Source organism: Sphingobacterium sp. UBA865, assembly GCF_002295765.1.
GTDB lineage: Bacteria > Bacteroidota > Bacteroidia > Sphingobacteriales > Sphingobacteriaceae > Sphingobacterium > Sphingobacterium multivorum.
The window spans coordinates 57,672-142,188 of record NZ_DBGB01000036.1 but is presented as its reverse complement, the minus strand read 5'-3'; the positions used below and the strand labels follow the sequence as shown (position 1 = coordinate 142,188).

Sequence of the window (84,517 nt, the reverse complement as noted above, 5' to 3'; positions counted from 1 at the left end):
TGTACTTTTGTCGGAATATTCAGTCTTTAAGTAAGATTTTGATTCTCCCCAAAATGTAATCTAAATTTGGGTCGTCAAAGCTAAACCCAATGAACAAAAACGTTTTTGATAGTAAATCTCCTCTTAAGGCCGTTGAGAATAATTCTTTCTTATCATTGTATGTTTCATAATCATCTTTGGTTAATACGGCTTTTGGACTCTTAAAAAATTGATTTTTTCTTCAATGTCAATATCTGAACGACCATTTTTCCAAATGTTTGCCTGTTTATAAGGGTCTCTTAAACCTTCTGTTAATAGAAAGTCGACACCTTTACTCTCACAGCTTCTTAATAGAAGGGTGACTTTAAAAGCAAAACTTGGATCTACTCCGTTTAATACCATTTTGCTCCGTCTCCTATACTTCAATTTTAGTGTTTGCATATACTAAAATTTAATAACTTCAAACATCCATTAAAATGTTCTTTTTTAGCTAATGGTTGTCTTTGTACACTTTTGAATTAGAAAAGTATGCACTGATTTTTGTTGCGTAAAATATAATTATAATGGATAATAGTAATTTAATACCTTGAGTGACAAGGTTACTAAATTCAAATCCTCTATTTAGAACGTCATTCTGAACTAAATATATGTATTTAAACAGATTCACTATAAAGCTTGGTAATGATAAAATAACCAAAGTGATACCAATTAAGATAAATCCAAATCTATATGCTTCAAATTTATTGCAAGCTAATGCTTTATCATCTGTAGGATCATCTTTAATAAAAAAATGTACAAATACTTCTGATTTTAGTAGGAAAACAAAGGCGATCAATAATTGTAGAATCAAATTAGACCAAAGAATAAGAAGAACCGAATTCTGTTCATTCATGTTTGTACCGTTAATTGATACAGCATTATATAACAATAATTCTTTAGTTGAATTGATACTAAATAAAACTAGAAATATTCCTAGGATTTTTATTGAAATATCAAATAGATCCGTTTTTTTCATGGTTGAATATTTTTATTTTTTATTGACCTTATGCTATTAATCCTTTTGTTTTTGTCAAATCCTACCTCTAGACTAAATTTTTCTATACCTTTTCTGCCACCTTGATATTTGTAATTCAGAAAAACATAATCTTCGGAGTATGTCGCTAATTTCTCAATCTGATTTATAAATACCATGTCTTCACTTTGATTAAATTGTTTAGAAAGATTTTGCCAATCACTTTGATTAATTCTCCCATTTAATCTTTGGGTAATGTAGTAGGAAACATTTTCTAATTCATTATTTTTTACTTTTTTATAGAACTCTTTGAAGTTTGAGTCCAGCTCTAATAGTTCATTTTTATTTAGAAGCCAAGATCTCCTCTTACTTAAATATACATTAATCTTATAAAATGGCTTTTTGGCTGCAACATTTAGAGGTAAATCTATCAGTTTTAAAGATGACTTAATCGAAATCGAATCATTTACTTTCCATGAATTTGATTGTATTATATTAACAAATTCTTTTTTTAAATCGTCGGGTGTATAATAGCCCTCTTGTTTACCAATTCCATGCCTTTCAGTAATTTCTTTTACTAGATTTTCATATTTTAAGCACATTGCATAAATAAATTCTTTTGGTTTATTGCTCTGAGTAACTGTCTGAAAATTGCTGGTATCCCAGTCATATTGTATTTCTGCGAGGGCAGAGTCTTTTTTAAATGTTGTATAAAAAACTAATAGATTAGGAATAGTATTTTGCTCTCTTTGGAATATAATTGGTTGATTCCAACTGGCAACTGTCATAATTTTTGCAGTTGGCAGAAAAATTGCATTTCCCATTTCTTTTTCTTTAGCTAGAAAATGCTGTAGCTTTTGGTTTATATCCGTATCTATCAATTCTTGTGATAGAACAAAATTAGGGATTAGGAGCAAAAGGATAATAAAATGTTTCATTTAGATTTTTCGATAGTATTTGATTAAATATGTCAACAGCTTTTTTATGATATTTAAGGTTTGCGGACATGTATTTTATCCCCAATGTTTCATTGATAATCTCTAAAATAATCTTATGAAAGCCAATTTTGTTGTTTGTAATTTTTATATCAGTGAAATTACTAAAAATTAAATGTTTAATTTTGCTTATTTGATCTTTGACAAAAACATCCTGATATACGATAAAAAGTACTGAACAATGAATTTTTATCATAAAAATTTCATCAAAATATCTTGTTGTAAGAAGTAGCTTTGACAATATATTTCGGATATAAAAAAAAAGCCACTCCCTTCCGGAAATGGCTCAAAATAAATATCTATAAACTTAAAAAGTATTTGATTACAGCTTTTCGATCTCTTCGATAGAAAGACCGGTGCCTTTAGCAATATCAGCAATAGGTAAACCCATTTTCTTAAACTCCAATGCAATGGCAATAGCTTCTTCACGCTTTCCTTTTTCAATGCCTTTCTGAATTCCTTTTTTTTCAGCTTTATCTAATAAATATTCTTGAGTGCCCATAGTATCGCTCCTTCCTATTTTTGTTTCTAATTCTTTTTCAAACTTAGATAAATTGCCTACAAAAAGCAATTTATCGATCTCTCCTCTGCCATTAAGGACTAATCTATTGAGGAAATATACCAAAACTTCCTCATTATCAAAACTTACGTAGTAAGTTAGGAACCGTAATGAGCTATGCTCATTACAGCATCATATCCTATTAAAAAAAAATTAAATCAATGATAATCATATAACCCTTGTCGCGTATCCTTATCCATCTCCCGGTTTATCATTTCATCATAAAGATCGTGTTTAATCGCTTTCAGGCCTTCGTCGCTTATTTTCTTGTTCTTGATAGCCAAAAGAGCAGTAAGAACAATTACAGAAAATGGATTCTTATTTGATCGCAATACCGACTCTTGCTGATCCATGATTTTGTAACTGTTAAAATCATAGCGCAATGACGTGCCCATAAATTCTTGCCTATATACCTCCGGCCGATAGCGTCCATTTTCATCGGCCAGAATAGCTATAGCCGTAATAGGAACTTTATAACGATCCCATATTCTATAAAAATAGCGAAACATGCGCTCGGCCAAATCACCATTTCCTTTGCTGCTCTGTATCTCCACATGGCAGAGCACAAACTGTTCGCTCCCATCATTTAAATAGACTTTGACGAGCTTATCGACATAACGAACTCCCTTACCGTTACTTTCCGGAGGAATTAATTGCTCAAACTCTTTGTCAAGATAATCAAAGGGTCTAATTGCCAAAAACTCTGCATTATTATTTACCGTTCCCAAGAGCCCGTCGAATGACTTTCTCATATCGCAAAAACCATCGTAAAGATAAAAGCGGTGTGATGACGCGTCAAAGAGAAAGCAATGAGAGGCCTGTTGCCAACTCGTCAAATTGAAAAATTGTATCAATTATGAAAAGAATAATAGCATCTGTACCTCGCCATTACTCTTATCTTTGACAGATAGTAGGCAATAAATAAAGAAACTATAGTTAACACTAATATTGGTGCATGATATGAAACAATTACTCAAGATAACCTTACTTACTTTTTACTTATCGATTGGGAAAATTGGATTTACTCAAGAAATACCTTGGGATAATACAACAAACATAATATGGGACAAAGTTTTTCACGAAGTCACCATACCCTCCAGTATAGATAACACGAACCAACAGGCTTACTTTTTTAAATCTACAAAACAAAGACCTCAGCCGTTAATTATCAGCTTACATACTTGGAGTGGCGATTTTCGCCAAAAAGACCCTTTAACAAAAGAAATTGTGGCGAGAAATTGGAATTACATACATCCAGATTTTAGGGGAGCTAACCTAACACCTAAATCGATGGGTAGTCCGTTTACCATAAGCGATATTAAGGATGCGATCGATTATGCCATTAAGCACGGAAATGTCGACACAAGTGAAATTCATATTATTGGCGTATCAGGGGGAGGATTTGCCACCCTTTGTACCTATATGCAATTAGATTATCCGATCAAATCATTCTCTGCCTGGGCACCTATTTCAGATATTGAAGCCTGGTACTGGGAATCCATTGGACGCGGTAAAAAATATGCAAATGATATTGTGTCTGCATTAGGAGGCGAATTTAAAGCGGCCGAGGCTAGAAAGCGTTCTCCACTATTCCAAAATTACCCTAAATATACACGAGAAAAATCCGCTTTATATATTTATGAAGGTATACACGATGGGTACACCGGATCTGTGCCTATTACACAGTCCATAAATATGTATAATCGCTTGATAGCAGAACAAAAATATCAGGTAAGAAACATAGATAGTATCAGTTTATTTGCTGCTTCTGACCAAGATTTGGTTTCAGATCGCGAAATCATTGATCTTTTGACAAAACGAACGATATCCTCCGAACAGATAGAAAAAAAGCTGTTCGACAGAAAAGTATATTTGGAAAGGCACACAGAATATATCCATCTAACCATTTTCGATGGTTCTCATGAACAATTACCACAAGCTCTTGCTTGCATTCCTGTACAACAAATTGACCCCAGTCCTTATCAGATTTTAACAATTGGGGATTCTAATGGCCAGGTCAAAGGAGGATGGGTAGATCAACTAAAACATGATCTACCAAATGCTAAAATCATTAATATTTCAGCGTCTGGGCGAACAATAGGATTTGATCCTGAGGGCAATGCAGAAGGTAATGCCTTGAGAAATATAGATCGCTATTTAGTAGAAGCAAGAGAAAAAAGCAATGAGACTCCCTATGACTTTATTGTTGTCTGTTTAGGAACAAATGATACTAAGGTCGAATTTAAAGATCGACAAAGTGAAATTTCAAAAAATTTATCTTCTCTTCTGACTAAGATTAAAGCGCATAGCATTGCGACAAAAAGCACGCGTTTACTCTACGTGAGCCCGCCTCCCATTGTCGCAAAAAGTGCCAAATACTTAAATAGTGACAAAAGGTTAGCAACGCTGCTACCCCAGTTAAAAGCAACAGCTTCTGCACTTGGATTTGAGTTTGTAGACACTTACCACCCTCTTCTAGGAATCTTCGATTACTATGCAGAAGATGGTCTTCATATGTCTGAAGGTGGTCAAGCTATTTTAGCTTCCCAAATTATCACCGTGATGGAAAAATCTCCAAAAAATAAAAAATAATACTTTTCCTATTAGCGTTAGGAATGTTAAATGCTATTTCTGTAAATAACATTCCCTTCAACTACCGTTAGTTTAACCCTAATATCTTTATCAAATAGAATGACATTAGCGATCTTTCCCACTGATATACTCCCCAACATATGATCGACACCTATAACCTGAGCGGGATTAATTGTTAACATTTTCACTGCATCAGGCAACGTTACACCCGCAACATTAACCATTGTTCTGACCAATCGATCGGCAGTAGCAACGCTTCCAGCAAATGAACTACGATCAGGTAATTTGGCAACTTCCTGTTCGATTATAACGTTCAATCCATCTTTCCTATCCCCAAGTTTACTACATGTGTCCTTTGTACCCGCAGCACGCATTGCATCTGTCACCAATACGATACGATCCACGGTTTTCACTTTGACAATCAATTTTAAAAAAGGTTCTGGTAAATGAACGCCATCTGCAATGATCTCAGCTGTAATTTCATCAAGTAATAAGCAGCTTTCAATTGCTCCGGCATAACGAAATGCGTCTTTACGAACCATACCCGACATACCCGAGTATAAATGAGTAGCTAATTTATATCCCGCATCCAAACCTCTCAGGATATCTTCATACAGCGCATCGGTATGTGCCAAAGATGGGATAATGCCAAATTTGAGTAGCTCTTTTCCAAAAGCCAACGCACCATTTAATTCGGGTGCCGCACTCCAACGCGCTATTAAAGGTGCATATTTTTGTAAAATAGGCATATACTCATTGGGGTCAGGATCCCGTATATATTTGGGGTCTTGTGCCCCCCGCTGATTTAAAGCGAAATATGGACCTTCTAAATGTAATCCTAAAAAACGTGAGCGAAACGCCCCATTTTTCATAAAAGAGCGATAGGTTTCCAGCAGCACTGTTAAATGTTCCGGATTGCTGGTCAATGAAGTAGGTAACATAGACGTAGTTCCATAACGCGCATGAACATCTGCGATATGCTGATATTCTTCCAAATTACAGTCCATAAAATCAAAGCCACCACCCCCATGAACATGAATATCAATAAAACCGGCAGATAAATACAACCCTTGAGCATCAATGACATGATATCCCGAACTACGTTCGATCATGTCATCTAGAAAAATCGTCTTAATCTTACCATCTTTAATAACTATCCCTCCAAGCGCAATAGTGCCACAAGGCAAAATTAATTTTGCATTTTTAATGATCATTCCAAGCATATATTTTAAAACCTTTAAATGCATAAAAACATATATAAATAAAACAGGGAATCAAGACTACATAAGCTAACTGAAGACCAATATAATCTGCAATAGCACCATAAATTAATGGCAAGATAGCATTCCCAGCTAGCCCCATAATTAATAGCGCAGACGCTTGCCCCGAAAGATTTCCTAAATTTTTTAAGGCCAATGGCCAAATACTTGCCCATATTAGTGCATTTGGCAAACCTAAGGCACTAATTAGTAAAACACTTAAATGCATATCGATCGTAAACCAATCTATATGAATATCAATGACTACGATCAAGAATGAAATAATTACGCCCAAAATAGAGCAAATTTTTAGAGCCGCCGATTGTGAAATAAATTTAGGGATCAAAACAATACCTAGAATATAACCTAAAATTGTACAAGTTAATGTATAGGAAGGCAACAACTTACAATCCTCTAACGAAATTGTGGTATGCATTCCATAATTGATAATGGTATCTACAGCGATTACTTGGGTACCTACATGTAAAAAAATCGCCACAAAGCCCAACACTAAATTAGGATATTTAAATAAAGCTTTAAAAGAAGGTTTTTGATCCGTAGAGCTTTCTTCAGAAAGATTAATTTCTGGCAAGGAACTTTTGTAGATAAAGAACCCAACAATAATTAGCAAAATAGAAAGCGCTGCATAAGGTGGAATAACGCGCAATATCAGTTGATCCAAATAGAACACTCTTTCTTCATCAGAAAGTAGAGGTATTGATTTAAATGCCATTTCATCCCCTTTTCGGATCAGGATAAGAGAAAATAAATAAGGCGCTATTATACCCGCAAATTTATTACAAATCCCCATTACACTTATCCTTTGCGCCGCTCTTTCCGGATTACCGATCGTTGTAATATACAAATTGGCTATCGGTTGCAATATCGCTAAACCACTTCCTAATGCAAACAATCCAAACAAAAACAAACTGTAATTTCTTAAATATGCTGCCGGCAAGAATAAGAGCGAACCAAAAGCCATGATCATAAACCCAAACCATATTCCCTTCTTATAACCAATCTTTTTCACAAGAAATGAAGAAGGCATAGAAACAAAAAAATAAGAGATGTAAAAAGAAAAGGCAACTAAGTAAGATTCAAAATGAGATAGCTCACAGGCAATTTTGAAATAAGGGATTAAAATAGCATTCACCCACGACAAGAAACCAAAAGTGAAAAATAATACCCCTAAAATTAAAATGGAAGATTTAGTGTTTGCTTGCATAAGAACTTTAAAATTGCAATTTCATACTATCCCCCAATAATTCTATTGACTTCAAAATATCTTTACGATAAACTTCTGTGGTAGGTCTCCAATTAGTCTGAATGAAACCTAATAAATATTTATCACCGATATGTTGCTTGGCGAACTTGACTGTTTCTACCGCACTTTTTTCTGCTCGATACACTCCTGAAGTATGTTCATAATATCCCGCTGTCGGAATTTGATCAAATCCATTTTCCTCAAGTTTCAGATAGGTTTTGATAGCTATATCATTTAAATTTGAAAAATCATCTTTATAATACCAATTGCTTTGAATAACTTCTTTAGGCATTTTACGAAAAAAAGACTCTGGATAATCCCATGCATAATCAGACCAAATCCAAGGCCTGGCATTATACCTTCCTAATAAATCTACAAAATAATATAAATCTTTCCACCATAAGTCATTCTGCCTTAATACAACATAATCATAAAATCGTTGATTACGATAATCCTCTTCATCATATCCAATATGGAAAAAACGGGGGCTTTCAAAAATTTCTACGACTTCTTCCACTAAATCCTTGCATACTTGATAATATAAATCCGTGGATAACATATGAGAATATTTACCCAACCAAGCATCATGTCCTGCCGAAAAATTCAATTTAGGAATAGGTTCAATACCCAAAGCTTTTAATTTTTTAATTTCAGCTTTCAGCCGCTCTACTGACCAAGCATTTTTCACAGCAATTTCAGGATGACTTTCATATAGAATGGCATCCCCCAAATCTAGTAATACCATATTCATTCCGTAATGATGCATTCTGATGACACAATCGTTCCATAGGGCATCGCTTACACGCAATTTCTCATCAAATACCCTAGCTTTGATCGTCGGATCTAAGCTTGCACTTAAACGATTATGATCCTCCCAAAGATTAAAGCTCAAATGAATTAGATTACACCAAATTTTACTATTTTTGGTCAATGGCTCAACATGTAAAGTTGAGCCAATTATATGCTCATTAGCAAATAGACTAACACCACCAGCCGCTATTATATTCTTTAAAAAATTTCTTCTCGTATTCATCGTTCATAAAGATTAAGGTTTATTAGGAATAAAACTATCAAAATCCCCTTACATTATATGATACAGTATTTAGCAATACATGTATTTTTATTCAATTAATAGCGCGTGCGGCCACCTACTTTACAAAGCAAGGCTAATTCCTAAAGTGTAGCGATTTCATAATGTGCAATTTTTTTCAATCAATCTTTTCAGTGCTTTTGTAATTTTTTCTTCAGCATCCGTTGCCAAATAAGAGGTACGACAACGCCAAGTTTCATATCCGCCCATTTTTATATCGTCCGCTGGAGGCACATAGCCTACATAATCATTTGCTAAACAAATTGTAAAATAGGCGTATTCTTTTTGAATACTTTTCAGAAAAACACCAGATTTACTAAAAAATTCCCCCCCCAATGCCCCAATGATACCTTGGCCGATTCTAAATACCTGAATAGGAAATTGAATCAGATCGGGAAAATCAAACAATAATACCTGTTCTCTGGCATAAAGATCAATAAGTCCCTGCGCATTCAATCTAAAGTTTCCAATATCCGCTTGTTGGAAAATCGCTTTAGAACGATTATACTCCTCCAAAGAAGGCTTGCGCGTTGAAACCTCAATCTCTTCATAAAAAACATTCAAATCCACCCTGTTCTCCCAACGTACCTCCTTTAAATTTTCACTTAACTTTTTAGCTAACGAAGCACCTATCCATTTACTTTTCTCACCAATGCCCTCTGGAAAAGAATTGGCTCCTAAAAAATCCCATATATTTACATCACCACTCGTGCCATTGGTCATCACACCAACGAAATCATTTGTACAAGATACTCGGTCAAGCAAGCTTTCTTCAAAAGCGGCAAAATAATCTCCCGCAATCATCCCAGGAGTAAAATCTCCTACATAATGTAAATTATAATTTGCCAACACAGCCTTGATCTTATGTTGCTGATCGCGTATAATAAGATAGGACAGCTGCGTATCAGGCTGACCATTACTGCAATCAATATAGCTTTCATCTCCAATTGGATTTGTTTTTATTTCATCAATCTTGCCATCCACTGGACTTCTTGACACATAGTGTTCTTTCATTCTATACCTACGGATCAAGAGAAAATCAGGAACTTCTATTGAACCATATCCGATTGACACCGGCTGTAATTGATTTAATGCTAGACGTACTGATTCCAAGATCTTATTTTTGAGCATAACCCGATAGCCCTCATCAGCATGTCCCAATAGAATAGAGCAAGCTGCTCCCCCCGTGTGAATATGCGTACTCGAAATTAAGACCGATCCATTATTGATCCCTGTATCACAAAAAATAGCATCTTTCACATCGTCCAAAAACTCACGTCGCATAGCACAGGTATCCACCACGACAAAGACAATCTGTTGAAAGGAATTCGATAAAATGATCGTACGAACAAAAATATCTTGATAAATATCCGTTACATACCTCGTATTAAATTCACCGTTGATCAATGAGCCATATGATGGTGTTATGTTAACTTTGGCAGTCCCTGCATATAGAAAATTACTTATCATATCTTATTTAAAGTGCCTTTTCTAAAAAAAACAACAAATTCTTACAAAAAATATGGTCAATATCTAGGTCTGAATAACCTCTATTCTGAAGGATATACTCAAATTTTTGCAAATCTGCGATAGAATCCATATCCCAAGGAGTCTGTTCAGTTCCAAAAATACCATCTAAATCACTCCCAATAGCAATATGATTTATATTTCCTGCGATTTGGCAGATGTGATCCCAATGGTCCACCAGTTTCTCCAGTTTAATATCTAATTGCCAAGGGTCTGATACCGCATCTATAAAACGAATATCCATTGCCCAGCAGTCCAGCATACCACCGATAACAGCTCCTCGATCGATTAATAACTTAATCTGCTCATCAGTTAACTGCCTTTGGTTCGGAACCAACTTTCGCACATTATGATGGCTCGCCCAAATAGGCCCGTCATAAACATCGATTGCCTGTTTAAACCCCTCATCAGTCAAATGAGTTACGTCAAGAATCATGTTTAGTTTAGTCATTTCTTTCATTAGGCTAAATCCCTCTGGATTTATTTCGCCTGACATCTTTGTACCAGGCGCATATCGGCCCGGACCAAAATGAGATAAACCCAAAGCCCTTAACCCGTACGCATGAGCCTCGTACAAATAATCCACATTCACTAAAGAATCAGCACCTTCAAGACTGAGGACATAACCAATTGGCTTGGTTAAATCGTCTATTGTTTCGTCTTCCCATAACTGCCAATGTTGGCGTAGATCAGCTGCAGTACGTATTTGAACCATTTCGCCAAGTTTTTCCATCTCCCTGTACCAGCACAGTTGCGCCTGTGTTGCTGCCCAAGCTTGCTGTGGTGAATTATATCCCGACAACGCAGTACCAAAAGCATTCACCCGACCCAGTTGAGTAGCGATCACCACAGCGATTTTACCCTTACGCAATTCAGGAAGACAAACCGTATTTTTCCCTCTATCAGGCTTGTCTTTCATATGCATTTCAGCTGTCCGTATATGATCCAAGCTTTTCGATAAGTCGCGGTTCCATTCGAGAGCATTCATCGCAAGATCAAGATGGGCATCAATAATCAGTCTTTTCTTCATACGTCAACGATATTATCTTGCATGGTTTGAAATTGAGCTATTATTTGTTTCATTTCAATCGTAAATTCTTTAAACTTATTTAGCATGTGTTGCTTACCATCGTCATCATAGGTGTAAAAACCTCTTCCATTTGAAACCCCATCTCCCCCCTGAGACAATACTTGCTGAGCGAAGGGAGGAAATTGTACATTCTTAGCAAGCTCAGGATTCAAGTCATACATTACCCTTCCATAAGCATATACACCCATCAAATCCATGTATCTAAAGTTCCCGACAAAGGGAATATAAAAACCCGCATCATTTCTGCACGCACGATCGACACTCTCTATATCAGCATACCCTTGATCCACCAAAAACATCCCTTCTCGTACAATTGCTGCAAACAGTCGTTCACCAATACTAAAACCACAGGTAGATACGACCGTTCGTTTTAACCAATCCGCTTTTGTAATTGCGGTTATCCGCTCGACTAGATGAGCAGCAGTATCGCCATTACTTATTAACTCTAAAAAATAGTTAGATTCAATCGGGAAGCTCCATTTTACACCGATCAGGCGATTATGATAACACAGCCTTTTCTGAAATGTTGATAGCATTTGAGACTCCAGATTAATCAAAATCGGAATCTCTGGGCCAATGATCTGACCGAGACATTCCAAAGCATGCAACTTCTCCTCCGTTTCTTTTTCAGAATGAAAAATAATTAATTCAAGTTTCTGAATAATCTTCATCGGCAAATCCCATACGCTGTCAAAGACAACGCAATCTTCAGCATTATTCTCTAAAAATTCCTGGATATTTATCACCCATTTTCCATCACCAATGATCACTATGTTTCGCTGACTGTTCATTTCATTTAAGTTTAAAATTTCGAAAAACTTTTTCAACACCTGTTAATGCTTCCTCAATATCTGCGAGCGTATGGACAGCCGAGATATACCAGAGTCCTCGGCTCAATATTCGGACCCCCAGCTCTTGCAATGAATTAACAAATTCAGTCAGCATCACCTTATCTCCGTTTAGCGTATCACGGTATTCATACGATTTTTTAAGATTAGAAAAAGTCGTACTAAATACTGGACCAGGGCCTTCAATTAATAATGGAATATCATATCGAGTCGCAATATCATTGATTCCATTCATTAATTTCTTACCTAGGCCATACATCCTGTGATATGTATTTGGGTCATTTTCCAAAACTTGAATTGTCGCTAATGCAGCGGCAACTGTACTATTACAAGCATTCATTGTTCCAGCATGTATTACCTTTGATTGCGTAATCACTTCCATCCACTCATCTTTTCCAACGATAGCACTTATCGGATGTCCACTTCCTAATGCTTTGGCAAAAATTGACAAGTCTGGCTTGATATTGAAATACCCTTGTGCTCCAGACAGTGACAATCGAAACCCTGTAATCACCTCATCAAAAATAAGGGCTATCCCATACTGATCACATAAATCGCGAATTCCTTGCAAATACGAATTTTTAGGCATAATACAACCATTATTACACATTACTGGCTCCATAATGATCGCCGCAATTTCCTTTCCACTCACAGCTAATAAATTTTCTACAAGCTGTAGATCATTCCAAGGTAAAACAAAAAAATCATGACGACTATTTTCCGAAAGCCCCTGCGACCAAGGAAAAAAATTGGGATCTTTTCTGTCCCCCAACGCAGCTATAGACGAAGCACTAAAACCATAGGCGACGTTATCCATCCATCCATGATAATGGCCTTCAAAGCGTAAGAATTTTTGCCGCCCAGTCTTAGCTCTTGCAATTCGAAAAGCTGTTTGAACAGCTTCCGACCCATCTAGGCAAAACCTAATTTTTTCAGCACTAGGAATAATTTCACAGATTTTTTCAGCGAGCTCAACCTCTTTAAAATGCTGACCGGCGAACAATTGACCAAGGGAACTATAATTATCAATTTCTGCCTGAACATAAGGGTGTGCATGCCCAACAATAAGTGGCCCTTGGCTTAAGGAAAAGTCCACATAAGCATTGCCATCTACATCAAAAATACGGCTCCCTACCCCATGAGAAAAAAAAAGCGCATGCGGATAACTATACTTTCGAAATTCAGAGGAGACACCACCAGCCATAACTCGCTCCGCCCGTAGTAAGAGTTCGGCAGATTTACTATAATTTTTCATTCTCTATATTAAAAATTAAATTAATACTTTTTGGACAATTGAAAAATTGTCAAGTTAAACTGTTCAAACAAATGAGCCCACTGCTTTGCAGATTCTTTCGAATAGGGATATAGCCCATTCAAATTATGAATGCCTCGCATATGACTTTGTACAGATTCTTGCATAACAGGAGGAACATATTCATATACATATAATTCTTGAAAGCCTTTGGATAATGTCTTCAGAACATGCTGAGTACCTAAGTAATCAATACGTCTAAAAATCCCCATAAAAGATATCCAGGCCCCAAAATCGTGTTTGAATAATTCATCTGCATATTCGAAAGTAGTGAATCCATCATTTATCAAACCAAGCGCTTCACGATAAACGGCATACATTAATCTATTGGTTATAAAACCACGAATATCCTTTTTTAACAATGTTGGTTCTTTACCCCACTGATGAGCGATCTGATACATTAGATTTGCCCTCGTCATATCTGTTTTATCGCCACAAGTTATCTCCAAGAATCGGGTTGCATAAGCGGGCTCCGCCCAATGAATTCCCAAAAAATTAGCTGGATTTTTAACAAACTGCTGTAATTGACTAATCGGTATGGCAGACGTATTAGAAGCGATAGTACAAGTAGTAGCTACAACTGCTTCAATCTTTGTATAGACATTTTTTTTTATTTCCAAATCTTCGATCACACATTCCTGAACAAAGAAGCAGTTCTTTAATGCTAAAAAATCTTCTGTCAACAGTAACATTGTTTCCAAATCAGGCAGTTTCCCTAGCATATAATAATCTTGGTGAGCATTCGCGAGCAACTTTTTCAAATCGTATTTAGCTTTTTCAATTTCCCCCTCCAATAGACCAATACCAACAACTTTATAGCCCGAAAACAATAAAGAGAGTATAATACTTGTACCCATCAATCCCAGTCCAACCACCCCAATTTGACCATTATCTATATGCTGAGCCCCCATTATTCGTCTTTTTTAGGGGCAATCCACGCTACACAGTCAATTTCAATTTTAATACCCGCTGCCAACACAGATTGGACTGTAGTCCTTGCTGGTTTCAAATCATTAAAAAACTGTGCATAAACATTATTGAAGCGATCAAAATCGCTTATATCAGCCAAATGCACAGTCGCTTTAATAATATTGGATGCCGTGGCTCCAGCTTGCCCCAAAATGAGCAATATATTTTCCATTGTCCTCACCGTTTCATCTTCAACCGATCCCAACACAAACGCTGATTTTTTAAAATCTACTGCTGCCTGGCCACTGACATAGATAAAATCACCAATCTGAACCGCATCAGTGTAAGCACCCGTTTCAAAATTTAAATCCCTATCCGGATGATGATAAATTTTTCTTTCCATATTATTGTATTTTTAGTATACCCAAAACTACAGGATAGCTTAAAATACAACTGTTACGATATTACGTAAACATGATATTATCTACCATAAACGCAAAAATCTAAAAGCCCAACAGAAAGACATTAAGACAGCGTTTGAACGAGAATCTTTTCTTGCACTACCTTTCTATATTCAGAAGGAGACATACCTTTCAATCGTTTAAATTGCCTATTGAAGTTTGCCAAATTATTAAAACCACATTGATAAGCAGCCAAAACAATCGGTGTTTGATTACTTCTTAAGAGGGTACAAACATGTGCTACTCGCACGGCATTCAGATAGGCCACGAACGTCATCCTAAATTGATCTTTAAAATAATTACAAAAAGCTGTAACAGACATACAAGCCATACCAGCGACCTCTTTTAAGCAGATATCTCGATAAAAATTAATCTTTATAAATGCCATAATTTTGGCATATCGATCATTATACGTATGATCACTGATCTGATAATTAGGACTAGCCAAAACTTGAATTTCCTTTTCTTCAACAGCGCAGATTAGCATATCAAAAATTGAAAACAAAGAAGAAAGACGTTGCAAACCCGTTTGGTTAACCATATTACACATAATCGCTTCTATTTTTGACCGACAATTCCCAAATATAACTAGCCCACGCTTCGCTAAATAAAAAACCTCCCTTAGTCGATTCATTTCCATTATGGAAAAAATATTTACATTCAAAAAATCTTCGGTGAAGTGTATCACGACTGCTTCAGACCTGTTGCCGTCTTCGAGACGCTCATTATTCGACCAAATATGAGGAATTCCGGGAGCCATGAAAACGAGATCTCCAGCGTCAAAAGAGCCGATATGATCTCCTACCATTCTTTTTCCAGCACTTTTTTTCACCAACACAATTTCGTATTCTGGATGATAATGCCAGGGACATGGAAAATAAGGACCCTTTTCAGTATATACAATAAAAGACTTATCTAATTCTTTTGGTAAACGACATTCTATTGCTTTCATATTTATAATTTTTTGAAATATAATATCATTTCATTTTTGTATTTTTAAATCAGAGAGCCATTCCAATGAGCCCTAATTATAGCTCCTTTATGATATGAAAAACAGAGAAACGATAAACATAAAATACATTGCTGAACTTTTAAAAATTTCCACTTCGACCGTATCTCGAGCATTCAGAAATACCCATGATATAAATCCTGCGACAAAAGACCGCGTGTTGAATCTGGCTAATTCATTAAACTACAAACCCAACCCGAGTGCTTCTGCATTAGCCTCTGGATCAACCAAAACGATTGGTGTTATTATCCCATCCGTACAAAACTTCTACTTTTCGACCGTCATCTCAGGTATCCAATCCAAAGCATTTGCAGAAGGCTATAATGTTATACTCTACATTTCAAATGACCATCCTGATGATGAAGCTCGTTTATTAGAGAATTTATCGTTGGGGCATATAGATGGCTTACTCATCTCTATATCATCAGAAAAAAATATCCCCTATTTTGAGCGATTAATTGAATTGAAGTTTCCGCTCGTATTTTTCGACCGTGTACCTCACATCATTCAAGCGACCAAAGTCATGCAAGATGATTTTCAAGGCGCATATGACGCCACTAAATTTCTGATTGACAAAGGCTATCAATCAATAGCCCATATTTCTGGCCCAAAAGAAATGGCTCTTGTTCAAAGCAGATATGCAGGTTTTAAACAAGCTATGCAAGATCACCGATTGGATATTGATTCCGAACTCATTGTTTTTTCTGCTTTTAACCGTCAATCTGGGTTTGACGACACCAATAAAATATTAGCGTCAACAAATAAACCCGATGCGATATTTGCTGTTAATGACTCCAAAGCGATCGGTTCCATATTAGCTTTAAAGAAGAAAAACATCGTCGTCGGTTCAGAGATCGGCGTTATTGGTTTTACAAATGACCCTATTGGTGAAATCATAGAACCCGCATTGACCACGATAGAAGAACCCGCATTCCAAATAGGACAAGAGAGTTGTCATCTGCTCCTACGACATATAAAACATACAGACTTTGAAGTGAGAGACCTCATATTACCCAATAAACTAATTATTCGTTCTTCGACCAAAACAGAGTAAATAGAAAGAAGCATACTAGGCTCCCTTCCATTTATCTAATTATCGCTTGCTATCAACTAACAAACTCGCCGAATGACTGTCTAAAAAAACATGACAATCATCATGACTTTGCAATATACTTGCAGGATGGAGATTTGATATTTCTCCTTCAATACAATTTTTAACAGCTAATGCTTTACGTTCATCAGGCACAGTACATACTATTTTAGCTGATTGCAAAATTTGATAGACAGACATACTAATCGCTTGTTTAGGCACTTCATCCAAGGAATTAAACCAACCTTCTCCCAATTGTTGAAGCCGACATTCTTTATCCAAATCCACCCGAAGATAAGGTTGCTTGGTGTTAAAATCAGCTGGAGGATCATTGAAAGCAAGGTGCCCATTTTCACCAATTCCAACAAAAGCGACATCGATCTGATACGCGGCAATTTTCTCCGATATCCTTTTCAGTTCCGCCTCTACATCGTTCTCACCATTGATTAATATAGCTTCCTGAATAGCTGTTATTTTATCCAAAAATCGTTCCTTGAGATATTTTCTAAAACTGGCCGGATGATTTTCAGATAGGTCAATATATTCATCCAAATGAAACACTCTAATCTTTGACCAATCAATATCCTTATCTTGGAGTAGCGCTTCAATTGTTTCAAATTGACTCTGCCCCGTTGCTAAAATAATATTGGCCTCGCCATTTTTAGCAATTGCCTCTTTAATCGATGTGGCGCCCAATAAACCTGCGGCCTCCCCCATTTCCTTTCTACTATTGTAACTATTAATTTTTAACATATTTATTACTACTATTTGATCTATGATTCGAGATTAATATCATGTACATTATTATTTTTCCATCTCCCCATCGTAAAATCGGGAACTTTTATTGGCTGGGAACCATTCGCTATCGACCATTCACTTAGCGGCCCAATAACAGACCAAGAGGCGGCATCATATACATCCATATCAACAGGTAATCCATTGCGCAAACAATCAATTAATCGCCAGTCCATGATATAATCCATTCCACCGTGTCCCCCCACAAGTTTGGCCATATCACCGATTTTTTTCACAATTCCTGGTGTATATTTCTCTTCTAGGGCTTTGAACGTTTGATCATCAATAAACCCCTCATGACCAGTCGCAATTTTTGCTGGCAATGGATATTTTTGTGCAAAGGCTTTTGTACCACTGACAACATGCAACCTCGAATAAGGGCGTGGTGAGCTCACGTCATGCTGTAAAAGAATCGTACTGCCCGAAGCGGTCATGATATTAGAAGAATTGATGTTACCTCTAAATTTCTTACCATTAAATTGTTTGAAAAATGGATCATTCAGTGCCATTTCCTGATTTTTCTTCCCGAGCAAAAAATCTTTACTCGCCATCGCGGTCATATATTCCATCTTATTACCACGATTAATCTTTAAGATTTGACTAATGGGACCAATCCCATGCGTAGGGTATAAATTCCCATTATGCACAGCATTCTCTCGCAATCGCCAATAATCATAGCGTGCATTTTTATCAAAAAGGCTGTCCAACAGATCATGAATATAAGCCCCTTCACAATGAATTATTTCACCGAAGAAGTCATTTCTAGCCATATTTAAGGTCAACAGTTCGAAAAAATCATAACAACAATTTTCGAGCATGACACAATGCCTTTTTGTCTTCTCAGAAGTGGTCACCAATCGCCAACATTCGTCTATCGTCCGAGCAGCAGGCACCTCAACAGCCACATGTTTCCCTTTTTCCATAGCATAGACTGCTATATCCGTGTGCAGATGCCAGTCCGTGCAGATATATATCAAGTCTACATCCTCTCGATCACATAATTCTTTCCACGAATCTTGCTTACCATAATACAATTTTACATCAACGGCATTATTTCCGGCAATTTTTGCTTTTGCATTGACTGCAGATTCTTCCCGAATATCACAGATCCCACGTACAACGACGCCTTCAATTTGACTCACACGTTGAACAGCCGCAGTTCCTCTTTTTCCTACACCAATAAAACCTATACGAACGTTATCCAATTTTGGTGCGCGATAGCCACTCATGTTAAAAATTGGTTTATATTCTTTAAGAGAAGCTTTTTCAATCTCATCAAGGTAAGTCTCATACTTTGCTTGCTCCACTTGCTTGGCAAACAATACCGGTTTAGAAATAACAGACAGCCCTATAAGACCCGACATTTTCAAAAAACCTCTTCTACTTGAATTATTCTTCATGACCATTACTATTTAAGTCCATTATAATATATTTAAAGTCCAGCATCAATCCACATCCCACCAAAGTCGAGTTGATGCTTTATCGGCCCCACCCAGTAAAGCAATACCAGATTCTACCCCCGCGGCATTGCTGGTATATTCGGTATTCGGAAAATTTAATCTCTTGATGAAGGTTCCTACGGGTAAGTCGGCATTGTCCGAGGCTATTAAATTATAGAGGTCTGGGTAACCGGTTCTTCTAAATTCAGCCCAGGCCTCCCATCCATCCGGAAAAATAGCTAACCATTTTTGCGTGCCGACTTGCTTTCTTTGCTCGGATACCGAGCTTGCAAATTTAATTGTGGTCGTAGACACTGCTGGGGAGTTATAATAATCTTCAGGAGCCGCAGGTTTATAGGAAGAATTTACATAGGCATTAATGACTGATTCGTCTATTACTCCCCATTGGTTTAAGCTTTGTTTGATTCCTTTTTCATACAACTCCTTTGCTGTTGCTCCCATTGACCAACCATTAAGAGCTCCCTCTGCACGTAGAAATGCGGCTTCAGCCGAACATATTAAATGTTGACGCGCATTCAAATTTTGGATATAATTACTCGCCGAAGTATAGTTAATCCAATACGGTCCCACATTCGATTGGAGTGTTGAGGCATTAGTTGCCAAATTTAAATCCGAAGCCAGCATACCATTTCGTCGGCTTTTAAAAGTTCCAGTTGTGATATTTTTTTGAAAATATATAGAAAGTCTAGGGTCGTTATAGCCCACGAGATAGGACTTCATAGTTGAACTCATAGATCCTGCATACCAACTTGCAATTTGTGCTAAACCATTAAAATCACTAGCCGTATTGACTTTTTCTATTGACGCATTATCCTCATTATTCTCAATCACACCGGCCCCAACAGCCTCCTCAGCATATTTTTTTGCATTACTAGGGTCTATATTTGAAATACGGAGGGCCAATCGCAATTTTAAAGTATTTGCCAATTTCAACCACTTTGCCACATTTCCATCATAAATAACATCGCCATTTGCCATTATAGGGATTTTGGTATCTGCCGTCTTTAAAATGGATATTGCTTTATTTAATCGCACAAAAAAATCAGCATATATAGCATCCATAGAATCATAAGGTACCGAAGTATACTCGCCGTCTTTTAACGCATTAAAATAAGGTATCGGACCAATAGCATCTGTCAGGCGATGAAAGGTAAATACCCAAACCACATTGGCCATTGCATATTCAGGAGAATCTTCAGTTACGTTATCCATAATTGTCTTTAAGTGCGCTCCTACATGCACATAACTTACTAAAAACATCCTTGCGGTATAAGCCGTATTGACATTATAGCGTTCTGTTGTGACACTTTTCGCAAAATATTGAGAATAGATATCCGCAAAATAATTTTGTGTCGTTTCATAATACGAATGATTTATTCCCGCTGAGCTGATCGCTTTTGTAAACAAATAGGGAATTTCAGCCTTACTTATTGTAGTAATTCCATTTAAATCCGAATTTTTCGTACTAAAATCTTTTGTACAGCTTCCCAAAAGCATCCAAGACAACAGGATAAATAAATATTTTTTCATATTGGTTTTCATAATTCATCAAATTAATTGTTAGAAACTATACTGATTAAAACGAAGCTTTTAGGCCAAGTGTAAAGGTTCTTGATAAAGGCAACACACCCGCTTCAACCCCTTGAAAGTTGCCCGAACCAATGGAAGATTCCGGATCCACAGGATTAGCAATCTTGCCTAATCCCGGGATATCTAAGATGGATTTACCTTTGTATAAGAAAAGTACATTATTTACGGAGAAATTGAATTGTAAAGCTTTAATACCATGCATCATCTTTGTTGGTACATCGTAAGATGCCCCAATATTTCTAATTCTAAAATTGGTCATATCAAAGGTAAAAAACTGGCCATATGGATAAATACCACCAGCTGCCACTTTGGTCCAAAATGTTTCAGCATTTACAGCTTTTGTATTGGGATTTCCCGAGACATCAACCGCATCCAAAACTAAACCACCCTCTCTAAACTTTTCGGTAAAATCCGCTACACCATAATCTGCTAGCATAGCTGCCGTACCCGAAACCATTTCTCCGCCTATTCGTCCATCGATATTAATATTCAGTCCGAAGTGTTTGTATTTAAAAGAATTTGACCAGCCCAAAGTAGAGGATGGATTATAATTGCCAATCTTTTTTCCTGTTTCAACAACAGGCAATCCTTGCGCATCAACGATATATTTGTCAGTATTCGGATCCTTTTTCCAAGTATAACTATACAGATCACCATAGGCCCCTCCCTTGGCTACGACAACCGAAGCATAGGCAATACTTTCACTAATATTTATAGATGAAACCTGATCATTAAGACTCACCACTTTACTTATGTTTCTAGCAAAGTTGAAATTTGAGTTCCATGTAAAATCATCAGTTTTCACCGGGGTAGTCTGTAGTTGAAGTTCAAATCCCTGATTTTGGATATTACCGGCATTAACATATTTGGTTTGATAGCCCGTCGCATATGGCACCGTTAAGTACATCAACTGATTTTTTGAGTTCGTTTTGTAGTAAGTACCATTTAGATTCACTCGATTATTAAACATTTGTAAGTCGAAACCTGATTCAAAAGACAACGTTTGTTCGGGTTTTAAATTCGAAATATTTTGCGTAGCATTTCTATTGATTGAGCCATCTCCAGCGGACTTCACATAGTAATATGTTTGATTCAGCAAGTTTGGATCCGCATCATTTCCCACTTTTGTATAGGAAGTTCTAATTTTCCCTAAGCTTATCCAACTCGGTAAAGAAACCACTTCATTTAAGATTACAGACAATCCAGCAGATGGATAGAAGTAGCTATGCGGACTAGGCAAGGTCGATGACCAGTCATTTCTGCCTGTTATGTCTAAATATAATGCTTTCCACATCATTAAATTTACACTTCCAAAAACAGAATTCAATTGACGATTATAAGACAATAGATTATTGTAGGCAGGAGTTGTAGCAAATGCTAAAGAAAATCTATTTGGGATCACCAACCCATTTGCTTCATCGGTATGCATATTGAATTTTCTATTCAAGAAACTTGATCCCAATACATAATCAATATGGAAGTTTTCATTTCCCAAATCGCTCCCGCCGGTTAACAAAAGATCCAAATTCGTATTACTATATTTCGATTCCGTCAAGTAATACATCCCGCCCGCTCTTATTGAGCCATTTGATTTTGTTGTTGCATTAAATGATCCATCTGTAGTTTCATTGTAAGTATCAAAGCTGAATCTTGTCATGAAATTTATCCAGGGGAAAAATTGATAAGAAACCGATCCTATTCCATTTGTGCGCTTACGTCTTTCATTAACCGATGTACGATTTACTGTCCATAACGGATTATCATTATTTACATTCGTACTCCAAAATAAGCTCTCCGAAATCCCTGTACTCTGATTAAAAACCTCGTAATTGTTTAGATCATCATCAGACATATCTCTTGGCATTGTATATAACGTAGCTAACACTCCATTGGCCGATAGACGCTGTTTATTTTTGATATTTTGATCTAAGTAACTAAGTTTCAGATCCGTTTTTAAATTCTTAATCAACTCGGTATTAATTCTTAAATCCACACCATTCTTAGTCATATGATTATTTGGAATAATCCCACCGATTCTACTATTATTGACTGAGAAAAATGAAGCTACTTTATCAGTACCACCAGAAGCACTCAGGGAATTATTATTAGAATAGGCCGATTTAAAAAAATCTTTCACATTATCAGGATAGCCTGTTGATTTTTCCCCCCAACTATCCACTGCATTCTCACCTCTAATACCACCATTTCCTCTCCCATAAGTATTTTGGAAAGATGGGATATAAGAAGCAGATTCCATGCTGTGCGTTGTATTCAGATCTAATTTCCAACTGCCTGCAGTACCTGTTTTCGTTGTGATAATAATCGCCCCATTTACAGCACGGCTACCATATAACGCAGCAGCAGAAGGCCCCTTTAGGACATTGATACTTTCAATATCCTCTGGATTAATATTTGCTCCACCATCACTACTTGAGTACACATTTGAATAAGGAGCAGCGGATTGTGTTGCTGACGAATTATCAAATACGATTCCATCGATCACAATTAAAGCGTTATTATTGCCCGTAATTGATTTATTCCCCCTTAAAACAATCCTTGCAGAAGATCCCGGTCCACCAGAAGTTGTATTTATAACTGCTCCGGCCACTTTCCCGGATAGAGCACTCACAAAGTTTCCACTATTATCGCGTATACTACTTACAGACTCAACAGAAACTTTTTGCGTAGAATACGTTAAGCCTTTGGCTTCTCGTTTTATACCCAAAGCTGTTACAACGACCTCATCCAATAGCCCCTCTTTGGGCTGAAGTTCAACTGTAAAGAACCCTACCTTTGTCAATTTGTATTTAAGCGTTTCATAACCGACCAAAGAAACCTCCACGATATCGCCTGATTTCACATCAATTTTAAATTGACCTTTTTCATTCGATTTTACCGTCTTATTATTCACTTTTACAGTCGCGTCGGGCAATGGCTTCCCATCAAGTTTGGAGGTGACGTTCCCACTAAATTCCTGAGCCGACAAATACATACAACTCATCAACAAAAATAAAAGAGCCAAACCAGCTTTTTTGTAATATAAATCTTGTTTTTCCATAACTTTAAGTATTAATTTCGGTTATATACCAATCCTGATGATCTAAAATACCCAAAACACTATTTAAATCATTCAAAAAGCGCCAATAAATTACCGAGAGCGTTACCGAAACAAAGAATTACCAATTATTAACAAGGTTTTGCAATTGTTTTTTCTTTAAACGACAATATTTCAGCTTTTAAATCGAATAAAGCACAAAAATTACCCGCCTAATTGCTAAATTGATTTTGAAAATTAGGTAAGAAGCCCGAAATCTAAATTGTGCTAGGTTTGACTCTGACCTGTAAGAGGTATTGCTGTGTTCTCGATCTACCAGCGCGTTCGCTTGAAATTATAGAAGTCAATATTAAATTGAAAATTTGTAAATTTGTCCACTTGTTAGGTGCTTAAACAGCATACTATCTGCCCTTTTGAAACTCTACAATGGACGCTACTGCAGAAAATAAGCTATTAATTTCGCTCTCCAATGGAAACGAACAGTCTTTTTTTGCTTTATATGACCAGTATAGCCACGCCTTATTTTCCACTATCTTTCGAATGGTTAAAGATAGACAGGTCAGCGAAGAGATCGTGCAAGATGTATTCCTAAAAGTCTGGCAAAAAAGGTCTACCATAGATCCAAATCGGAGCTTTAAGTCCTGGATTTTTACCATAGCTAAAAATGATGTTATTTCTTGGTATAGAAAATTAGTGAAAGAAACCGCAATGCAGGAAAACCTATACCAACATTTCGAGCAGCTCTACCTCATGGAAACAGAAAGCGATATGCATGAAAAACAAGCCGAATTGTTAGAAAGAGCACTCAATACCTTAAGCGAGCGTAGAAAAGAAATATTTGTCTTATGTAAATTAGAGCAAAAAAGCTACGAGGAAGTTGCCCAAAAATTGAATATTTCTGTATCCACGGTAAGCAACGCGATGGTCAAATCAAATCAACATATTCGCCAATTTGTACAGGACCATTATGATGAGATTCTGTTAATTCTTGTTACATTCTATTTTTTTTAAAAAAATCAAGATTACGATAGTGTTTTTGCTAATAAGTTGCGTATTAACTTATAGATATGGCAAAAAAAATAGAAAATATTTACAAGAGCTATTTAAACGGAAGTATCCATCGCGTTGATCTCGATAGGTTGCTATACTATTTCGATCATGCAAGCGAGGAGGAGCTCGAAGCTCTTACTTCTTTGGCATCAGTCGAGTTTGAGGAAGATCAAATCGAACAGCCCTTTGCTTCGCATATCGAACTAATTAAAGGACGGTTAGAAGATAAATTAAGCGAATCGAAGAAAAAATCTATTCGTTTAAAAATTCAACAACAATGGTGGGCCGCCGCTTCCGTCCTACTTGTCGCTGGATTGGCGACTTGGTTTTATTTGGGACAAGATCCAAAACCTACCGATGTCAATGCACCTTCAGCACCCACATTGTATGTTAAAGATAAGTCCGGAAAGGAAATTGCCATTTTACCCAAGACTGATTCTGTATGGCAAATAGGAGACATTGCATTTTCCCGTATTGACAGTCAAACTGTAAAAGTAATGGCGATAGGCAAAAATCCAAGCTTGCAAACGATCTATACCCCCAATTCGGACTTTAGGCTTGTTTTGGAAGATGGGACCAAGATTACCATGAATGCCGCATCTACCCTACAGTTTCAGCTTCCATTTGATGTAGCCAAAAGAGCGGTTTCCTTAGAAGGAGAAGGATATTTTGAGGTTGCTCATGATGCGCAGAGGCCTTTTACCGTAACAGCCGGTACCACAAAAGTTGAAGTGCTAGGAACGGTCTTTAACGTGCGAAATTACGCAAGCGACGGACTTGTTACAACATCCCTGCTGTCCGGACGCATCGCTTTAAGCAAATCGGGCACAGCTGAAAGAATGATACTTCGCCCAGGGCAGACAGCCGTAAGCGATCAAAAAGGAATACATATCGAACATTTAGCTCCAAAGCAAGCTGTCGCCTGGACGGCCGGCTACTTTGACTATCGGGACCAATCGCTCCGTGTGATCTTATCTGATCTGTCCAGATGGTATGGCGTCGATGTCGATACCATCGCGCTGCCTACGGACCAATCGATCTATATGAAGGTCCGAAAAAATATCCCCTTAAAGGAAATGCTGCACCTCTTAAATGAAGCAAGCGGCCTGGATTTTCAATTGAACAATAAAAAAATCATATTAAAAACTACGTATAAAAAATAACAACTAAATAGTACATTAACCTTCATCTACCATGTCTTACCTAACCCAAAAGCGACCGGTATTTTTGCGGAAATACTTGAGTTTGGTCGCAGGAATTGCCTTCATGAGCATGATTGACCCCTACGAACTACATGCCCAGCAGGTACAGTTAAATTTTAAAAATGCCGATGTCAAAGAGGTGATTACGAGCCTATCGGATCACTATGGCTATGAATTTGTGTTTGACGCCAATCTATTAAAAGCGGCCCGCCCCATCAGCGTCAACCTCAAACTATCAAGCGTTGAAGATGCGTTGTCCATTTTATTTAAGGATCAGCCCTTCAGTTATCGTTTAGAACATAAACGGATTATTTTGTATCGTAAAACCCTATCGAACAATAGCCAGCTTGTCCGGGGAAAAGTAATTGACAGCCTAGGCAATACAATTCCCGGTGTCTCGATTCATAATATACAGGACAATAGTCAAACGATGAGTTCCGGAGCGGGCGACTTCGAACTCAACGTGACCAGCCCGGAGATCCAATTGTCATTTAGGCATGTCTCTTTTAATGAAAAAGTCGTGCGTTTCAGTCCTGAGCAAGTAACAAGACCGGTCCGAGTGATGTTGAATGCAAAGGAATCTATGCTCAACGAAATTATGATAACAGGTTACCAACGAATCAGCAAAGAACGTAGTCCTGGAGCCTATTCCATGATTAACAATGACCAGTTAAACAAACAGATTAATGTCGATTTGGCTTCCGCCCTGGAAGGCCAAGTAGCTGGGTTGACCTATATCAAAAACCCAGCGCGCGTTGCTGCAGACAATCCCGTACTTCGCGGAATCGGGACCTATTCCAGTGATGTGACCACCAACCCACTTATCGTCATTGACGACTTACCCACCGAGCTTACCCTAAACGATATCAACCCCTATGACGTAGAGTCTGTGACCGTCCTGAAAGACGCAACCGCTGCATCGATTTACGGAGCCAGGGCAGCCAATGGAGTTATTGTCGTAACTACAAAAAAAGGAAAAGGGCAAGGTGTTTCCGTGAACTTTAATGTCGATCAATTCATCACGCAAAAACCGGATATCGCCAAAATGCACTATGCAAGTACATCCGATCTGATCGATTATGAGATCGATGTCTATAAAAAGGAGCTGTCACGTTATGCAAACACCACATCACTATTTAATTACTATGGCAAACTGGGCAGTGGCAGTTTAAAATATTACTCACCCCTGTACGATTTATTCCGGAAAGAGTCCGTCGGTGAAATTAGCACGGAAGAACGTGACGCAACCATCAATACTTGGCGGAGCAACGATTACATCAAGGAGTTTACCGACAATGTCTGGCAAAATGAAACACGCCAACGGTATAATGCTAGCATTTCACAGAATTCAACGAAGAGCAACACCTTTGTTTCTTTTAATTATGATAAAGGTAAGGGACAGGTAATGAATAATAAAAACGAGAAATTCAACCTGTATTTGAAGTCGGGCTTTAATTTAACTAAATGGTTGAATGCAACAGTCGGATTGAACGGCACATATTCCGTAAATAAAGAAACGGATGGTGTTTACAATAATCTGTTTTTACAGCCTCGTTATGCACGCATTAAAGATGAAAATGGCAACTTAGTCTATACACCGTATGTTGATTTGTCGAGTTCTGTCGGACCTGGTTCGGCCATAAACGGCGAGACTGCCGAACAGATCGCTGCAAATGGAAATTTAAAAAGTACAGCCTTTAATGTCCTTGAAGCCTTAGGCGAAGGCATCGAAAGCAACAAGAGTTTAAATCTTCGCGCATTTACATCGTTGCGCGCCACTATCTACAAAGGCCTCTCTTTTCAAACGCAATTTTCCTATGAATTGGGGCAGGCATCCCGTGAAAGCTTCTACGACGAAGATAGCTACATGATGCGTGTTGCCTCAAATGCGATGGTCAGCTACAATAATGCGACAGGAGTTTATACAAAGAATTTGCCGGCTGGAGGTCGTTACTATCAATACGAAGACAAACGGTACAGCTATACTTTCCGAAATCAATTTAATTATGACAATACTTTCGGGCAATATGGTGAGCATCAGCTAACCGCCCTGGCAGGCTTCGAGATGCGTCAGTCGCATGTACCGCGCCCTATCCAACAATTACTTGTGGGGTACAATCCCGTCACATTGACCTCCACCACCATTGACTGGGCGACGTTGAGTAAAACAGGTATCACCAGTTACATCTATGGGGGCAATGTCCGCTTGGGCGACTTGAATGGTGGCGCACAAAAAGAAACTTTACACCGCTTCACCTCGCTTTACGCCAATGCAGGCTACACCTATAATAATAGATTTAACCTCACTGGAAGCATACGGGTGGATCAGGCCGATCTCTTTGGGGTAGACCCGAAGTTTAAGTATCGCCCATTATGGTCTGTCGGAGCAGGCTGGAATGTCAGCAACGAAGAATTTATGAAAAATAAAGACTGGTTGAATTCCCTCAAACTGCGGGCAACATACGGTATTACTGGCAATGTGGATCAAGAAAGCTCAAGCTATGGTACGGCTACTTGGAAATCCGATAAACTTTTCCCCTACCTGCAGTATCTGGAGCAAAAATCATTACCAAACCCCATGCTGCGCTGGGAAAAAACAACAACGACAAACTTCGGTGTAGATTTTTCGATTTTTGACAACCGCCTGTCCACTAGTATTGATGCCTATAATCGCTATAGCTCCGATTTGTTGATCAGCGCTGTTCTTGATCCAACCGTAGGTGCCAATTCACGGGTGATCAACAATGGTGCATTACGCAACAAAGGAATTGAGTTTAACATCAATGGCGTATGGCTCAAAAAGAAAGATTTAACAGCAAGCACGCAGCTGGTATTTTCCTTTAATAAAAACAAGGTCGAGAAAGTCAACGGTTTAACTGCGACCGCACAGTCCTATGTCGGATCACCAAGTAATTACTTTTTTGAAGGAAGCAGCTACAACTCAATTATGGCTTATCGCTATGCTGGCATGGAGAATGGCTACCCCTATTTCTTAGATCAAAATGGTGCATCAAATGTCGTTTTCGATGCCAGTGGAACGCCGACAACCATTAGGGATATCACCTCTCCGGATGCACTGGTCAATATGGGGACCCTTTTCCCAAAATACACAGGATCTATCAATCAGCGCTTACGCTATAAAGCATTCGATCTTTCGGCCATGTTTGTCTTCTCTGGCGGACATAAATTACGTAAAGATGCCATAGACCTGGGTAGTGATGAGCTGACTAATGCAGGTTTGGTCAATCGATGGACAGCAGGTGCCGATAACGATTATCCAAGATTGCTGGTCGATTACCCAGACAACCTGCGCACCTATGCGGGGACCTTATCGACCTTATGGCGCTATAGTGATGAGCAGATTGTTGCAGCGGACTATATTAAGCTACGAAATGTCGCCGTAGGCTATCAATTGCCCAAACAATTCGCCCATAAAGCGGGGATGCAAAACGTCAAACTAATCCTGCAGCTGAACAATCTATGGACTTGGAGCGCCGCGGGAGACGATATCGATCCAGAAGCCTATTCGCTCAATAGCGGAACGCGCTATCTGCCCTTGGCAAAAACATTCCTGATGGGACTTTCATTAACATTTTAACCGAAATCTACAATGACTTTGAAAACTTTAGCAACGGCGTTTGCGACTATAATGCTCTTTTCCGCCTGCGACAAATACCTTGATATCACACCCAAAGGCTCTCAGTTGGTAAGTACCGCACAAGATTATTATGATTTGGTGGCCTATCCAAATAGAGGGTATCCCATCAATAACTTTCAGTATCTGGTCGATGATCAGTACCTCAAAGAATCCAATGTAATCGGTTTGACGCCCAATATCAATACCATCAACTTTCTGTTTCAGGAACAGGAAGATCGGGTAAGCCGTATCACCGCATCGAGCTTTTACAATCAGTGCTATAAATACATTGCACAGTGGAATATGATTATTTCCTTGGTTGATGAAAGTACCGGGGACAATGAATTAAAGACCCTCGCCAAGGCGGAAGCCAAGATGTATCGGGCATTTGATTATTTCCATCTGATCAATGTCTATGCAAAAGCTTATGATGCCAGTACAGCAGCCCAGGACGGCGGTGTCTGTATCATGGATAAATATGATCTGGAAGCGAAGCCAGCAAAATCAACGGTACAGCAGGTATACGATTTTATCCAAAAAGATATAGACGACGCTATACCTCATCTACAAGAAAAACCGACCAACCCCTATCATCCCTCCTTGGCCTTTGCATATGCCCTGAAGGCAAAGGTACATCTCTTCAAAAGAGAAATTACAGAAGCACAAGCCGCTGCCGAAAAAGCCATGCAGCTGAATGGGCAGTTAATTGACCTGGTCCAGTATGAAAAGTTAGGCGGCCCCAGCAAAACGCCTATCACCGCAGAAAATAATCCAGAAGTATTAAGCTACATGTATGTCAACGGTTATACCGAGATGAACTTTGGTTACAGCTATATCTTAAGTCCAGAATTGACAAGCATGTTTGATAAGGAGGATAAGCGCTTTAGTTTATTTTATACCAAGACCAATGCCAGTTTTCTGGATATTGGCGCTGGAGCAAGTTACTACAACGTGAAATACACGGCTTTTTTCTTCCCCACTGTAGGATTGAAAACACCTGAGATTTATCTGATGCTGGCCGAATGTTATGCCCGCCAGGATCAATATGCGAAGGCGATTAGCCTATTGAATGCCTTGCGTAAAACACGGATCGAAGGGAGTAAAGCCTTATTGGCAGTCCCTGCTACACGAAAGGAAACCATGGATCTGGTCATTAACGAACGACGGCGAGAGCTGCCTATCGGATTCCATCGTTTCTTTGATCTGAAACGTTTGAATCTTGAAAAAGAATATGCGAAAACACTTGTCCGTGTATTTCCGATTGTCAATAAGACTGTCGAACAAAAGACCTACACACTGGCACCAAACTCCAGAATGTACATTATTCCATTTCCATTGGATGTCATGAAGTTAAATCCAAACTTGCGGTTAAATACAGACGAAGCTGTACCGTTTTAATAGATGCTATAACAAACACATGAAAAACAAAATTATCTTTAGTACCCTCGCCTTTCTCTTGTCTGGAGCTATGGTTCAAGCACAGCAGACCCCGAATAAGACAGCGGTTAAAACAGATACGCTAAAATCAAAAAATGAACTCCATGAAGCTTATAACAAGATTGTAAATAAGCAAAAAATTGCTCGCTCAGGCGTTTTCAATGTCATCGAGTCGGAAAAGAAGTGGTATCTGGAGATCCCTGACAGTTTGTTGAACCGCTATTTCCTCACTGTAACCCGCTTGATTTCAGCCCCACAGGGATTTCCGATGTACGGTGGAGAAAAGCTGAATGAGCAGACCCTCTATTTTGAAAAAGGTCTTGGTGACCGGATACAGCTGCGGGCAGCAGTTTATAAGCAGGACGCTCCGGAAAACGATGCCATTCGTACAGCGTTAATGCAGTCGCAGGAGGACCCGATTGTCGCTATTTTTGATATCAAAGGACTACAGGCAGGAGGCAACAATTATTTGATCGAAGTAACCGATCTTTTTCGGAAAGACAACGCCGCCCTTTCCTTCGACAGCAAGATAAAAAGCGAAAATAAGCTTTCATCGTTGGCGGACGACCGGTCTTTTATTACGGATATGAAGGTATTTCCGATCAACCTGGAAGTAAAAACGACAAAAACATATTCCTCAACATCAGGTACTCCTGCAGCTATGTTGACAGGATCCTTAACTTTTACCACCAACACCTCCATGGTGCTGTTGCCAAGAGAGCCGATGAAAAAACGGATATACGATGACCGGGTAGGCTACTTTGCCAACAAGTATATCCTCTTCACCGATAAAGATCAACGGTCCCAAACGCTTAATTTTATACAGCGCTATCGCCTTGAACCCAAAGCGAAAGATGTAAAACGCTATTTAAAAGGTGAGCTGGTAGAGCCTCAAAAGCAGATTGTCTATTATATCGATCCAGCAACGCCAAAAAAATGGCGTCCCTATTTGATTGCTGGAATCAATGACTGGAATAAGGCATTTGAACAAGCAGGATTTAAAAATGCCATTGTGGGCAAAGAATGGCCCGAGCAGGATACCACGATGAGCCTGGAGGACGCTCGATTCTCCGTGATCCGTTATTTTGCATCTGAAAAAGCGAATGCCTATGGTCCCCGTATTTCAGACCCCAGAAGTGGCGAGATTATCGAAGCACATGTGGGCTGGTATCATAATGTGATGAAACTCGTTCAGCAATGGTTTATGGTGCAAGTGGGACCGCTAAACAAGGCTGCACAAAAAATGCAATTGGATGACGAGGTGATGGGCCAATTAATACGCTTTGTCTCGTCGCACGAATTGGGGCATAGCCTGGGTCTTCGTCACAATATGGGAGCAAGCAGCCAAACGCCCGTAGAGAAATTGCGCGACAAGCAATGGGTCGAAAAAAATGGCCATACGGTATCCATTATGGACTATGCACGTTTTAATTATGTAGCGCAGCCCGAAGACCAAGTGGGGCTAGCGGGAATATATCCGCGCATCGGCAGCTACGACAAATGGGCCATTCAATGGGGCTATCAGTATCTTCCACAATTTTCAAATGACGAAGACGAACGAGTTTATCTATCGAAACAAGTGACGGACAGCCTGACGGCGAACCCCAACTTGTGGTTTGGCGGTGAAGGAAACGAAGAGGATCCACGCAGTCAGAAGGAAGATCTCGGTGATGACTCTATGTTGGCCAGTAGCTATGGTATCAAAAATCTGAAAAGAGTCGTTTCCAATTTAATAGCATGGACTGCCGAAACTGGAGATGATTACAGTAATCTAAAGGATATGCATAAAGCAGTGCGCGCACAGTTTGACCGTTATCTTTACCATGTATTGAAAAACATCGGCAGTCAGGAGATTACAAAAAAGGTACGGGGCCAACAAGGCACTGTCTATGCGGCAATTCCACGAGAAAAGGTAAAAGCTGCCATGCAGTATGTGAGCGACAACGTATTAACCCCACCCCTGTGGCTGTATCCCAAAGATATACAGGAGCTGATCGGAAGAGATGCAAATAAGGAAATCACCGATCAACAGGAACAGATGCTGAATATGTTGATGAGCCCGGGAATGCTCTATAATGTCTATATGAAATCCCTGACGAATGAAAATCCCTACAGACTTGATGAATATCTAAACGATATCGGGGGAACGATATGGACCCTGCCAGGTGGTGACCCTCGCGTCAATGTTTTCAAACGTGGACAACAACGCTTTTTTCTGGAAAAGGTAAATCAGATCATCAATCCCAAAATTGCACAAGGATCAGATATCATTTCACAGGCACAGCGTAGCGACATACAGCTTTATGTCAGAAATTACCTGACTGCTTTAGTTCCAGCGATCAACCAACTGTCCACAAAACAGGTAGACTCCCTAAATAAACAACATTTAGATCTCATGCTGCTCGAAATTAAACGTATTCAAAATCAAATCAACAAAGACTAAAAATGAAAAATAACTTAAAAGGAATTTACACCATATGCTTGATCTGTTTTATGATGATTTCCTGTCAATCAAGCCATGGGCAGGATGTTGCCCAACAACAACGCGAACGGTTGTTTAAAACCTATATGGAAGTAAAAAAAGACATCAAGGACGAAAATTTTGTCGGCAGTAAGGAACATGTGGTTCAGTTCGAAAAGGAAGTTCAGAATTTCCGGTTGAAGGGTCTCCAGCTCGATGACATGATGCGCCTAAAGAAGGTGAGCCAGACCATGAAGACCGATGCTGCCAGTTTAAAATCTGCACAGGATATGAAGGCGATGAAGTCATCCTTTTCTGCTGTCACACAATCCCTATTTACCATTATGGAAACGATGAAATGTACAGATGAAGCCGTGTACCTACAGTACTGTCCGATGGAAAAAGGGTATTGGTTAAGTTACGACAAGGCAATTGAAAATCCTTACGCAGCCTCGATGCGCCATTGTGGACAATTGGTGAAGGGAATGGCTAAAGCTGATTACCCCGAGCCGGCGGCCTGCCATTAACGTCCGTAAGTGATATAAAAATTCAAAAAAAGAGCTGATAAAATTTTATCAGCTCTTTTTTGTTTCACCCCCAAATACCGACATTATTTCAAGCCAAAGCTGACCTTACAAATCGTCTCAAATTATCCTCATATTGTCTCAAGTGATAGCGCCTATAAGGCTAATGCCGTACATTTAGTGTTCATATCACACCAATTATATGTAGTATCTTGAATTTAAACATATCCAATTGATCTGGAACCGACAGCTGACCTTGAATACACAAAAAAAAGCCTGTCAAGCCTTTCTATCGTAAACAACCAATATTCTTTAATAAACATTAGCACATGAATTTTAAAATCAACAGTTTTAAAGTGGCTACTAAATTATTGCTATTCAGCGGCAGTCTTTTTGCTGGAGCCGCTTATGCATTACCCCATGCACCTTAAGTGCAGGAAGCCCAGGCCACAGTCAAAGGCAGTGTAAAGGACGAGCAGGGCAATCCCCTTGTTGGCGCCACGGTCTTCGTAAAGGGTAGTAATATCCGAACTTCCACCGACGCCACTGGTACATTCACACTGACCAACGTGGAGCGAAATGCTGTCCTCGTCGTTCGAATGATCGGCTATAGCGCCAGGGAAATCACGTATACGGGTGGCTCCAGTTTGAATGTACAACTGCTATCGGACACCCAGCAGCTCGAAGAGGCTGTCGTTGTCGGCTACGGCTCGCTTGACAAGAAAGAATTGACCAGTGCCGTATCGAGCATCAAGCAGAAAGACATGGTCGCGGGGGCTGTCTCTCCCCTGCTGGCCATCCAGGGTAAAGTACCGGGTCTCAGCGTGATCTCCACCAATGGAACCGACCCCAATGCGGGCATCTCCCTGCAATTACGCGGTGTCAATTCGGTCAACGCCTCACAGGGCCCCCTTGTAGTTATTGACGGTGTGCCCGGCGGCGATATCAACTCCGTTGCAAAGGAAGATATTGAATCCATAAACGTGCTGCGGGATGCTTCCGCTGCTGCAATATATGGAACGCGTGCCTCCGGTGGTGTAATCCTGATTACGACCAAAAGGCCACAGATCGGCCAAGCTCAGGTGAACTTTACCTCTGAATATTTCGTCGAAACGATCCGCAAACGTCCCAAGGTCCTGTCGGCGGAGAAATTTGTCGAATATGGTCTCGGTGAAGATCTGGGACACCGCACAGACTGGTATGATGAGGTCACCAACAATAATCCATTCAGCCATCGGCAAGTCGCCAACATCAGCGGCGGCTCCGAAAATGCCAATGTCTACACCACCTTTACGAAACGCGATGCCAAAGGAATGGCGATCACGTCTAAACGGGATGAAATCGGTGGACGGATTAATAGTGCATTCAAATTTTTCGACGGTTTTGCGGAGTTAAATACCAATGTAAGCTACAATCAGGTGAAACCGAGCTGGCTGGAATATAAGATTGCACCCATAATAAATAACTACACCTTTAAATAGGTCGTTTTTTTGCAAAATAGGTTAATCAAAAATTTTATCTGTTCACTGGACTCACCGTTCTCTCATATAAAGTCATAGATACCATTTTTCCAGCCCAGAATTCTCCTATCGTCCGCCTTGAGCCAGTTTTTCAATACAGTTGCATAGACTTTACGGAAGTCTTCGGTATAGATGAGATCGCCATCTTTAAGATGCTGCAGATCAGGCAGTGCATTCAATAATCCCTTCTTCTTTAGACCACTTGAAATAAAAAACAGCTGATTAGCAGTTCCATGATCGGTTCCGTTACTCGCGTTCTGAGCAACCCGCCGCCCAAATTCGGAAAAAGTCATCAACAGCACATCGTTAAACAGTCCATTTTCTTTTAGATCGTGTACAAACGCCCTCACCGCATCATTAATAATCTTAAACAGGTTCTCCTGCTGCTGCTTTTGATTGACATGTGTATCGAAGCTCCCGATCTGAAGATAATAAACTTTGGTATTGATATCTGACTTGATAAGAGAAGCTATGGTCTTAAAATCCTTTGCCAAGGCCGAATCGGGGTATTGCATCTTATTTGCTTTGGTTTTGCTTTTATCAAATATATAAGCTGCATTATTGATGGTTGCCCCCAACGTCTGGTAAAGATATTCTACGGTTTCGTCATCATGACGATGCGCTTGATGGATAAATTTAAAGTACTCTTCGCGACTTGTCTGATACATTTTCTTGGGATCTTGAAATGCAAAGGCTTTGGACTTGTTCCCTTTCATCGCCAGGCTCAGCATATCACCGACTTCGAGTGCTTGTGTGGGATGTTCGCATTGGTAACAAGCCTCATCGAGATATCTGCCTATCCAACCGCTTTCAAGATATTCATCGCTCCTACTGGCACTCTGCCAGATATCCATACTCCGAAAATGAGATTTATCAGGATTAGGGTAGCCAACATTGTTCAGCACAGCGATCTCCCCACTATCAAAAAGTTCTTTAAAGAAGCTCAAAGCAGGGTTTATACCGGCTTCGTCCGTCAGAGGCAAAGCATCATGGACCGCAATCACCTTTCGTTCACGAAAATAGATATCGTTTCGTACCGGAATAATTGTATTAAGCCCATCATTCCCTCCGTTGAGCTGCAAAACCACCAATACTTTATTATCCTTTCCAAGTGCTTCGGGCAGAGCCATCGCCTTCAAGAAATTGGGAAGCATCAAAGAAGCAGTAGCCAGAGAGCTCGTTTTTATAAAATCACGCCTTTTAATAATCATAGCTATATTTTTTTAAAGGTTAGCAAAGCTGATATTCGGGCGTGCTCATGACATCGATGATATCCGTGCGGACACGACCATCCGAGAATCGCTGGAATACCTTATGACCTTCGGCCCAGCTTTTTTGTAAAATGATTTCGGAAACATTTCTACCGGCAAAAGAAGCTTCTACCTTGCTCCAATCAATACTCATCTTGGGGTCTTTGAATGTGCTTGTTAGATTCTGTTTTTGAGGAAGTCCCATTTCGAGGTCGTCGTCTGGCCGGGGTTTCAGATCGAGCGGCCTCAGACCAGTCCAAATTTGCGGCATCTGCATACGGAGCAATAGTGTAGAGCTATCGATCCATGACCTTCCTGATGGCCATCCAGCCACATTTGGCGGATAGAGTAGCATCTGGCCCAATAGCTTCTGGTAAGTAATCAAATTTTCGGGAACACCGACTTTCATATCCAATATACGCATCATTCCCACCATTAATTCGATGGGCGACTTAATCTTGCTACCCATATGTTCTTTTTTGTAAAACCAGGGCGATGTGAATATATCTTCGAGCAAGGGCATTATCTCATAACCCGTAGCATACAACTTTTCACTTAAACGATGAATAAGCTTTTCATCTGCTTTTTCATTGACAAAAAAACGATAGATTTTAGTTGCAATAAATTTAGCTGCAGCAGGTTGTTCCAGGATAATATCAAGGATAGCATTGCCATCAAAGTTGCCCGTTTTTCCAAGGAAAGTTTTCATCCCTTCATCGTGGATATTTTTCCTTTGTATAAAAACAGCATCCTTGTTGTAGGACCACCCAGTAAATGCCCTTGCGGCTTCACGCACATCATGTTCGGTATAGTTTCCCCTTCCCATTGTAAAAAGCTCCATGAGTTCACGCGCAAAATTTTCATTGGGATGTCCTTTGCTGTTCTGCTGATTATTGAGAAAATTGAGCATTGCAGGTGATGTGGAAACTGCCAAAAGGAGGCTTTTGAAGTTGCCGAGTGCGTTTTCCCTGATTTTATTCAGCAACAGCTCATTAAACTGCGGGCTGCCGCTCCTTGAAGCAAAATGGCCGTGCCAGAAGAAAGCCATTTTTTCGCGGAGCTGATCTTCAGAGCTGACCATTTCCTGCAGGAATTTGAGGTTAATTTCGTTGATCTGTTTCTGATTTCGTCGCTGAAGCTGTTTTTTCTGTTCGGCATCGAGCTGTGATGCTGGCAGATCATCGAAATCGAGCTTCAGGGGAGTAAAATTAATTGGGCGGAAGGGTCTGCTCTGTGCAAGTTCCTTCCAAAACTCTTCTGGATGAAGATGGTTTAATCTTTCGACCTGCGCAAGGCTGATTCCGAAACCTGCGCGAATGGCCAAATGTTTATTTTTAATAAAGTCCGTTGCCATACCACTTCATTTTTTTAATAGACTGTCTTTCAGCAAAAAAGATTAATCGCCTTTGCTCTTCAATATTAACGCTGACTGAATCTAATAAATTATAGTGCTATGAAAGATAACTTATTTTTTAGCTATGCCGTACACTTTTCGTAAAGATACACGTGCTCCGAAACTATTCTCCAGCAGCTGCCCCTGATCCAAGGCGAGCGATACCCCGAGGTACATTTTATTTTTGAGCTGCCGCTCACCCGATAAAATTGCAGAGAACTGAGATACAGGGACAAATTGTTTCTCGTAAATATCGTGTCTTATCTTTCCAGTAGATTTACCATAAATACTGGTGGCAAAAGTACCATAATGCCTTGCAAATGTCATTTTGCTGAACACATTCCAGCCATACAACTGAAGCCTCGTTCCGATATGGCCAGCCACGACACGATTGCTGATAAAATAATCACCGGGAAAATTTGCCTGTCCAGCACGTGCGCTGTGTGCAGTCACTATCAATGGAGAACCTAGGCCTTGGCTTTTGTAAGACCAGCCCTGTGTATAGTAGTAATTGTTATAATAGTCTTCATCACCCGATTTCGTTGGCTTTGACCAAGGGTATCCCGCCTGGTCCTTGGAATAAAAGAACTCGACCAAAACCTTGTGCCAATCCCAATTTTTTAACGAGTGGCCAAATCGTTTATTGATCAAGGTGATGCCATTTAGTCCATCTGCAATATTGGCCAATTTGGAAATAGCACCTACATCATAGAAATTTTGCCGATAAGCCATGAGTTGCAAATTGTCCCAATCGTAGGAAAAGGCCATATCAATTGAGCCTTGCTGATTCCCTAGCTTTGATCTGGGCACACCTGGGGCTCCATAAGCCTTTCCAAACATCACATACAATAATGTCTGAAAATCATTTAAAGTATAATTACTTCCATAAACCTTCTTTTCAGCCCCCCATTGCACCTGATGACTAATACCACCATAGAAATTGATGCGCCAGTCCTTTTTACCGATGCGTCCATACAACGATTTCTGGTGCAGCAATGTGGGCATATTATTATCGCGTGGCGGTGTTTTAAACTGGCCAGGATCGATCAGCATCTTGCCCATATAGCCATTGGCAAAATTACCTTTAAAGGAAAATAAGCCGTCAAACCAAGGGAGCCGATAATATTCGGAGAGCCTTATATCCAGCATAGGAACTCCTAAGGCATTTCCTGATACGGCAAAGTTGCCTGAGCTAAGAAGGGTATCCCCATTGAGCCCCATCACATCTTTGGTACGGCCCAGTTTGGCTTCAAACATTTTAAACCGCAATTTGGCATGTGCATCAATCAGTTGGCCCTGGATTTTGGAACCCATATTTGCTCGGGCCTCCAGGCCGTATCCCCAGTCCCAAGCGGGAGCCCTTTCCTTTATTTCAGTCCATTCACCTAAGCGGGAGTAATCGCGAGCAGCACGCAGCACTACACTACCCGAAGCACCACTCAGCGGGATAGATCCAAACTGGTTGGACCGCATCCAGAAGGGCACTGCATTATTGCCAGAATATCCTGCATCTACTGTTACCTGGAGGTATTGCCTCATCGTATCTGTCTGTGCAAATAGATTAATGTTACAACCGAGAACTATTATGCTCAATAAAAGAATATAACAACAGATAAAAAAAGTATTTTTCATGCAACAAAAAGCATATAAATGACTAAATATTATTTTCTTTTACCTAAATGAATAATATTATTAAAATGGTTTAGGTACTGTCCTACAATTGTTTCCCAATTATACATTTTATCAATCTTCTCTAAGTTAGCATTTAACATTGAAATATTCTTATGCTCTTTCTTATTAACAGAATCTAAAATCTCACAGACCTCTGTAGCGGTATTAAAATATAAAGCGTCTTCCCCCAAAATATATTTATTAAAGGGATTAGAATTTGCACATATAAGGCTGCTAGACGCCATTGCTTCCAATAATGATGGATTAGTTCCTCCGACTGTATGTCCGTGAAAATAAATATTTGAATAATATCTTAAATTATTTAACTTTTCTATATTATAAATCCCACCAACAAACCTAATATTAGCGTTCCTCTCAAATTTTGATTTCAGATATTTTCCATAAGGCGTCTCATTTTTTCCAATCACTAGGAAGGGTCTATTATGGTTCGCCATATTTACTCCTTCCAATATAATTTCAATACTATTCTCAGGTTCAAGCCGAGCAATTAACAAATCATAATTATATAGATCTAGATTAAATTCGTCGAGAACTTGAGCACTAGGATTTTTAAAAACATCTGCTCCATAAGGTATAAAATCAGATTCCACATTATATTTTAGACTCAAATATTCTTGTATACCAACAGAGTCAGAAATCAAATAATCACTATAATTAACCCCTAGCTTCTCCGCCCAAAGCAAAAAAGAGCGAACTGTGTTAGAATATTTGGTTCTTTTCCATTCCAATCCATCCATATTCGTGGTGATTACAGCATGCTTGGGCATGAGCCATCCCCATACAGAACTACTAGTATATCCTAACTGCAAAACAATATCAACATTTCTTTTTCTAACATCAAGTATGCAGTTTAAGTCATAGATAAACTGTCCCGCTGTTCCAATTTTATCCTCTGGATCATAACAATGAACGATAACAACACCATTCCAATTTTTTTCTTGATAGGGATGATTATGTGAGTTATAAACTATGACGTCATGTCCACTGTTTACAAGTCCCAAAGCCAAGAATTCAGCACACTGCTCAAATCCACCATAATGATTAGGAATTCCTCTCGTTCCTACAATTGCTATTTTCATATTTTAATCTCTTATAGAAATTTATTAATTCTTGATAGTAAATTTGTTTATTAAAATAACGTTTAGCAAACTGCAGAGCGTTAAAACTAAAAGATCGATAATCTTCAGGGTCTAAATTATTGGCCAATTTAATTACTTCTACTAATTCTTGGACATTCTTAGGCTTAAACAAATACCCCGTTTTATTGTCCTCAATTATTTCTGGGATTCCACCTATAGAAGCACCAATAACTGGAGTTGCATTTGAGTATCCTTCCACAATAGTCATAGGATTATTTTCATACCATTCCGAAGGGACAATTATAAAATAAGCATTTTTGACAATATTTTCCAGTTCATAACCAGATTTATAACCTAAGAACTCAATATTTCGTAACGCCCTTTTTTCAACAAAATCAATCAACTCTTCTTCAAGTGGTCCTGTACCAACAATCTTAAGTTTACAAGTATCCAGTAAAGCAAATGCCTCAATCAATGTTTTTAATCCTTTTTCATGAGAAAGCCTGCCATAATAGAGAAAAAATTTATCACCATTAGATTTTTTCTCAGATAAAACTATTTCATCGGCAAAATTGTATAATACGACATTTGCCTTATTCTTTAATTGAGGCATATATTTTTCATGCATCTTCTTAGCAAAAGAGCTCACATATATGAATCCGTCTATATATTTTGCGGGGTTAAAAAATATATTTCTAAAATATTGCTCACTAGCCATCATAGAACTTAATATATAACTATCTTTAGTGCATTTATTACTAATACAATTATAGAACTTATTCCCCTCGCACTTTTCGCATATTTCATTATTCCCATTTTTAAATGTATAAGCTGGACATATAATTCTATAATCATGAATCGAAAATATAATTGGTATAGAATGATGTTTTAAAACCGGTAGAATAGAAGACGATATCTGCCCCCATATCAAATGCACATGAGCAATATCAGGTTTTTCTTCTAAAATTAATTGCTCAAGTTTACGAGCAGATTCAAAATTATAAAAGTAATTGATTATATCTTTTATCGGTTTCAATTTACCCTTTCTTGTTTCTTTTGAGTCTGGGAAAAACCTAGAATAATTTGATTGCAAATTATTATTCCATTTAAGAGAAAATGTCGAAACTTTATGCCCATTCATTTCCAGCAATTCTATTGTATTAAAGAAAACTGCCTCAGAACCACCTTTCCTAAAATTATAAACATTCAGCTGTAAAACTTTCATTAAACTAAACTAATCTATTAAACAATAAGTTATTTAGATAATTATTAACTCGTATAATTATCCCTATTAAATAACGACTCCAAATTGACTCGTTCGTAAACCTCCAGCATTCCCCCTCTAGTACAGTTGAATATTTGAACTCCATTCTTGTCGGCATATTCCTTTGCAATTTTATGGGCATATATCATTCTTTCTCCCACGGTAGCCGCTTGTTTATCAAAAAAACCAGATTCCACAAAGTGATGACTTCCATTTATATCATATGAACAATCACAACCTATTATATAAATTTCATGAAATCCCATATATATTGCTATTTGAATTAATGAATGAACAATTGAATATCCATCATAAACAACTTTAGAAACATCATTAGACACGTTAGATGACAATGGCATTAGCTCACCATGTGAAGAATGCCGGCAATTATATAAAAAATAAGGAATAAAACCTTGCGCTGATTTAAACTTAGAATAAAGCCGATGTCCCACAAAACAATATGGCAAATTAGCATTAATAACATCTTTTTCAATCTTTTCATAAACGTGCATGTCTTGTATACCATAATAGGTCGGCCTCCATTCTGTTTTATCTAATATTTTTACTATAGAATTTACGCTAAAAGACAATTCTCCTTTAATTAGATCCAGATCAGAAATAGTTAAACTTGGGGCAGTTCCAACTATGAAGCATCTCTGTCCTTTGTGAATATTTTTAAATTCTCTAATTTTCAAAAATTTTTTTGATTGATATAACAAATTACTCTTTTGGAAATACAATCTAAACAAATCAAGGGTATCAATAATGTAGTTATTATACACTATCTTTAATCGTATTCCTAACCAATAAATAATCTTTACTTTTTTTAATGTTTCTTGCATATTTAAAATTTTTATTTGGAATCATTAATCCTAGATAGGAAAACAGGTATACTCCTGCCAGCGATTTTGTGACTCCAGTGGCAACACTGGTCACATACATCATTAGCAATGAAGACAATAACATGCTTTTAACTACTTTATTCTTTATTCTATATTCATTTATCACCTTAAAACAACAGAACAAAAGACAGAAAAAGGTAGCAAATCCTATATATCCTAATTGTCCCAAAATCATAGCCCAGTAGTTGTCATTAAGAAATTGGCCATCTTCCTCATTCATTCCCCATAAAGAATCAAAACCATATTTATAATATAACTTTGAATACGCACGCTTAGCTTCTTCACTCCCAAATGTTGCAAATCCAGATCCAATGGGAAAATAATCGTTTGCAACTTTAACCCCGTTATATAAAAAAACCATACGCGGAGATTCGGAGTTTTTTAAATATGTTTCAATTTGATAACTGCTTACAAGTAATAATCCAAACCCAAGAAGAATAATATTTCTGAATTTTAACTTTCCTTCTCTATTAAAAAAATATATAAGTATAGTAAAGATTATAAAAGAGATAAAAATGCCTTTAGTAGTTAAAAGCAATGATAAACAAGCCATTAAAAAATAAAACAATAAAATATTATTCCTTTTTTGTGTTGTTGCTATATTGATTAAAGCAATTATAGTTGTAATACCAAAAATACTAGGATTATCATAGACAAAAGTGAAGGCTTTAATACCATACCTTTGTCCTTCTGTCATACCAATATTTAGAAATTGAGAAACGAATGCGAGGAAAAACACTACAATAATCCATATTTTGGAAAGACTAGTCAATAAATAAACAACGCCATATTTATTGAAACTATTTACCAAATATCTTATAGTAAAAAATGCTACAAAAGGTTTGTAAATGGCAAAAGCATCTAAAACTATAGCATTCCAATTGTTTATTATACCACTTTTCATATTTGAAATAAAACCTATGATATACGATATAAATAGTAAAATAATAAATGTTTTGTCAATTCTACTTAGTTGAGGCCTCTTTATCAAAAACAACAAAAGACATATAGCAACAAATGCTTCGTCATAAAAAGATATATCAAAAAAAGATGCTATCGGGAACATGACTAAAGCGCAGGTTAAAAAACGATTCAAACTCGACTCTAACAATCTTAATTTTAGCACAATACTAAATTTTAAAGGTTTTTCTTAAAAAACTAATAACCAACATGCTCTCTTCTTTATTTAAGAATAATTTAAACGAAGAATAGGTGACAACTATTAAGAACAGAATAGATGTATATAACAGCCTGTTTAACTCAGATGAAAGTTGAAAATAAACGATAGTAGAAATGGCTCCCGAAATAACCGCGATTGCTATACATTTAAACAACACTTGGTTAAGGAAAAAATTAACACTAAACCTCTGCATCTTTGAAAAATAATATAATCTCACAGAACTACATAATAGCGCGACAAAGAATTTAACAACCATTACGAAATAAACTTCGGCACCCCATCTTAAAGCCAAATACGATAACACTATATTAGACAGCATTACACTACTATAAACCAATTGGTATTTTCTAATATTGCCCGACGCTTGAATTGTTATCCACAGCGGAGTTGATATACACTCTAGTAAATATGTTAGCAATATCAGACGACAGAAAATCACAGAATATTCTGGTACATTATTTAACCATATTTTTAAAACAAAAGGCATATTCAATATCAATGGAAAGGCTAACAGCCAACATAAAAGAAAGGAGAATTTAGCCGATTGGATTATCAATTTATCTAAATCATCATCCAGATTTGAGGAGTATAACCTCATAATTCGGGGAATGTATGCTAATTGGAAATTATATATAAATTTATTAACCGCTCCGCTAGCCTGATTTGCAATACCCAATGCTGCATTGACCAAAACCCCAAAGAAAACGTTCACCACAACATTGACTCCTTGGGTAGATAGCAAAGTGGCTCCACCACCTAACATATTCCACCCTCCAAAGAAAAAGATCGAGCGAAATAAATCTCTGTCATACGAAATATTATAAAACTTCACTTTCCAGTTTTTATAACAAAATGTATAGAAACAGAAATTTATCATTAGCGAGGTTATACAAAGCAAAATTGAATATAAAATAAGTTTATCATCGAATCTTACAAACTTAAGAAAGAAGATAATCATTAAAGACAAGAACGCTTCTACTAAGCTAACAATAGCATAAAATTTCATCCTCTCATAAGCCAAGATTAATGAATCAAATGGTAATCTTAAAATTTTTATAAAAGTATCTAAAATCACAAATTGAAATACAATGAAAGCACTCGATAACCTATCTTCAGGTATATTTAACACATAGTTTAAAAAATAATTACCAAAAAATTCTGCTAGAATAAATAACAGCAGTCCTACAAGCAAATAAATTAAATTGCTATTATAGATTATTCTGTTAATTTTCTCATAGTTATTACTAGAAATCTCAGCTGAAATAAAACGCTGAATTGAAGTAGCCATAGCATTTTGAATAAAAGAAAATAATACTATAAAACTTGCTACTAGATTCCATATACCAAAATCTTGGACTCCTAAAGTAGCCAAAATCACTCTGGAAGTATATAAAGTGACTATCATAAGGATAACCATCCTAATATACAAAAATAAAGTACCTTTTGCTACAGAACTATTGTTGTTTTCCTTACTGCCTATCATAACTATTAAATATCTTATTTATTGCTAAAAGACTTTATATAATTATATTCAGACAAATTACTGTTATTATATCCTATAAATTGTATATTATTCATTTTTGATGCATCTAAATCATTAATTGAATCCCCAATTAGTACCACCTCATTATAATTATAATTATAAGCTTTTAATAACTTTGAAACCAGTTCAACTTTAGCGGTAGGGGATCCATTTATAGTCTGAAAATATTTTGATAATCCTAATTCCTTACAAATTATATTTAGTTCTGTTCCATCGGAGCCAGAAACTATATGAAAAGAAAAATTTCTATAGTTTTCCTTTATAAAAGACACACTATCTTCTATTAAAAGCTTTTCATCAATCAATAATCCTAACATAATCGCAGAAAATTCCCTTGCTAATTCCGATATCTTAGATTCAGACACAGATTCTTTTCGGATCTCTTCGAAAAAATACCTAAATTTTACATATCGCGAAAGACCTCCATTTAGATTATGAAATTCCAACAACTGATCAACTTGATCCTTGGGAAAATCAACTAGTGTTCTTGCAAATCCCAAAGAACGGGTAGGCATTGAATCCATGATTACGCCATCAAAATCCCAAAGGATCACTTTATATTTACTTAGTATATCCATACATTAATTCTGCAATTTTAAAATCCTCTTCCCAATCAACATCAAAAGATTCAATTTTATCCATTTCAAGAAGATATGGCTTACTACCTAACCTATTTTTGTCTCGAACATAAATATCTTTACTCGCTATAAACATTACATGATTTATCTCATACAATACTTCTAAGTCCTGAGTCCGCGGCCATGCAAGGGTACTCGCATTATTAACAACTTCACCCCTATTATTTAATAAAAAATTTTGAAATTTCTGCACACTCACTAAAGAGTCGAATCCTTGGGATAAACCATTTAGATAAGAATTTATTCCTCTATCATAGATAGTAGCATCTGCAAAAGGAGTGGTAACATGCCCCCAAACTATATGCTCACCAGATACGACATTCGGAACATAAGCAATAAGATCACTCAAATTAGTACTGTCCAAACATAGATGATCAGGTCTATGATCAATCACTAACTTTCCGAAATCATCTTTAATACTTTCGGCAATTTCTATACAACTTTCATCATTTGTAGACAACACAACTTCCTCTACCATTTTCATGGTCAAAAGTTGACGAAGCTTATGCAGCAATAAACCACCATCTTTACCGGCAAAAGGCCTGGTATTTTTATTTATTACCCGTTGGCTTCCTTTCCGAGTAGGTAGAAAAAAACTAACTTTATTTGTCATAAATCAAACTATAGACTGATTTAACCGGAATTTCATAACGTGTAGGCGTGATAGCTATTACATGGCTTTTATTAAAATCGGCAAAACGATTAAACAAAAATTCATTCTCAGATGTTAATTGCCTCTCCTTTTCAGTAATGGGGAAGTCATTATAGCCATCATAACCTACGAGATAAATTTCATCAGCGCCTAACTCGTGAGTGATTTGCAATGCTAAAGCAGTATGAGAATCCTGATACTTATCTGTAAAGACTACTTTTTCTAATTCAAAACTGTTACTTTTCACACAAGAAGGTATATAGGTTCCCATTTTTCTCGGAAACGGAGGCAGAACTGTTTGTCCTTTGAAACTGTCTAAATCATTGAATACTTTCTCCATCCGATGGCCTTCATTACCTACTAGACAGAATATCTGTCTATTCTTAAGTCCTTGATATGAAAATGCATTTTTGGAACTTGCATATACAATAGTTAAATCAGGATCTGCTGAAATAAACTCCTTTACAGCATCAACATGCTCACAAGCACTTTTACCGCCCCCAATAATAACTACACGATTCGTAGATAGGCTAGGTTTAAAAACTGGCAATTGTTCATTATCCTTTACATTTTGTTTTTGATTTTGAAGGGCTTGAATAATACTATTAAATGAATAAAACCGTGTAGTGACCCAGTCCATCACATCTTTTTGTGGCAAGGAATTAGCACCTGAAATCATGTACGGCAAATTTGTGCCCCATTCATATTTCTGATGTAGACCGGAGAAAGTATTAACAAGGTCTCCCAAAGAGTTAAAATCAACGTCAAAGTTAAATCTGTTATTGAAAGCTGTCAACAACAGCTCTGTCTTCAGATTTCCCGCACCTCTACCCATTCCAGTCACCGTTGAATCCACTATCTCTACGCCGTGATCAATAGCGGTAAGAGTATTGATCAAAGCCAGCTCTAGATTATTATGACCATGGAAACCCAACTTAACATTTAAGTGCGATTTTACCAAAGCAATAGTATCGATAACATCTTGGGGAAATACACCTCCATAAGAATCAACCATATAAAAATAATCGGCTACTCCAGAAACCTTAGAAAGATTACTCTGGAAGTCCAAATAACTTTTCCATTTGGACATGTACATTACATTGAAACCGACTTCGAATCCATAGACTTTTATGCCTTCTGCAAGCTTAATTGCTCTCAAGAGATTTTGAGGGTCAAGTGCAATTCGAATCATGGATACGATCCCTTGCAAAGGTTGCAATAACTCCTTTAAATCTTCTAATCTAGTATCTTTCTCGTTTAGAATAATCACAAGTTTCTTTTGAGACAACGATTTAATCTTTTCGAGTTCATAAATCGGCAAATAAAAATATCTACCCAAATAGCCTTTTATAGGTGTACTTCTATAACCTACCTCCAAATATTCTATTGGTAAATTATTCGTATATTTTATATAATTATCGACAACCTCATCACTAAAATCCCAATTGGTATAGTAACCACCATCACGTAACGTACAATCTAATATCTTGATCATAATAAGATAATTTTAATAAAGAACAATAAAACCAATTTTATATTTCACGTCTATCTTTTTCTCCAAAACATCCACCATTTCCCCCCTTTGGTTGACTGACCGTAGTCTCCATACCCATAACCGTAACCATAGCCATAGCCATAACCGTAATTATTGTAATACCCACCCTTGGCCTTAATATCATTGACAATCAACTGGATAGGCTTAATCTTATTACTAGCAACCAAATCATTCGGAATACGCAGCTGCTCTTTGAGGGTAAATCCCTGGCGCACCAGGTACAGACAGCAGTCGGCATAGCGCGACAGCAACTGAGCATCGGTCACCATACCCACAGGCGGCGCATCCATCAATATATAATCGTAGCGCTTGGCCAATTCGTCCATCAGCTCCTGTGTGCGTGGATGAACCAGCAGCTCCGCAGGATTGGGCGGTATAGCACCCGCCTGAATCAAATGTACATTTTCATGGGCACCCGAAGCCATAATGATTTCATCCAGCCGCATATCGGGCCGTACAATATAGTGGGAAAATCCTTTGCCCGCCGGAAGCCCTAGCTTGGAGGTAATGGATGGTTTCCGCAAATCCAGTTCCATCAACAGAACCTTTTTGTCCAATAAAGCCAAAGTAACGGCAAGATTTAAAGCCACATACGACTTACCCTCACCTGACATCGATGAAGTAAAAAGAATACGCTTTCCGCCGTTGAGGGCAAACTCCAGATTGGTCCGCATCGCCCTAAACTGCTCGGCTATGGGTGAACGTGAGGTTTTGGTAACAACGACCTGTTCCATCTCATCGGAATGGGCAATCATGCCTAGGATAGGAAGCTTATTAACAGCTTCAATATCATCCATCCCCTGTATACGTAGGTTAAATAGACCCTTCAGGTAGATCACAGCCAATGGAATGGCCAAGCCAAACAGCAAACCTAAGATATAGATCATCTTTCCCTTGGGTGAAAAAGGCTTCTTTTCAGCCTTTGGCGAATCGATCACCTTGGAATTGGACACATTGGCGGTCCGGCCGATGGCGGTTTCTTCCCATTTTTCCTGCAAAAAGATATACTGTGCCTGTTTGATCTGCTGCAAACGCGATAGATCTATATAGCCCCGCTCAATCGTGGGTACCTGATGGATCTGAGAGGTCACCTGATTGGCCAGCGCCTGCTGGCTTTGTTTGGCCAGTGCCAGCTGCTTACGCGTGGAAGCCACATTGGCTATCATGTCTTGCCGCACACCGGCAATCTGGGTTGTAATATTCTGTACAAGTGGATTATCCTCGGTATTGGCCAGAAGCAGGCGTTCACGCTGCAAGACCAGCTCATTGTAGCGCTGAATTAGGGCATTGAACCCAATGTCCTGCGGAATAACGGCCGAAGGCACTACCCGCGGATGCTTCGTATCGTTGAGATAACCTGCCACAGCATCCAAAGCGGCCAGCTGGGTTTCAACTTCCGCAAGCTTAACGGTAAAATCTGCCGAACTGGCAATCAATACCTTGCCCTGCTCGGATATATCGGCCAGCTGATTTCTCTTTTTGTAACCCGAAATCCGGTCTTCTACACCGGCCAGTTCATCGGTGATCTTCGACAGCCGGGCATTGATAAAGGACAGTGTCGAATCGGCAATGACATTTTTATCGTGCAGATTCAGCTCCACATATTTCTGGATTAGCGTGGTCAGCAGCTGCTCTCCATGCTTGGGCAAGGTACTTTCAAGTGTCAGATCAATGGTGGATACATTTTTATTGGTCACCTCTACCAGAAGGGCTTTACCCAGATCGTCCACCACATCCCGGACAGGACTCAGCACAAATCCATAATCGTCCTCCCTGGACTGGTCAAAAGCCGGGTTGACAACAGCCTTGAGCTGGCATTGCGGCGCCAGGCTAAAGGTTTGTCCCATACGCACACGGAAGCTGGTATCGGAATTACTCAATTCAAGTTCATTGGCATTCAGCGGATGGATCTTGAAACTATAAGGCTCACTAACCGAATCTACTTCGCTCAGCAGCTCCAAAGTATAGGGAGCGTTGCCCACAGGCACATTATGTACCCTGCCGGCCTTGAAGTAACGGAGGTAGGCCTTTTCGGACAGCACCATCTCCCGCATCAGATCTGCCGTTTTTAGGACTTCCACTTCATTATCAACGGAGTTCTTGGTGCCCATCAGGCTAGATAGATCGCCCAGTGCAGAAGAGGAAAGCATGCCGCCTCCCTTTTTATCGTCGGACACCAATAGCTTGGCATGGACCTTATAATTGGGAATGCTATAGCGCAGATAAAAGAAAGCAGACAATAGGCCCAAAAAACCGCAAAGGGCAAACCAGTACCAATTGGCCATCAAGCGTCCAAAAAAACGCAACAGGTCTTTGTTATCGGACTTTTCAGTCTCAAAATCAAACTCCTCTTCCCAGTCTATATTTTTTTTACTCATACTATTCAATATTTTTATGGAGATGCCCTGTGCAGCTGTCGACTAATGACACAGAGCACGGCACCTTGCTACAAAAGACTATTTAGCCTTCATCAATTACAAACGGGTCAATGCAACAATCAGCACCGACAACAACGAACCGATAATGGCAAAAGTCTGGGTACGTGCCGCATTGTTGGCCGCTGCTTTGGCCTTGCCCGGCTCCACATACAGCACGTCATTCTGCCGCAGATAGAAATAGGGTGATCTGAAGACTTCGCTGTCATTCAGGTTGAGCCGCACCAGCTCCTTTTGTCCTTGTTGATCCCTTACCAGTAATACATTTTCACGCTTTCCATAAATCGTCAGGTCGCCGGCCAGCCCAAGTGCATCCAGCACGGTCACCTTTTCATTGGGTACCGTATAAGTCGCCGGCCGAGTCACCTCGCCCAATACCGTGATCTTAAAATTGGCAAAACGGACCTGAACAGTGGGGTTTTTATAATATTGCGAGGCAAGCTCCGTGATCTTGTCCCGGACCTGATAGGTCGTAAGCCCGCCGACTTTGATCTTGCCCAATAAAGTCATCTGAATAAACCCATCTTTGTCGACCAAAAAACCGCTGATCACCTGATTGCCAACCATGGCAGCCGAGCTGGCACCAATGGCCTGAATGACTTCGGCTTGATTGGCCACAGAACTAGTCGTGGGATCCAACGTCTGTACGGTGACACTGAGGATATCATCGGGATGGATGGTAGGCTCGGTAAAGGCCGCAGCTTCTTTCAATACCCGGAGAGAATCTGCCTGCAGATCGTTGAAATAAACGATTTTCTTGACCGAGCAACTGCTCAGTGTCAATAGCATCAGCAAGAAATACAGCCATACGCGATGGTGCCCTGCTTGCTTTTTGTAGTGTGTTTTCATTGTGATATACTTGTAAATTGTAGTTTTTTTTATTTTATATGGTCCGGCTAACCCGATGTCCATGATGGATCAAAAAGATTAGGGTTCAGTAATTCGCATCGTTTAAAATAATTTTTGAGATCTTCACGTTGCAGCCCATGCTCCAGGGCTTTCACATGACGCTCATGATGGGCATCTGTACCGACAAGGTCAACAAGACCTGCGCCAGCAAGATACTTGGCGACACGCTTTTCATGCGTGCCGTAATAACCGATAATGGACAGCAAATTCACCTGCAATAAACAGCCGATCTCCCTTAGCCGGCTTATCTTCTGCATATCGGTATGATAAAAAATATAGCGTTCGGGATGTGCCAGTATCGGGTAATATCCCGCTATCAACAGATCAAAAATCAATTTTTCGATCTGCTTATTTTCCTGAATGTATGACATCTCGATCAGGATATGGTTATTCGGAAGGACAAGAAATTGAGGATCGGGCTGACGCAGAAGCTGCTCAAAGTTAGAATCGAGCATATATTCGGCCGCGTAGCCACCTAGTTTTTTATCAAAACCCTTGCCCTTGACTTGGTCAAATGATGCCTCGATACGCTCTCGCGTATTCGGGTACATCTCTTGAAAAATATGTGGTGTAAAATAAAAGTGTTGCAATTTCAAATCGACTAGACGGCCCAATAGGTCCATGCTCTCAGCCTCGTCCGTACAACCATCGTCAATACCCGGCAAGAGATGCGAATGCATATCCGTATCCATCCAGCTTAAATCGTAATTCCGCTTTTTTCGGTTAAAAATTGTTAACATCTCTTTGGCAGATAATAATTGATAGTGTTTCGTCTATAAAGGAATATCCGGCCAGCTCGCCCGGCCGGAATATCCCAAATCTACAATCACAAGTTTTTACACTTGAGTTCTTAAATGCTTTTATAATTTGCCGCACTCTTCGGTCAGGATAGCCAGATTGGTCGCTCCTGCTTTGGTTCCGATAATGTCACCCGGCTGTATACCTACTGTGGCTGTATTGTCTGCTGCAATAGTTTTCGCGTTGACTTCTTTCACACGTTGGCCCCAGATCGCTTTGAAATCATATTTGGTACCGTCTGTTTTTAAAAGTGTCGTACGCAAGAATCCATTGTCCACTGTACCTAGGAACTGATACGTTCCAGTGCCGCTTACCCGGTAGAATAACTGGAATGTTGGCAACAGGGTAATGGTCGTTGTTTTGTCCGGACAACGTACATACAGCTGCAGCGTCGACGTAGTTCCCGTAGCATCTCCCGGATTTGGCAATGTCATCGCTGTCACCTGACCACAGGCTGCCAATGGACTTTGATCCAATATATTACCGGCACTGTTGCGCACCACAATACTTGTACCGCTTGACGGCACATCAACCAAACTGATACTTGGATTATTCTTATTGATCGAATATTCACCTGTGGCAATCACTTTGCCGCCCCAGATGGCTTCTACAATAATCGGATAGGTCGACCCATTCGTCATCCAGTCGCCCGAGAACGTGATAACGCGTGCCGAAGGACAGGCCTCACCAAATTCACCAGCCATATAGAATGACAAGTGCTGAACCTGAAAACTTACTTTAAATCCGGCAGCAGCCGAGCCTGTAACTGTACTGTTTTGTTCGTAACGCCAGATGCCATCGGTGCTATTGGAAAAGATCTGAAATACCTGCCCCGCTGCAATGGATGCACCGGATATCGGGCTCACATAACCTGCTTCAACAGGCATACTCACCGTAAGTGGCTGACTGAATTGTTTCACCGCTATACCATTCACCAACATGCTGATTTCAGCAACGGCTGCCGGGCTGAAAGTACCTGCAACGGTACTGCCGTTGGCCAATACGACTTTGTCGCTTTTGACATCCCCGCCCGGAAGTAATTCGACAGCATCCTCATTGTCGGCATCGATGCTGGTCAAAATAATCTGAACAGTGTTGCCGCCTGTAATGACGTTGCCATTGGCATCTTTAAACTGGGTACCGGTCGGAATGGTTACTTCCATATTGCCGCCGCCTACAGCGGAGGGTACGGTAACTGTCGTTGCGGCTGTTGTGGACCCATTGGAACTGAGGTCAACATTGGCGACCGTTTCCTTCGCACCGTCCGGAACAACTGTCGGTTTTGTCAGCACGATCGTCTGTATACCACTCGATGCATCTGTGATGGCAACAGGTACTTCCTGTGTCGTGTAGCCCGAAGCTGCAAGCTGCACCCGAAAACGGATCGGATTTGCAGCACTGGCCGTCCGCTTAGGATCAAGACCAAAAGTGATCAGGTTATCTGTCAGCTTAAAATCTTTATAGCCATTCATGTTGTAAATGTCCTGAGTGTCTCCAGAACTCAGTGTGACTGTCACCCCGCTGATTGTCTTACCATCAATATCTACCACCTTCAGGGTAGCATAATTTTGAATAACTTCTGTACTTACCTGAAGGTTGAAATCCTTCAGCGGACTCTCACAGGAAGATACCCCGCCCAACAATGAGAAAGCTAAGGCACTATATATCGCGATTTTTTTGATTTTCATAATGACTCTGTTTTATATATTTACCTATTTAAACCGATAACTGATGCCTGCTTCGATACGGGGCAAATAGCGGTAGTTCTTGATGTTATTCTCGATGGTGGCGGCATTATTGACATTTTCTTCCAATAGACCTGTTGCTTCCATCGTCACAGAAGGCTTAGAAAGGTAATAGCAGCCCAAGTCCACATGCATTGAAAAGCGGCTGTCGATCAGGATATTGCTCCAGCCGATACCCGCATAGGGATTAACGGTTTTCTTCCAGGCCACATTGGTCTTTATCGTACCGACCATTTCTGGATCAACGGCAATATCACCATAACGGTAGGGATCCGCCAAACGGGTGGTCAGGGTTCCATCGAGCTTAAAGAAATAGGCGCCGCCCACCTGCACGTTGAAACTGCGGAAAAAACCCCGATTATTCACGAAGGGTGTCCAACCGAAAATAGCAGAGGCATTGGATGATTTGGCCTTGGCCTCACTCCGTGTCGCACGGTTACTATACGTACCCTCAATGTTTGTGCTGAACGGCATATAGCTTACACCGAGGCGCATGCCAAACTGTTGGCCCAGCGGATAATAAAATTGAGCCCCAAAACCTGTGGACCCAAAATGCACCCCAAGCCCCAAGGGGTAGCCGAAAGAGTAGGCTGTCTCGGGTATGCTATCCCGCTCATCACTATTAGCCCGCGATACTGAGATATTGAACAGCATAAACATGCCGAGCAATAGGACGGTTAATCTGGTAACTTTTTTGTTCATAATCTGTCAGTTTTAATATTAACGTTAATAAGCATTTTTCTCTCCTTGCAGCATGTTCAAAACGGTCATGCACACAATTTTAAAGTCGAGCATGGCCGACCAGTTATTCATATAATCCAGGTCATATTCGACCCGTTTGGCCATTGCTCCAGGATCCTTAGTCTCCCCGCGGCAGCCATTGACCTGTGCCCAGCCCGTAATTCCGGGCTTTACAAAATGACGCACCATATAATGCTGGATCAGCTGGCTATAATGTTCGGTATGGGCAAGCATATGCGGACGTGGACCGACGACACTCATCTGCCCCAGAAACACATTGATAAACTGCGGAAATTCGTCCAGATTTGTCTTTCTTAAAAACTGACCTATTGCCGTAATACGCTTATCGCCTTTGACGGCTTGCTTTGCATTGGACTCCGTATTGACAACCATACTCCGAAACTTATAGCAATCAAAAGTCTGATTATTACGTCCGGAACGCGGCTGCTTGAAAAAAATCGGACCTGGACTCTGGATCTTGATAATCAAACCGATAATAGGAATCAACCAGGATAAAATAAATACGATCACGAAAGTAGAAATGACAAGATCGACAATGCGCTTCTTGATGCGGTTTTCCATCGTCGAAAGCGATTCGTCATGCGAGCGAAGCACGGGCAATTCCACCGTCAGCACGCCATCTTTGCTGGAATACGGCATCATTTCAGCCGGAGCAGTCACAAAATTGAGATGCACACATTTGCTGTCAGCTGCCATGATCAATTCTCTGCTGCAGCTCGAAATATCGGGGGAATTGACGACAAACACATCAAAGATCCCCAAACTGGCGACCTCCTCAAAATAACGTCTGAACCTAGTCAAAGTATCATCTTTGCTCGGCAAACCAGGATCGTCGCGGTAAGCGATTGTGTTGACATGATAAAATGGATGCTCCTTGGCAAGGATCCCTGCCACACCAGCCATGTAATCGTTGTGGCCGATCAAGGCTACTTGCTTGCTCCAACCTAAGCGCCGCGGCAATACCGTATAGACATAGGTCAACACAAAACGGGACAGAGCAAGGTAGATAAACATACCTGCTGCCACCACGACAAAGAAAACCCAAACTCCCTTAAGATGATGGCCGATCAGGATACAGCCCGCAAAAATTGCAACCAGCAACAGTGCCGTACGCAACGTGATACGGAATACATTCTCAAGCCGCTCGATGGTCGCATCAGCATAAAGCCGCATATAGAGCGACGAAATGATAGCAACAAGATTAAAAGTCGTCCACAATGAGTAAAAACTGGCCGGCACTTCCTGCCCCACATCCATCCAACCATTGTTGGCTACGACAGAGTAGGCAAGCACAAATAGGATATTCAAAGACACTGCATCTGTCAAAGCGAGCAGCATTTTTAAATAAGCTAAAACGCGATTTTGAACATACTTATGCATAATAATCTTTATTAGTTAAATATTCAAATAGTTAATAAAAAATTAAAAAACCTAATTTTAAACATTTTTCCTAACAAGAAACATAAGCGGCGCAAAGTACCCGTACAGGTAAATACCTATAATTGAGAAAACTATAGCTCAAATTGGCTTCCCCATGAAGCCGAAGAGCAATAAATTCACTTTTTCTATGTCAGTTCTATCTGTTTATGATCAGATCTCAATAATTGTTTTTTTAAATAATAAGGCTTCTCTTCAGAATTTAGTTGACTGGATTTTTCCGCACAAATTGCATCATCCGCTTGGATAATCATGCAGTCAAATACTCTCGTGTTTTAATAATTGTAGATTGTAGTATGACAAATATAGACAACAAAATTTAATAATCTTTATCTTTTTTAATGTTTTTATCAAAATTTCACAATTACTTCGCAATTCCTTTAAGAATTGAGCTTATTTAGACCGTAATTTGCACGAGAAAATGCACTTATCTCCTCGAAATCAGGGGGAAAACCTTTAAAATTTACGGAGAATAAAAAAATTAAGAAATTGTCACAAAATTATGACCAGGAGAATCTGCCAAATTAAAAAAAACTTCTTCAACATGGAAACTTGGCTCAAAAGGGGGGAAGCCGGTCGTAGATTGGACTGCACTTTAATTACCTCCTCGATCAGTAGAGGTACAGAATTACCATAAGAGGCGGCTTACTTGAAATCAAAGTTGATATATCAACCGAAAAGTCCGAGGAACTACTTCGCAACCAAATAAAGGGCACTAAATATCAAATGATTTCTTTCTATTTTTAAAGTAATCCAAGGGATACGTGTGATCATCGTTTGCCGCATGTTCAATTCCATAGTCGGAATATACGAGTAATTCACTATCAGGTTCCATTGCTTTGAAAGCAGTACCGTAGCCTGAAGGGATATGTAACACACGCAAATTGCTAGCAAGCATAATCATATTATCGACAGGAAGATCTGGTGAAGCTACTTCCCAATTGTCAATTTTAACCACATCTACGGAAAATGATCCAGAGAGTACATAAAACCAGCGTTGTTCGATCTTATGAGCGCGCCAACCTCTTACCAACTCTGTATCTAGATTCTTGATAATATAAAAGCGCTTAACAAGACTCATGTCAAAATCATTGACAAATCTTATTTGCCCCCTATGGTCCTTGGCGACCCCTCCTTGTATTGTATTAATCATATTTTTTTTATTTGTCTAATGTTTGAAATACTGAATTTTGTGATCGATATTCGGGCACAATTTGCTTTATCAATCTTACGAGTTGCATTTTATCTACACGAGGGTTTGCATTTTCTACATATTGACAAAGATATTCAACTTTACTTTTCTGGATATCTAAGTCAGCGGTATTTACTTTGGCAATCATAATCTTTTCGTGATAAGTCTTTTCAGTATTTTCCCCATTCGCCAAAAGTTCCTCAAATATTTTCTCCCCAGGCCGTAACCCTACCACCTTAATATCAATATCCTCTGGATAATTGTATCCTTTTAAGCGGATCATCTGCTTGGCGAGATTCATAATTTTAACCGGTTCGCCCATGTCAAATACAAATATCTCTCCTCCTTTACCCATAACAGCAGCTTCCTGAACCAGTTGGCAGGATTCGGGGATGGTCATAAAATACCGCGTGATATTGGGATCTGTAATGGTCAACGGACCTCCATGGAGCATCTGTCTTTCAAAAAGGGGGATAACTGAGCCATTTGAGCCCAAAACATTCCCAAACCTTGTGACGATAAAATTGGTTTTAGAATATTTATTAACTATTGAAACAGCTATCTCTGCAACACGTTTTGTGGCTCCCATGACATTCGTTGGGTTGACAGCTTTATCGGTGGAAACCATAACAAATTTGGAGACCCCATAATTATCTGCCAACTTAGCTAAGGTATAAGAGCCGCACACATTGGTCAATATTGATTCATAAGGATTGGCCTCCATGAGCGGTACATGCTTATAAGCTGCTGCATGAAAAACATAAGTAGGCAAAAATGTTTGAAAAACGTTTTCCATAAAAGGCCTATTCCGGATATTCCCAACCATAAAGGTAAAACGGTCGAAATTCACATTGGAACTAAGTTCCTGCTGAATTTCGTAAAGTGCAGATTCTGCCTGGTCTACAACAATAAGTTTCAACAGATCGGTATGTGCCAATTGCCGTACAAGTTCGCTGCCTATAGAACCCGCGCCACCAGTAACTAATACAATTTGGCCTTTCATTTCCGATGCTATCGTCGGATTGTCGAGATCAATAGCTTTACGTCCAAGCAAATCTTCGATTCGGAGACTTCGTATCTGCCTCGTGGCAACTTCTCCAGCAAGTAATTTAGCCGTGTCAGGAATTATCTTTACAATAAGTGGAATTGGTTCGGCCAATTTGAAAACATGCTCTAAACGTTGAGGATTATGGTCGTCAATCGCAATAATCAATTCATGTGGGTTTCCATGCTTCTGTACAAAAGCTTTATTAAGACAATTGATATCCCTAACTTTAAATCCTTGAATTCGTTTTCCAATACGGCTTGGCTTATCATCCAGAATGGCCACAATACGATATTTATTGCGCGAGGTCGTGTGAATAAAGTGAAATGTCGTATTTCCCATATTCCCAGCACCAAAGAGGATTACAGGTATACGGTTATCTTTCTGATTCCACACGAGTTCATGGTATATAGATCGATAAAGAACCCTAAGGAAAGTCATTCCAAAACCAGCGATCAAGGCATGAAAAAGAAGTTGCGTATCCGAAAAAGGCACTATACTTTGCAATATGGTATTCTTAGGGACTATCCATTCTATTAACTTACTAAGTAGCTCAACAGAAATATAAGCCAAAACAAGCGCAACAACAAGTTGCTGAAGGTCCCGTATTCCGGTTTTGTGCATGACACTTTTATATGTCCCGAAGATCAGAATCCAAAATAGATAAATCGTTGAAACAATTAGCAATTGACCAAAAAGGTTGTCAAGCTCAACTACTCCTCTATGCTTAAAAATAAGAATATAACTTATGACAAAGCCGGTACTGATAATGAGCATATCGACTAATAAAACCATCCAACGGGGTTTGTTAAACAAAAGCCCCTCCCTCCATAAGTTAATCATTCATATATTTAAAAAGGTCAGAATAATAATTTTCAAGCTTCCCTCTACTTGAAAGTTTTTTTCCCATAAAATTCAGAAAAACACACAATTAAAAACTATTTCACATAGTTTGCGATAATATATCTTTTCAGCATCAAATACACTAAGCTAAAAACAAAAAGTAGGCCAAGAGAGAAATAAATTTGAATATCATAGCTTTTATTTGAAAATTCAATGACAGCAAGCCCAATTCCAAGTTGGATAATACCATAGAGAAAGGAAATCAATAGCTTATTGATGCCAGCTTCATTTCCCATATATTGATATAAATGAGAACGATGCGCTTCAAAAATATTTTGCTTTAGCATTAAACGCCGTATTATCGTCCAAACGGCATCGATACCGTATACAGACAAAAAAAGGATATAAATTAAATTACCTGTTTTTAATATAAGTGAACCTAACGCGAATAATAGGATATAGGCGATTGCAACAGAACCAACATCGCCAGCAAAACATTTGGCTTTCGTGCGAAAATTAAAAAAGGTAAATACTAAAATACCCAATAAAGTAAATACTAACAATTCTTGTGGTATAAAATCAAGCTGCTTGTTTACAAGCATAAGGAGCCCACCAACAGCTAAACTATAGCAAGCCGTAATTCCATTGATACCATCCATAAAATTGTAGGCATTAATCACACCAACTACAATAATAAAGGTTATGATCAAAAAATACCATGGCATGGAAAATACATTCAGCTGATAGGCCATCAGCAATACCGACGCAAAATGCACCAGCAAGCGTATCTTGTTAGACAAGGTAAAGACATCGTCCAGAAACGAAACAATGGTCATCATTGTTAGGCCCAAGAAAAACCAGGGGTATTGAAAACCAGACCAGATAAAGTATGCCAGCGCTCCAAAATAAAAGACCACACCACCACCACGAAGTGTTATTGTTGAATGAGAAGAACGTTCATTAGGCTTATCAATAATATTAAACCGATTCGCTACTTTGAAGTATAGCAGTTCGAGGATGATGAGTACGATGAAAACAATCAGATATGTCATAGTATGAATTATGCGTTTTTAAATGAACGAATTGTTTTTTCGAGGCCTTCCTTTGCCGTGTAAGGAAGCTTACTAATTCCCAATGTGGTTTTTATTTTTTGGTTGGAGACAATAAGATTACAGGTCATTTTTTTGAGACGTGTGGTATTTAAAGGCAGTGATATGACATCTCCAATTTTAGCAACAAATTTCACAATTAGCTTAGGAAGCATTACATTCGGAACGTTATTATTTGTTATAGTTTTAATAATTTCAATGATTTCTTTTGTTGATACCACTTCATCATCTGATATATGATATAGCCCAGATTCCATCGTATCTTGCTTTTCTATAATTTGTTCAATAAAAAAACAAAAATTATCTATTGATATAAACGATCGCTGATTATTAAAAGAAGCTAATGGATAAGGAATACCCTTTGATATTAATTTGTATAAAAGCCCCAAATTTCCTTTATCCCCAGCTCCATGAACCATAGGAGGCCTTATAATAATTAGCTTTTTATCAGAAGGAAGATCCTGTTCTAATAACCATTCTTCAGCGGATCGTTTTGATTTTCCATAAAAAGATATTGGATTACATTTATCTATTTCAGTTAGTGACGTTTCAGACTCAATCTCTTCCAATGCAGCCAGGGAACTGATATGGATTAACAGTTTAGCTTTTGAGATTTTAAAAACGTCAAATATTTGTTTTGTCAACTCAACATTAGCATAATGGTAATCCTCTTCTTTGAGAACACCTTTATGGTCATGAGCTTTACCAATTAGGTTAACTACAACGCCCGCATCTTTAAAATTTTCTTTCCAATCATGATCTCGTAACGACACACCTTTCGCGTTAAAATTTTTGAGCAAATTGCGCCCAATAAATCCTGAACTTCCAATTACAATTATCATTTCAGTGAGTATATTTTTTGTCCGATTTCCCTATAAACAATTTGCTCAGAGAAATTCTCACTAACAAAATCTCTACCTGCAGCACCGTGCTTCTTTCGAAGCTCGGTATCAAAAAGATATTTTTCAATACCATTGGCAATACTAGAACCATTAATCTCCACAAATATCCCTGTTTGATTTTCAATAATTGAATCAATACATCCAGTAGATCTAGTAGTTATAATTGGTAAGCTTGATGACGACGCTTCCAAAACAACTGTTGGGAATCCTTCACGATAAGATGGTAAAATAAATATGTCCATCATATTATAATAAGTACTAGTATCGGATATTTCTCCCACCAATTCAATAGATTTGCATTTCCTTATATACTCAATAGTATCAATATCTAGCTTATCCCTTTCGTCGAAAGGTCCAATCAATAACAATTTTATATCCCTATGCTTTGCGGCAAGAATTTTCCAAGCCTCAGTAAGTTCACCAATTCCTTTATCTTTTGCCAAACGACCAACATAACCAATAGTAGTAACAGAATCGTCTCGAAAACCTGAGCGAAATTTGAAAAGGTCTGTGTTAACACCATTACATGTTCCCTTTCCCAATAAAACATTTTTACTATCGCGATTTAGATGCAAATTGATCGCGATATTTTGAACAGACTGACTCACATTTACAACCTTGTGTGCCTGAGCACCAATGATCTTTTCGATATTTATTAAAAGCTTTCTTTTAACACCGGTTGAGGTTTCAAAAACCAACCCATGTCTAAAAAAGATACGGTTCGGAACACGTGCTAAATATGAGGCAGTCATACCTATCAATCCCCCTTTCGGGCTATGTGCAATCACGTAATCAAACCTCTCTCTAGCAATAAACTTACGTAAGTTAATAATTGAAAGGAGATCTTGAATTGGATCAATTGACCTTTTGATAGGAAGAGGATATGCTACAAAGTCATATTTAGAGGCCAGTTCAAATAATTCTGTGGACTCAGAACAAGCTACATAAGACTTGACCCCCAGATTTCGAAAATATAAAAATTGATTGCCAATAAAATATTTAAGAGAAAAAGATATTGATACGACGTGTAAGACCTTAATATCCATGCTATTTTTAACTAATTTTTTGATATAAATCAACAATTTGATCTACCATCACTTCAATTGAATAACTCTTAGATTTTTTAACTCCAGAATCTTTTATAGAATGATATATATCATAATTCTCCAATAGTATAATTTTATCCAACAAATCTGCAATATTTCCCTTTTCGAATAAAAGGCCTCCCTGTGATACAACCTGAGATAATCCAGGTACGTCTGAGGCTATAACTGGTACGCCACATGCCATAGCTTCCGCTGCCGCAAGTCCAAAGCCTTCCCAATGAGAACTTAAAATAGCAATGTCACACATTTTTATAAGGTTATATACATCGGTCCTAACACCTAGGAAATTTACTCTATCAAGCAAATTTAGATTATCAACCAAATCTGTAAGTTCACCTCTTCTATCTCCATCACCAACTAAGATAAGTTTATAGCAAAGAGGTAGACTAATTAAAGCTCTAATTACAGAATCCTGATCTTTCTGCTTCCTAAATGCCGCAACCATAATTATTAGTTTATCAGAATCCGCGTATCCAAATTTTTCGCGATTCTCCTTTATTGAGTCATGAATAAGATCAAGGTTAATTCCATTATTAATAGTAATTAGCTTTTGGGTTGGAAGAGATAATTTGTCGATTAAAGCCAATTTTACCTCGTCGGTAATACAAATTATTTTGGAATAATAGCTATATACAAACCTTTCAAGTCTCCTAAATTTAGCATTAGAAATACGTCTATTTACAGTGTTATGTTCGGTGAAAATCAGCTTAATTTTCGATCCAGATAAAAACTTGGCGAAAGCCACAAAATATTGAGAAGGGAACAAATGAACATGAACTATATCATAATTTTTCAAGTAAGATATAATCTTATAAATGTATAATGGATTATAATAGCTATTGCCCAAAAAGAAAATATTTCCTGAAAAACTTCTCTTCAATTCCCTTAAAAATGGAGTATCTATCCCATTCAATAGGAGCAAATCTGTTTCAATATTTTTTTCCCTAAATAATGGAAGTATATCAGTAATAAGCTTTTCAGCTCCACCAATCCCCAATCCATTAATAATATGTAATACTTTCAAAAGTTCTTATTATTTTTGTCAAACATAATAAGAAATTTTGAATTTATGTTTAATATTATCGTTTCATCCATCCTTTTTAATATTATTTTTTTCAACCATCTGAAAAAAGATACTCACCATAAACAAGATATTCAGATAGTATACGCTACTTCTTTTGGCGTAAAAGCAGACTTTAATGGTTTCAGCGGAACAGATAATACAATTTATCTTCAAAATGCAATCGATGAGGCATCAAAGCAAAACAAAACTCTTATTCTGCCAAAGGGAAAAATATTATTAAACTCTTACGGACCATCTAAAGAAAGCCAAGCACATAAAAATATTTTACTGTTAAGGTCGAATCTCAGAATTTTAGGTAATGAGTCTGAAATTGTCGTGGGAAAATATTTCAACGATAAACCTTTTATTGTATTATCAGGATTTAATAATTTAGATGCTACCAAATTTGCGTCTATCGCAAATATAGAAATCAGTAATATAATTATTGATTTTAACCATTCTAAAAACAGTATGAGATCTAAATATACTCCCAGAAGAGGTATTGAATTAGGAAATGCTAAAAATGTGGTTATATCTAAGTCTATATTTAGAAATGGCGATATTAGCTGCGCAATAGGATCAGGGCATGGAAAAAGTAAAAGTGCAAATGTTTCAATTATTGAAAATAAGTTTTTAAATATAGTAAATAGCAAAACAAATACGGATCATTCTACTATTTATCTAAATTCAAATAATTCAAATATATCAAATAATACATTTTTTTTATCCGGTACCCAAGGAAAGCTTATGGCTTGTGGGATAGAAATTCATAACTCAAATATCGACGTATTTGCAAATAAAATAGAGGGATATACCCGTATGATGTATATCGCAACAATAAATAGTGAAAATAATTTTATAGAAAATATTATTGTAAAGGATAATACTGCAAATATAACCAATGCGGCAATTTACCTTTGGTTGGATCAAAATACTAGCCAGAAAAATATATTAATAGAAAATAACTCAATAACTTGTAATCATTTGAAAGGATACAGTATGTTATACAACGGTACTCAAGGTATCATATCCGATGCTCGAGACGAAGAGAATACAAGTATATCTAACCTAATAGCGAAGAATAATAAAATTACTATTTCAAATACTGAAATAAAAGGACGAGCTGTTAAATATAACACCAAGTACCAAATCAAAGATATTAACAATAATTGTGTAGGTTGCAAAGATGGAATAAATGCATATAAGAAATAACATATATTGAGAGTGTACCTCAGACTGTGTGATAGAATTAAAACTTTTTTCAGTCTGATCGTATTGCCAATCTAATAGATAATTTGGAGACGGTCAAAAGTCAGTTATGCATTGGAATCAACCATTTTTACTATATCGCTATGTGAAGTTGCTACACTTTGAAGCCTTCCCGTTTTAGTAGACTTATCTACAGATTCCAGGCACAAGTTTTCGGTACGAATATATTAGGCTGTGATCTTTAGCCGTGCAAACTGAAGGACATTCACGCAGAAATATAAAAAACCTCTCGTTTTATTAGATTATATAAATAGATTGCGCCTTATTTTCTTAATTTTTCTAATTCTTCCAAAAGCAACAAGTATAGTGGGAACAAAACATAGGATAGTCAAAGTTTTTCTCGCTGAGTTTCTTAGAATAGTTCCCAATTTATTACCTGCTGCCAAAGAGTATGCAATATACTTTATTTCGTTCCTCAATAAATCTTTTAAATTAAGATCTTGGGACTGAATTAGTTTTTTTTCATAAATTAATCCATTAATATTTTTTGCAACAAGATTTAATACATCAAAAGAAAGACCGTCTTCTAAATAATCTCCCTTATATAAAATTTTATTACACAATTTAAAATTGCCATACTCTTTCATTTTCATATAAAAAACAGATTCTGGTATCAATTTTTCATTACTAAAGGATGATACCAAACATTTTTTATAGATTTCTGTATTGACGACAAATATTTTATCACCGGTAGTAGGTCTATTACCGAAATATATATCGACATAGGATCCAGATTGTTTTGAAAATTGTGACCCAATAATGTTTCCTTTTAGATCTGATTTTAGATAAGCACATCCAATAATACGATGACCTATATCAGTGATATCTGTTTTGATTATTTGCAAGAAATTTGGAACGAGAAAGTCATCTGAATCAAGTACAATGCTGTAAATAGCCATATTGCTCATATTAAAAGCAGTAACCAGTGCATTGCTTTTACCCCCATTTTCCTTCCTTAAATATCGAATTTGAATAATATCTTCTTCAATCCATTTCTGTACAATATCAGAAGTATTATCAGTTGAGCCATCATCTATAATAATCCATTCAAAATCTTCTTTCGCCCCTTCTTTTATTAAGCGTTCGTAAATATTCCCTAGACAATAATCTCGGTTGAATGTTGGTGTAACTATGCTAAGAAACATATTATATGGTATTTTTAAAAAATAATTTCAATATTAATATAGCTTTTGAATTTCCAATTCGAAAATTATACTTAAAAATTGATTTTATTTTATTGAAAAATGATAAATTCGGAAAAACAAGGTAAGAGGTAAATATCTCTTTTTGTTTTGATGTGAAATGAGGCTCAAAAAAATTGTAGAATGCAAGATTTGCATTATAATGATTTTTATCTATAATAGGATTTGATCTTTGTAAAAAACTATTTAGTCTATCTTTGAAAGATATAGAAATATTTCCTGTAACGTTATTTGCATGCTGACGATATAACATTAAACACTCGTCTAAATAGATAAGTTTACCAAAACTGACCGCTGCCATAGTTAAATAATGATCATGCATATAAATATAATCTGGTTTTTTTAAAACGATTTCTAATAGTTTTCTATTAAACATTAATGAGCAACCTTGAACACCGCTATTCAAAAACAAACTATTAGAAAGCTCATGTCGCTCGATTAGAGAAACTTTTTCAGAAATAATTGCACTACCATCAAAGCCATAAGCATTAGAGTAGACTGCTGCAGGATTGTCTTCAGATTTCAATAAGAGGTATAGTTTCTCAAGTTTTGAATCAAGCCAAATATCATCCTGATCGCAAAATATTATAAAATTTGAAGTACAATAATTTAATAAACTTAAAAAATTTGAACCTGCATTTCCATATTTTAAGCCATCTTCGATTAAAATAATTCTAGAATCCAACTCAGAAAACCTCTTAACAATTTCAATGGTTCCATCATTTGAACCGTCATCATGAACTAATAAACGCCAATTCTTATGGCTTTGGGAGATTAAAGAAAAGATTTGCCGCTCAATGAATTTCCCCCCATTGAAGGTAGCCATGAGAATATCTATTTTTTCCATTTTACATTTACATTTCTAAATTTATACGGGATATATGACAATAATATGAGTTGAATTAGATAAGACATATTTGTGAAAATATATTCCCCAAAAAACTGTAATAATAGTACACAGCCCATATAAGAATATAAAATATATGCAAACTTAAAATTCAAACAGCTTAACCGATAAAAAAATCCTGACAAAAAACCTACAACAAATCCACAAATGACAATTCCGTAATATCTGAAATCTAGCCAAATTGGGCCAATAACAGTATAAACATTCGTATAACTGGGGGTTTTAATGTATCCTTCATCTGTAAAGTCATTAATGTAAATTTTCTTCTGTTTTTCAATCAGCCCTAATTTTTCCGAGAAGTTATTAAAAAAAACTAGTACATTTTGCCCAAAACTAAATGAGTGCATGTCCCTTTCTACTATTTTATCCAAAGCTGGTAATCCACCCAATAAATACGTATAAAAAATAGAAGAGGTATCGTTAGAATTAGCTTTTCCATCTCTAAGACTTTGAACAGAAAACATGAGGAAAAAAATTAATATACTATATTTGGCAAGTTTGACAATTGACACTTTAGTTTTAAAAAAGATAACTATTAGAGAAGGGAATATCAAAAACATGAAAGATGATTTGGACATAGTTGATAATGCAAAAACTACATTAATAATTAAAATAATATAAAATCTCTTCTTATTATTTGACTTTTTCTCTTTATTTAACTCAATTAACTCCATCATATAAGAAATGAAGGCGATAGTCAACGTATATGCAAAAACACCTAGACTCACCTTTGTTTCCAATAACCCTGTGTTGGCCATTCTCAACTTATAGAAAAAATCTCCAGGAATTACTGACAATTGACGATATAAGACATATAATGTCGGCAAAAATCCAAATAAACTAATTTTATAATATAAATTCCTTATCCTTAAACTAAACTGCTCCTCATTTCTTTCGATCCTAAATCTGATATTTACAAAATTTTCAGATACAAAAACCCCAAATAGAATGAAAAAGTTCCAGACTAAAATAATTATTAAAACTTGAGGATTAAGCTTGTACATACCGTGATCGAAACTCAAATATACTCCAAGGATACAAAGCCAGCTCATTGGAGAAATCACCCAGGGCGAGATTATACTTTTCGAGTGGATATAACCAAAAACAGAAAATGCTGTTAAAAAAGAAATTATTAGAAATTCCATTATCTTTAGGATTTTAAAAATCTATTTTTAAAAAGAACTATTGCTCGAGCCAAATTAACACTAATGTTGGCTCCCACCCAAGAGATTAGTCGCATATTATATGGAATATTTCTAAATTTCATAATATTTTTGTGAGTATCATTATTGATGCTACGCCACAAATCTAATTCCTTAATTTTTACATTAAATAAAAAGTCACTTTTAGAAACAAACCTTAAATAGTCTGACACCAAATTTAGGGTTGGATCCCTTTCTAAAAAAAAGTCTTTCAGTAATTCTGCACATTTTATCTCTTGCTGTATTTTACCGACAGTCGGTACAGAAACAATTGAATTGAAATTTAACTTATTATAATGATAATAAGCATTCCTTATTACAACTGTATTTTCACTTAAAACCCTTAGACGGCTCATAACACCTACATCCTCCCACATATCAATACCTTTATAGAAAGATATATTGTTATTGGTATATAAATGCTTTCGCACAATTTTATTACATAAAGAGGAGTATAGGAGATCAAATTTCATCTCTCTTATAGCCACCTTATCATCATAACTTTGTTCATATTCCAATTTTTCAGACCTATCGTCATATTCCATAATAAAACCACAACAGACTATGTCTGCATTTTTTTCAATAGCTTTATCAATCATTTTTTCATATAACTCAAGATCAACCCAATCATCACTATCAAAAAATATTATAAAGTCCCCATTTGAAGCCAACAAACCCGTATTCCTAGCTGCACCAGAGCCTTTGTTCTTCTCGTGATGGATTAACTTTGCTTGTAAAGCGCGGGCTGGAAATTTTTCGAATAGGCTTTCCAAAATTTCAACAGAATTATCGGTTGAACAATCATTAACGAAGATGTACTCAATATTCTCATAAGATTGTTGAAAAATTGACTGTATAGATTTTTCTAAAAATTCTGAAGAATTGTAGAATGGTATTATTACTGAAAGCTTATTCATCACAAAAATTTATTTTTTTTCACAATATAAGAACAATATAAAATTTCAGAAAAAGTGGAAAACACCATTGCCCATCCTAGCACATAAATATTCCTGTAAAAATAAAGTCCCACGATTGAAAACACCGTAAATGAGAATAATGCCACGAGCTGATTTTTAACGACATAATAAGTAACATTTTCAGGAACAAATATAAAACTTATATAGGCTCCAACTATAAGCCAAGAGATTATGGAAACGCTTAATAAAATAGCGAGGGGATATGCGGCATGCATTACTCCATTACCTAATATCGTAATAACAGGACTGCCCAGCGCAACAATACCAATAATAACTAATAACGATAAGAAAAATTCTATTTTTAAAATTTTCCTTATCTTGCCTTTAGATGAATCAAGTATAATTTTCGGAAAGATTGCGCCATTTACACTCATTAATAAGGTCCTTGGTATCGTAATCACTTTATTTGCTAAATCATAAATTGCAACGTCCTTCATACCAAAAAAAGAACCGATAATTAGTGTTATACTCTGTTCCTTTATAACGCCAGTAGAATTACTTAAAAAAAACGGTAGACCTTCCTTAAACCATCCAAACATTACCTTGGGGCTTACAAATCGAAAAGTTAACTTATGATCAAATAAAATAAAATATAGTGATAACAATGCGCCAATTATAAAACCGGCTGAAACAATTAAAAAGTAAATATTTAGATCTTGAGGAGATTTAATCAGTAAAAATACTAATGGCAAAGTAAGAATTTTAGACAATAACTGTATAAATGTAACTATTCTCATATTTTGAATAGCCTGAAAGTACCATTGGGGGAAAATAACATAACTAAAAACTTGTAAAAAGCAAAAAATTATAGGTTTAAAATTCTGTTCTATAAAAGGAACAAAAAACCGTAATATAATCAAAACGATAATTGAGATGAGAGATAAACTTAGTTTACAAGAAAATATACCGGAAAGAATATGTGATTGTTTTCCTTTATCATTCCGAGCTAAAGCCATTTCCTTAGTAGCAGGCATATCAAATCCAAAATTTATTAGGAAGACAAAATATGTTATTATAGAAGTAATAAAGACAAATTTTCCATAAGATTCAGCTCCAAGCGTTCTTATTAAATATGGATATAGAAATAAATAGAAACAAGAATTCAAAACTTGAAGCATAGTCATAAAAAAATAGTTTTCTATTACTTTTTTATTTTCCGAGACTAACGTCCTAATCTTGATATTAAAACTCATAAATCTATATTAACTTCAATAAATACTCCCCGTACCCGCTCTTTTTCAACGGCTCTGCAATTTTGGCCAACTGCTGCCTGTTTATATAACCCATCCGATAAGCGACCTCTTCAATCGCTCCAATCTTCATACCCTGACGCTCTTCTATCACTTGTACAAACTGCCCTGCTTGCATCAGTGAATTGATAGTTCCAGTATCAAGCCATGCTGTTCCACGATTAAAAACACCAACTTTTAACTTTCCGCGTTTCAAATACTCCGCATTAATATCTGTGATCTCCAATTCTCCACGCAGAGAAGGTTTAATATTCTTCGCAATTTCTACAACATCATTGTCATAGAAGTACAATCCTGGCACCGCATAATTGGATTTAGGCTCTTTCGGTTTTTCTTCTATAGAAACAACTTTATTATCCTGATCAAACTCAACCACACCATACCGTTCAGGATCAGAAACCTGATAGGCAAAAACAACGCCGCCGTCGGGATTTGATGAATCTTGCAATAACTTAGACATCCCCGAAGCGTAAAAGATATTATCTCCCAAAATAAGAGCAACTTTGTCATCTCCAATAAACTCCTCGCCCAGTATAAAGGCTTGTGCCAAACCATCAGGATTGGGCTGCTCTTTATACGAAAACTTACAGCCGATTTGCGATCCATCACCCAACAATTTTTGAAAATTCGGCAAATCTTGTGGCGTGGAAATAATTAAGATCTCGTTGATTCCTGCCAACATTAATGTCGACAATGGATAATAGATCATGGGTTTGTCGTACACGGGCATCAACTGTTTAGACACGGCTAAAGTCAATGGATGTAAACGTGTACCGGATCCTCCGGCTAATATAATTCCTTTCATAATGTACTGTCTATTATATTTTTTGCAACATTATTTTCAAACTGTCTTTCCAAGAAGGAACAGAAATGCTGAACGTATTTTTAATTTTTGATTTATCCAATAGTGAATATTTTGGACGTCTTGCAGGAGTAGGATACTGCGTCGTAGGAATGGGATGGATCTGACAATCCAATCCTTTTAAATCCCGAATCGCAACAGCAAAGTCATACCATGAAATCTCACCTTCGTTGCTAAAATGATAGATCCCACCTTCCCATACACCTGAACCCATAATAGTCAGAATAGCCTCAGCTAAATCTTTTGCATAGGTTGGAGAACCAATCTGATCGTTTATAACAGAAATCTCTTCGCGCTCCCCCATTAAACGGATCATGGTTTTCACAAAATTATTGCCATAGGTCGAATAGACCCAGGAAGTCCGAATAATGATACCCTCTGGAAGCCATTTTTGAATAGCTTGCTCACCCTTTAGTTTGGTGAACCCATAAACATTCACTGGATCAACTAGCGCATCTTCAGTCAGTGCGATAGCTGAGTTCCCATCAAATACATAGTCTGTAGAAATAGCAATCAATTTTGAGCCATGAAGACGGCAATATTGCGCGATTTCTTCTGTGGCTAAATGATTGATCCGATCAGCCAATTCGGCCTCTGATTCGGCCTTATCTACAGCGGTATAGGCCGCAGCATGAATAATGATATCGGGCTGATACTGCCCTAAAATATCCTGTATAATCTGCGTATGCTCCAAAGGAAGTTCCTGGCGGTCCAAGAAAAAACAGTCTTTATCCGTTTGTGGAGACAACAGGTCTTTTAACTCAGACCCAAGCTGTCCATTAGCTCCTGTAATAACTACCCTCATACCCCGAAGACCTCCTTGAAACTGGGTGCAGTTTGATCTTTTTCGGACAATAACATCTCTGCTGTGGGTATCTGCCAGTCTACAGCCAAATCTGCATCCAAGGGATGCACCCCACACTCAGACTGCTTGTTGTAAAAATTGTCGCACTTATAAAAGAAGGTCGCTGTTTCGCTCAATACGACAAAACCATGTAAAAATCCACGTGGAACAAATAGCTGTAAATTATTGTCAGCCGATAAGTTAACCGCTACATATTGACCAAAAGTATCCGAATTTGGCCTTACATCCACCGCAACATCAATCACTTCTCCTTGGAGAACGCGTACCAATTTTGCTTGAGCATGCGCTCCCGACTGTGCATGCAAACCTCTCAAAACACCCCGCGTTGAATAGGACTGATTATCCTGAACAAAATGGGTATTTGTGCCCGTAAGTTCTTGGAAGGTTTTCTCATTGAAACTTTCCATAAAATACCCTCTTGAATCACCATATTTGGCCGGCTCCAAAATAAAACAGCCTTTTAACTTTGTTTCTGTAACTTGCATCGAAGAAATTAGTTATATTGATTTGCGTAATAATTTTGGTAATCGCCTGAAGTAACACGATCCAACCATTCCTGATTGTTTAAAAACCAATCGATGGTGATGGAAAGCCCCTGCTCAAATGTGACCGAGGGTTCATAACCTAACTCTTGGTTGATCTTACTGGCATCAATGGCATAACGTAAATCATGGCCTGGCCGATCTTTCACAAAAGTAATAAGCTCCGCAGCAGTACCAGCCGGACGCCCCAATTTTTCATCGACTTGCTTACATAATTCCTTCACCAAATCTATATTTTGCCATTCATTGAATCCGCCAACGTTATAGGAGCCGCCGTTTTGACCATTATGGTAAACCAGATCGATCGCTTTGGCATGATCAATAACAAACAGCCAATCCCGTGTATATTTCCCATCACCATAAATAGGCAATGGCTTATTATTTAATATATTGTGGATACACAGGGGAATTAACTTTTCCGGGAAATGATTTGGTCCATAGTTATTCGAGCAATTGGTCAGCACAATTGGAAGGCCATAGGTATCGTGATAGGCACGTACGAAATGGTCGGAAGATGCCTTTGACGCAGAATAAGGCGAATGTGGATCGTACTTAGTCTCTTCAGTAAACAATCCTGTCGCTCCTAATGCGCCAAAAACCTCATCGGTAGAAACATGATGAAAACGCTTCCCTTGATAATTTTCCTTCCAGATCTCTTTCGCAGCGTTTAGCAGGTTGACTGTACCAATGACATTGGTCATCACAAAGGCTGTGGGGTCTGTAATGGATCGGTCTACATGGGATTCGGCAGCCAAATGAATAACACCATCCGGCTGGTGCTGACGAAAAATATCAAAAATCAAACTGGCATCGGTAATATCCGCCTTTATAAATTGATAATTGGGTTTATTTTCAATGTCCTTTAGATTTTCTAAATTACCCGCATACGTCAAAGCATCCAGATTGATAATATGATATTCGGGGTATTTATTAACAAATTCACGCACGACATGGGAACCTATAAATCCGGCTCCGCCGGTAATGATAATTGTTTTATTCATATAGCTTAAAATCTTTTAATTTATTAAATCGTTATTCAAATAAAGTTTAATCTTTTGTTCGCTGAAAGCTTCGTTAAAATAGATACATACTTTTTTACCCAAATGTTCCCCAATCTTGTCCGCTAACAGCAATAAGTATGCCTCATTTATATCATCCCCTAAAATAAGGACCTCGATTGTTCCGGTGTCCAAGCCCTTAGCATAATCGCCCAATAGACTAACCTCCTGAATATGACCCGCTTGGTCAAGCACTTGCTCCACCAGCTGGTCGATACCCAAAAACGTATGGATCAAATTTTGGATAGGCCTAAATAACGAATGCTTCGTATTGGCACTATATACGATCTTATTCTTTTCAGTTTTACGTTCGAGGTAACCAGCTTCTGAAAGTTGATTCAGTTCCTTACGAATGGCATTGGTAGATTCCTGAAACTCCTCTGCCAAGCCTCGCAGATGTGCCCTGTTTGTTGCTGATACAAAAAATTTGATCAGCAATTTCAGCCGTGTCTTTGAAGTAATCAGAGTTTCTAGCATTGGATAGCTTATTGAGCAACAAAAGTACTCATACGGATTTAAATTATCAAATCCGTATAGTGAATTAGTTTTAACTTTATATTATTTTATCTTAAAAAATCGACGATCAATACTGTTGGAAAAATGTTGTTTTATATCTTCAGTAAGATGAAAGTGTAGACGTAAGGCTTAGGAATACAATGCACCTTTATTATTAATCGATCAATTTTGACTGATGTCGCTCTAATGTATTGTAAATCTTTTTAACGTCCTGTGATTTTTCCTTTTGCAAAACCAAAATAGCATCTTTGGTATAGACTAGGATTGCATTTTTCAGACCTACAAATGCAGTATAGGTATCGGTACCTATGACCATGTTACCATTTTCATCGACAGGGTGCCCGGTTGATTTGAGATAATCATACATGGACTCGAAAGAGCCGAGATCAGACCAATCAAAAGCAGTAGCAACAACACGAATTTTTTTTGAACGTTCCATAACGGCATAGTCTACTGATATAGATGGAACCTCTTTGGACAGATCAACATCGAGTTCCCCATCGCGGCGATGCTGCCAGGCAGCAAGTGCAGTCGCGTAAACTTTGGGTTCAAAGGTCTGCAGTTCAGAAAGAAAAGTATCTGCGCGAAAACAAAACATCCCAGAGTTCCACAGGAAATTGCCACGTTCGATAAAATCTTCGGCAGTATCCTGATTGGGCTTTTCGCGAAAGGAAAGAACATGATCATCTTTATATTCGATATAGCCATAGCCTGTCTCGGGACGGGTGGGCTTGATACCGAAGGTCACGATATAGCCTTTATTTGCTTTTTCGATTCCTTCACTGATTGCATCCTGATATGCCTCATCACCAACTATAACATGATCCGAAGGTGTTACGATCAAAATATCATCGGGCTGAGCAGCAAAGGCAGCAAAAGCAATAGCAGCAGCCGTATTGCGCGGCGTAGCTTCGATAATATCGAGATAAGCGATACCTTGGGTTTCCATCACCTCTCTGCTCAGCAAGTGATTGTCCCGGTTGCCGACGACAATAACCTGTCCGCAAAGGGGCTGATTGCGCTTAACGGTCATCTCGAATAACGAACCTTCTTTAAACAGTGAAAGATATTGCTTAGGGTAGCTTTTTCGCGAAAGGGGCCATAAACGGCTCCCTACGCCGCCCGTCAGGACGACATGTATAACTTTATTCATCTTATTTCTTTGTGGTTTCTTTTTCATAGACGACTCTGCGCAGCTGGGCACTTGAAAATCGGTGTGTACGCTTATTGTAATAGATATCTATGCCTTCCTCAACGCAGTATTTCTTGCCTGTAAAATCAGCATCGCGATATTCTTCGCCGATAATACGAAGATTGATAGGTAAGGCTTTGATCATATCGATCAAATCTTGCTCTGTCTCATAAGGAATAATCTCGTCAACATATCGGCAGCCTTCCAGTTGAATATAGCGTTCTACGATAGTCTGTGTGGGCTTTGCTTTTTCGGGAGAAACTTCTGAAGGATCGGTATTCAATCCGACAATTAAATAATCGCAGTGACGCTTGGCTTCTTCCAGCATCATAATATGACCGGCATGCAGCAAATCAAATACGCCAAATGTAATGCCTATTTTCATTTGAAAGGATTTATCAGTTTAATAATCAGCAGTCTTCTGTAAGAAAATACCGCTATGTCTATTTGTAATTGTCAATTAGAATTATTGCTCCGACTTTTCGGCAACAATTCGGCGTAAACCTGAACTTGAGAACCGATGGTCACGGCTATTAAAATAGAGATCTATGCCTTGTTCTTCACAATACTGACGTCCGGTAAATTCGCGCTCGCGATATTCATCGCCTACGATGCGCACATCGATCTTAAAAGACCGCAATACATCTTCTAAGTCCTGCTCCGTCGCATAGGGAACAATCTGATCGACATACTTGCACCCTTTAAGCTGTATATACCGCTCAACAACAGTCTGTACAGGTTTGTTTTTCTCGGGACGATCCAGGGTCGGATCGGTCTGCAGGCCGCAGATCAGATAATCGCACTGCCGCTTGGCATCCTCGAGCATCTTGATGTGACCGGCGTGCAACAGGTCAAAAGCACTAAATGTAATGCCGACCCGTGCTTCTTTTAATGGTGTTTTTATCATATGATGATTAATAAAGTGTATTAGTTGCAAACAAAGTGTATGCCTAAAACAACTGGCACCTAAATATACTGACTTATTTTTTATGTTCAAGCTTATGCATCAAAAAAAGCTCCGCACAAGCCCGGGCATCGGAAAGTGCTTCATGATGATTTAAGTCGATCCCCATTACTTCACAGCACGCATTGAGACGTGCAGGCTTAAAACCTTTGCTTTGATAAATTTTAAATGTACACTCCCACTGATTGGACAGGCCAAGGCTTTCATAGGGCAAACTATAATGCAGCATCGTCTTGCGCAGTACATTGCGATCAAACAGTTCATTATGGGCCACCATCATGCGATTGGCGATAAGGGGCTTAATTTTAAAATAAAGTTCTTCAAAAGTCGGCGAGTCGAATGTATCACGTGGTTTGATGCCGTGTACGCGCGTAGTCTGCCACATATATTGATTTCCGGGCGGTCGAATCAGGGAATGAAACTCATCCACAATAAGACCATGCTCAACAACAACGAGCCCAATAGCACATGCCGAGTTCTGATTGGCTGTCGCTGTTTCAAAATCTATAGCTGTAAAACTTAACCCCTCTACCATTTATTATTAACTAAAACTTTGATATAATACATTTGTTTCACTCTTGCGCGGGTTTATACAAGCTGACGAAAGGTTATTTCTTATTCGCCAATGCCATAATAAATAAATCCTAACGATTCCAGCTGCTTTCTATCCAATAGCTTACGTCCATCAAAAATAAAAGATGGCTTATTCATACTGGATTTGATCTTCTCCCAATCATAATCTTTAAATTCATCCCACTCGGTCAATATCGCTATAGCATGAGCTCCTTTTATAGCCTCATAGGGGTCTGTTGCCACCGTTACCCATGAGCGGTTATCAGCTGGATTCCGTGTCCCCAATGCATCTAGGTCCTTATAGATCTGTGATGCCGGAACTTTGGGATCATAGACTGTAATCGCCGCCTCCTCGCTGAGCAACTGATCGCCCACATAGATGGCAGCAGATTCCCTGGTGTCATTTGTTTCCTTTTTAAATGCCCAGCCGAGAAAGGCGATCTTTTTACCATTCACGGTATTGTACATCCACTGAACTATTTTATCCGCAAATCGGGACTTCTGATGGTCATTTAAGATGATGACTTGTTCCCAATAATCAGCCACAGCATGCAAGTTGTAACTTCGTGCTATATACACTAAATTTAAAATATCTTTCTGAAAACAAGATCCACCAAACCCTACGGAGGCTTTTAGAAATTTGTTCCCTATACGGCTATCCCGCCCGACTGCGGCCGCCACCTCATGCACACTGGCTCCCGTGACTTCACATAACTCAGATATTGCATTTATAGAGGAAACCCGCTGCGCCAGAAATGCATTAGCCACCAGCTTGGAAAGCTCTGAGGACCACAAATTTGTCGTGATAATACGCTCGCGAGGAACCCAAGATTCATATAGGCTCACAAGTGCAGCTATAGCAGATTCATGGTCACCTCCAATGAGAACACGGTCAGGCTCATTTAGATCGGCTATTGCTGTTCCTTCGGCCAAAAATTCGGGATTGGAAAGAATTTGAAAATTAACTCCGTTTCCGGTATTGTCTAATATACTTTTAAGCGCTGACGCCGTCCGCACCGGTAAGGTGGACTTTTCCACAATAATTTTATCATTTTTGGATACCGCCGCAATTTGTCTCGCGCAAAGTTCGATGTATTTTAAATCTGCCGCCTGCCCTTTTCCTTTTCCATAGGATTTGGTAGGTGTATTGACAGAGATAAATATCATATCGGCTTCATCAATCGCACGATCGACTTCTGTCGAAAAAAACAAATTCCTTCCCCGGCATTCACCCACCACATCTGCCAAACCTGGCTCGTAGATAGGCAACTGACTGAGATCCGAGGCATTCCACGCTTTTATACGCTCGGCATTCATATCCACAACAGTCACCGTTATGGAAGGATTTTTATTTGCTATAACAGACATGGTAGGGCCTCCTACATATCCCGCTCCAATGCAAGCTACTTTTGTTATTTTTCTCATTTAAATGAAATATTTTAATGCCATAAAGACTTAACGATTTCAATGATATAGTTGAATCTACAAACTTACTTAACATGTTCCTTTCCCACAAACAAAACCTTCTTGATTTCGCAGTCAACAGTAGCGATGATAACAAAAGGAGGTTGCTGCTGACCAATAAGATTCGGACCTGCTTCGGACTTGCTTCGGCCGTGGCCACACAATGGCCCAATTGGTAACGAACCTTGTACAGTCTTTGAACAGGAATTTTCTGTTCAAAGACTGTACGGGATCTGTACAAGATCTGTTCGAGCCCGAAGGTGGTACGAACACAAGGCGAATAAAACCATAATAAGATCCTCGAAAAGTCTCGCCGACAAATAAGGAATTACTTGCAGCTGCGTAATTAGCGCTTCTTGATCATACCCCGGTCAGGTCGTATATTGACCTCGCCTTGGTTAAGCGTACGATACCCCTTCCGGCTTATGGCATTGATAGAAGCTTTGGTGGTAATACCCGGTGAAGCATCGTTCAAGGCTGTCGCCAACATCGTTTCTTTCTTGTCACCTACATCAACAAATACATAATCCGTTATATTGCTTTTATCGGGAACCAAGCCATCCCAATAATCTGAAAAATTCGCAGAATTCTTCAAAAGAAAGGAGACTGGCCAGAAAGACACCTTCTTTTGGACAACCTGCTCAAAGAAGCCTACAGGTTTACCGTATGTACGTGTACCAGAGGCGATGATCTGCACCTGCAGATAGGGCTTGAGCACATTAATAATCATTTCCGCTGCGGATGCTGTGCGGTCACTCACCAGAAAATAGACTTTACTCAAGTTCAAATTGCTCTTGCCTTCAAACTTTGTATCCTGAAACATCTTATTGATGCTCGGCGTCGCTTTGATATAATCGTTCACCTCATAGGTGAGCATCAGCTTTCCTTTGGTAATGGCTCCGCCAATTTTATCGGCGACATAAGCAGACGCATCCACATATCCCCCGCCATTATAACGCAGATCAACAATTAAACTTTTAATCTGCTTTTCCTGAAATTTACTGAAGACCGCATCGATCGCTGATTTGTTGGCTATACCTTCGTCAGTAGCTTGGGGATCGGCAGGGTCTTCTATCTGTTCAAAGGATGATAGTGCAAAATAGCCTACATTGTTGCCCGCATATTCATAGACTGTGTCTTTATAAATCGGGTTGATGGTATAGTCCTTTTCATAAGTAAGATCTTTGGTCACCGTTGTCCCGTCCTGATGTTTCACTTGCAGCTTAAGCGGGCCTGCGTCCAGTGCTGCATTCAGTTTGTTCATCATTTTATCCCGCGCACTTGCATCATTGATGGTACAACCGGAATTTGTACAAGTGATAGCGATCGAGTAATCGGAATCCCCATTGACAGCTGTAATAAAATCAGACCGTTTGAGACCCGCCTTTTGCGCCGGTGAACCACCTTCTACAAAATAAATAATGGGCTGTGCCGTTTTTCCATCTTCGGTACCCAATTGGACATAGATACCATATCCATCGTTGGTATCCATTTTAAGCCTGCCCGAAGCTGTTGTTCCGGTGTTATAGCCGTCTATTCCCTCCATATAGGAAAACCGGTCAAATACACCGCCTGAATAGGCCGCGTGCGCCGGGGTAAGCGCTTTGAGGGCAGCAAGAACAGCATCAGCAGAGTTGTATTGATCTGTAAATTTGGATGGATCACTGGTATAATCAGGTATCGATTTGTCCCAAAGTGAATATAATTTATAATACTTGTAGATATCATCCTTAATCAGCTGCGCTTCGGTCCGCTCGACGGGTTCTGGCTCGGGTTCAGGTTTAGGGGTATCCTTTTTGCAAGAAAAGAAAAAAAGTCCAGTCCAAGCTAGGACGGCCAAACGTCCTGTTTGTTTTAAAGGCGCTAAGTTCATAGTTGAAACATTTGTAAAACAAACATAAATAATTTAAGTTGATCCGCAATAAAAAAAACACGCTGACCATGGGGAGTGCCAGCGTGTTTACTACCTATTGAAAAACGTTATGATAACAAGCAAAGGTACTACATAGTTTTAAAAAAAATTAAAAAATACCTGCTAAGGCTGTTTTTTTTCAAACATATCGATTTAATATTTATATTTCTCCTTCCATTTGTCCCGGAGACTTTGCCTCAATTTTTCTTCCTGCGAATTCTGCCCGGGATCATACAATTTGACGCCACTGATTTCCTTGGGAAGAAATTCCTGCACAACAAAATTCCCCGGATAGGCATGTGCATATTTGTATTCGGCGCCATAATTTAGGTCTTTCATCAATTTGGTCGGTGCATTACGGATATGCAGCGGTACAGACAGATCTCCTGTTTGCTTCACCAAGGCCTGTGCCTTATTGATGGCCTCGTAGGATGCATTACTTTTGACCGAGGTAGCCAGATAGATCACTGTCTGCGAGAGAATAATACGTGATTCGGGCCATCCAATCACATTCACTGCCTGAAAACAGTTGTTGGCCAACAGTAAGGCATTGGGATTTGCATTGCCAATGTCTTCAGAAGCCAAAATCAACAACCTCCGTGCAATAAAGGATGGATCCTCTCCGCCTTCAATCATCCGTGCAAGCCAATATACCGCAGCATTCGGATCTGACCCACGGATGGATTTGATAAAAGCGGATATAATATCGTAATGTTGCTCCCCCGCCTTGTCATAAATAGCCATATTTTGCTGTACCTGTTTCAGGACAAAGGCGTTTGTAATTGGCTCTTTGTGCAATACTGCCGCATTGACAACCAGCTCGAGCACATTTAACAATTTACGTGCGTCGCCACCAGACAGCCGCAACAAGGCCTCATATTCTTCGACAACAATTGCCTGTTGCTGTAGATATTCATCTTCATGTAATGCTTTTTGAATCAATCCAATCAGATCTTCTTCAGAAAGATGTTCCAATACATATACCTGACAACGCGAGAGCAATGCGGAGATGACTTCGAACGAGGGGTTTTCTGTTGTTGCACCAATAAGTGTCACCAGCCCACGTTCAACAGCCCCCAAAAGGGAATCTTGCTGGGACTTGGAAAAACGGTGAATCTCATCAATAAATAAAATGGGTTGATCTTGGTTGAAGTTCATCAGCCGTTCGGCTTTTTCAATCACTTCACGAATATCTTTCACCCCTGCTTGAATCGCACTTAATGAAAAGAACGGCCGGTCGAGCTCTCTTGCGATCAGCAAGGCCAAGCTTGTTTTCCCAACCCCGGGAGGTCCCCACAGAATCATGGAGGGAATATTTTTTTGCTGGATCGCATGGTAGAGTACTGCATCTGGGCCTACAATATGTTGTTGTCCTACATAATCGCTCAATTGCCGAGGTCTAAGTCGCTCTGCTAATGGAATTCGTGTTGCCATAACACAAAGTTAAACATTAAACGGCACAGCGACTAAATATTTTAGCTTTAATCAGCCAGTTTCTTCGACGAAGAGTAGGGTAAAGCGATAAGCTTCAAGCTTTCAATAGCACAGCTTCAGCGCCCAGCATTCGCCTGTCGATATTACTTTAACATTTTTTCACACAATTTTTCGGCACATTTGCGCTATGATATATGTAAATTGCTTTTGGCAGAATATCATCGAGCACGTAAGTTTATCGAAGAGCGTTGTAGATTGCTCGAACAAGCCACATAGTTTAAATGTAAATAGACGTGAATGATAACGTAATCTTTTATGAAAATGACAAAATACTGGATCGCTATATTTACCATATTGGCAATGTCTATGAATATACCTAGTCAGGTTATGGCCCAAAGCTTAGACAAGGATTATACCGGCGCAATAAAAAAATACGATACTTCATTCAAAGGCATTGGTCCCGAGGTCTATTTTTTACCGCCACCAAAATCCGCCAATGAAATACTGGCAGAGAATTATGCGGACAAGAAATCGTTCAGCAAAGAAATTGCAAGGCAACTCCTGCTCCAGCGACTACTATTGCAACTGCGGAGCACCAATAACCTGGGGCATTTTCAATATTTAATGAATCCGATGCCTTCTACAGCGAATAGCTGGAATGACGCGATTGAAGCGCAAAAAAATGCTCAAAATTGGATCTCAAGCTATGCCTTATCGAATGAAGCCGCCTTATTTTCCATTAAAAATAACGATAGCAGCAATGCATCAACATTTCTATATCAGGCACTTTCCCTGGCAAATCGTACGGATAATCGGGATGATATCGCGACCATCAATATGAACATCAGCAATTTCCAGCTGTATCGTGGCGACTTTGTCCGTGCAGAAGAAAGTGCACAAAATTATCATACCTATGCAATGACGAGCAAAAGCTATGCGGAGCAAGCCAATGCCTGGCTGTTAATTGCCATGGCTCGGGCAGGCCAGGGAAATTATAAAACTGCCGAAAATAATATTATCCGCAGTGCAATCCCGCTATTCAATAAGGCCAAAGCCTATGAGGGGAAAATTTTTGCCTGGGAAATGCTTGCTGAGATTTATTTTAAGCAAAATAAATTTACCGAGGCACAGTGGTTTCTGCTACAGGCCCGTGATTTGGCCAATGCCAAAAAACTAAGTAGCGAGCTCGCTGAGATTGAATACCTGTTGGCCTCATCCAAGCAAAAAGATGGGAATTATAAGGTAGCGATCAAAGAATTTGTGCAGGCGGCAGAATTAGCTTCGGGTGAAAATAATAAACAGCTCTCACTCGCGATATTGGACAAACTTGGTGAAGTATACCTTGTTTTAAAAGACTACCCTTCGGCTGATCAGACCTATAAAGCCTATACACAGTTGAAAAATGAACTGTACAATTGAAACAGTTAAAACAATCTGCCTCTTCCATTGGTCTGTTGAAAGAGCAGTCTACAAAGCGATTTTAAGCTTTTTGTAAATATTAAAGGATAAATCAAATAAATTTTTAGATTCTGCGGTAATGTGCTATGAATTTCACTAAATTTAGCACGCTTATCAATAAGAGCTGAATATTTTTTAAAAAGAATGATTATTAAAACCGTCGAAAATATGTTTAGGAAACTCATATTTGCACTTTTTGTTGTATCCATTGTTTCTTGTGGTTCAAAACCACGGGTAGCGTTGCCTGAAGATGGGGGACTTAAACCAAGTACACAACATCAGATCATCGCGAAGGAAGTCTCTGGATTATTGGAAAATGCGAGCTACAAAAAGGTCAAAATGAATGATTCGATATCGGGTATCATATACGATAATCTAATCAAAAGTCTGGATCAGGGAAAAAATTACTTGCTTCAATCGGATATTGATGCATTTCAAGCGTACAGAAGCAATCTTGCACAGGATATCAAAAATGGAGATCTTTCTGCGGCATTCCATATTTTTAATGTCTATTCGAAGAGATACCTGGACAGAATGCAATATGCGCTTTCAGAAATCGATAAGAAACAGGATTATACCAAGGACGAATATTACCAACCTAACCGTGAAAAACTAGGCTGGTTCAAAACCGCAAACGAGGCCAACGACC

The 84,517-nt window shown here is 38.4% G+C and carries 71 protein-coding genes and 1 pseudogene (1 of these 72 running past the window's edge); 12 read left to right on the top strand and 60 right to left on the bottom strand.

Going from position 1 to position 84,517, the window contains the following annotated elements:
* Window positions 1-19: 19 nt before the first annotated feature.
* The 6 genes and pseudogenes from B2O97_RS25275 to B2O97_RS20005 all read right to left on the bottom strand — a co-directional run.
* Window positions 20-133, bottom strand: a pseudogene (locus B2O97_RS25275) (SIR2 family protein); the annotation flags it as partial.
* 47 nt (window positions 134-180) lie between these two features.
* A complete protein-coding gene (locus B2O97_RS20025; RefSeq protein ID WP_286768011.1) occupies window positions 181-420 on the bottom strand; it encodes a hypothetical protein in 240 nt (79 codons plus the stop codon).
* 49 nt (window positions 421-469) lie between these two features.
* Window positions 470-994 (bottom strand): hypothetical protein, encoded by a 525-nt coding sequence (locus B2O97_RS20020; RefSeq protein WP_286768010.1) that lies wholly within the window; start codon window positions 992-994, stop codon window positions 470-472.
* Window positions 991-1,929, bottom strand: a complete 939-nt coding sequence (locus tag B2O97_RS20015) for a hypothetical protein (protein ID WP_286768009.1) — start codon at window positions 1,927-1,929, stop codon at window positions 991-993. The genes B2O97_RS20020 and B2O97_RS20015 overlap by 4 nt, the downstream gene beginning before the upstream one ends.
* Window positions 1,930-2,308: 379 nt before the next feature.
* Window positions 2,309-2,611, bottom strand: coding sequence for a hypothetical protein (locus B2O97_RS20010; RefSeq protein ID WP_286768008.1), 303 nt, complete (start codon window positions 2,609-2,611; stop codon window positions 2,309-2,311).
* Window positions 2,612-2,703: 92 nt separating this feature from the next.
* Window positions 2,704-3,297 carry a hypothetical protein gene (locus B2O97_RS20005; protein WP_286768007.1) on the bottom strand — a complete coding sequence of 198 codons (594 nt, stop codon included), beginning with the start codon at window positions 3,295-3,297 and terminating at the stop codon, window positions 2,704-2,706.
* Between the two features lie 208 nt (window positions 3,298-3,505).
* Here B2O97_RS20005 and B2O97_RS20000 point away from each other — a divergent pair, with 208 nt between their 5' ends.
* Window positions 3,506-5,137: a GDSL-type esterase/lipase family protein gene (locus tag B2O97_RS20000; RefSeq protein WP_286768006.1), complete on the top strand. Its 1,632-nt coding sequence runs from the start codon at window positions 3,506-3,508 to the stop codon at window positions 5,135-5,137.
* Window positions 5,138-5,163: 26 nt separating this feature from the next.
* On the opposite strand, the gene nagA is transcribed toward B2O97_RS20000, so the two are convergent.
* From nagA to B2O97_RS19950, 10 genes are all read right to left on the bottom strand, one after another.
* Window positions 5,164-6,360, bottom strand: a complete 1,197-nt coding sequence (gene nagA, locus B2O97_RS19995) for an N-acetylglucosamine-6-phosphate deacetylase (RefSeq protein ID WP_286768005.1) — start codon at window positions 6,358-6,360, stop codon at window positions 5,164-5,166.
* A complete protein-coding gene (locus B2O97_RS19990) occupies window positions 6,341-7,621 on the bottom strand; it encodes a sugar MFS transporter (RefSeq protein WP_286768004.1) in 1,281 nt (426 codons plus the stop codon). Before B2O97_RS19990 ends, nagA begins: the two co-directional genes overlap by 20 nt.
* Window positions 7,622-7,628: 7 nt before the next feature.
* The gene (locus tag B2O97_RS19985; RefSeq protein WP_286768003.1) at window positions 7,629-8,693 is read right to left on the bottom strand and encodes a hypothetical protein; all 1,065 of its coding nucleotides are present in this window, start codon (window positions 8,691-8,693) and stop codon (window positions 7,629-7,631) included.
* Window positions 8,694-8,849: 156 nt separating this feature from the next.
* Window positions 8,850-10,220, bottom strand: a complete 1,371-nt coding sequence (locus B2O97_RS19980) for a hypothetical protein (RefSeq protein ID WP_286768002.1) — start codon at window positions 10,218-10,220, stop codon at window positions 8,850-8,852.
* Between the two features lie 7 nt (window positions 10,221-10,227).
* The gene (locus tag B2O97_RS19975; RefSeq protein WP_286768001.1) at window positions 10,228-11,307 is read right to left on the bottom strand and encodes a dipeptidase; all 1,080 of its coding nucleotides are present in this window, start codon (window positions 11,305-11,307) and stop codon (window positions 10,228-10,230) included.
* A complete protein-coding gene (locus B2O97_RS19970; protein WP_286768000.1) occupies window positions 11,304-12,158 on the bottom strand; it encodes a 3-hydroxyacyl-CoA dehydrogenase family protein in 855 nt (284 codons plus the stop codon). Before B2O97_RS19970 ends, B2O97_RS19975 begins: the two co-directional genes overlap by 4 nt.
* Before the next feature lies 1 nt (window position 12,159).
* Window positions 12,160-13,470 (bottom strand): aspartate aminotransferase family protein, encoded by a 1,311-nt coding sequence (locus B2O97_RS19965; protein WP_286767999.1) that lies wholly within the window; start codon window positions 13,468-13,470, stop codon window positions 12,160-12,162.
* A gap of 20 nt (window positions 13,471-13,490) precedes the next feature.
* Complete coding sequence (locus B2O97_RS19960) at window positions 13,491-14,438, bottom strand: 3-hydroxyacyl-CoA dehydrogenase family protein (RefSeq protein ID WP_286767998.1); 948 nt, start codon at window positions 14,436-14,438, stop codon at window positions 13,491-13,493.
* A complete protein-coding gene (locus B2O97_RS19955) occupies window positions 14,438-14,839 on the bottom strand; it encodes a RidA family protein (RefSeq protein WP_286767997.1) in 402 nt (133 codons plus the stop codon). The genes B2O97_RS19960 and B2O97_RS19955 overlap by 1 nt, the downstream gene beginning before the upstream one ends.
* Window positions 14,840-14,961: 122 nt before the next feature.
* The gene (locus B2O97_RS19950; protein WP_286767996.1) at window positions 14,962-15,849 is read right to left on the bottom strand and encodes an AraC family transcriptional regulator; all 888 of its coding nucleotides are present in this window, start codon (window positions 15,847-15,849) and stop codon (window positions 14,962-14,964) included.
* A gap of 94 nt (window positions 15,850-15,943) precedes the next feature.
* On the opposite strand from B2O97_RS19950, the gene B2O97_RS19945 reads away from it, so the two are divergent.
* On the top strand, window positions 15,944-16,960 hold the full coding sequence (locus tag B2O97_RS19945; protein WP_286767995.1) for a LacI family DNA-binding transcriptional regulator: 1,017 nt from the start codon (window positions 15,944-15,946) through the stop codon (window positions 16,958-16,960).
* A 39-nt stretch (window positions 16,961-16,999) separates the two neighbouring features.
* Here B2O97_RS19945 and B2O97_RS19940 read toward each other — a convergent pair whose 3' ends face one another.
* The 4 genes from B2O97_RS19940 to B2O97_RS19925 are packed head-to-tail and all read right to left on the bottom strand — an operon-like array spanning window position 17,000 to window position 23,899.
* Window positions 17,000-17,749 carry a glucosamine-6-phosphate deaminase gene (locus B2O97_RS19940; protein ID WP_286767994.1) on the bottom strand — a complete coding sequence of 250 codons (750 nt, stop codon included), beginning with the start codon at window positions 17,747-17,749 and terminating at the stop codon, window positions 17,000-17,002.
* Window positions 17,750-17,769: 20 nt separating this feature from the next.
* Window positions 17,770-19,191 carry a Gfo/Idh/MocA family protein gene (locus tag B2O97_RS19935; RefSeq protein WP_286767993.1) on the bottom strand — a complete coding sequence of 474 codons (1,422 nt, stop codon included), beginning with the start codon at window positions 19,189-19,191 and terminating at the stop codon, window positions 17,770-17,772.
* Between the two features lie 45 nt (window positions 19,192-19,236).
* The gene (locus B2O97_RS19930) at window positions 19,237-20,781 is read right to left on the bottom strand and encodes a SusD/RagB family nutrient-binding outer membrane lipoprotein (protein ID WP_286767992.1); all 1,545 of its coding nucleotides are present in this window, start codon (window positions 20,779-20,781) and stop codon (window positions 19,237-19,239) included.
* Between the two features lie 46 nt (window positions 20,782-20,827).
* Window positions 20,828-23,899, bottom strand: a complete 3,072-nt coding sequence (locus tag B2O97_RS19925) for a SusC/RagA family TonB-linked outer membrane protein (RefSeq protein WP_286767991.1) — start codon at window positions 23,897-23,899, stop codon at window positions 20,828-20,830.
* Between the two features lie 423 nt (window positions 23,900-24,322).
* Between B2O97_RS19925 and B2O97_RS19920 the strand changes: the two genes are divergently transcribed.
* The 7 genes from B2O97_RS19920 (at window position 24,323) to B2O97_RS19890 (ending at window position 35,688) form a co-directional block, all read left to right on the top strand.
* Window positions 24,323-24,907 carry an RNA polymerase sigma factor gene (locus tag B2O97_RS19920; protein ID WP_286767990.1) on the top strand — a complete coding sequence of 195 codons (585 nt, stop codon included), beginning with the start codon at window positions 24,323-24,325 and terminating at the stop codon, window positions 24,905-24,907.
* A 56-nt stretch (window positions 24,908-24,963) separates the two neighbouring features.
* The gene (locus B2O97_RS19915; protein ID WP_286767989.1) at window positions 24,964-26,109 is read left to right on the top strand and encodes a FecR family protein; all 1,146 of its coding nucleotides are present in this window, start codon (window positions 24,964-24,966) and stop codon (window positions 26,107-26,109) included.
* A 31-nt stretch (window positions 26,110-26,140) separates the two neighbouring features.
* Window positions 26,141-29,746: a SusC/RagA family TonB-linked outer membrane protein gene (locus B2O97_RS19910; protein WP_286767988.1), complete on the top strand. Its 3,606-nt coding sequence runs from the start codon at window positions 26,141-26,143 to the stop codon at window positions 29,744-29,746.
* A 12-nt stretch (window positions 29,747-29,758) separates the two neighbouring features.
* Entirely contained in the window at window positions 29,759-31,183 is a 1,425-nt protein-coding gene (locus B2O97_RS19905) for a RagB/SusD family nutrient uptake outer membrane protein (RefSeq protein ID WP_286767987.1), read from the top strand.
* Window positions 31,184-31,202: 19 nt separating this feature from the next.
* Window positions 31,203-33,665 carry a zinc-dependent metalloprotease gene (locus B2O97_RS19900; protein ID WP_286767986.1) on the top strand — a complete coding sequence of 821 codons (2,463 nt, stop codon included), beginning with the start codon at window positions 31,203-31,205 and terminating at the stop codon, window positions 33,663-33,665.
* 2 nt (window positions 33,666-33,667) lie between these two features.
* The gene (locus tag B2O97_RS19895; protein WP_286767985.1) at window positions 33,668-34,210 is read left to right on the top strand and encodes a hypothetical protein; all 543 of its coding nucleotides are present in this window, start codon (window positions 33,668-33,670) and stop codon (window positions 34,208-34,210) included.
* Window positions 34,211-34,638: 428 nt separating this feature from the next.
* Window positions 34,639-35,688 carry a carboxypeptidase-like regulatory domain-containing protein gene (locus B2O97_RS19890; protein ID WP_286767984.1) on the top strand — a complete coding sequence of 350 codons (1,050 nt, stop codon included), beginning with the start codon at window positions 34,639-34,641 and terminating at the stop codon, window positions 35,686-35,688.
* A gap of 62 nt (window positions 35,689-35,750) precedes the next feature.
* On the opposite strand, the gene B2O97_RS19885 is transcribed toward B2O97_RS19890, so the two are convergent.
* The 23 genes from B2O97_RS19885 to B2O97_RS19775 form a co-directional block, all read right to left on the bottom strand.
* Window positions 35,751-36,938 carry a DUF1501 domain-containing protein gene (locus B2O97_RS19885; RefSeq protein WP_286767983.1) on the bottom strand — a complete coding sequence of 396 codons (1,188 nt, stop codon included), beginning with the start codon at window positions 36,936-36,938 and terminating at the stop codon, window positions 35,751-35,753.
* A gap of 19 nt (window positions 36,939-36,957) precedes the next feature.
* Window positions 36,958-38,331, bottom strand: a complete 1,374-nt coding sequence (locus tag B2O97_RS19880; protein ID WP_286767982.1) for a DUF1800 domain-containing protein — start codon at window positions 38,329-38,331, stop codon at window positions 36,958-36,960.
* Window positions 38,332-38,442: 111 nt separating this feature from the next.
* Window positions 38,443-40,002, bottom strand: a complete 1,560-nt coding sequence (locus B2O97_RS19875) for a capsule assembly Wzi family protein (protein WP_286767981.1) — start codon at window positions 40,000-40,002, stop codon at window positions 38,443-38,445.
* Window positions 40,003-40,031: 29 nt separating this feature from the next.
* Window positions 40,032-41,141, bottom strand: a complete 1,110-nt coding sequence (locus tag B2O97_RS19870) for a DUF1972 domain-containing protein (RefSeq protein ID WP_286767980.1) — start codon at window positions 41,139-41,141, stop codon at window positions 40,032-40,034.
* Window positions 41,104-42,366: a glycosyltransferase gene (locus B2O97_RS19865; RefSeq protein ID WP_286767979.1), complete on the bottom strand. Its 1,263-nt coding sequence runs from the start codon at window positions 42,364-42,366 to the stop codon at window positions 41,104-41,106. Before B2O97_RS19865 ends, B2O97_RS19870 begins: the two co-directional genes overlap by 38 nt.
* 44 nt (window positions 42,367-42,410) lie before the next feature.
* On the bottom strand, window positions 42,411-43,247 hold the full coding sequence (locus B2O97_RS19860) for a 6-hydroxymethylpterin diphosphokinase MptE-like protein (protein WP_286767978.1): 837 nt from the start codon (window positions 43,245-43,247) through the stop codon (window positions 42,411-42,413).
* Entirely contained in the window at window positions 43,180-44,211 is a 1,032-nt protein-coding gene (locus B2O97_RS19855; protein ID WP_286767977.1) for a hypothetical protein, read from the bottom strand. Before B2O97_RS19855 ends, B2O97_RS19860 begins: the two co-directional genes overlap by 68 nt.
* Before the next feature lie 226 nt (window positions 44,212-44,437).
* Window positions 44,438-45,970 carry an MATE family efflux transporter gene (locus B2O97_RS19850; RefSeq protein ID WP_286767976.1) on the bottom strand — a complete coding sequence of 511 codons (1,533 nt, stop codon included), beginning with the start codon at window positions 45,968-45,970 and terminating at the stop codon, window positions 44,438-44,440.
* A 14-nt stretch (window positions 45,971-45,984) separates the two neighbouring features.
* Window positions 45,985-46,608, bottom strand: coding sequence for an HAD family hydrolase (locus tag B2O97_RS19845; protein WP_286767975.1), 624 nt, complete (start codon window positions 46,606-46,608; stop codon window positions 45,985-45,987).
* Entirely contained in the window at window positions 46,592-47,281 is a 690-nt protein-coding gene (locus B2O97_RS19840) for a cytidylyltransferase domain-containing protein (RefSeq protein ID WP_286767974.1), read from the bottom strand. Before B2O97_RS19840 ends, B2O97_RS19845 begins: the two co-directional genes overlap by 17 nt.
* Window positions 47,271-48,815, bottom strand: a complete 1,545-nt coding sequence (locus tag B2O97_RS19835) for an aldolase catalytic domain-containing protein (protein ID WP_286767973.1) — start codon at window positions 48,813-48,815, stop codon at window positions 47,271-47,273. Before B2O97_RS19835 ends, B2O97_RS19840 begins: the two co-directional genes overlap by 11 nt.
* A gap of 50 nt (window positions 48,816-48,865) precedes the next feature.
* Window positions 48,866-51,253 carry a GumC family protein gene (locus B2O97_RS19830; RefSeq protein WP_286767972.1) on the bottom strand — a complete coding sequence of 796 codons (2,388 nt, stop codon included), beginning with the start codon at window positions 51,251-51,253 and terminating at the stop codon, window positions 48,866-48,868.
* A gap of 96 nt (window positions 51,254-51,349) precedes the next feature.
* On the bottom strand, window positions 51,350-52,159 hold the full coding sequence (locus tag B2O97_RS19825; protein WP_286767971.1) for a polysaccharide biosynthesis/export family protein: 810 nt from the start codon (window positions 52,157-52,159) through the stop codon (window positions 51,350-51,352).
* A 47-nt stretch (window positions 52,160-52,206) separates the two neighbouring features.
* Window positions 52,207-52,959 (bottom strand): tyrosine-protein phosphatase, encoded by a 753-nt coding sequence (locus tag B2O97_RS19820; protein WP_286767970.1) that lies wholly within the window; start codon window positions 52,957-52,959, stop codon window positions 52,207-52,209.
* Window positions 52,960-53,079: 120 nt separating this feature from the next.
* A complete protein-coding gene (locus B2O97_RS19815) occupies window positions 53,080-54,705 on the bottom strand; it encodes a hypothetical protein (RefSeq protein ID WP_286767969.1) in 1,626 nt (541 codons plus the stop codon).
* Between the two features lie 24 nt (window positions 54,706-54,729).
* A complete protein-coding gene (locus B2O97_RS19810) occupies window positions 54,730-55,320 on the bottom strand; it encodes a hypothetical protein (protein ID WP_286767968.1) in 591 nt (196 codons plus the stop codon).
* Window positions 55,321-55,488: 168 nt separating this feature from the next.
* Entirely contained in the window at window positions 55,489-56,904 is a 1,416-nt protein-coding gene (locus tag B2O97_RS19805) for an exopolysaccharide biosynthesis polyprenyl glycosylphosphotransferase (RefSeq protein ID WP_286767967.1), read from the bottom strand.
* 772 nt (window positions 56,905-57,676) lie between these two features.
* Window positions 57,677-58,114 (bottom strand): WxcM-like domain-containing protein, encoded by a 438-nt coding sequence (locus tag B2O97_RS19800; protein ID WP_286767966.1) that lies wholly within the window; start codon window positions 58,112-58,114, stop codon window positions 57,677-57,679.
* Between the two features lie 7 nt (window positions 58,115-58,121).
* Window positions 58,122-59,993 carry a polysaccharide biosynthesis protein gene (locus B2O97_RS19795; RefSeq protein WP_286767965.1) on the bottom strand — a complete coding sequence of 624 codons (1,872 nt, stop codon included), beginning with the start codon at window positions 59,991-59,993 and terminating at the stop codon, window positions 58,122-58,124.
* Between the two features lie 143 nt (window positions 59,994-60,136).
* Window positions 60,137-61,093: an MraY family glycosyltransferase gene (locus B2O97_RS19790; RefSeq protein ID WP_115045901.1), complete on the bottom strand. Its 957-nt coding sequence runs from the start codon at window positions 61,091-61,093 to the stop codon at window positions 60,137-60,139.
* An 8-nt stretch (window positions 61,094-61,101) separates the two neighbouring features.
* Window positions 61,102-61,992: an NAD-dependent epimerase/dehydratase family protein gene (locus tag B2O97_RS19785; RefSeq protein ID WP_115045902.1), complete on the bottom strand. Its 891-nt coding sequence runs from the start codon at window positions 61,990-61,992 to the stop codon at window positions 61,102-61,104.
* Window positions 61,989-63,098: a glycosyltransferase family 4 protein gene (locus tag B2O97_RS19780; RefSeq protein WP_286767964.1), complete on the bottom strand. Its 1,110-nt coding sequence runs from the start codon at window positions 63,096-63,098 to the stop codon at window positions 61,989-61,991. Before B2O97_RS19780 ends, B2O97_RS19785 begins: the two co-directional genes overlap by 4 nt.
* 7 nt (window positions 63,099-63,105) lie before the next feature.
* Window positions 63,106-64,182, bottom strand: coding sequence for a glycosyltransferase (locus tag B2O97_RS19775; protein ID WP_115045906.1), 1,077 nt, complete (start codon window positions 64,180-64,182; stop codon window positions 63,106-63,108).
* Between the two features lie 45 nt (window positions 64,183-64,227).
* Here B2O97_RS19775 and B2O97_RS19770 point away from each other — a divergent pair, with 45 nt between their 5' ends.
* Window positions 64,228-65,433, top strand: a complete 1,206-nt coding sequence (locus B2O97_RS19770) for a hypothetical protein (RefSeq protein ID WP_115045907.1) — start codon at window positions 64,228-64,230, stop codon at window positions 65,431-65,433.
* A gap of 299 nt (window positions 65,434-65,732) precedes the next feature.
* Here B2O97_RS19770 and B2O97_RS19765 read toward each other — a convergent pair whose 3' ends face one another.
* From B2O97_RS19765 to B2O97_RS19685, 17 genes are all read right to left on the bottom strand, one after another.
* On the bottom strand, window positions 65,733-66,635 hold the full coding sequence (locus tag B2O97_RS19765) for a glycosyltransferase family 2 protein (protein WP_115045908.1): 903 nt from the start codon (window positions 66,633-66,635) through the stop codon (window positions 65,733-65,735).
* A gap of 1 nt (window position 66,636) precedes the next feature.
* Window positions 66,637-67,539 carry a glycosyltransferase family 2 protein gene (locus B2O97_RS19760; protein ID WP_115045910.1) on the bottom strand — a complete coding sequence of 301 codons (903 nt, stop codon included), beginning with the start codon at window positions 67,537-67,539 and terminating at the stop codon, window positions 66,637-66,639.
* The gene (locus tag B2O97_RS19755; RefSeq protein WP_286767963.1) at window positions 67,527-68,744 is read right to left on the bottom strand and encodes an O-antigen polymerase; all 1,218 of its coding nucleotides are present in this window, start codon (window positions 68,742-68,744) and stop codon (window positions 67,527-67,529) included. Before B2O97_RS19755 ends, B2O97_RS19760 begins: the two co-directional genes overlap by 13 nt.
* Window positions 68,745-68,749: 5 nt before the next feature.
* A complete protein-coding gene (locus B2O97_RS19750) occupies window positions 68,750-69,718 on the bottom strand; it encodes a glycosyltransferase family 2 protein (RefSeq protein ID WP_286767962.1) in 969 nt (322 codons plus the stop codon).
* A complete protein-coding gene (locus B2O97_RS19745) occupies window positions 69,718-70,971 on the bottom strand; it encodes an oligosaccharide flippase family protein (protein WP_286767961.1) in 1,254 nt (417 codons plus the stop codon). The genes B2O97_RS19750 and B2O97_RS19745 overlap by 1 nt, the downstream gene beginning before the upstream one ends.
* A gap of 4 nt (window positions 70,972-70,975) precedes the next feature.
* Complete coding sequence (gene rfbA, locus B2O97_RS19740; RefSeq protein ID WP_286767960.1) at window positions 70,976-71,833, bottom strand: glucose-1-phosphate thymidylyltransferase RfbA; 858 nt, start codon at window positions 71,831-71,833, stop codon at window positions 70,976-70,978.
* A 13-nt stretch (window positions 71,834-71,846) separates the two neighbouring features.
* Window positions 71,847-72,695, bottom strand: a complete 849-nt coding sequence (rfbD, locus tag B2O97_RS19735; RefSeq protein WP_115045918.1) for a dTDP-4-dehydrorhamnose reductase — start codon at window positions 72,693-72,695, stop codon at window positions 71,847-71,849.
* Complete coding sequence (gene rfbC, locus B2O97_RS19730; RefSeq protein ID WP_286767959.1) at window positions 72,692-73,240, bottom strand: dTDP-4-dehydrorhamnose 3,5-epimerase; 549 nt, start codon at window positions 73,238-73,240, stop codon at window positions 72,692-72,694. Before rfbC ends, rfbD begins: the two co-directional genes overlap by 4 nt.
* Window positions 73,241-73,248: 8 nt before the next feature.
* Window positions 73,249-74,298 carry a dTDP-glucose 4,6-dehydratase gene (rfbB, locus tag B2O97_RS19725; RefSeq protein ID WP_115045921.1) on the bottom strand — a complete coding sequence of 350 codons (1,050 nt, stop codon included), beginning with the start codon at window positions 74,296-74,298 and terminating at the stop codon, window positions 73,249-73,251.
* A 15-nt stretch (window positions 74,299-74,313) separates the two neighbouring features.
* Window positions 74,314-74,832, bottom strand: a complete 519-nt coding sequence (locus tag B2O97_RS19720) for a winged helix-turn-helix domain-containing protein (protein ID WP_286767958.1) — start codon at window positions 74,830-74,832, stop codon at window positions 74,314-74,316.
* A gap of 193 nt (window positions 74,833-75,025) precedes the next feature.
* Complete coding sequence (locus B2O97_RS19715) at window positions 75,026-76,024, bottom strand: mannose-1-phosphate guanylyltransferase (RefSeq protein WP_286767957.1); 999 nt, start codon at window positions 76,022-76,024, stop codon at window positions 75,026-75,028.
* A gap of 1 nt (window position 76,025) precedes the next feature.
* Window positions 76,026-76,448 carry an adenylyltransferase/cytidyltransferase family protein gene (locus tag B2O97_RS19710; protein WP_115045925.1) on the bottom strand — a complete coding sequence of 141 codons (423 nt, stop codon included), beginning with the start codon at window positions 76,446-76,448 and terminating at the stop codon, window positions 76,026-76,028.
* A gap of 81 nt (window positions 76,449-76,529) precedes the next feature.
* Window positions 76,530-77,000 carry an adenylyltransferase/cytidyltransferase family protein gene (locus tag B2O97_RS19705; RefSeq protein ID WP_286767956.1) on the bottom strand — a complete coding sequence of 157 codons (471 nt, stop codon included), beginning with the start codon at window positions 76,998-77,000 and terminating at the stop codon, window positions 76,530-76,532.
* Window positions 77,001-77,043: 43 nt separating this feature from the next.
* Complete coding sequence (locus B2O97_RS19700) at window positions 77,044-77,562, bottom strand: 3'-5' exonuclease (protein ID WP_115045928.1); 519 nt, start codon at window positions 77,560-77,562, stop codon at window positions 77,044-77,046.
* A gap of 80 nt (window positions 77,563-77,642) precedes the next feature.
* Window positions 77,643-79,025 (bottom strand): nucleotide sugar dehydrogenase, encoded by a 1,383-nt coding sequence (locus B2O97_RS19695; RefSeq protein ID WP_286767955.1) that lies wholly within the window; start codon window positions 79,023-79,025, stop codon window positions 77,643-77,645.
* Between the two features lie 385 nt (window positions 79,026-79,410).
* Window positions 79,411-80,937, bottom strand: coding sequence for a S41 family peptidase (locus B2O97_RS19690; protein WP_286767954.1), 1,527 nt, complete (start codon window positions 80,935-80,937; stop codon window positions 79,411-79,413).
* A gap of 192 nt (window positions 80,938-81,129) precedes the next feature.
* Window positions 81,130-82,410 (bottom strand): replication-associated recombination protein A, encoded by a 1,281-nt coding sequence (locus B2O97_RS19685; protein WP_286767953.1) that lies wholly within the window; start codon window positions 82,408-82,410, stop codon window positions 81,130-81,132.
* A gap of 315 nt (window positions 82,411-82,725) precedes the next feature.
* Between B2O97_RS19685 and B2O97_RS19680 the strand changes: the two genes are divergently transcribed.
* Window positions 82,726-83,829, top strand: coding sequence for a tetratricopeptide repeat protein (locus B2O97_RS19680; RefSeq protein WP_286767952.1), 1,104 nt, complete (start codon window positions 82,726-82,728; stop codon window positions 83,827-83,829).
* Window positions 83,830-84,036: 207 nt separating this feature from the next.
* On the top strand, window positions 84,037-84,517 hold the start of the coding sequence (locus tag B2O97_RS19675) for a carboxy terminal-processing peptidase (RefSeq protein WP_115049346.1). The gene runs 1,646 nt beyond the window's last position; only the first 481 of its 2,127 coding nucleotides appear in the window; the start codon lies at window positions 84,037-84,039; its stop codon lies off the right edge, out of view.

What these genes read in the sequence shown, in the direction of transcription:
- B2O97_RS19845 (WP_286767975.1), bottom strand. Translation starts at nt 46,608, where the DNA reads ATGGATATACTAAGTAAATATAAAGTGATCCTTTGGGATTTTGATGGC.
- B2O97_RS19960 (WP_286767998.1), bottom strand. Translation starts at nt 14,438, where the DNA reads ATGGGGGCTCAGCATATAGATAATGGTCAAATTGGGGTGGTTGGACTG.
- B2O97_RS19770 (WP_115045907.1), top strand. Translation starts at nt 64,228, where the DNA reads ATGTTTAATATTATCGTTTCATCCATCCTTTTTAATATTATTTTTTTC.
- B2O97_RS19900 (WP_286767986.1), top strand. Translation starts at nt 31,203, where the DNA reads ATGAAAAACAAAATTATCTTTAGTACCCTCGCCTTTCTCTTGTCTGGA.
- B2O97_RS19695 (WP_286767955.1), bottom strand. Translation starts at nt 79,025, where the DNA reads ATGAGAAAAATAACAAAAGTAGCTTGCATTGGAGCGGGATATGTAGGA.
- B2O97_RS19945 (WP_286767995.1), top strand. Translation starts at nt 15,944, where the DNA reads ATGAAAAACAGAGAAACGATAAACATAAAATACATTGCTGAACTTTTA.
- B2O97_RS19850 (WP_286767976.1), bottom strand. Translation starts at nt 45,970, where the DNA reads ATGATAGGCAGTAAGGAAAACAACAATAGTTCTGTAGCAAAAGGTACT.
- B2O97_RS19885 (WP_286767983.1), bottom strand. Translation starts at nt 36,938, where the DNA reads ATGATTATTAAAAGGCGTGATTTTATAAAAACGAGCTCTCTGGCTACT.
- B2O97_RS19760 (WP_115045910.1), bottom strand. Translation starts at nt 67,539, where the DNA reads ATGGAAAAAATAGATATTCTCATGGCTACCTTCAATGGGGGGAAATTC.
- B2O97_RS19815 (WP_286767969.1), bottom strand. Translation starts at nt 54,705, where the DNA reads ATGAAAATCAAAAAAATCGCGATATATAGTGCCTTAGCTTTCTCATTG.
- B2O97_RS20025 (WP_286768011.1), bottom strand. Translation starts at nt 420, where the DNA reads ATGCAAACACTAAAATTGAAGTATAGGAGACGGAGCAAAATGGTATTA.
- rfbC (WP_286767959.1), bottom strand. Translation starts at nt 73,240, where the DNA reads ATGCAAGTTACAGAAACAAAGTTAAAAGGCTGTTTTATTTTGGAGCCG.
- B2O97_RS19720 (WP_286767958.1), bottom strand. Translation starts at nt 74,832, where the DNA reads ATGCTAGAAACTCTGATTACTTCAAAGACACGGCTGAAATTGCTGATC.
- B2O97_RS19930 (WP_286767992.1), bottom strand. Translation starts at nt 20,781, where the DNA reads ATGAAAAAATATTTATTTATCCTGTTGTCTTGGATGCTTTTGGGAAGC.
- nagA (WP_286768005.1), bottom strand. Translation starts at nt 6,360, where the DNA reads ATGCTTGGAATGATCATTAAAAATGCAAAATTAATTTTGCCTTGTGGC.
- B2O97_RS19955 (WP_286767997.1), bottom strand. Translation starts at nt 14,839, where the DNA reads ATGGAAAGAAAAATTTATCATCATCCGGATAGGGATTTAAATTTTGAA.
- B2O97_RS20015 (WP_286768009.1), bottom strand. Translation starts at nt 1,929, where the DNA reads ATGAAACATTTTATTATCCTTTTGCTCCTAATCCCTAATTTTGTTCTA.
- B2O97_RS19840 (WP_286767974.1), bottom strand. Translation starts at nt 47,281, where the DNA reads ATGACAAATAAAGTTAGTTTTTTTCTACCTACTCGGAAAGGAAGCCAA.
- B2O97_RS19920 (WP_286767990.1), top strand. Translation starts at nt 24,323, where the DNA reads ATGGACGCTACTGCAGAAAATAAGCTATTAATTTCGCTCTCCAATGGA.
- B2O97_RS19940 (WP_286767994.1), bottom strand. Translation starts at nt 17,749, where the DNA reads ATGTTAAAAATTAATAGTTACAATAGTAGAAAGGAAATGGGGGAGGCC.
- B2O97_RS19765 (WP_115045908.1), bottom strand. Translation starts at nt 66,635, where the DNA reads ATGTTTCTTAGCATAGTTACACCAACATTCAACCGAGATTATTGTCTA.
- B2O97_RS19980 (WP_286768002.1), bottom strand. Translation starts at nt 10,220, where the DNA reads ATGATAAGTAATTTTCTATATGCAGGGACTGCCAAAGTTAACATAACA.
- B2O97_RS19805 (WP_286767967.1), bottom strand. Translation starts at nt 56,904, where the DNA reads ATGCATAAGTATGTTCAAAATCGCGTTTTAGCTTATTTAAAAATGCTG.
- B2O97_RS19985 (WP_286768003.1), bottom strand. Translation starts at nt 8,693, where the DNA reads ATGAATACGAGAAGAAATTTTTTAAAGAATATAATAGCGGCTGGTGGT.
- B2O97_RS19965 (WP_286767999.1), bottom strand. Translation starts at nt 13,470, where the DNA reads ATGAAAAATTATAGTAAATCTGCCGAACTCTTACTACGGGCGGAGCGA.
- B2O97_RS19860 (WP_286767978.1), bottom strand. Translation starts at nt 43,247, where the DNA reads ATGCAAGAAACATTAAAAAAAGTAAAGATTATTTATTGGTTAGGAATA.
- B2O97_RS19830 (WP_286767972.1), bottom strand. Translation starts at nt 51,253, where the DNA reads ATGAGTAAAAAAAATATAGACTGGGAAGAGGAGTTTGATTTTGAGACT.
- B2O97_RS19700 (WP_115045928.1), bottom strand. Translation starts at nt 77,562, where the DNA reads ATGGTAGAGGGGTTAAGTTTTACAGCTATAGATTTTGAAACAGCGACA.
- B2O97_RS19895 (WP_286767985.1), top strand. Translation starts at nt 33,668, where the DNA reads ATGAAAAATAACTTAAAAGGAATTTACACCATATGCTTGATCTGTTTT.
- B2O97_RS19715 (WP_286767957.1), bottom strand. Translation starts at nt 76,024, where the DNA reads ATGAATAAAGTTATACATGTCGTCCTGACGGGCGGCGTAGGGAGCCGT.
- B2O97_RS19800 (WP_286767966.1), bottom strand. Translation starts at nt 58,114, where the DNA reads ATGATTAATACAATACAAGGAGGGGTCGCCAAGGACCATAGGGGGCAA.
- B2O97_RS19710 (WP_115045925.1), bottom strand. Translation starts at nt 76,448, where the DNA reads ATGAAAATAGGCATTACATTTGGCGTATTTGATTTGCTGCATGCCGGT.
- rfbA (WP_286767960.1), bottom strand. Translation starts at nt 71,833, where the DNA reads ATGAAAGGAATTATATTAGCCGGAGGATCCGGTACACGTTTACATCCA.
- B2O97_RS19915 (WP_286767989.1), top strand. Translation starts at nt 24,964, where the DNA reads ATGGCAAAAAAAATAGAAAATATTTACAAGAGCTATTTAAACGGAAGT.
- B2O97_RS19825 (WP_286767971.1), bottom strand. Translation starts at nt 52,159, where the DNA reads ATGAAAACACACTACAAAAAGCAAGCAGGGCACCATCGCGTATGGCTG.
- B2O97_RS19970 (WP_286768000.1), bottom strand. Translation starts at nt 12,158, where the DNA reads ATGAACAGTCAGCGAAACATAGTGATCATTGGTGATGGAAAATGGGTG.
- B2O97_RS19925 (WP_286767991.1), bottom strand. Translation starts at nt 23,899, where the DNA reads ATGGAAAAACAAGATTTATATTACAAAAAAGCTGGTTTGGCTCTTTTA.
- B2O97_RS19785 (WP_115045902.1), bottom strand. Translation starts at nt 61,992, where the DNA reads ATGATAATTGTAATTGGAAGTTCAGGATTTATTGGGCGCAATTTGCTC.
- B2O97_RS20020 (WP_286768010.1), bottom strand. Translation starts at nt 994, where the DNA reads ATGAAAAAAACGGATCTATTTGATATTTCAATAAAAATCCTAGGAATA.
- B2O97_RS19750 (WP_286767962.1), bottom strand. Translation starts at nt 69,718, where the DNA reads ATGAATAAGCTTTCAGTAATAATACCATTCTACAATTCTTCAGAATTT.
- B2O97_RS19755 (WP_286767963.1), bottom strand. Translation starts at nt 68,744, where the DNA reads ATGGAATTTCTAATAATTTCTTTTTTAACAGCATTTTCTGTTTTTGGT.
- B2O97_RS19870 (WP_286767980.1), bottom strand. Translation starts at nt 41,141, where the DNA reads ATGAAAATAGCAATTGTAGGAACGAGAGGAATTCCTAATCATTATGGT.
- B2O97_RS19790 (WP_115045901.1), bottom strand. Translation starts at nt 61,093, where the DNA reads ATGACATATCTGATTGTTTTCATCGTACTCATCATCCTCGAACTGCTA.
- B2O97_RS19680 (WP_286767952.1), top strand. Translation starts at nt 82,726, where the DNA reads ATGAAAATGACAAAATACTGGATCGCTATATTTACCATATTGGCAATG.
- B2O97_RS19975 (WP_286768001.1), bottom strand. Translation starts at nt 11,307, where the DNA reads ATGAAGAAAAGACTGATTATTGATGCCCATCTTGATCTTGCGATGAAT.
- B2O97_RS19795 (WP_286767965.1), bottom strand. Translation starts at nt 59,993, where the DNA reads ATGGTTTTATTAGTCGATATGCTCATTATCAGTACCGGCTTTGTCATA.
- B2O97_RS19875 (WP_286767981.1), bottom strand. Translation starts at nt 40,002, where the DNA reads ATGAAAAATACTTTTTTTATCTGTTGTTATATTCTTTTATTGAGCATA.
- B2O97_RS19855 (WP_286767977.1), bottom strand. Translation starts at nt 44,211, where the DNA reads ATGAAAAGTGGTATAATAAACAATTGGAATGCTATAGTTTTAGATGCT.
- B2O97_RS19865 (WP_286767979.1), bottom strand. Translation starts at nt 42,366, where the DNA reads ATGAAAGTTTTACAGCTGAATGTTTATAATTTTAGGAAAGGTGGTTCT.
- B2O97_RS19745 (WP_286767961.1), bottom strand. Translation starts at nt 70,971, where the DNA reads ATGAGTTTTAATATCAAGATTAGGACGTTAGTCTCGGAAAATAAAAAA.
- B2O97_RS19910 (WP_286767988.1), top strand. Translation starts at nt 26,141, where the DNA reads ATGTCTTACCTAACCCAAAAGCGACCGGTATTTTTGCGGAAATACTTG.
- B2O97_RS19690 (WP_286767954.1), bottom strand. Translation starts at nt 80,937, where the DNA reads ATGAACTTAGCGCCTTTAAAACAAACAGGACGTTTGGCCGTCCTAGCT.
- B2O97_RS20005 (WP_286768007.1), bottom strand. Translation starts at nt 3,297, where the DNA reads ATGAGAAAGTCATTCGACGGGCTCTTGGGAACGGTAAATAATAATGCA.
- B2O97_RS19780 (WP_286767964.1), bottom strand. Translation starts at nt 63,098, where the DNA reads ATGGATATTAAGGTCTTACACGTCGTATCAATATCTTTTTCTCTTAAA.
- B2O97_RS19950 (WP_286767996.1), bottom strand. Translation starts at nt 15,849, where the DNA reads ATGAAAGCAATAGAATGTCGTTTACCAAAAGAATTAGATAAGTCTTTT.
- B2O97_RS20000 (WP_286768006.1), top strand. Translation starts at nt 3,506, where the DNA reads ATGAAACAATTACTCAAGATAACCTTACTTACTTTTTACTTATCGATT.
- B2O97_RS19835 (WP_286767973.1), bottom strand. Translation starts at nt 48,815, where the DNA reads ATGATCAAGATATTAGATTGTACGTTACGTGATGGTGGTTACTATACC.
- rfbB (WP_115045921.1), bottom strand. Translation starts at nt 74,298, where the DNA reads ATGAATAAAACAATTATCATTACCGGCGGAGCCGGATTTATAGGTTCC.
- rfbD (WP_115045918.1), bottom strand. Translation starts at nt 72,695, where the DNA reads ATGAGGGTAGTTATTACAGGAGCTAATGGACAGCTTGGGTCTGAGTTA.
- B2O97_RS19905 (WP_286767987.1), top strand. Translation starts at nt 29,759, where the DNA reads ATGACTTTGAAAACTTTAGCAACGGCGTTTGCGACTATAATGCTCTTT.
- B2O97_RS19990 (WP_286768004.1), bottom strand. Translation starts at nt 7,621, where the DNA reads ATGCAAGCAAACACTAAATCTTCCATTTTAATTTTAGGGGTATTATTT.
- B2O97_RS19820 (WP_286767970.1), bottom strand. Translation starts at nt 52,959, where the DNA reads ATGTTAACAATTTTTAACCGAAAAAAGCGGAATTACGATTTAAGCTGG.
- B2O97_RS19935 (WP_286767993.1), bottom strand. Translation starts at nt 19,191, where the DNA reads ATGAAGAATAATTCAAGTAGAAGAGGTTTTTTGAAAATGTCGGGTCTT.
- B2O97_RS19880 (WP_286767982.1), bottom strand. Translation starts at nt 38,331, where the DNA reads ATGGCAACGGACTTTATTAAAAATAAACATTTGGCCATTCGCGCAGGT.
- B2O97_RS19685 (WP_286767953.1), bottom strand. Translation starts at nt 82,410, where the DNA reads ATGGCAACACGAATTCCATTAGCAGAGCGACTTAGACCTCGGCAATTG.